The 112,917-nt window shown below is 70.6% G+C and carries 108 protein-coding genes, 3 tRNA genes and 2 pseudogenes (2 of these 113 running past the window's edge); 40 read left to right on the top strand and 73 right to left on the bottom strand.

Going from position 1 to position 112,917, the window contains the following annotated elements; translation table 11 throughout:
• Positions 1-2,273, bottom strand: partial view of a carboxypeptidase regulatory-like domain-containing protein gene (locus Q9S36_RS11805; RefSeq protein ID WP_311285304.1) — the 5' portion only. Its footprint begins 802 nt before the window's first position; only the first 2,273 of its 3,075 coding nucleotides appear in the window; the start codon lies at positions 2,271-2,273; its stop codon lies beyond the left edge, outside the window.
• Here Q9S36_RS11805 and Q9S36_RS11800 point away from each other — a divergent pair.
• On the top strand, positions 2,187-3,842 hold the full coding sequence (locus Q9S36_RS11800) for a RecQ family ATP-dependent DNA helicase (RefSeq protein ID WP_311285303.1): 1,656 nt from the start codon (positions 2,187-2,189) through the stop codon (positions 3,840-3,842). The two genes, Q9S36_RS11805 and Q9S36_RS11800, sit on opposite strands and share 87 nt — an antisense overlap.
• Before the next feature lie 68 nt (positions 3,843-3,910).
• On the opposite strand, the gene Q9S36_RS11795 is transcribed toward Q9S36_RS11800, so the two are convergent.
• Positions 3,911-4,795, bottom strand: a complete 885-nt coding sequence (locus tag Q9S36_RS11795; protein ID WP_311285302.1) for an aldo/keto reductase — start codon at positions 4,793-4,795, stop codon at positions 3,911-3,913.
• A gap of 80 nt (positions 4,796-4,875) precedes the next feature.
• Complete coding sequence (locus Q9S36_RS11790) at positions 4,876-6,585, bottom strand: long-chain-fatty-acid--CoA ligase (RefSeq protein ID WP_311285301.1); 1,710 nt, start codon at positions 6,583-6,585, stop codon at positions 4,876-4,878.
• A 133-nt stretch (positions 6,586-6,718) separates the two neighbouring features.
• On the opposite strand from Q9S36_RS11790, the gene Q9S36_RS11785 reads away from it, so the two are divergent.
• Together Q9S36_RS11785 and Q9S36_RS11780 are read left to right on the top strand one after the other, a co-directional pair.
• Positions 6,719-7,147, top strand: a complete 429-nt coding sequence (locus tag Q9S36_RS11785; RefSeq protein WP_311285300.1) for a DUF2087 domain-containing protein — start codon at positions 6,719-6,721, stop codon at positions 7,145-7,147.
• Positions 7,148-7,228: 81 nt separating this feature from the next.
• On the top strand, positions 7,229-9,289 hold the full coding sequence (locus tag Q9S36_RS11780) for a PhoX family protein (RefSeq protein WP_396653757.1): 2,061 nt from the start codon (positions 7,229-7,231) through the stop codon (positions 9,287-9,289).
• Positions 9,290-9,363: 74 nt separating this feature from the next.
• Here Q9S36_RS11780 and Q9S36_RS11775 read toward each other — a convergent pair whose 3' ends face one another.
• The 3 genes from Q9S36_RS11775 to Q9S36_RS11765 form a co-directional block, all read right to left on the bottom strand.
• Positions 9,364-9,723, bottom strand: coding sequence for a TetR family transcriptional regulator (locus tag Q9S36_RS11775; protein ID WP_311285298.1), 360 nt, complete (start codon positions 9,721-9,723; stop codon positions 9,364-9,366).
• A 120-nt stretch (positions 9,724-9,843) separates the two neighbouring features.
• Positions 9,844-9,978 (bottom strand): LPXTG cell wall anchor domain-containing protein, encoded by a 135-nt coding sequence (locus Q9S36_RS11770; RefSeq protein ID WP_311285297.1) that lies wholly within the window; start codon positions 9,976-9,978, stop codon positions 9,844-9,846.
• 118 nt (positions 9,979-10,096) lie between these two features.
• Positions 10,097-11,887, bottom strand: coding sequence for a DUF2207 family protein (locus tag Q9S36_RS11765; RefSeq protein ID WP_311285296.1), 1,791 nt, complete (start codon positions 11,885-11,887; stop codon positions 10,097-10,099).
• A 36-nt stretch (positions 11,888-11,923) separates the two neighbouring features.
• Between Q9S36_RS11765 and Q9S36_RS11760 the strand changes: the two genes are divergently transcribed.
• Positions 11,924-12,352: a MarR family winged helix-turn-helix transcriptional regulator gene (locus Q9S36_RS11760; RefSeq protein ID WP_064003846.1), complete on the top strand. Its 429-nt coding sequence runs from the start codon at positions 11,924-11,926 to the stop codon at positions 12,350-12,352.
• Positions 12,353-12,426: 74 nt separating this feature from the next.
• On the opposite strand, the gene Q9S36_RS11755 is transcribed toward Q9S36_RS11760, so the two are convergent.
• The gene (locus Q9S36_RS11755; RefSeq protein WP_253035427.1) at positions 12,427-12,876 is read right to left on the bottom strand and encodes an Hsp20/alpha crystallin family protein; all 450 of its coding nucleotides are present in this window, start codon (positions 12,874-12,876) and stop codon (positions 12,427-12,429) included.
• 139 nt (positions 12,877-13,015) lie between these two features.
• On the opposite strand from Q9S36_RS11755, the gene Q9S36_RS11750 reads away from it, so the two are divergent.
• Positions 13,016-15,067, top strand: a complete 2,052-nt coding sequence (locus Q9S36_RS11750) for a prolyl oligopeptidase family serine peptidase (RefSeq protein WP_311285295.1) — start codon at positions 13,016-13,018, stop codon at positions 15,065-15,067.
• Positions 15,068-15,112: 45 nt separating this feature from the next.
• Entirely contained in the window at positions 15,113-16,549 is a 1,437-nt protein-coding gene (locus Q9S36_RS11745) for a DUF3459 domain-containing protein (RefSeq protein ID WP_311285294.1), read from the top strand.
• A 54-nt stretch (positions 16,550-16,603) separates the two neighbouring features.
• Here the strand turns inward: Q9S36_RS11745 and Q9S36_RS11740 are convergent, their stop codons facing one another.
• Together Q9S36_RS11740 and Q9S36_RS11735 are read right to left on the bottom strand one after the other, a co-directional pair.
• Positions 16,604-17,026: an organic hydroperoxide resistance protein gene (locus Q9S36_RS11740; RefSeq protein WP_217529333.1), complete on the bottom strand. Its 423-nt coding sequence runs from the start codon at positions 17,024-17,026 to the stop codon at positions 16,604-16,606.
• A 13-nt stretch (positions 17,027-17,039) separates the two neighbouring features.
• The gene (locus Q9S36_RS11735) at positions 17,040-17,462 is read right to left on the bottom strand and encodes a MarR family winged helix-turn-helix transcriptional regulator (protein WP_396653756.1); all 423 of its coding nucleotides are present in this window, start codon (positions 17,460-17,462) and stop codon (positions 17,040-17,042) included.
• 94 nt (positions 17,463-17,556) lie between these two features.
• Here Q9S36_RS11735 and Q9S36_RS11730 point away from each other — a divergent pair, with 94 nt between their 5' ends.
• Together Q9S36_RS11730 and Q9S36_RS11725 are read left to right on the top strand one after the other, a co-directional pair.
• A complete protein-coding gene (locus Q9S36_RS11730; RefSeq protein WP_311285292.1) occupies positions 17,557-18,207 on the top strand; it encodes a DUF6584 family protein in 651 nt (216 codons plus the stop codon).
• A 329-nt stretch (positions 18,208-18,536) separates the two neighbouring features.
• Positions 18,537-18,830, top strand: coding sequence for a ThuA domain-containing protein (locus Q9S36_RS11725; protein ID WP_311285291.1), 294 nt, complete (start codon positions 18,537-18,539; stop codon positions 18,828-18,830).
• Between the two features lie 315 nt (positions 18,831-19,145).
• On the opposite strand, the gene Q9S36_RS11720 is transcribed toward Q9S36_RS11725, so the two are convergent.
• The 7 genes from Q9S36_RS11720 to Q9S36_RS11690 form a co-directional block, all read right to left on the bottom strand.
• A complete protein-coding gene (locus Q9S36_RS11720; protein WP_311285290.1) occupies positions 19,146-22,667 on the bottom strand; it encodes a hypothetical protein in 3,522 nt (1,173 codons plus the stop codon).
• A gap of 813 nt (positions 22,668-23,480) precedes the next feature.
• Complete coding sequence (locus Q9S36_RS11715; protein WP_311285289.1) at positions 23,481-25,448, bottom strand: hypothetical protein; 1,968 nt, start codon at positions 25,446-25,448, stop codon at positions 23,481-23,483.
• A 453-nt stretch (positions 25,449-25,901) separates the two neighbouring features.
• Positions 25,902-25,974: transfer RNA gene (locus Q9S36_RS11710), tRNA-Arg, on the bottom strand.
• 62 nt (positions 25,975-26,036) lie between these two features.
• Entirely contained in the window at positions 26,037-26,681 is a 645-nt protein-coding gene (locus Q9S36_RS11705) for an asparagine synthase (protein WP_311285288.1), read from the bottom strand.
• Between the two features lie 48 nt (positions 26,682-26,729).
• On the bottom strand, positions 26,730-28,205 hold the full coding sequence (locus tag Q9S36_RS11700; RefSeq protein WP_311285287.1) for a serine hydrolase domain-containing protein: 1,476 nt from the start codon (positions 28,203-28,205) through the stop codon (positions 26,730-26,732).
• A gap of 29 nt (positions 28,206-28,234) precedes the next feature.
• Positions 28,235-29,188, bottom strand: coding sequence for an aldose 1-epimerase family protein (locus Q9S36_RS11695; protein WP_311285286.1), 954 nt, complete (start codon positions 29,186-29,188; stop codon positions 28,235-28,237).
• The gene (locus Q9S36_RS11690; protein ID WP_311285285.1) at positions 29,185-30,219 is read right to left on the bottom strand and encodes a zinc-binding dehydrogenase; all 1,035 of its coding nucleotides are present in this window, start codon (positions 30,217-30,219) and stop codon (positions 29,185-29,187) included. The genes Q9S36_RS11695 and Q9S36_RS11690 overlap by 4 nt, the downstream gene beginning before the upstream one ends.
• A 52-nt stretch (positions 30,220-30,271) precedes the next feature.
• Between Q9S36_RS11690 and Q9S36_RS11685 the strand changes: the two genes are divergently transcribed.
• Positions 30,272-31,510 (top strand): FAD-dependent oxidoreductase, encoded by a 1,239-nt coding sequence (locus Q9S36_RS11685; protein WP_311285284.1) that lies wholly within the window; start codon positions 30,272-30,274, stop codon positions 31,508-31,510.
• A gap of 3 nt (positions 31,511-31,513) precedes the next feature.
• Here Q9S36_RS11685 and Q9S36_RS11680 read toward each other — a convergent pair whose 3' ends face one another.
• Entirely contained in the window at positions 31,514-32,356 is an 843-nt protein-coding gene (locus tag Q9S36_RS11680; protein WP_311285283.1) for a sulfurtransferase, read from the bottom strand.
• 234 nt (positions 32,357-32,590) lie between these two features.
• Here Q9S36_RS11680 and Q9S36_RS11675 point away from each other — a divergent pair, with 234 nt between their 5' ends.
• The 3 genes from Q9S36_RS11675 to Q9S36_RS11665 all read left to right on the top strand — a co-directional run bounded on the left by Q9S36_RS11675 (position 32,591) and on the right by Q9S36_RS11665 (position 34,592).
• Positions 32,591-33,049 (top strand): hypothetical protein, encoded by a 459-nt coding sequence (locus Q9S36_RS11675; protein WP_311285282.1) that lies wholly within the window; start codon positions 32,591-32,593, stop codon positions 33,047-33,049.
• Positions 33,050-33,253: 204 nt separating this feature from the next.
• Entirely contained in the window at positions 33,254-33,955 is a 702-nt protein-coding gene (locus Q9S36_RS11670) for a hypothetical protein (protein ID WP_311285281.1), read from the top strand.
• Between the two features lies 1 nt (position 33,956).
• Positions 33,957-34,592: a hypothetical protein gene (locus Q9S36_RS11665; protein WP_311285280.1), complete on the top strand. Its 636-nt coding sequence runs from the start codon at positions 33,957-33,959 to the stop codon at positions 34,590-34,592.
• A 161-nt stretch (positions 34,593-34,753) separates the two neighbouring features.
• Here the strand turns inward: Q9S36_RS11665 and Q9S36_RS11660 are convergent, their stop codons facing one another.
• Positions 34,754-35,377: a TetR family transcriptional regulator C-terminal domain-containing protein gene (locus tag Q9S36_RS11660; RefSeq protein ID WP_311285279.1), complete on the bottom strand. Its 624-nt coding sequence runs from the start codon at positions 35,375-35,377 to the stop codon at positions 34,754-34,756.
• 66 nt (positions 35,378-35,443) lie between these two features.
• On the opposite strand from Q9S36_RS11660, the gene Q9S36_RS11655 reads away from it, so the two are divergent.
• The 4 genes and pseudogenes from Q9S36_RS11655 to Q9S36_RS11640 all read left to right on the top strand — a co-directional run.
• Positions 35,444-36,478, top strand: a complete 1,035-nt coding sequence (locus Q9S36_RS11655; RefSeq protein ID WP_311285278.1) for an agmatine deiminase family protein — start codon at positions 35,444-35,446, stop codon at positions 36,476-36,478.
• Positions 36,475-38,187 (top strand): amidase, encoded by a 1,713-nt coding sequence (locus Q9S36_RS11650; RefSeq protein ID WP_311285277.1) that lies wholly within the window; start codon positions 36,475-36,477, stop codon positions 38,185-38,187. The genes Q9S36_RS11655 and Q9S36_RS11650 overlap by 4 nt, the downstream gene beginning before the upstream one ends.
• Positions 38,184-39,545: an aminotransferase class V-fold PLP-dependent enzyme gene (locus tag Q9S36_RS11645; RefSeq protein WP_311285276.1), complete on the top strand. Its 1,362-nt coding sequence runs from the start codon at positions 38,184-38,186 to the stop codon at positions 39,543-39,545. The genes Q9S36_RS11650 and Q9S36_RS11645 overlap by 4 nt, the downstream gene beginning before the upstream one ends.
• A 61-nt stretch (positions 39,546-39,606) precedes the next feature.
• Positions 39,607-39,924: pseudogene (locus Q9S36_RS11640) on the top strand (aspartate aminotransferase family protein); the annotation flags it as partial.
• A 15-nt stretch (positions 39,925-39,939) separates the two neighbouring features.
• On the opposite strand, the gene Q9S36_RS11635 reads toward Q9S36_RS11640, so the two are convergent.
• From Q9S36_RS11635 to Q9S36_RS11620, 4 genes are all read right to left on the bottom strand, one after another.
• Positions 39,940-41,841: an FtsX-like permease family protein gene (locus Q9S36_RS11635; RefSeq protein WP_311285570.1), complete on the bottom strand. Its 1,902-nt coding sequence runs from the start codon at positions 41,839-41,841 to the stop codon at positions 39,940-39,942.
• Between the two features lie 69 nt (positions 41,842-41,910).
• Positions 41,911-42,798: a hypothetical protein gene (locus tag Q9S36_RS11630; protein WP_311285275.1), complete on the bottom strand. Its 888-nt coding sequence runs from the start codon at positions 42,796-42,798 to the stop codon at positions 41,911-41,913.
• On the bottom strand, positions 42,795-43,514 hold the full coding sequence (locus Q9S36_RS11625) for an ABC transporter ATP-binding protein (protein ID WP_311285274.1): 720 nt from the start codon (positions 43,512-43,514) through the stop codon (positions 42,795-42,797). Before Q9S36_RS11625 ends, Q9S36_RS11630 begins: the two co-directional genes overlap by 4 nt.
• Positions 43,511-44,128: a PadR family transcriptional regulator gene (locus Q9S36_RS11620; RefSeq protein ID WP_253035664.1), complete on the bottom strand. Its 618-nt coding sequence runs from the start codon at positions 44,126-44,128 to the stop codon at positions 43,511-43,513. The genes Q9S36_RS11625 and Q9S36_RS11620 overlap by 4 nt, the downstream gene beginning before the upstream one ends.
• Positions 44,129-44,221: 93 nt before the next feature.
• Between Q9S36_RS11620 and Q9S36_RS11615 the strand changes: the two genes are divergently transcribed.
• Positions 44,222-44,803: a DUF1992 domain-containing protein gene (locus Q9S36_RS11615; protein WP_311285273.1), complete on the top strand. Its 582-nt coding sequence runs from the start codon at positions 44,222-44,224 to the stop codon at positions 44,801-44,803.
• Positions 44,804-44,806: 3 nt separating this feature from the next.
• Here Q9S36_RS11615 and Q9S36_RS11610 read toward each other — a convergent pair whose 3' ends face one another.
• The 3 genes from Q9S36_RS11610 to Q9S36_RS11600 all read right to left on the bottom strand — a co-directional run bounded on the left by Q9S36_RS11610 (position 44,807) and on the right by Q9S36_RS11600 (position 48,058).
• Positions 44,807-45,790, bottom strand: coding sequence for a Gfo/Idh/MocA family oxidoreductase (locus Q9S36_RS11610; RefSeq protein ID WP_311285272.1), 984 nt, complete (start codon positions 45,788-45,790; stop codon positions 44,807-44,809).
• 121 nt (positions 45,791-45,911) lie between these two features.
• Complete coding sequence (locus tag Q9S36_RS11605; protein ID WP_311285271.1) at positions 45,912-47,069, bottom strand: cystathionine gamma-synthase; 1,158 nt, start codon at positions 47,067-47,069, stop codon at positions 45,912-45,914.
• A complete protein-coding gene (locus Q9S36_RS11600) occupies positions 47,066-48,058 on the bottom strand; it encodes a pyridoxal-phosphate dependent enzyme (protein WP_311285270.1) in 993 nt (330 codons plus the stop codon). Before Q9S36_RS11600 ends, Q9S36_RS11605 begins: the two co-directional genes overlap by 4 nt.
• Before the next feature lie 231 nt (positions 48,059-48,289).
• Here Q9S36_RS11600 and Q9S36_RS11595 point away from each other — a divergent pair, with 231 nt between their 5' ends.
• On the top strand, positions 48,290-48,841 hold the full coding sequence (locus tag Q9S36_RS11595; protein WP_311285269.1) for a flavin reductase family protein: 552 nt from the start codon (positions 48,290-48,292) through the stop codon (positions 48,839-48,841).
• A gap of 30 nt (positions 48,842-48,871) precedes the next feature.
• Here Q9S36_RS11595 and Q9S36_RS11590 read toward each other — a convergent pair whose 3' ends face one another.
• Positions 48,872-49,378 (bottom strand): MarR family winged helix-turn-helix transcriptional regulator, encoded by a 507-nt coding sequence (locus Q9S36_RS11590; RefSeq protein WP_217529395.1) that lies wholly within the window; start codon positions 49,376-49,378, stop codon positions 48,872-48,874.
• 33 nt (positions 49,379-49,411) lie between these two features.
• Complete coding sequence (locus Q9S36_RS11585) at positions 49,412-49,636, bottom strand: hypothetical protein (protein WP_311285268.1); 225 nt, start codon at positions 49,634-49,636, stop codon at positions 49,412-49,414.
• 299 nt (positions 49,637-49,935) lie between these two features.
• Here Q9S36_RS11585 and Q9S36_RS11580 point away from each other — a divergent pair, with 299 nt between their 5' ends.
• A complete protein-coding gene (locus Q9S36_RS11580; protein ID WP_311285267.1) occupies positions 49,936-50,289 on the top strand; it encodes a hypothetical protein in 354 nt (117 codons plus the stop codon).
• Positions 50,290-50,472: 183 nt separating this feature from the next.
• Here Q9S36_RS11580 and Q9S36_RS11575 read toward each other — a convergent pair whose 3' ends face one another.
• Both Q9S36_RS11575 and Q9S36_RS11570 read right to left on the bottom strand, forming a co-directional pair.
• On the bottom strand, positions 50,473-50,961 hold the full coding sequence (locus Q9S36_RS11575) for a CinA family protein (RefSeq protein ID WP_311285266.1): 489 nt from the start codon (positions 50,959-50,961) through the stop codon (positions 50,473-50,475).
• Positions 50,939-51,262, bottom strand: coding sequence for a hypothetical protein (locus Q9S36_RS11570; RefSeq protein WP_064003812.1), 324 nt, complete (start codon positions 51,260-51,262; stop codon positions 50,939-50,941). Before Q9S36_RS11570 ends, Q9S36_RS11575 begins: the two co-directional genes overlap by 23 nt.
• Positions 51,263-51,323: 61 nt before the next feature.
• Between Q9S36_RS11570 and Q9S36_RS11565 the strand changes: the two genes are divergently transcribed.
• Complete coding sequence (locus tag Q9S36_RS11565) at positions 51,324-51,653, top strand: hypothetical protein (protein ID WP_253035672.1); 330 nt, start codon at positions 51,324-51,326, stop codon at positions 51,651-51,653.
• Positions 51,654-51,685: 32 nt separating this feature from the next.
• Here the strand turns inward: Q9S36_RS11565 and Q9S36_RS11560 are convergent, their stop codons facing one another.
• The 4 genes from Q9S36_RS11560 to Q9S36_RS11545 all read right to left on the bottom strand — a co-directional run bounded on the left by Q9S36_RS11560 (position 51,686) and on the right by Q9S36_RS11545 (position 53,353).
• Positions 51,686-52,243, bottom strand: coding sequence for a Dps family protein (locus Q9S36_RS11560; RefSeq protein WP_064003810.1), 558 nt, complete (start codon positions 52,241-52,243; stop codon positions 51,686-51,688).
• A gap of 103 nt (positions 52,244-52,346) precedes the next feature.
• Positions 52,347-52,577, bottom strand: coding sequence for a hypothetical protein (locus tag Q9S36_RS11555; RefSeq protein WP_311285265.1), 231 nt, complete (start codon positions 52,575-52,577; stop codon positions 52,347-52,349).
• Between the two features lie 70 nt (positions 52,578-52,647).
• Positions 52,648-52,965 (bottom strand): hypothetical protein, encoded by a 318-nt coding sequence (locus tag Q9S36_RS11550; protein ID WP_253035674.1) that lies wholly within the window; start codon positions 52,963-52,965, stop codon positions 52,648-52,650.
• A 97-nt stretch (positions 52,966-53,062) separates the two neighbouring features.
• Entirely contained in the window at positions 53,063-53,353 is a 291-nt protein-coding gene (locus Q9S36_RS11545) for a hypothetical protein (protein ID WP_253035675.1), read from the bottom strand.
• A 383-nt stretch (positions 53,354-53,736) separates the two neighbouring features.
• Between Q9S36_RS11545 and Q9S36_RS11540 the strand changes: the two genes are divergently transcribed.
• Positions 53,737-53,928 (top strand): hypothetical protein, encoded by a 192-nt coding sequence (locus Q9S36_RS11540; RefSeq protein ID WP_253035676.1) that lies wholly within the window; start codon positions 53,737-53,739, stop codon positions 53,926-53,928.
• A gap of 37 nt (positions 53,929-53,965) precedes the next feature.
• On the opposite strand, the gene Q9S36_RS11535 is transcribed toward Q9S36_RS11540, so the two are convergent.
• Positions 53,966-54,772 carry a lytic murein transglycosylase gene (locus tag Q9S36_RS11535; protein WP_311285264.1) on the bottom strand — a complete coding sequence of 269 codons (807 nt, stop codon included), beginning with the start codon at positions 54,770-54,772 and terminating at the stop codon, positions 53,966-53,968.
• Between the two features lie 46 nt (positions 54,773-54,818).
• Between Q9S36_RS11535 and Q9S36_RS11530 the strand changes: the two genes are divergently transcribed.
• Positions 54,819-55,334 (top strand): manganese catalase family protein, encoded by a 516-nt coding sequence (locus Q9S36_RS11530; protein ID WP_396653747.1) that lies wholly within the window; start codon positions 54,819-54,821, stop codon positions 55,332-55,334.
• Positions 55,335-55,369: 35 nt separating this feature from the next.
• Here the strand turns inward: Q9S36_RS11530 and Q9S36_RS11525 are convergent, their stop codons facing one another.
• From Q9S36_RS11525 to Q9S36_RS11490, 8 genes are all read right to left on the bottom strand, one after another.
• Positions 55,370-55,699 carry an ATP-dependent DNA ligase gene (locus Q9S36_RS11525; protein ID WP_253034841.1) on the bottom strand — a complete coding sequence of 110 codons (330 nt, stop codon included), beginning with the start codon at positions 55,697-55,699 and terminating at the stop codon, positions 55,370-55,372.
• Positions 55,700-55,884: 185 nt separating this feature from the next.
• Positions 55,885-56,460 carry a hypothetical protein gene (locus tag Q9S36_RS11520; RefSeq protein WP_311285263.1) on the bottom strand — a complete coding sequence of 192 codons (576 nt, stop codon included), beginning with the start codon at positions 56,458-56,460 and terminating at the stop codon, positions 55,885-55,887.
• Between the two features lie 13 nt (positions 56,461-56,473).
• Complete coding sequence (locus Q9S36_RS11515; RefSeq protein ID WP_311285262.1) at positions 56,474-57,619, bottom strand: zinc-dependent alcohol dehydrogenase; 1,146 nt, start codon at positions 57,617-57,619, stop codon at positions 56,474-56,476.
• Positions 57,620-57,810: 191 nt separating this feature from the next.
• Positions 57,811-58,452, bottom strand: a complete 642-nt coding sequence (locus tag Q9S36_RS11510; protein ID WP_311285261.1) for a ThuA domain-containing protein — start codon at positions 58,450-58,452, stop codon at positions 57,811-57,813.
• A gap of 38 nt (positions 58,453-58,490) precedes the next feature.
• Positions 58,491-59,090, bottom strand: a complete 600-nt coding sequence (locus Q9S36_RS11505) for a DUF1349 domain-containing protein (protein WP_311285260.1) — start codon at positions 59,088-59,090, stop codon at positions 58,491-58,493.
• 22 nt (positions 59,091-59,112) lie between these two features.
• The gene (locus Q9S36_RS11500) at positions 59,113-60,090 is read right to left on the bottom strand and encodes a Gfo/Idh/MocA family oxidoreductase (protein WP_311285569.1); all 978 of its coding nucleotides are present in this window, start codon (positions 60,088-60,090) and stop codon (positions 59,113-59,115) included.
• Positions 60,087-60,473, bottom strand: a complete 387-nt coding sequence (locus tag Q9S36_RS11495; RefSeq protein WP_311285259.1) for a DUF1304 domain-containing protein — start codon at positions 60,471-60,473, stop codon at positions 60,087-60,089. The genes Q9S36_RS11500 and Q9S36_RS11495 overlap by 4 nt, the downstream gene beginning before the upstream one ends.
• A 7-nt stretch (positions 60,474-60,480) precedes the next feature.
• Positions 60,481-60,909, bottom strand: a complete 429-nt coding sequence (locus tag Q9S36_RS11490) for a hypothetical protein (protein WP_311285258.1) — start codon at positions 60,907-60,909, stop codon at positions 60,481-60,483.
• A gap of 175 nt (positions 60,910-61,084) precedes the next feature.
• Between Q9S36_RS11490 and Q9S36_RS11485 the strand changes: the two genes are divergently transcribed.
• Positions 61,085-61,243: a hypothetical protein gene (locus Q9S36_RS11485; protein WP_311285257.1), complete on the top strand. Its 159-nt coding sequence runs from the start codon at positions 61,085-61,087 to the stop codon at positions 61,241-61,243.
• Positions 61,244-61,271: 28 nt separating this feature from the next.
• On the opposite strand, the gene Q9S36_RS11480 is transcribed toward Q9S36_RS11485, so the two are convergent.
• Both Q9S36_RS11480 and Q9S36_RS11475 read right to left on the bottom strand, forming a co-directional pair.
• Positions 61,272-61,865, bottom strand: coding sequence for a fasciclin domain-containing protein (locus Q9S36_RS11480; RefSeq protein ID WP_311285256.1), 594 nt, complete (start codon positions 61,863-61,865; stop codon positions 61,272-61,274).
• 111 nt (positions 61,866-61,976) lie between these two features.
• Positions 61,977-62,678: a TetR/AcrR family transcriptional regulator C-terminal domain-containing protein gene (locus Q9S36_RS11475; RefSeq protein ID WP_064003786.1), complete on the bottom strand. Its 702-nt coding sequence runs from the start codon at positions 62,676-62,678 to the stop codon at positions 61,977-61,979.
• A gap of 69 nt (positions 62,679-62,747) precedes the next feature.
• Between Q9S36_RS11475 and Q9S36_RS11470 the strand changes: the two genes are divergently transcribed.
• The gene (locus Q9S36_RS11470) at positions 62,748-63,065 is read left to right on the top strand and encodes a hypothetical protein (protein WP_311285255.1); all 318 of its coding nucleotides are present in this window, start codon (positions 62,748-62,750) and stop codon (positions 63,063-63,065) included.
• 10 nt (positions 63,066-63,075) lie between these two features.
• On the opposite strand, the gene Q9S36_RS11465 is transcribed toward Q9S36_RS11470, so the two are convergent.
• From Q9S36_RS11465 to serS, 13 genes are all read right to left on the bottom strand, one after another.
• Entirely contained in the window at positions 63,076-64,266 is a 1,191-nt protein-coding gene (locus tag Q9S36_RS11465) for an aminotransferase class I/II-fold pyridoxal phosphate-dependent enzyme (protein ID WP_311285254.1), read from the bottom strand.
• A gap of 291 nt (positions 64,267-64,557) precedes the next feature.
• Positions 64,558-65,142, bottom strand: a complete 585-nt coding sequence (locus Q9S36_RS11460) for a PIN domain-containing protein (protein WP_311285253.1) — start codon at positions 65,140-65,142, stop codon at positions 64,558-64,560.
• Between the two features lie 25 nt (positions 65,143-65,167).
• On the bottom strand, positions 65,168-65,692 hold the full coding sequence (locus tag Q9S36_RS11455) for a helix-turn-helix domain-containing protein (RefSeq protein WP_311285252.1): 525 nt from the start codon (positions 65,690-65,692) through the stop codon (positions 65,168-65,170).
• Between the two features lie 112 nt (positions 65,693-65,804).
• Positions 65,805-66,926, bottom strand: coding sequence for a DUF3322 domain-containing protein (locus Q9S36_RS11450; RefSeq protein WP_311285251.1), 1,122 nt, complete (start codon positions 66,924-66,926; stop codon positions 65,805-65,807).
• Positions 66,923-70,276, bottom strand: a complete 3,354-nt coding sequence (locus Q9S36_RS11445) for an SbcC/MukB-like Walker B domain-containing protein (protein WP_311285250.1) — start codon at positions 70,274-70,276, stop codon at positions 66,923-66,925. The genes Q9S36_RS11450 and Q9S36_RS11445 overlap by 4 nt, the downstream gene beginning before the upstream one ends.
• On the bottom strand, positions 70,273-70,932 hold the full coding sequence (locus tag Q9S36_RS11440) for a DUF4194 domain-containing protein (protein ID WP_005052813.1): 660 nt from the start codon (positions 70,930-70,932) through the stop codon (positions 70,273-70,275). The genes Q9S36_RS11445 and Q9S36_RS11440 overlap by 4 nt, the downstream gene beginning before the upstream one ends.
• Complete coding sequence (locus tag Q9S36_RS11435) at positions 70,929-72,380, bottom strand: DUF3375 domain-containing protein (protein WP_311285249.1); 1,452 nt, start codon at positions 72,378-72,380, stop codon at positions 70,929-70,931. The genes Q9S36_RS11440 and Q9S36_RS11435 overlap by 4 nt, the downstream gene beginning before the upstream one ends.
• A 65-nt stretch (positions 72,381-72,445) precedes the next feature.
• Positions 72,446-72,952 carry a DUF1877 family protein gene (locus Q9S36_RS11430; protein ID WP_311285248.1) on the bottom strand — a complete coding sequence of 169 codons (507 nt, stop codon included), beginning with the start codon at positions 72,950-72,952 and terminating at the stop codon, positions 72,446-72,448.
• 317 nt (positions 72,953-73,269) lie between these two features.
• A tRNA-Ser gene (locus tag Q9S36_RS11425) sits at positions 73,270-73,358 on the bottom strand.
• A gap of 74 nt (positions 73,359-73,432) precedes the next feature.
• Complete coding sequence (locus Q9S36_RS11420; protein ID WP_311285247.1) at positions 73,433-74,740, bottom strand: LCP family protein; 1,308 nt, start codon at positions 74,738-74,740, stop codon at positions 73,433-73,435.
• Between the two features lie 20 nt (positions 74,741-74,760).
• Positions 74,761-74,845 (bottom strand) — tRNA-Ser (locus Q9S36_RS11415).
• A 100-nt stretch (positions 74,846-74,945) separates the two neighbouring features.
• Positions 74,946-75,851, bottom strand: a complete 906-nt coding sequence (locus Q9S36_RS11410) for an HAD-IIB family hydrolase (RefSeq protein ID WP_311285246.1) — start codon at positions 75,849-75,851, stop codon at positions 74,946-74,948.
• The gene (serS, locus tag Q9S36_RS11405) at positions 75,848-77,113 is read right to left on the bottom strand and encodes a serine--tRNA ligase (RefSeq protein ID WP_311285245.1); all 1,266 of its coding nucleotides are present in this window, start codon (positions 77,111-77,113) and stop codon (positions 75,848-75,850) included. The genes Q9S36_RS11410 and serS overlap by 4 nt, the downstream gene beginning before the upstream one ends.
• Before the next feature lie 103 nt (positions 77,114-77,216).
• On the opposite strand from serS, the gene Q9S36_RS11400 reads away from it, so the two are divergent.
• Together Q9S36_RS11400 and Q9S36_RS11395 are read left to right on the top strand one after the other, a co-directional pair.
• Positions 77,217-78,386 (top strand): diacylglycerol kinase family protein, encoded by a 1,170-nt coding sequence (locus Q9S36_RS11400; protein ID WP_311285244.1) that lies wholly within the window; start codon positions 77,217-77,219, stop codon positions 78,384-78,386.
• Between the two features lie 61 nt (positions 78,387-78,447).
• On the top strand, positions 78,448-79,812 hold the full coding sequence (locus Q9S36_RS11395) for a deoxyribodipyrimidine photo-lyase (protein WP_311285243.1): 1,365 nt from the start codon (positions 78,448-78,450) through the stop codon (positions 79,810-79,812).
• Positions 79,813-79,867: 55 nt separating this feature from the next.
• On the opposite strand, the pseudogene Q9S36_RS11390 reads toward Q9S36_RS11395, so the two are convergent.
• Positions 79,868-80,401: pseudogene (locus Q9S36_RS11390) on the bottom strand (beta-galactosidase); the annotation flags it as partial.
• A gap of 157 nt (positions 80,402-80,558) precedes the next feature.
• Here Q9S36_RS11390 and Q9S36_RS11385 point away from each other — a divergent pair.
• Both Q9S36_RS11385 and Q9S36_RS11380 read left to right on the top strand, forming a co-directional pair.
• Positions 80,559-81,593 (top strand): LacI family DNA-binding transcriptional regulator, encoded by a 1,035-nt coding sequence (locus tag Q9S36_RS11385; RefSeq protein WP_311285242.1) that lies wholly within the window; start codon positions 80,559-80,561, stop codon positions 81,591-81,593.
• 51 nt (positions 81,594-81,644) lie between these two features.
• On the top strand, positions 81,645-82,688 hold the full coding sequence (locus Q9S36_RS11380) for an LLM class flavin-dependent oxidoreductase (protein WP_311285241.1): 1,044 nt from the start codon (positions 81,645-81,647) through the stop codon (positions 82,686-82,688).
• A 124-nt stretch (positions 82,689-82,812) separates the two neighbouring features.
• Here Q9S36_RS11380 and pheA read toward each other — a convergent pair whose 3' ends face one another.
• Positions 82,813-83,775, bottom strand: coding sequence for a prephenate dehydratase (pheA, locus tag Q9S36_RS11375; RefSeq protein WP_064003770.1), 963 nt, complete (start codon positions 83,773-83,775; stop codon positions 82,813-82,815).
• Positions 83,772-84,695, bottom strand: a complete 924-nt coding sequence (locus tag Q9S36_RS11370; RefSeq protein WP_311285240.1) for an EamA family transporter — start codon at positions 84,693-84,695, stop codon at positions 83,772-83,774. Before Q9S36_RS11370 ends, pheA begins: the two co-directional genes overlap by 4 nt.
• 72 nt (positions 84,696-84,767) lie before the next feature.
• Here Q9S36_RS11370 and Q9S36_RS11365 point away from each other — a divergent pair, with 72 nt between their 5' ends.
• The 3 genes from Q9S36_RS11365 to galE all read left to right on the top strand — a co-directional run bounded on the left by Q9S36_RS11365 (position 84,768) and on the right by galE (position 88,489).
• Entirely contained in the window at positions 84,768-85,703 is a 936-nt protein-coding gene (locus tag Q9S36_RS11365; RefSeq protein ID WP_311285239.1) for a LysR family transcriptional regulator, read from the top strand.
• A gap of 61 nt (positions 85,704-85,764) precedes the next feature.
• A complete protein-coding gene (gene pgm, locus Q9S36_RS11360) occupies positions 85,765-87,405 on the top strand; it encodes a phosphoglucomutase (alpha-D-glucose-1,6-bisphosphate-dependent) (RefSeq protein ID WP_311285238.1) in 1,641 nt (546 codons plus the stop codon).
• 106 nt (positions 87,406-87,511) lie between these two features.
• Entirely contained in the window at positions 87,512-88,489 is a 978-nt protein-coding gene (gene galE, locus Q9S36_RS11355) for a UDP-glucose 4-epimerase GalE (RefSeq protein WP_311285237.1), read from the top strand.
• 124 nt (positions 88,490-88,613) lie between these two features.
• Here galE and Q9S36_RS11350 read toward each other — a convergent pair whose 3' ends face one another.
• Entirely contained in the window at positions 88,614-89,552 is a 939-nt protein-coding gene (locus Q9S36_RS11350) for a LacI family DNA-binding transcriptional regulator (protein WP_311285568.1), read from the bottom strand.
• A gap of 119 nt (positions 89,553-89,671) precedes the next feature.
• Here Q9S36_RS11350 and galT point away from each other — a divergent pair, with 119 nt between their 5' ends.
• From galT to Q9S36_RS11335, 3 genes are all read left to right on the top strand, one after another.
• Complete coding sequence (gene galT / locus Q9S36_RS11345; protein ID WP_311285236.1) at positions 89,672-90,856, top strand: galactose-1-phosphate uridylyltransferase; 1,185 nt, start codon at positions 89,672-89,674, stop codon at positions 90,854-90,856.
• Positions 90,853-92,031 carry a galactokinase gene (gene galK / locus Q9S36_RS11340; RefSeq protein ID WP_311285235.1) on the top strand — a complete coding sequence of 393 codons (1,179 nt, stop codon included), beginning with the start codon at positions 90,853-90,855 and terminating at the stop codon, positions 92,029-92,031. The genes galT and galK overlap by 4 nt, the downstream gene beginning before the upstream one ends.
• 70 nt (positions 92,032-92,101) lie before the next feature.
• Entirely contained in the window at positions 92,102-93,763 is a 1,662-nt protein-coding gene (locus Q9S36_RS11335; protein WP_311285234.1) for an ABC transporter ATP-binding protein, read from the top strand.
• 335 nt (positions 93,764-94,098) lie between these two features.
• Here the strand turns inward: Q9S36_RS11335 and Q9S36_RS11330 are convergent, their stop codons facing one another.
• The 3 genes from Q9S36_RS11330 to Q9S36_RS11320 form a co-directional block, all read right to left on the bottom strand.
• Entirely contained in the window at positions 94,099-95,058 is a 960-nt protein-coding gene (locus Q9S36_RS11330) for an ABC transporter permease (protein WP_064003763.1), read from the bottom strand.
• Positions 95,055-96,059, bottom strand: coding sequence for an ABC transporter permease (locus tag Q9S36_RS11325; RefSeq protein ID WP_311285233.1), 1,005 nt, complete (start codon positions 96,057-96,059; stop codon positions 95,055-95,057). The genes Q9S36_RS11330 and Q9S36_RS11325 overlap by 4 nt, the downstream gene beginning before the upstream one ends.
• Before the next feature lie 85 nt (positions 96,060-96,144).
• Complete coding sequence (locus Q9S36_RS11320) at positions 96,145-97,815, bottom strand: ABC transporter substrate-binding protein (RefSeq protein ID WP_311285232.1); 1,671 nt, start codon at positions 97,813-97,815, stop codon at positions 96,145-96,147.
• A gap of 149 nt (positions 97,816-97,964) precedes the next feature.
• Here Q9S36_RS11320 and Q9S36_RS11315 point away from each other — a divergent pair, with 149 nt between their 5' ends.
• The 3 genes from Q9S36_RS11315 to Q9S36_RS11305 all read left to right on the top strand — a co-directional run bounded on the left by Q9S36_RS11315 (position 97,965) and on the right by Q9S36_RS11305 (position 99,976).
• Positions 97,965-98,828 carry a fused MFS/spermidine synthase gene (locus Q9S36_RS11315; RefSeq protein ID WP_311285231.1) on the top strand — a complete coding sequence of 288 codons (864 nt, stop codon included), beginning with the start codon at positions 97,965-97,967 and terminating at the stop codon, positions 98,826-98,828.
• Between the two features lie 88 nt (positions 98,829-98,916).
• On the top strand, positions 98,917-99,444 hold the full coding sequence (locus tag Q9S36_RS11310; protein WP_311285230.1) for a hypothetical protein: 528 nt from the start codon (positions 98,917-98,919) through the stop codon (positions 99,442-99,444).
• Positions 99,445-99,487: 43 nt separating this feature from the next.
• Positions 99,488-99,976, top strand: coding sequence for a SprT-like domain-containing protein (locus Q9S36_RS11305; protein WP_311285229.1), 489 nt, complete (start codon positions 99,488-99,490; stop codon positions 99,974-99,976).
• Here Q9S36_RS11305 and Q9S36_RS11300 read toward each other — a convergent pair.
• Together Q9S36_RS11300 and Q9S36_RS11295 are read right to left on the bottom strand one after the other, a co-directional pair.
• A complete protein-coding gene (locus tag Q9S36_RS11300) occupies positions 99,963-100,622 on the bottom strand; it encodes a 2-phosphosulfolactate phosphatase (RefSeq protein ID WP_311285228.1) in 660 nt (219 codons plus the stop codon). The genes Q9S36_RS11305 and Q9S36_RS11300 overlap by 14 nt on opposite strands.
• Positions 100,619-103,078, bottom strand: a complete 2,460-nt coding sequence (locus Q9S36_RS11295) for a glycoside hydrolase family 3 C-terminal domain-containing protein (RefSeq protein WP_311285227.1) — start codon at positions 103,076-103,078, stop codon at positions 100,619-100,621. Before Q9S36_RS11295 ends, Q9S36_RS11300 begins: the two co-directional genes overlap by 4 nt.
• Positions 103,079-103,168: 90 nt before the next feature.
• Here Q9S36_RS11295 and Q9S36_RS11290 point away from each other — a divergent pair, with 90 nt between their 5' ends.
• Positions 103,169-103,675, top strand: a complete 507-nt coding sequence (locus Q9S36_RS11290) for a hypothetical protein (protein WP_311285226.1) — start codon at positions 103,169-103,171, stop codon at positions 103,673-103,675.
• A gap of 74 nt (positions 103,676-103,749) precedes the next feature.
• Here Q9S36_RS11290 and Q9S36_RS11285 read toward each other — a convergent pair whose 3' ends face one another.
• From Q9S36_RS11285 to Q9S36_RS11260, 6 genes are all read right to left on the bottom strand, one after another.
• Positions 103,750-105,219: an FtsX-like permease family protein gene (locus Q9S36_RS11285; protein ID WP_311285225.1), complete on the bottom strand. Its 1,470-nt coding sequence runs from the start codon at positions 105,217-105,219 to the stop codon at positions 103,750-103,752.
• Entirely contained in the window at positions 105,216-105,977 is a 762-nt protein-coding gene (locus Q9S36_RS11280; RefSeq protein ID WP_311285224.1) for an ABC transporter ATP-binding protein, read from the bottom strand. Before Q9S36_RS11280 ends, Q9S36_RS11285 begins: the two co-directional genes overlap by 4 nt.
• 100 nt (positions 105,978-106,077) lie before the next feature.
• Positions 106,078-106,719, bottom strand: coding sequence for a response regulator transcription factor (locus Q9S36_RS11275; protein WP_311285223.1), 642 nt, complete (start codon positions 106,717-106,719; stop codon positions 106,078-106,080).
• A gap of 19 nt (positions 106,720-106,738) precedes the next feature.
• A complete protein-coding gene (locus Q9S36_RS11270; protein ID WP_311285222.1) occupies positions 106,739-107,902 on the bottom strand; it encodes a histidine kinase in 1,164 nt (387 codons plus the stop codon).
• Positions 107,903-107,961: 59 nt separating this feature from the next.
• Positions 107,962-108,909, bottom strand: a complete 948-nt coding sequence (locus Q9S36_RS11265) for a diacylglycerol kinase family protein (protein WP_311285221.1) — start codon at positions 108,907-108,909, stop codon at positions 107,962-107,964.
• Positions 108,910-109,089: 180 nt separating this feature from the next.
• Entirely contained in the window at positions 109,090-109,548 is a 459-nt protein-coding gene (locus tag Q9S36_RS11260; protein WP_311285220.1) for an Lrp/AsnC family transcriptional regulator, read from the bottom strand.
• A 118-nt stretch (positions 109,549-109,666) separates the two neighbouring features.
• Between Q9S36_RS11260 and Q9S36_RS11255 the strand changes: the two genes are divergently transcribed.
• On the top strand, positions 109,667-111,079 hold the full coding sequence (locus Q9S36_RS11255; protein ID WP_311285219.1) for a DUF6421 family protein: 1,413 nt from the start codon (positions 109,667-109,669) through the stop codon (positions 111,077-111,079).
• 57 nt (positions 111,080-111,136) lie between these two features.
• On the opposite strand, the gene Q9S36_RS11250 is transcribed toward Q9S36_RS11255, so the two are convergent.
• Positions 111,137-112,552, bottom strand: coding sequence for an MFS transporter (locus Q9S36_RS11250; RefSeq protein WP_311285218.1), 1,416 nt, complete (start codon positions 112,550-112,552; stop codon positions 111,137-111,139).
• Positions 112,553-112,617: 65 nt separating this feature from the next.
• Here Q9S36_RS11250 and Q9S36_RS11245 point away from each other — a divergent pair, with 65 nt between their 5' ends.
• Positions 112,618-112,917, top strand: partial view of a low specificity L-threonine aldolase gene (locus tag Q9S36_RS11245; protein WP_311285217.1) — the start only. It continues 768 nt past the right edge of the window; the window shows 300 of its 1,068 coding nt (coding positions 1-300); it begins with the start codon at positions 112,618-112,620; the stop codon falls past the right edge of the window.

Genomic DNA, 112,917 nt, shown 5'->3' with positions numbered 1-112,917 from the left:
ATCTTCTCGTCGACCCGGACGGTCTGCCCTTCGGCGAGGGTGAACACGCGCGAGGTCCTCCAGTCACCCTCCGAAGCCAGCCACACGGGGGCCACACCGTCCGTCCAGCGGGGATGATCGTCCATCTGCAGGTGGTACCGGCCGGGGAGCAGGCCGACTATCTGGAAACGACCCTTGGCATCGACGATGCCTGTGCCGGCCCGTACGACGGTGTTCCCGGACTCCGCCCATGCGATGACGCGTGCGCCGTCGAACAATTCAGGCAGCTTCGACGAGAGGGTGCCGACGATCGTCGCCGACTCCGGCGGGAGCGTGCGCGCAAGCGTCGGCCTGACAGCCGTCGTCTTGCCGGCGTCGACGTGGATGGGAGTGGCATCCGTGAGGTCGCTGCCGCCCCACCAGGTCGTCGTGTAGCGGTAACGATGTTCCGACGTGCTGTCCGCGAAGCGCAGGCGATAGTCGCCGGGCGGCAGGGCGGGGAACGTGACCGGGTCGACCTGCAGAAGATCGCGCCCGCGAACCACACCGTCCGCGTCGTACAGCCAGACTGCCGAGTCGGTCACCGATTCGCCCCGCGGTCCGACCGCGGCGACGGAGATGCTTCCGCTGTTCGCCGGAGTCGCACGGCGCAGCCGGTAGTCGACCGGCGTACTCGTTCCTGGCGCGACGGTCACGGTCCGCGCTCCCGCGCTGGTCGATACGCCGTCGTACCAGCCGCCCAGGATGTCGCTGCTTCCGTCCGCGCCCAAGAAGTACTCGCCGGCGTCGAGGTCGTCGAAAGTCACTGTCTCAGACAGTCCACGCTCACTGAGCTGCCGCTTCGCGATGAGTTTCAGGTCGCCGTCGTAGAGCGACACGGTCCGGCCGACGATCATCTCGTCAGCGCTAACGGTCACGGACAGAGCACCCCGCGGCGAGAGGGCGATGTCGAGGGGCGTCGTCTCGCCGAGCTGAACCCGCGCGGTCGTCGACAGACGTGAGTGGCCATTGCCCGACGACGTGATCCGGTACTCACCCGACCGCAGAGCGAGGATCCGATACCGGCCGTCACCGTCCGCCTGCGCCCATCCCGCTTCGACACCCGCGCTCGTGTATGCCGTGACGTAGGCTCCCGCAACCGGTGCGCTCGTTCCTGCGGATACGACCCTGCCCTCCACGACGCCACCCCGAACGAGGTCGGCCGTGATCTCGGTCGTCTGCCGAGAACGGATCGTGATGATCCCGGCATCAGCCCGCGTTTCGCCGGCGGGCCACCAGGTCTCGACGAAATCGTGCACGCCGCGCTCGGGGCTGATGCGCAGGTGATAGTCGCCTGGCGGGAGGTCCTCGGCGTTGACGACGTTGCTGCCGGTAGGTGCGTGGATCTCCCGCTCCTCGCCCACGGGGATCAGATCGGCCCGTACCGAGGAGTACCGCCCCGTGGTCACACGCAAGGTGCCCGTGGGCTCGGCGGAGACGGACCACGTCGTGAAACCGTCCGACACGGTGAGCGACGTGGTCGCGACGACGTAATCGCCGTCAGAGGGAGAGTCGACCCTGACGTCGTACTCTCCGGGCGGCAGCATCGAGAACCGGTAGCGGCCGTCACGGTTCGTGGTCTCCCATGTACGAAGAGGCCCGTCCAGCGAGACGCTCGCCCCCGCGACCGGCTGTCCCGTCAGCGCATCGGTCACGATTCCTGTGACCCCTGGGCCGACGGCTCCGAGCTGCCACGACGTATCGATCGTGCGGCCCTCCGTGAGGGAGACGATCTGAGCCTCTCCCGCGGTCCCCACGCCCGGGTACCACCGGGCGCCGTACGCCTCGCGCGCCGGATCGTGATGCGAGGACGCGGACACCCGATAATCGCCCGCGGGCAGAGTGCTGCCGAACCTCCCGTCGACGTCAGGGGACGTGTCCGACACGCGCCCGGTCTCGACGTTCTCGAACCGAACGGTCACGTTCCGGACCGCGTCGCCGTCGATGTTGGTGAGCACCCCGGTGATACGCGTCGGCGCAATCTCGGCGGCCTGTGCGGGGAGACCGGTGAACACGAGCGCCACGACGGCGATCAGCGCACCGACGAACCGAAACCTAAACCGCATGCGTCCCCCAGGATGACGTGCCGAACCCCTCGACCGGCATCTGAATACTACGGGCGTGTCAAGGGTGTCCGCGGATGCCGCATCCTCGACGACCGTGGAGGGATGCCGCGCCGCTCCACCTCTGCACCGTCCGCCCCCGATCGCGCCGAGGTCGAGCGCGTCGCCGCCGAGCGGTTCGGACTGACGCACCTGCGCCCGGACCAGCTCGACGCGATCGAGGCGGCCGCCGGCGGGCGCGACGTGCTCGTGGTCTGGGCGACGGGATCGGGCAAGTCCGCCGTCTACCAGGTGACCGCGGCCCTGCGCCCGGGCGTGACCGTCGTGGTCTCCCCGCTCATCGCCCTGCAGGAGGACCAGCTCGCGGGGCTCGAGCACGCACCCGACGCCCCGAAAGCGGTCGCCCTCCACTCGGGTCGCGGCGAGAAGGCCCGCGCCGAGGCGTGGCGCCGCCTGCGCGCGGGCGAGGCGACCTACGTCCTGCTCGCTCCCGAGCAGCTCGCCAACGACGAGGTCGTCGCCGAGCTCTCGAAACTCGAGATCGCCCTGCTGGCCGTCGACGAGGCGCACTGCATCGCCTCGTGGGGGCACGACTTCCGTCCCGACTACCTGGCCCTCGGAGAGGTCGCGGCGCGGCTGGGGCGGCCCCCGATCCTCGCGCTGACGGCGACGGCATCCACTCCCGTCCGTGAGGAGATCGCCGCCCGTCTCGGGCTCGACGACCCCTCCGTGCACCTCGGCGACGTCGACCGGCCGTCGATCCGCCTCGGTGTGCGCCGTCACGGCGACGACCGCGAGAAGCGTGCCGCCGTCGTCGACGAGGTCGCGTCGCTGCCGGTCCCCGGGCTGCTCTACACCTCGACGCGACGCTCGGCGGAGCTCTACGCCGACGAGCTCGTCGGCCGCGGCAAGCGGGCGCGCGCGTACCACGCGGGCCTGCCGGCGAAGGAGCGCGCCGAGGTGCACCGGCAGTTCCTCTGCGACGACCTCGACGTCGTCGTCGCGACGAGCGCTTTCGGCATGGGGATCGACAAGGAGAACGTGCGCTTCGTCATCCACGCCGACGTGCCCGAGTCGATCGACGCCTACTTCCAGGAGCTCGGCCGCGCCGGCCGCGACGGCGAAGAGGCCCACGGCACCCTGCACTACCGCGCCGAGGACCTCGCCCTGCGGCGCTACTTCGCGACGAAGAACCCGGATGCCGCGGAGCTGCGCACCCTCATGCGCGCCATGTCGACCCGGGCCCGCACGAAGTCCGCCCTCGCGACGGACGCGGGCCTGTCACCCCGGCGCGTCACGGGACTGCTGACGCTGCTCGTCGACACCGGGTCGGCGCGCACGTCGAAGTCAGGTGTCTCGCTGCGGCGCAACCTCGACGAGCGCGCCGCCGTGAAGGCCGCGCTGGAACGGGTCGAGGAGCGCGAGCGCATCGACCGCTCCCGCATCGAGACGATGCGGGAGTACGCCGAGACGCGGCGCTGCCGCCGGCAGGTGCTGCTCGGCTACTTCGGGCAGGACCTCGACGAGCCGTGCGGCAACTGCGACACGTGCGCGGCGGGAGCCGTCGACGCCGCGCGGGCCGCGACATCCCCCTCCGGCTCCGGCTTCGAGATCGACGAGAAGGTCTCGCACCGCGAGTGGGGTGCCGGCACCGTCGTCTCGATCGACGACGACCGGATGCGGGTGTTCTTCGACAGCGAGGGTTACAAGGTGCTGTCGCTCGAGATCGTCGAGCGGGAGCACCTGCTCGATGCCGGTTGATCCCGCTCCCCTGTCGCAAATGGCAGCCGGGCGCGGCGTGTTGCGAAAGGGGAGCGGCGTACCCCGCCTCAGATGTCGATGCCGACCGCGGCGGAGCAGCGGGCGAGCTCGTCTGCGGAGAGCTCGAGGTTCCGCGCCTGGAACGAGTCGGTGATGGATGCCGGGCGGCTCGCCCCGGGGATGGGGATGACGGTCTCGCCGAGCGACAGCTCCCACGCGAGGACGACCTGCTGAGGGCTGACGCCGTGCTCGCGGCCGATCTCGGCGAACGCGGTGAACCGCTCGCCGACCGTGCCCGCGCCACCGATGCCGCCGAGGGGGCTCCACGGCAGGAAGGCGATGCCGTGCTCGACGCAGTACTTCAGCTCGCCGTAGCTGCCCGGGTGCCGCGGCGAGAACTCGTTCTGCACGCTCGTGAGACCTCCCTCGCCGAGCACCTCCTGCGCGATCTGGATCTCCTCGACGCTCGCGTTCGAGATGCCGACCGTGCGGACGAGGCCCTCGTCCTGCAGGGTCTTCAGGTTCTGCATGATCTCGCCGTAGACCATCCACCGGTCGGGCCGGTGGTACTGGTACAGGTCGATGACGTCGACCTGCAGGTTCTGCAGCGACTTCTGCACGGCGCGGCGGAGGTAGTCGAGCGAACCGTCGCGCCCGAAGTCCTTCTCCGCGGTGCGCGTGATGCCGCCCTTCGTGGCGACGACGATCGACGACCGGTCGCCGTCCCAGCCGGCGAGCGCGTCGGCGACGATGCGCTCGTTGTGGCCCATCTCGTCCCAGCTGGGCGCGTAGATGTCGGCGGTGTCGATCAGGGTGACACCGGCGTCCAGCGCCGCCCGCACGGTCGCCACCGCGTCGTCGTGCGACGGGATGCCGTTGCCGTTCATCGAGACCGGCATGGCGCCGAGTCCGATGGCCGAGACGGTGAACGGTCCGAGGGTGCGCTGCGACATGGGTCTCCTTCGACGGGGTGGTGGGGGTGCGGCATCCACCCTGCCATCCACGGATGCCGGCGGCGAGAGCCCTTGACAGATCAGCGCGCGGTCAGCTGCTCGCGCACCTGACGGCGCAGCACCTTGCCGATCTGCGACCGCGGCAGGTCGTCGAGCTGCACGACCTTGCGCGGCACCTTGTACGACGCGAGGTGCGAGCGGGCGAAGTCCTTGAGAGCGGATGCCTCGAACGCCGCCCCCTTCCTCATCACGACCGCGGCGACCACGTCCTCGCCGCCGGTCGGCCGCGGCACGCCGACGACCGCGGCGGACTCGACGTCGGGGTGCAGGGTGAGCACCTGCTCGACCTCGCTCGGGCTGACGTTGAAGCCGCCCGTGATGATGAGCTCCTTGACGCGGTCGACGACGGTGACGAAACCGTCCTCCGAGACCGTGACGATGTCGCCGGTGCGCAGCCATCCGCCGTCGAGGAGGACCGTTGCGGTGTCCTCGGGTCGGCGCCAGTACCCCTGGAACACCTGGGGTCCGCGGATGAGGAGCTCGCCCGCTTCGCCCGCCGGACGGTCGACGGTCGGGTCGTCGGGGTCGACGACGCGGATGAAGGTGCTCGGGAAGGGCACGCCGACGGTGCCGGGGCGCCGCGTCGGGCCGATCGGGTTGCCGAGCGCGACGGGTGAGGTCTCGGTCATGCCGTAGCCCTCGACGAGCAGGCCCCCCGTCGCCTCCTCCCACCGCATCACGGTCGGGACGGGCAGGCTCATGGCACCCGAGATCGCGAAGCGGATGCTGGAGAGGTCGACGCCCTTGCGGGTGCTCGCGCGCGACAGCGCGTCGTAGATCGGCGGGACGCCGGGCAGGAAGGTGGGCGGCGACTTCTTGAGCGCGCCGACGACGAGGTCGACGTCGAACTTGGGGAACAGCACGATGCGCGCGCCGATCGACACCGCGAAGGTGAGGCAGAGCGTCAGCCCGTAGGCGTGGAACATCGGCAGGACGGCGTAGAAGGTCTCCTCGCCTTCGCGGAGCCCCGGCACCCACGCGCGCCCCTGCGCCGCGTTGGAGCGGAGGTTGCGGTGCGACAGGACGGCGGCCTTCGGCATCCCGGTCGTCCCGCTCGTCAGCTGCAGGAGCGCCGTGTCGTCGAGGACGGGGCGCGGGTGCTTATGCGAGAGGCGACGCGCCTTGGTGAACTGCGACCACCGGATGACGCCGCGGGCGGTGGGCTTCGACGTCATCGCCTCGCGCCGCTCCCGCAGCGCCGGCACCGGCACGCGCAGGGCCGTCCGCATCGCCCACGGCAGCGCGTCGGTCATGTCGACCGCGACGATGGCGGCGGGGGCGACGTCGCTCGGGAACTCCGCGACGATGTCGGCGACCTTGTCCCAGACGATCGCGACGACCGCCTCATGCACCTCGAACTGATGCCGCAGCTCGCGGGCGGTGTACGTCGGGTTGTGCTCGACGACGATCGCGCCGATCCGCAGCGCGGCGTAGAAAGCGACGATGTGCTGGGGGCAGTTGGGCAGCACGAGCGCGACGCGGTCACCGGGCCCGACCCCGAGCTTGCGCAGCGCGTTGGCGGCGCGGGAGACCTGTTCGCCGAGCTCGGCGTAGGTGGTCTCGGATCCGAAGAACTCCGTTGCGATCTTGCTGCCGTAACGCTCCACCGCATGATCGAGCAGATCCACGAGCGTCTCGTCGACGGGGTCGATGTCGCTCGGGACGCCGGGCGCGTACGCGGCCAGCCAGGGGCGGTCCTGCAGATCGGATGCCGGGGGTGTCGGGCTCATGCGGATGTCCTCCTCGGTGTCCCGCCAGCGTAGGGCGGCGCTCCATGCGTCGGCTGAGGGTTGACGCGGGGGGTAAACGGGGGCGATCGAACGCGGCGAGACCGGCCGACAGCGCCCGGATGACGTCGTCGACATGGGCGTCATCGCCGGTCGCGGGACTCTCCCCCTCGCGCCGCCGCCACGTGGTCGAGACGCTGCAGCGCGCCGGCCTCGTCACCGGCGACGGCCACGACCTGCGGGCCGACGCACCGCCTTCGCTCGGACGCTGGCCGAGACACCCGCCGCGCCGCGGCCCACGGGTGTCGAGCGGTTCCTGTCCCCCGACGGTCGGCTGTCGGGCTACCCGGCGCGGGCCGAGGAGAGGCGCCGCCTGCTCGCGCTCATCGCCGGTCGCATCCTCCGGCCCGGCGAGGTCGTCGACGAACAGACCGTCAACGAGCGCCTCGCCGCGATCAGCGACGACGTCGCCGTGCTGCGGAGATACCTCGTCGACCACGAGCTCGTGGAACGCACGCGTTCGGGCACCGAGTACGCGGTGGTGGCGGATCCGACCGCCGGGTAGCGCTCCGTGACCGTCACCCGACGTTCACCGTCGATTCACCCGGTCGCAGGAACAGCGACCGATCCTGGAGCGGTGACGATTCTGGAACCCCCCACCACCCGCACGTCCCTTCCTCTCGCGACCCACGCGGTCGGCAAGCGGTCGGCGGTGACCTGCCGGTTCAAGTGCGCCGACGCCTGCCTCGGTCCCGAGTGCAACGGGTCGGACAACCCGACGTTCCGCAGCGTCGCCGAGCTCGCCCTCTCGCGCCGGACGCTGCTCGGCGCCGCGGCGGCCGGCGCGGTCGTCGTCGCGACCGACGCCTTCGGCCTCGCGAACCCCGCTGCGGCGTCGGCCACGCCGGGCGGACTCATCGAGGCGACCCGTGGCTACGGCGGGCACGGCCACGGCCTGCCCTTCCAGCCGATCGCTCCCGTCCCGGCGTCCGTCGACGCGCTGACGGTCCCGAAGGGCTGGACCTGGTCGCCGATCATCCGCTGGGGCGACCCGCTCTTCTCCGACGCACCGACCTTCTCGCTCGACGCGCAGAGCCCGGCTGCGCAGGCCCGTCAGTTCGGGTACAACAGCGACTACCTCGACATCCTCGCCGACCGCAGCGGCAAGACGGGCGTGCTCGTCAACAACCACGAGTACGTGAACCCGAACATCATGTTCCCGCCGTCGACGGATGCCGCCGAGCTCCGCCGTCGCGGCGAGGTCTACAAGGCGGCGCAGGGCATGTCCGTCGTCGAGATCACGCGCCGTCGTCGCGGTGCCCCCTGGCGCTACGTCGTGGACGGCCGCCGCAACCGCCGGATCACCGTCGAGACGGTGTTCGAGCTGACCGGTCCCGCAGTGGGTTCCGACCTGGTCACCACCGCCGCCGACCCGGAGGGTCGCTGGGTCAAGGGGACCCTCGGCAACTGCGCCGGCGGCACGACGCCGTGGGGCACGATCCTCTCGGGCGAGGAGAACTTCAACGGCTACTTCGCCTGGGCCGCCGACACGACGGGCCAGAAGCGGTACCAGGCGAGTGCCTCGCGCACGACGTCGACCGGATGGGAGCAGTACGACCCCCGTTTCAACTCGTTCGACCCCGGCTACGTCAACGAGCCCAACCGCTTCGGATACATCGTCGAGATCGACCCCGAGGACCCCACCTCGACGCCGAAGAAGCACACCGCGATGGGGCGCTTCAAGCACGAGGGCGCGAACGTCATCGTGGCCGAGGACCGCCGCGTGGTGGCCTACATGGGCGACGACGAGCGCAACGACTACCTCTACAAGTTCGTCTCGAAGAACCGCATCAGCTCGTCGCGCAAGAAGAACATGACGCTGCTGTCGGAGGGCGACCTGTTCGTCGCCCGCTTCCGCGGCGACTCGCCGGCGGCGCAGATCGACGGCTCGGGCACGCTGCCCGCGGACGGCGCCTTCGACGGCACCGGCGAGTGGGTCGCCCTCACCCGCAACGGCAGGAGCGTCGTGACGGGCATGACGATCGAGGAGGTGCTGGTCTTCACGCGGCTGGCCGCCGACAAGGTGGGTGCGACGAAGATGGACCGCCCCGAGGACGTGCAGCCGAGCCCGCGGACCGGCAAGGTCTACGTCGCGCTGACGAACAACACCGACCGCGGCAAGACCTCGATGGTGGATGAGGCGAACCCCCGCACGGGCAACCGGTACGGCCACGTCATCGAGATCACCGAGCGCCGCGGCCAGGCCGGGACGAGCTTCGGCTGGAGCATCCTGCTGCAGTGCGGCAACCCGTCCGACCCGAGCACCTACTTCGCGGGCTACCCGAAGGACAAGGTGTCGCCGATCTCCTGCCCTGACAACCTCGCGTTCGATGAGGACGGCACCCTCTGGATCTCCACTGACGGCGCGCCCAGCACGATCGGGTTCAACGACGGACTGTTCCGCGTTCCGCTCGAGGGTCGGGAGCGCGGGCACGTGCAGCAGTTCCTCGCGGTCCCCCGCGAGGCCGAGACGTGCGGACCCGTCATCCACGCCCGCGAGAAGCTGGTGTTCGTCGCGGTGCAGCATCCCGGCGAGAACGGGACGGTCGCCGCACCGACCTCCCTGTTCCCCGACTACGGATCGACGCGACGGGGCGACGTGACGAACGCGCCGCGCCCGTCGGTCGTGCAGGTCTACCGGGCCTAGGCTGCGCCGCAGCGCACGAGGGCTCGCACCCGCTCCGGGTGCGAGCCTTCGACGGCGTCCGGGTCGCGCTGGCCTCAGTGCACGCCGGGCCACCACTCCGGCATCAACCGGAAGATGCGGGCCTCGGCGGCTGCGGCATCGGTGTCGGTGGCGATGTCCACACCGATCGCGGCGATCGCGTCGATCTCGTCGGTCAGCATCGTGACGGCGAACTCGTCGACGCCCGCGGCGTGCTTGTAGAACGTGGTGCGGTGCACGCCCGCTTCACGGCAGAGCTCCGCGACCGACACCGCCGCGAGGGGCCGGTCCGCCAGCAGGCGGACGAGCGCTGCGCGCAAGAGCCGGGGGTCGAGGGAGCTCCAGCGCACCCCTTGCCCGTCCATCACAAATTGATAACAAGAAACCCTTGCCACCGTTATCTCGTCGTTATACATTCGTTGCACGGTAGATGTTTTGCTGTGGCAGCTACCGACATGTGATTGCAGGACACTCTTGGTGCAAAGGGACAAGGGCCGGCTGGATGCCTCTCCAGCCGGCCCTTACTGCGTGACGCGTCAGACGGTCGCGCTCCGACGGCGGCGCATCACCAGCAGGGCGCCGAGGGCGAGCAGCGCCGCACCTGCACCGCCTGCGATCCACACCGGACCCGACTGACCGCCGGCCGACGCGAGCTCGTCGCCGACGGCCACCCGGTGACGGCCTCGTCGAGGGCTGCCGGCAGCGAGGAGCTCGCCGAGCCGGCGGCATCCGCCGTCACCCAGCCGAGGGCGGTGGGCGTCGAGTAGAGGAAGCCGTAGGAGCGCTCGGTCAGACGCCGCCGCCACCGCCGCCGCCACCACCGCCGCCGGCACTCCCGCCGCCGCTGGACCCGCCCGTCGACGCGGACGAGGTCGATGCCGCCGACAGCGACCCGATGCTCGACGAGAACGAGGCCGCATCGAAACCGCCGGTGCCCGCGTACCAGACCGGCGCCGCGACGCCCGCGGAGGCGTAGAGCACCGCGAGGTGCCCCGCCCACTGCTTCTCCTGCCCGAACACGACCGCATAGGGCAGCAGGCTCTCGTAGAGGTCGAGCATCACCCGCGGATCCCCCGTGTCGATGGGACGGCGCTCCGCGCCCCGGGGCGATTGCAGCATCCGGATGCGGTCCGCCTCCGCCCATTCGATGAACTGACGCAGCCCCGCGAGATGGTCCCTCACCTCGGCGCCGCTCTCCGTGAGCGGCTTGCGGGCGATCATCCCGATCACCACAACGGCCACCGCGATCCCGCCGAACAGCCCGATGAGCGGCCACAGCGGATCGACCGCCCGATCGGACAGCGCGATCGTCGCGATGACGAGGACGGCCACGAGCACCGCCGCGACGACAGCCGGGACCGCTCGCACCCACGCGGGGACCTCGCGTCGGAAACCGCGATCGCGGAGCGCCGACTCGGCATCCTTCAAGATCCGCTGCGCCGTCGAGGAGAGGCGCGTGTCCGAGGTGCCGAACTCGAAACGGTCACCCGTCCGGCCCTCGGGGAACAGTCCCGTCAGGAGCGCCCGACCGTCGGCGTCGGCGCGCGCCGGGTCCACCAGTTCGGCGACGAGCTTCGCGGACCCCCACCGGGGCTTCTCCCCCTCGGTGATGCGGATGGAGCCGACGATGGCCTGCTCGAGCACCTCGGCGGGGATGGCCTTGCCGGTCTTCTGCAGCAACACCGCGGCGTGCAGCGCGTCGACCCCCGCGGGCGGTTCGGATTCCGCGATCACCGTCGGCCTGCCGGCTTCGTCGGAGAGATGGCGGCGCCGCAGCCACAGCGTCCACCCCGCGACCCCGACGAGGCCCGCACCGGCAGCGGCGTGCCCCCAGCCCAGCGGTGTGCCGAGGTACGAGGTGTCGAGCGGCTCGAAGGTGCCGTCGGCGAACCCGACCGCGAAGGTCAGAGACTCGCGGGGGCCGAGCTCGGCCTGCCGCGCGATGATCGTCGCGCCCGAGGAGGACGTGTCGAGGTCGATGCCGTCGCACGGCGTCTCGGCCCCGAACGGTCCGGCATAGCAGGCGAGGGAGCCGGCGGCATCCGCGATCTCGCCGTCCAGGTGCAGCCTGGCCGTCACCTCACCGAACGACTGCGCCCAATCGAACCCGTTCACGTCCCAGTAGAGCTCGAGCCCCGTGTCGGGGAACTCGCGCGTCACGTTGTCGAGGGTGTAGGTGAGGACGAAGGTCTGGCGACCGTGGACGTAGTCCTCGGATCTCGCCATCACGACCAGTCCGTCCTCGCCGTCGTCGGTCTCGACGACCTCCCACGGGTCGCCCTCCGCGTCCACCGCCGATTCGAGGCTCGGCCGCAGCGGCTGACCGTCGTACTCGTCGGGGATCACCCGTCGGATGCCGCGGTTCTGGTCGGTCTCGGGGAACCGCGCCACGAACTCCTCGACCACCCGCATCCGACTCGTGCCGTCCTCGGCGCGGGTCAGCGTGTAATCGACGGTCAGACTGTCGAAGGAGAAGTCCTCGACGTCGGCGTTCGCCGCCGAGGGAGCGCCCACGAGAATGCCGAGCGCGACGGCGACGACGGCTCCGGCACGGGCGAGACGACGGGACCAGGGCTGCACGCGGTCAACCCTATGAGCGACGCTACAGTTGACGCCATGACCGACCGCCGCCTCGCCATCGCTGCCTGGGAGAGCCTCTTCCGCGCGCAGCACGAGGTCCTGGCGGAGATCTCACGGGACTTCGAGGACGACGACCTCTCGAGCGCCGAATACGACGTGCTCCTCACCGTCACGCGCTGCGAGGGTCACACCGCGCGGCTGCGCGACGTGACGGCGAACATGCTCATCAGCCAGCCGAGCGTGTCGCGCCTGGTCGACCGGATGGTGGCGCGCGGGCTCGTCGCGAAGTGCCCCGACCCCAACGACGGCCGCGGCGCCGTGCTGCGCGCCACGGAGCAGGGCGCGGCGATGTTCCGCCGGCTCGCGACGACGCACGGCCGCACCATCGCCGAGCGGATGTCGGTGCTCACCGACGACGAACTCGCCGAACTCGAGCGGCTCACCGCTCGCCTGCGCGGCGTCTGACGACACGAAAATCGCCCCGCACCCGAGACGGGGTGCGGGGCGATCGTCGTCTCACCGCCGGAGCGGTGCGCCGGTCACTGGTCGATCGGCTGCGGCTCGCTCTCGCGGGTGGTGATGGTCGGGGACGAACCGTCGGCGACGACCTCGACCTTGCGCGGCTTGGCCTTCTCGCTCACCGGGATGGTGACGGTCAGCACACCGTTGTTGTAGGTCGCGGTGATCGCGTCGGTGTCGATGCCCTGGCCGAGGTTCAGCTGGCGGAGGAAGCTCGCGGTCTCACGCTCGCGCGTGATCCACTTGACCCCCTCGCCCGACGACAGCGTGCGCTCGGCGCGGATGGTCAGCAGCTGGCCGTCGACGTCGATGTCGACCGAGCCCGGGTCGATGCCGGGGAGGTCGGCGTTCAGCACGTAGTGGTCGCCGTCGCGGTACAGGTCCATCGGCATCCGTCGCGGGCCGCGGCGCGTGTCGAAGAGCGTCGACGCCAGGCGGTCGATTTCACGGAACGGGTCGTAGGTCGCCATGATTCTCTCCTTTGTCCAAGTGGTCTGAAAGTTGAGCCCCTGCGGCTCAAGTACCTCCAGATTAGCACTCGCGCATGGAGAGTGCCAATGGTTCTCGCACGGCGAACGACGCGGCGGAGGTGCCCCGTAGGCTGACCGCATGAGCGCCCACGAGATCGCCCCCGAGCCCGCCGACCCGTTCCTCTGGCTGGAGGAGATCGACGGATCCGCCGCTCGCGCGTGGGCCGCGGAGCGCACCGCGGAGACCGAAGGCGCCTTTGCGGGCGCTGCCCGCGACGCGCTCGAGACCCGGCTCACCGGCATCCTGCAGGACCCCGACCGCCTCGTCGTCCCGAGTCGTCACGGCGACCTCATGTACGACCTGTGGCGGGATGCCGACAACCCGCGCGGCCTCTGGCGCCGGACGTCCCTCGCCGCCTTCACGGCGGGCACTCCGGACTGGGAGGTCCTGCTCGACGTCGACGCACTGGGCCGCGAGGAGGGGAGGACCTGGGCCTTCGCCGGCGCGACGCACGGGCCGGCCGGCAGCGGCCGCGCGCTCGTGCGCCTGAGCCCCGACGGCGGAGACGCCGCCGTGGTGCGCGAGTTCGATCTGGAGACCCGCCGCTTCGTCGAGGACTCCCCCTTCGCCCTCGACGCGGAGAAGTCCATGATCGCGTGGGTCGACCGCGACACGCTGCTCGTCGCCACGGCCCTGCACGGCGGCGGCGTCACGGACTCGGGCTATCCGATCACCGCCCGTGCCTGGCGCCGCGGCGAATCGCTCGAGGACGCGCCGCCGATCCTCACGGGTGTCCCGTCGGACGTCGGCGTCTTCGCGCACGTCGACCACACCGGCGGCGCGGCGACGCCGATCGTCGTCATCGCGCACGACTTCTTCCACTCCGAGGCGTGGGTGTGGGACGGCGCCGAACCGCACCTGATCGCCGTGCCGCAGGACGCGCACGCCGACGTGCACGGCGACCTGGTCGCCGTCCGGACGACGACGCCGTGGCGCATCGGCGACACGACGCATCCGTCGGGCACCCTCCTGCTCGGCCCCCTCGAGACCGTGACGAGCGGGGACGGGTCGGACCTGCGCGTCGCGTTCGCGCCGACCGACACCGCGGTGCTCGAGTCCTGGACGTGGACGAAGACCCGCCTCGTGCTGACGATCCTCGACCGCGTGCAGAGCCGGCTGGTGTCGCTCGACCCGGCGACGCTGACCGGTGTCGACCTCGACCTCGGGCTCGGCGACGACGACCTCTTCAGCGCGAACGTCGCGACGGCGGACGACGACGAGGACGACCAGCTCTGGGTCGTCGCGCGAGGCTTCCTCACACCGCCCACCCTGCTCGTCCTCGACCCGGGCGCGGAGCGGCGGGTCGTCGACCGCAGCCGCGCGACTTTCGACGCGACGGGTCTCGTCGCCGAGCAGCACTGGGCGACCTCGGCCGACGGCACCCGGGTGCCGTACTTCGAGGTCGGCCCCCGCGAGCGTCACGGGGCGCTGCCCGTGCTGATGAACGGATACGGCGGCTTCGAGCACGCGCTGACGCCGGAGTACCCGACGATCGTGGGCCCGGCCTGGCTCGAGCAGGGTCGGGTGTACGTCGTCGCGAACATCCGGGGCGGCGGTGAGTTCGGCCCGGAATGGCACCTCGCGGCGCTCCGTGAGAACCGCCACCGCGCGTACGAGGACTTCGCCGCCGTCGCCCGCGACCTCGTCGCCCGCGGCGTCTCGACCCCCGACCGCATCGCCTGCCACGGGCGCAGCAACGGCGGGCTGCTCGTCGGCAACATGCTGACTCGGTACCCCGACGACTTCGGCGCGATCGTGTGCGGCGTCCCGCTCCTCGACATGCGCCGGTACACGCGCCTGTCGGCCGGCGCGAGCTGGATCGCGGAGTACGGCGACCCCGACGACCCCGCCGATTGGGAGTTCGTGAAGACCTTCTCGCCGTACCACCTGATCGAGCCCGGGCGGCGGTACCCGGCATCCCTCATCTACGCGGCGGCCAGCGACGACCGGGTCGGACCGGTGCAGGCGCGCAAGATGGCGGCGCGGTTGGCGGACGAGACGGATGCCGAGGTGCACTACCTCGAGCCCGTCGAAGGCGGTCACGCGGGCACCATCGACGCGGCGGCCACCGCGGCGCTGCATGCGACGATCCACGCGTTCCTCGACAGCACGGTGGGTCGCGCCGACTGAGGCGGGAACGCCCGCCCTCTACGCTGGGAGCGGGAGGTCCACCGCATGAGCACCATGGGGGCCGTCGAGGAGGAACTCGCGGCCACGCTTTCGACCGTCGCGGAGCGCACCCGCGTCGACGAGTCCGCGGCGGACCGCATCCGTCGGCACCTTCCCGCGCTGCACGCCGCCCTCGCCGAGCGGGCGGACTCCTCGTCGTCGCTGCTGGCCGACCTCGTGACGGCAGCGGTGGTGGCGGCGAACGGTCGCTCGCTCGAACTCAAGGTGCACGGCGAGCAGCGCGCGGCGCACACGCCGATGTCCCGCTCGCGCTACGCACTCGGCGCGGCGTGCTTCGCGGATCGCTACGCCGGCAACCTCGCCGGGCTCCGCGACGAGATCCCGGCGCTGCGCGAACTCGGCGTGAGCGTGCTGCACGTGCAGTCGCCGTTCGCCCGGCGCGAGGACGGCACCGTCGACCTGCGCCGCGGCGACCCCGGACTCGGCTCGATCGACCGGCTCTCCGACCTGGCCGCGGAACTGCGGCTGTCGGGGATCGCCCTGGCCGTCGACGTCCCGACCGCCTCGGACCTGCGCGTGTTCGTCGACGATCTGCTGTTGTTGGCCGGCCGCGGCGTCGAGGTCTTCCTCGTCCCCGACCGCGAGACGGCGGCGGTCACCGCCCCGGTGCTCGCGATCGGTGCGCCCGGGGTCGAAGTGCTGCCGGCATCCCCCGGGTCCGCGCCGCTGTGGCAGGCGTTCGCCACGGGGGACGCCGCTCCCCTGCAGCACGCGCTCGAGCGGCGTGACGGACGCAGCGACGTCGTCGCCGTCCGCGACGCCGACGCGGTCGTGTGGCAGACGGATGCCGCCGAGCTCACCGCGCGCTACACCGACGGCTCTGGCTTCGGCCGGGGGATCGCGACCGACGGCGGCGTCGCGGGCACCACGGCCTCGCTCGCCGGCGTCGAGGCCGGCGACCCGCTCGGCGAGGCGCGGGTGGTGCTGGCCCACGCGCTCCTGCTGAGCGTGCCGGGCCTGCCGATGCTGTGGCTCGGCGACGAGGTGGGCCAGCTCAACGACCCGACGTTCCGCGACGATCCGGAGCGACGCGACGACGCGCGGTGGACGCACCGGGGCCAGAAGCCGCGGGACCGCTACGCCCAGATGACGGATGCCGCCACCTCGGCCGGCCGGCTCCGGCGCGACATCACGAAGCTCATCGCGGTGCGTCACACGACCCCGGAATTCGACGGGGCGCGCCTCATCGGTTTCGACGTGCCGGCGCCGTCGGTCGTGGGCTATCAGCGACCCGGTGACGGGACCGTCGTGCTGATGCTGGCGAACGTCGCCGCCGAACCGGTGCACGTGCCGGCCGTGACGCTGTCGGGCTTCGCGCCGACCGCCCACGATCTCGTCGACGGTGTCGACGTCGAGATCGACGAAGGGCTCACGCTGCCCGCCTGCGGATTCCGCTGGCTGCGCGTGAGCCCTGTCGCCTGAGTCCGGTCCTCTGAGTCAGGCCCTCTGAGGCCGACCCTCTGAGACCGGCGGAGGTCAGTCCTCGACGACCGTGACGGTGACCTCGATGTTGCCCCGGGTGGCGTTGGAGTAGGGGCAGACCTGGTGCGCGGCATCCGCGAGCGCCTGCGCCTGGTCGTGCGGGAGGTTGGGGATGACGACCTCAAGCTCGACGGCGAGGCCGAATCCGCCCTGGCCGTTCGAGCCGATGCTGACGCGCGAACCGACGCTGGTGTCCTCGAGCGTCACCTTCTGCTGGCGCGCGACGGACTGCAGGGCGCTGTGGAAGCACGCCGCGTAGCCGGCGGCGAAGAAGAGCTCGGGGTTCGGGGCGCCACCGGCACCGCCCATCTCCTTGGGCACGCGCACGTCGGTGTCGACGAGGCCGTCGACGGTGCGGACGTGACCGTTGCGGCCGCCTCCGGTCGCGAGGGCTTCTGCGGTGTAGAGGGCTTCCATGGGGGTCCTTTCGTCAGGAGGCGATCGCCTCGTCGGTGGTGCGCATGACGCGGTTCAGGTCGTGGACCACGTCGAGCAGCATCCGTGCCTTCTCTTCGTTCAGCCCGGTGCAGCGCGCGATCTCCGCGCCGACGACGGACAGCTCCGAGCGGAGAGCGCGGCCGTCGTCGGTCAGTGCGACCTCGACGACACGCTCGTCGTGGGGGCTGCGCGAACGGGAGACGACACCGCGCGCTTCGAGGCGGCGGATGAGCGGCGACAGGGTGCCCGAGTCGAGGAAGAGCTCTTCGCCCAGCTCCTTGACCGACCGGGGCTCCTGCTCGCCGAGAGCGACGATGACGAGGTACTGCGGGTACGTCAGCTTCCACGGCGCGAGCACACGCCGATAGGCCTGCGTGAACGCGTGGCTGGCCGAGTACACCCCGAAGCACACCATCTGCTCGATCGCTCTCATCCGACAATGCTTGCACGCAACTGAATTGTGCACAACTCGCATGTCGGCCGGAAGCGGTCGCGGCCATACTGATCGCATGGGGACGACGAATGCCGCAATGGGCGACGCATACGAACAGGCGGCGATCATCGGCGTCCGTCGCGCCGCCAGACCACTGCGGTCCGCCCTCGAGCGGAACCCGCGCGACGAAGATCTGAGAACCGCGCTGGTGTTGCTCTACCGCGCGAGCGGAGTGCGCGAGCAAGCGGGTCGGTACTCCGTCGCCACCTCCGATGCCGACCCCGACGAGGTGTCCGCCTACCTGCGCTGGGCCATCGCGCAGGGAGCCGATGAGGCGCGCGTCCGCCGCCTCAGCCTCCTCGATGACGGCCAGCCGCTGCCGGAGGACTTCGTGGCGGATCTCGCGGCCGGCAGGGCGCGTCGCACGCCCGCTGAGGCGTGGGAGGCGTGGGGCGGTACCGCGATGTTCGTATTCGGAGCGCTGATCGTCATCACTCTGGTCGCGACCTTCGCGATCGTGATCTTCTGGGCACCGGCGGCGCCGTTCATCGCCCACCTGGGGTCGCGCCTGTTCGCGCTAGCGTGGGCCGTCGCCTTTGCCTGCTTCACTGTCGCCGATGTCCTTCGACGCCGCAGGAAGGATGCCGCGTGGAAGGGCGTCGTGTCCGTGGTGCTGTTCGTTTTCGGCGCGGCGGGTCTTGTGAGCCTGTTCACCGGCGGGATCTGAATGAGCAGCGTGATGCTCTTCTCAGGCGGTGCCGTTTTACACCGACGCGTGGCATCCGTTCGCCGAAACCAGTGCGATCGTGACCAAGGTGCTCCGCGAGGAGGGCGGTGACGTCACGGTCGTCGACACGCTCGACGTCCTCGCGGCGCGGATCTATGCCGCGGACCTGCTCTTGATCAACGCCGGCGGCGGCACCGCGCCGCATCCGCTCGACGCGCCGAGATCATCGCGGGTAGCGAGGACCGCTGCTCGCTCTGTACGTCGCGGCAGCGCTACTGCCGGAGCACGCGACATGGAAGGCGCGCCTCGGCGGACGCTGGGTACGCGACGTGACCTTTCACCCCGAACGCGCACCGCTGCGCGTGCGGCCCGTCTCGGCATCCGTGGCGGACCTCACACTCGACACGGTCGACGAGGCGTACACAGCGCTGCGGGTCTCCCCCGAGGCCGACGCCCTGCTCGTGCACGATGACCCCGAGGGTGTCGCGCACCCGCTCGCCTGGACCCACGAGAACAACGGATGCCGCGCCGCCTACAGCGCGCTCGGCCACGATGCGGAGGCCTACGCGTCGCCGCTCGCCCCTGAGCTCATCCGGCGGCTCAGTCGCTGGCTGCTCGCCTGACGCTCCCAGAACAAGAACAGCCCCGCCGAAGCGGAGCTTTTCTCTGACTGTCACAAACAGTCTGTGCCGAAGGAACTCGAACCCCTAACGTTCTGATCCATGCGCACAGCCGCCCGACAAGAAGCGCGCGGTCCTGCATCTTGGATGCCGACCGCAAATGCATGGCGCATACTCCAGCATCGGCCTGAAGCGCATCGCCGACTCCGCGCACGATGAGGATTCCTTTGCGGGCACTGCCCGGGTGAGGTGGGATAGCGGGCACCTCGACCGCGCCTGCGAGCGGACGAGGCGTCGTCTGGTTCGGAAGCTGTATCCTTAGCGGCCCAGGCCCTCAAGAAATCGTCGTGCCTCCTCGTCGTTACGGCGCCCCTCTTCGCGGTACGAGTCCGCCACCGAGCGAAGCGCGCCAGCCGTGCGGGGGTGCGTAGCTTCAATGCGGGCGGCCTGGCCGTCGTACACCGCGGCGAGATCGAACTCTTGCGCTCCTCCGTCAGTCATTCCGCGTGAGGTGACTCCCCGCTTGTTGTGAAGACCCATCACGAAACCTCGCTCAAGATGATCGGTTGCGGCCACTTCGAGTACGTCTCGCACCGCGCGAGTCGGGAAGGCGCCGTCCGGATCGGTGGGAGCGTGAGCGAAGACCTCTCCGATCTGAAGCTCGCCAATCTCCAAGCGATCGATCTCCGATAGCCCGGCGCGCGCAACCTCAAGCCACGCGCCCAGGAGATCTGCATCAACGCGACCATCCGGAGTACTGCCGGGTACGAGCCGCCACTCGCGAAGTAGACGGTATACATTGCTCGCGTACTGTGCGTCGACTGGGCTCTCGTCATCACTTTCGGTCGAGGCCCGCTTGAACGCGATCTTGATCAACTCAACAAAAGAGTTCGGATCGCGCGCGAGAAGCCGTTGAAGTGATGGAGCGCCCTCACCGTGGTGAAGCACTGGCAGAAACTTCCACTCGAGCTGCCCGACCAGCGCCTCTTCGACGTCATGCGTCCGGACATAAGCCAGTAGTGTCGACAGATCATGCTCCGAGACGCGGCCCGCGTCGGTTTCATCGCCAGTGAAGGCGAGGAGTGCCTCGACAACTATGTCCACCGCGATCTCATCGCGACGGTTTGCGTAGATGCTTAAGGTGTCAACGGCTGTTGCGGCGCGCCCGTGCGCGAGGAGATGGCGGGCAACCTCATTCACGTAACGGAAGTCTCCGCCGCGTCCATATGGGACGAACTCCGCCCAGTAGGCGTCCTCAACCTCTTGACCCTGCTCAGCAATCACGCCCCAGGCCTCGACGACGTCGGCCGCGGATTGCAGCAGTCGCGCTTTCGCCAGCGGTTTCCCCTCCAGGTGGTTAAGCCATGGCTGAATCTGAGCTAAGTCCCCTCGGAAGCGAGCGCGCGCGTATCCGTGCGCAAACTCAGCCCGCTTCAGATCTTCGCTGTCCAGATTTGCGAGCGCCTCCGCTTCAATCCCCACTCCGGCGGCGGCCGTCGCAGCCCCAACAGCAGCCGGTAGCGCGACCTCACTTGCGAGTTGTGGAAGCGCTTGGAAGCCCTCTGCCTCAAGGATCACCCGGGCTGCCTCGACGCGAGCCGCCGCAAGCGCTTCTTCATATACGGCGTAGTCATCGGCGATAGATACACCGATATCCGGCGACCAATCGTCGAACAGCCACCGGAACGTTTCCTTCGGCGACGAGGGCGCGAATTCCGCAGCTACAGCTGCGAGCGGCTCCAGCCACTCCTCCGAGAGAGACCATTCGGAGTCGGGGAACTGCCGATGCTTTCGCACGAAGTCCTCGATCGTCTCCCAGAGGTGAAGCACAGCCGCGGCGTCTAGCGCCTCGCCCGGAAGCTGACCGAGCCTCTCGATGACCAGACTCTTCCCTTGGTTCGACAAGCGGTCGAACGCCTCCACGACCTGCGCCCACCGTCGTGGGTCGTCTCGCGCAAACTCAATGACGCGCTCCGATATGGCGCCCACGAACTCGTAGATCTCGGCGTAGGTGGTTGGTCGTTTCGACTTGCTGGCCCAGTCACGAAACCGCGGCTTGCAAGTCTGCATCGCCACCTCTGAAGGCCCCGGAAGGAGTCCAAGCATCAGCTTCCACGTGACTGATTCGTGTCGTGACAGGAGAGCATCAATGACAAGCAGTCGATTCCCCAAAGGCGCCGAAGTCTGGGGCAACCAAGGACGGAAGATCTCCTGCAAGCTACTCGCGGGGCGATTGCTTAGCTTGCCGCCGGGGTCGATCTCGGCCAACATCGAGAGCACCTCGGCCGCGAAACCAAGGTGACTGCTAGACCACGCAACGCATTCAAGCGCCCACAGTACGCCGGTATGCGGACTGCTCACATGCCATCCGCTGGTCTCGTCCTGGAAGAAGTGGCGTGCGAGGGGCGCGCTTCCGCTCGCCGCGTCCGCCGCCGATCTGAGGAAGACATCGGGGGCCGCCTCCGCGAGCAGCGGAAGAATGTCAGTCATCGACTCCCATAGTTGCGCGGAACTGTCCGCATTAGCTCGGCTCACCAACCGCCACACAACGCGTTCAGCCCACTGACGCCCCGATCGACCGCCGCTCAGGCGAAGTTCGTCACCCCGTGCCCCGAGGAGCGCTACCGCTCGCGCCAAGCCGCCTCGCAGATCGGTCGAGTGGACTCGGGTCTTCCCGTAGACGCCGGCACTCCATCGTTCCTCCGGCGGCAGTTCGAGGCGTGGGTCCACTGCCCCAAGCACCGTCTGAACCGCGTGTTCGAGTGCCTCCAAATCTGTCTCCCGGATTGTGAGGCGCGCGGTCCGCCAGGAGTCCTCATCGGCCGCGACCGCCCACGTTCCTCCAACGCGGGTGAATAGCGGGTCCGGCTGACCCAGGATCGACTCGAGTTTGTCAGCGAGGGCCAACTGTGTCGCTCCGGTAAGAGACTCCATCACCTCAAGGTCGCCGCTCCTTAGCTGACTCCACGCGCCCGCAAGCCACGCTCGACGTACGGCGACGTCTGAGAGGTCGCGTGACCACTGCTCGGGCTCGACCTGACCGAAACGCGTGGCCACCCTCCGCAGAGCGAGCAGGCTCTTGGTCCCGGCGCGTACGAATCGGTCGAGGTCCCCTTCCGCGACACCAACCTCCTCCAACGCAGCGCGGAGGGTGAGATGGTCGAGCGGCGGTAGCTCGATGTCCGCGTCGCCCTCGGTGACAACAAAAACCACGTGGTGATTCTCGGCGAGGATCGCCTCACGTTGAAGTTGCTCCTCGTACGGAAGCAGGATCAACAAGCTGGCTGTGTTGTCGAGGCGTCGGAGAGTGATGCCATCGTGAACGAGCAGCGACCGGGACAACATCGGCTCCGACTCATCCGGCGGCTGAGCCATCATGGCGCAGGAGGCGAACGCCAACCCGTCGTCTACGCTCGCCGCCTTGATGAACGTCCGCCCGACGTCGACCGCTAGCCGGCGGAGCAGAAGGCCTGCACGATCTTCACGCCCGGCCAGCACGACCTTGGACGTGAGGTTCGGTTCGAACCCGCTAGAGAATCGTCGCCACCAATCTTCGATCGTCGCCGCGCCGAGTGCAGGCATGTCCAACAGTTCGGACACCCATATCCTCACTGCGGGGGCCTCCTCAAGCGCCTGCTCGAGGTCGTCGGCGTCGAGAACGCGGACGTCGCGCCAGTCGCCCTTCAGGCGCCGCTTGCGCTCCCATGTCTTCTTTCCTCGCCAGCGCCTAGGCGTGACGAACACGAAGGTCGCTTTCGATTTGTCGACCCCAAGCGAGTCTGCGGTACGGGTCTTGTAGTCCTCCGTGGCTTTGCTCGCTGGGTCGTCGCTGGTGCCCATCTCCCAGACGCTCAGGCCCTCGGGGACGAAAGGAGTCCCTCGTGAAGCTTCGACCGTGCCGTCGTACCCGGGCAGACCGACGCCTTCCCCACCTCGCATCTCAAGACTCTGAACCTGATCGTTCTCGTGGCGAATCAGCCTCCGCACCAGTCGAGGGAGGTCCGATTGCGCAGTGCGCTGGTCTGCCCACCGCTCTAGGTCAGTTGCATCCACCAAGTGAGGCGGACCCGCACGATCTGCCATACCAAGACCTCCTGCGCGCAAGCCTAAATCCCTCCGAGCCATCTCCCGAGCCCGCAAGATTCCGCGTGGCGCAGGAGATTTCCCGCAGGCCTCCGGGGAGCTATACCCCTGGGGCGCGGGCGGTCCAGCCGCTCACCGTGCGCACGAGGGTCGACCCGCGCCGCGCCGCTCGTTGAATCGTTGCCAGCACCAGGCCGCCGCTCGCACCGTCCGGTGCCTGGTGGAAGTTCGCTCCCGACCTCCGCCTGGCGGTGCGCCGCCACGGATGCGACGGACTTCACCTGTGTGACGGGCATAAGAAGGGGGCGGCCAAGTCGGCGCCATCGGGTCGAGCTGGTCTTTCGGACCAGGACCGGGAATCGTACCCGCACGCAACCCGGTCCTCTTCAGGGCGGTCGTGACTGCTCGCGTCCCAGCCGTCGGTGGATCCGCTCGGGATCGCGCCTAACCGCTTTCACCACCGTCCACCAGTGAGCCGATCAATCGGCGAGATAGGACCCACGATCGTCCGGCATCATTGCCGATCGTCCTAGCGTGACGGAAGGGTCGCGAAGCGCCAGAGTGACACTCTCACGCGTGGAAAGGGTTCGCCTGCTGGTGGGAGGACGCGATGCAGAAGTCATCGTTGATCTTGACGACCAACGCAATGGTCAGTCGCAGCGCGTTGATGTAAGTCGCGAAGTGTTCGTCTTCGCTGTCACGGTTGGCTTGCGACCCGTGGAGGTATCGGTTTCGTAGGCGAGGCCCGTTGCTGAAGTCCACTGAGTTGAGCATGTAGTTGAAGTAGTCGGCTTCGGCGTCCGTGAGAAGAGAAGAGCGGCGCGTGATCCAACCCTTGGCGACCATGGCGCCAGCTTGTGCGCGCCCCGCCTCCGAGAGATGGAAAAAGTTTGCCGCTTCTGTCGAGAACAGTGCCGCGAGAATCTGGAACCGCTCCGGGTTGATGATGCAAACCCGGGATCCCGTGTTGCGCACAACGTCCTGTTCGATCAGGAAGTCGATGCTCGGCCGCTGGTAGTCCTCGAAGTCGTCGTAGGCCACCTCATTCTCGACGAGGAGTCCCGCGGCAGTGTCCGACTTCAGGTCCTCGTTGATGTAGGTCAGCGAGGACTGATCTGAGAACAGCAGGTGGATGATGGTGTTGAGGTCGTCGCTGCCGGTCGGGTAGAGGTACTTCCCGGTCACCAGACTCGGGATTTCCCGGTATCGAACTTGCTCGGATGCGACTTCGAGCAGTTCGCGATCGAGTTCACCCTCCTGGACGTACTGGGTGTACTGGTTCGCCGCGCTCTCCATCTCCACGAACAGATGTCTGACCCGCTGAAGGTGCGAAGCGTCCCTGTCTGACGCGGTGAATGAGAAGCCCCTTGCTCCGAACTGCTCGGCAAGGTACTTCTCAAAGAACCACGCCATCACCCACTCCAGCTCAATGCCTTTCGAATGGAGGAAGAAATGATACAGCCGTGTCTGCAGCATCGTTCGTATGTCTGTTGACTGGAACTCTGCACCAACTTTGTACTCGTGCTTTCCGGTCGTGCCAATGATGCGCTCCATGACCCCGAGCTGCGCGGGGTAGGACGGCAACACCAGGAGTGCTTGCTGATCGACGAAGCCGAATAGGTGTTGAAAGTTGTTGAGGATGCTTGGGTAGTCACACGATTCTTCCAGCCATCGCCTGCTGTATCGATAGCGAGCTATCCATCCGTCAGAGGTGTCGACCTCGGACGTGACAGGCGCGTTCTGGGTTTCAGAGATGCCGACGTCGCATCCTGTCTTGAGGCCCGAGTTCTCAGCGAAGAAGGCCTCGGTCATCTGTGTCGACCGTCGCCTTGCTCGAAGCCTTAGTTTGGCGTCCACTCCAGCCTGAGGAGTGTTCTTGGCAGTCGCGACTAGCCCGACGTAGTTGGGGTTCGCGTCGACGCCGTCTATGTACCGCTCGATAACCGCGCGCGCGGCGGCTGGTGTCAGACTCGACGGGAGATGCACTTCCTCCCGCACGTCGGCTTGCAGGTAACGTCGGATCAAGTGTTCCGCGCCTCGCGGAGCATTGCGCAGTTCGTCGAGGATCTCGGCGTCGTAAGCGTCTACGAGCTTCTTGCTCGCGAGCATGTCGCCGAGGTGCGCACCGGCGGCATAAAGCGCTGGAAGCATCGTCGTGCTGGGGACCCGTCGAAACACCCCGTTCCGGCCGAGCAGGTCAATGAGGTCAGCGCTGTACTCGCGGCCGACGCCACGGACGGCAACCGCAAACCCGACTTCATCCATTGCGGAGATGTGGCGCGCGACTGCGCTTCGGATTGCGGGGATCCGCTCAAGCGCTCGATCCCGCTCTTCATCGGTGTAACCCAATGGGAAGAATCCGTGTTCGAGATATTGCTGCACGTTGTGAAGTTCGAGGATGTCCGCCGTACTCTGAGGCGGTTCGTCGGGATCAAATGCCTCAACTAACTCGGCAACCCGCTGAACAAACAACCCCGTTGCCATGTCGTTCGGCCCATAGAACCGCACCCGGCGCACTTCCTCAACCTCGTCACTCACGCGTACCTCTTCCCTTGGCAACCACAGTATGAGGGATGCATCCGACAGCGCCGCATCCACGATCGGCCGTAACGCTCGTGCGGCATCGACAGTGAATAGCGCGCCTCGGGCGGCTGTGGGTAGGTGAGCGCGCGTAGGCCGGTCCTCTCTCGACCGCAGCAGAGTCGATGTTCGCGACGCCGTCGCAGGGGCCTCGCCTTCGTCCCGGATAGCCCGCCCGGGCGATCGCGCGATGACGGTACGACCAGCGCACACCAGCCGGAGCCGCTCCGGTGTGCACCAGCGTGCTCACATCGCAAAGCTCGGGCCCGCGCTGACCAGCCTGTGTCAGACGAGCACTGGCGACGAGAGCCGCGTCACTAACCAAGCGCCGATCAGACCGCGTGGAGCAGCCCGGGAAACAAGAAAAGCCCCGCCGAAGCGGGTCCTTACTTGGACTGTCTCAACACAGTGTGCGCCCGAAGGGACTCGAACCCCTAACCTTCTGATCCGTAGTCAGATGCTCTATCCATTGAGCTACGGGCGCATGGCCTGTTTCCGGGCCGAGGAACAGCATACGTCACCGCGGGCCGCATCCGAAATCGAGGCCTATTCGAGCTCGCCCGGATCGATCCCGCCGGGGCCGGCCTCGAGGATCGGCTCGGGTTCGACGCCCTCTTCGCGCAGCGCCTGCTGCTTGGCGACGCTCCGTCGGTGCGCGCGGAGCTTGGGCAGGTCGACCAGGCGCAGCGCCTGCATGCGGGCCACCCGCATCCGCTCGTAGTCGGCGTCGAGGTCGGGACGCGCCGCCGTGATCCGAAGGGACCGGTCGATGTTCTTCGACACCTCGGCCCAGGCGGCGTCCCGCGCGTCGACGACGAGCTTGCGCAGCTCCTCCTGGTCCTCGGCCCGGGCGCGCAGCTCCTTCGCGACGTGCAGCGACTGCTTGCGGCGGCGACGGAGGTTGCGGACGTCGCGACTGCGATAGTCGTGCGTCCCGCTCGAGTCGGAGTAGCGCGTGCGCGCCGCCTTGCGCTCGCGGTCGGTGCGGGCGGCATCCGCTTCGGCCTCTTCGGCGAGCGAGATCAGGATGTCGCGGGCATCGCCGAGGAAGCGCTCCGGATCGAAGTCGTCACCGTCGACGAGGATGTCGACGAGGATGCGGTTCTTCAACGCCAAACGCGTCGCCGCGGACGCGATGTAGAGCCCCTCGGCGACGACGTCCCGGGTCCTGACCCGCTCATTGTCCGTCACGCTCACCCCTCACCGACGATTCTACGAGGCAGGCGCAGCGGATGCCGGTCAGCCGAGCGACGGCAGCGCGTGACCGGCCGGGCCGTCGCCGCGCAGCGGCGGGAACCGCCAGGCGATCGAGGCCGCGCCGCCGGGGGCGATGTCGACGAGGAGCGAGTGCGGTGTCTGGATCATGCGCAACCGCGCGTGCCACGCACCGTCCGCGTCCACGCCCGCGACGGCGCGGAAGGGCACCGCGTCGAGCCCGTCGGCGGGCGCCGGCCACTCCCCCTCCGCCCACGTGCCGCGACCGACGGGAAGGGTCACATCGAGACCGTCGCCGAGGAACCGGAGAGTCCACCCGTCGCCCGTCTCGGCGACCTCGACGCGCTCGGCGCCCGGCACGGCCTCTCCGAACGAGAACGGGCCCACGACCGGCGACGACACGTCGGCGTCGAAGGTTCCCGCAAAGCCCGCGCCGGTGTCGTCCGGCAGCGGGAGCGCCAGCGACGAGAGCCGCGCCGCGAGTGCCGCATCAGCCTCGGCGGTGCCCGCACCCGTCATCGCGGGGCGCAGGTGCGTCGCGATGAGGCTCAGCAGCTCCTGCATGTCGATCGTCTCGCCGGTCGTGACGATCACGGCATCCTCTTCGGGCCACACGATGATGAACTGCCCGTATGCACCGTCGCCGCGGAAGCCGTGCCGGTTCATCCAGTACTGGAAGCCGTACCCCTGCTGCCAGTCGATCGGCTCGGGTGCGCCGGAGCCGCGGTACGCGGTGTCGTTGTCCATCTGCTTCGACGTGGCGGTGGCGACCCACTCGGGGTCGAGGATCTGCTCGCCCTGCCAGCGGCCGCCGTCGAGGACGAGCTGCCCCGTCTTGGCGAGCGACTCGGTGAAGACGTGGATGCCGCTGAAGCCCATCTCGACGTCGCCGAGCATCATCCACTGCGCCTCGTGAATGCCGAGCGGCTCGAGCAGGCGCGAACGCAGGTAGTCGAGGATCGTCCCGCCCGTCGTCTTGGCGACGAGCCGCCCGACGCCGTAGATGGTCGGCTGACTGTAGGCGAAGACGCTGCCCGGCTCGCGCTCGGGCGGAACGCGGAAGAATCCGGCGAGCACGTCGCCGCCCGCACCCTCCGCCGCGGCTGCGGCACGGTCGAGCGCCTCGCTCTCGTGCCCGCTCGACATCGTCAGCGCGTGACGCACGAGGTATCGGCGGTACTTGTCGTCGACGTCGTCCGGCACCAGCTCGGGGAAGTGGTCGATCATGACGTCGTCGAGTCCGAAACGCCCCTCCGCGACGGCGAGACCGGCAGCGGCGGACGTGAAGGTCTTCGACAGCGAGTACACGAGGTGCTTCAGATCGGGCGCGAACGGCGCCCACCATCCCTCGGCGATGACGGTGCCGTGGCGCAGCACCATGAGGCTGTGCATCTCGGCCTCGGTCTGCCCGACGGCGTCGAGCAGGCGTTCGACACCGGCGGCATCCACCCCCTGCGCGGACGGGGTGGACCGGGGCAGGGAGGAGGACGTCGACGTCATGCCGCCATCCTAGGGATGACGACGCAGGGTCAGATCGCGGCGATGCGCCACGACGCCGAGAACTCGGCGCCCGGCTCGAGCACCAGCAGGCCCGCGTCGTAGTCGTACGAGGCGGCGTTGAAGGCGTCGGGCGCGCACGTCATCGGCTCGACGGCGACACCGTTGCGGTGCGCCGGGTTCGCGGGCCCGTCGGGCTTGTCGCCCGTGTACACCTGCACCCACGGGCACTCGGCACCCCAGGTGACCTCGACGCCGACACCCGACGGGTCGGTCAGGCGCAGGACGGCCGTACCGGCGGCATCCGTCTCGAGATCGGTGAACGCGTGGTCGAGCTGCACGTCGCCGAGCGGACGGGGCGCGCGCCGATCGAACCGCTCGGGGTCGTGGTCGGTCACGGGGTGGAGCGCGACGGGGCTGAGCCGGTCGGACGTGACTTCGAGGACGGATGCCGCAGGCAGTGCGAGCGTCCATTCGTCGAGCGGCGCGGGGCCGGCCTTCAGGTACGGGTGCGGGCCGGTGCCGAACGGTGCGGGCCGGTCGCTGAGGTTGCGTGCACGCACCGTCTGCGTGAGCCCGTCCGCGCCGAGGGCGTACGTCGTTTCGACGCGCACACGCCACGGGTAGCCTGACTGCGGGACGACGGTCGCGCCGAGGGTCACCGCGCTCTCGGTGCCCGAGACGCGCTCGAAGTCGGCCCACGAGAGCAGGCCGTGGAGGGCGTGCGAGCGTTCGGGTTCGGTCAGCGCCGCCACGAGCTCCTGGCCGTCGAAGGTGTACGTGCCGTCGACGATGCGGTTCGGCCAGGGGGCGAGCGTCGTGCCGCGGTAGTCGGGGCGCACCTCGTCGGCGTCGAACGGGACGATGAGGTCGCGGCCGTCGTGGCGGAGGACGCGCAGCGAGGCGCCGGTCGAGGCGATGACCGCCTCGTACGGGCCGAAGCGAAGGGTGTGCTGGGTGCCGGAGAGCGGCAGGGCGGAGGTCACGGGCGGAGCATCACTTTCAGGGCGGCGCGGTCATCCATCAGGCGGTAGCCGTCGGCGGCTTCGCCGAGGCACAGTTCGCGATCGAAGACGGCCCCGGGGTCGACTGTACCGTCGAGGACGCCCGGCAGGAGGTCGTCGATGTACGCCCGGACGGGCGCGACGCCGCCGGTGACCGTGATGTTCCGCTCGAACTGCAGACGCTGGAGCGGGGCGTCGGCGTACTGGGGCACGCCGACACGGGTCACGGTTCCTCCCGCGCGCACGGCGCCGAGCGCCTGCTCGTACGCCGGCAGGTGGCCGACGGCGTCGATGACGACGTGCGCGCCGAGGCCGCCGGTCAGCTCGCGAACGGCGGCGACGCCCTCGTCACCGCGGGCGGCGACGACGTCGGTCGCGCCGCAGCGGCGGCCCAGGTCGGTGCGCGCCTCGTGACGCCCCATGAGGATGATGCGCTCCGCCCCGAGCCTCTGCGCAGACAGCACGGCGAGCAGCCCGACGGCGCCGTCGCCGATCACGACGACGTCCTTTCCGGGTGCGACACCGCCGGTCACAGCGGCGTGCCAGCCCGTGCCGTAGACGTCGCTGAGGGTCAAGAGGCCCGGCATCCGCGGGTCGTCCTCGGCGACGTCGACCCGATACAGGGTGCCGTCGGCGAACGGGGCGCGCCGACGCTCGGCCTGCGCACCGCCGGCGCCCGTGGGCACCGAGAGGCCCGCGAAGCGGCACGAGGTCTGCAGCCCGGCGCGGCAAAACTCGCACGCGCCGCACGAGAACACGAACGGCACGATGACGACGTCACCGGGCGCGACCGTGCGGACCTCGGAGCCGACCTCCTCGACGACGCCGATCATCTCGTGCCCCATCGAGCGACCCCGTTCTGACGGGGTCATCGAGTGGTACGGATGCAGGTCGCTGCCGCAGACGCACGCGACGACGGTGCGGAGGACCGCGTCGGTGGGCTGTTCGATCCGGGGCTCGGGGGCGTCGATCACGCGGACGTCACCGGGACCGTACATATACGCAGCTCGCATCCTTGAATTCAACTACGGATGCCGGGGCTACGCGCTGTGCGAGGCTGTCGCCATGGCCGCACTCCACGATGTCGTCGTCATCGGCGCGGGCCTCGCCGGGCTCCGCTGCGCGACGCTGCTCGCCCGCGCCGGACGCGACGTCGTCGTCCTCGACGCGGCCGACGACGTCGGCGGTCGGCAGCGCACCGACCGCGTCGACGGGTTCCTGCTCGACCGCGGTTTCCAGGTCGTCAACCCGCGGTACGACGCGCTCGCCCGCGCCCTCGATCCCGCAAGCCTCGACCTGCGCCCGTTCCCCGTCGGGGTGCGTGTCGTGCGCGGCGGACGGTCGGGCGTCCTCGCGCATCCGCTGCGGCATCCCGAGCTCCTGCCGGCCACCGTCGCGGGTGCGTTCTCGGGTCTCGCCTCGGCGCGGGATCTGGTGGCCGCGGCGCGGTGGCTCCTGCCGGCGCTGGTGCGCCCGGCATCCGTCGCCGAGGGACACGACGCGACCCTTCGAGAGATGTGGGACCGCGTCGGTCTGACCGGGCCCCTGCGGTGCTCGGTGCTCGAACCGTTTCTCACCGGCGTGCTCGCCGATGACGGCGCCGCGACGTCCGGCGCGTACGCGACGCTGCTCGCCCGGCTGTTCGCGCTCGGCCGCCCGGGCGTGCCCGCGCAGGGTGTCGCGACCCTGCCGCGACGGCTCGCCGACCTCGCCCGTGCGTCGGGGGCCGACATCCGCCTCTCCCATGCCGTGCGCGGCATGGACGTCCGCGCGGACCGTGTCGAGCTCGACGGGGCCGCCCCGATCGCCGCGCGCGAGGTGGTCGTCGCCGTGGGCGGCGAGGCGCTGGCGGGGCTCACCGACCTGCCGGCACCGGCGATGCGGGGGCTGCAGACGTGGTGGTTCGGCACGGGGCCGGAGGCGCCGGCATCCGCTCTGCTCGCGGTGGACGGCGAGCGCTCTGGCCCGATCGTCAACAGCGTCGTGATGTCACGGACGGCCCCCGCTTACGCGCCATCGGGTCGGCACCTCGTGGCGGCGAGCTGCCTGCTGGGCAGCGGTGCGGACGAGCATGCCGTGCGCGCCCACATGGAGCGGATGTGGGGCGGCGAGGCGCAGAGCTGGGAGCTGCTGCGTCGCGACGACATCCCCCACGCGCTGCCGGCTCTGCCTCCGCCGCTGCGGCGCGCGTCGCCAGTGCGGCTGTCGGAGCGGGTGATCGTCACGGGCGATCACCGCGAGACGCCGTCGATCGCGGGCGCGCTCGTCTCGGGTGAACGCGCGGCCCGGGCCGTCCTCGGCTGAGCGTTACGGGCGGTCGCCGGTCGCGACCGGGCGGTCGGGGTGGTTCGCCCACTGGCTCCACGACCCGCCGTAGAGCGCCGCGTCGACGCCGGCGAGGCTCAGCGCGAACGCGGCCTGCGCGGCCGACACCCCCGAGCCGCAGCTGACGCCGACGGTCGTGTCGCCGGTGACGCCGAGCGCCGCGTAGCGCTCGCGCAGTTGCTCGGGCGAGAGGAAGCGCCCGCGCTCGTCGACGTTGCCGCCCGTGGGCGCGTTGACCGCGCCGGGGATGTGCCCGGCCCGCGGGTCCATCGGCTCGACGTCGCCGCGGTAGCGCTCGGGCGCGCGCACGTCGAAAAGGATCCCGGATGCCGGCAGCGCCGCCGCCTCGTCGATGTCCAGGCGCGGCAAGTGCCCCGGCGTCAGCGCGACGTCGCCACGAGCCGCGTGCACGGGGCCCGACTCGAGCCGGAGCCCGGCGTCTCGCCACGCCCCGAGGCCGCCGTCGAGCACGCGGACGTCGGGCACACCGGCATCCGTCAACACCCACCAGGCCCGAGCGGCGCCGAACGTCTGCCAGTCGTCGTAGACCACGACGGTGTCGCCCGTGTCGACGCCCCAGCGGCGGGCGGCGGTCTGCAGGTCGGCGATGCCGGGCAGCGGATGCCGGCCGTCCTCCGGCGCGCCGTGGGCGGCGAGCTCGTCGTCGAGGCTCACGTACACCGCACCGGGGATGTGACCCGCCTCGTAGTCGGCCCGGCCGTCAGGGCGGTCGAGCCGCCACCGGACGTCGAGGACCGTCAGCGGCGCGGCATCCCGCATCAGCCGCTCGAGCTCGTAGGGGTCGATCAATCGCGCGCGAGTCATGGCTCGACCCTACGACCGCCCGCGCCGCCGCCCCAGCGCCGAGCCGACGCGAACGGCATGCATCCGGCGCGGGTGACCGCCGCTTCCGTCGGGTCGCGACGCGAATGGGGAGTTCTCCCCCTTCCCCCTCCCGCACCTCGCGCGCAGGTCTACGGTCGGTCCGGACACCCCCGCGATCGCGAAGTTGCATGGCTCCGAGATTAGGATCGTGCGAGTGCTCCTGCAGGAGGTTCCGTGACGACGCCGACGCACATCGTGCAGCTCAACGGGTTCGCGCGCTCTCCCCTGGTGGACGTGGCCCGTCCGTACGAGGACCAGATTCGGTTCTCCGTCCGGCGGATGGACGGCGCGAAGCTGTGGGCGTACAGCCTCTGGCGTGCACCGGACGGGGCCGACCTGTTGGCGGAGATTCCGTTCTCCGAGGAGTACATCCAGTGCGCCGGGGATGCCGAGGGGGTGACCGTCGAGGTCCGCGTGGTCGACGAGGCAGGCACCGCCCACCAGTACACCGTCGGCAAGCCGACCGGCGGCGACGACGCGGAGCCGACCGAGACGATCCGCTGGGACGAGGGGCGACACAGCACGAAAGTGCACCCGCACGAGGTCTTCACCCTCGACGAGGCCGCCGACCTCTTCGTCGCCTACTATCGCGACGACCACGTGCCCTCCGACCACACCCTGCGCGAGATCTGACCGTCGCCGAGCCGACGCCACCGGCATCCATCCCCTGCCGATGACCGCCGTTCCTGTCGGGTCGAGACGTCGCAGATGGTCGCGTGGCGGGCGGAGGGGCGACCATCTGCGACGCCTCGCGAGCGCGGCGGAATGGGGCCTTCTCCCCATCGCCGTCGCGGAGGCCACTCGCTACTGTCGACGGCGGAGGTGGTACCCGTGGGGATGATGTTGCCGAATGAGCTGATCTGGATCATGGACAAGATGGGGCTGGAATGGCCCGACATCGACGAGGACGAGGTCCACAAGGCGGCTGACCTCGTGCGCGGCTACCGCGACGACATGGAGTCGATCATCCAGGCCGTCGACAGCCGCGTGAACGGCGACCTGGCCACGGCGCTGCAGGGCAACGCGGGCACGGCGCAGGTCGAGGGGTGGAACCGCAACCGTTCCGACAACATGCAGAAGCTGCTCGACGTACTCGGTCCCGCGGCGACGGGCATCGACATCGCGGGCGGCATCGTCCTCGCGATGAAGATCAAGGTCATCGCCGAGGTGACCCTGACGCTCATGCAACTCGTCCCCCTGCTCGCTGCGGGTCCCTTCGGCGCCGGCGGCGCGGCGGTGCTGCTGCTCGCGCGAAAGAAGCTGCTCGCCATGGCGATGGAGGCGACGATCGAGCAGGTCATCAACGAGGTGCTGCCCCTCGCCGTCGAGCCGCTCGTCGAGCAGGTCCCGGTGATCGTCATGGCCCTCATGGACGCGCCCGTCGTGGAGGGCGCCGTCGGAGACGTGGACGAGTTCGAGGCCGACATCGAGGCGCTCGAGGCGGCCGCCGACGAGATGGATGCGCAGGCCGTCGACATCGAGGACCGCACCGATCGGCTGCTCGCGGACCTTGCCAACCTGCAGATCTCGGGAGACTGACATGACGATGAAGAGCCTCATGCGCGAGATCGTCGACGCCGTCGACGGCGCCGGCCGCGAGTTCAAGAAGGGGTTCGGCAGCGCGTTCCGCAAGCGCGGCGGCAAGCACCGCGCCGACGCCGCCCGCATCCGCGGCACGGACCGGCGAAACGCCGCCGACGCGGGAAAGCACCGGCGCGATTCCCCCGTTACCAGCCATGCCAAGAAGTACGACATGCTCACGGACGTCACCCGCGGTGTGGAACAGCTCGGCCGCACCGGACGCCACGCCGCGCCCGACTACAACGTCGCGAACGACCTCGGGACCTCGATCGGCAAGGCGGTGCGCGAGACCCCCGGCGAGGTGGGCAAGGAGGTGCTCGGCACGCCGAAGAAGATCCCCGGGCAGATCGTCGAGGAGCTGTACGAGGACGCCATCGGGCAGGACAACCCGGATGCCTACGGCCAGACCAGCAGTGGGGACATGGAGTTCCTCGCCCCCGCCGGCGAGGCGGCCGAGCTGCGCCGCCTGAGCCGGGGCGCCCTCGAGCAGCGCTTCGACCTCCCGCCCGGCACGCTCGACGGCGCGACGTTCGAGGTCCGCCCCGTCCCCGGCACGAACTTCGTCACCCTCGACATCTCGCGCCCAGACAGCTGACGCCGACCTCGAGCCGACGCCACCGGCATCCGTCCACGGCGGATGACCGCCGTTCCCGTCGGCTCGAGGCGTCGCAGATGGTCGCGGCGGGTGTGGCGGGGCGACCATCTGCGACGTCTCGACGTCTCGACGTCTCGACGGCTCGACGTCTCGGCGGCGGGTCAGCGGTGCAGCGCGCCGGGCGCGACGCCGAGCAGCGCGGCGAGCGCGCGGCGGGTGAGGTCGGCGCGCGAGGGATCGTCGCGCCAGCGGACGAGGCCGTGAGCTCCGAGGCCGTCGATCATCGCGAGCAGGTGCCAGGCGACGGCATCCGCATCGACCTCCGCGAACTCGCCCCGCCCGGTTCCGCGCACGATCTCGGCCGCGAGCGCCCGCTGCCACGCGTCCATCTCGGCGCGCACGCGTGCAGCGAGCGCCTCGTTGCGCGCGCCGAGCGCCCAGCCCTGGACCCAGACGAGCGTGACGGCGCTCGGCTCGTCGCCGAGGACGGTGTCGAGCAGGATGCCGAGCCGCGCCGTCGCGGCATCCGTCACCGTCATCGCGGCCACGACGGCGCGCAGCTCGTCCGCGACGACGGCGCCGAACGCCTCGGCGACGAGCGCGTCCATGCCGTCGGCGTGGTGCGCGACGAGTCCTGGGGCCACGCCGACGCGCGCGGCGACGGCACGCAGCGTGACGGCGTCGAGACCGTCGGCGAGCGCGATCCCGCGCGCCGCGGCCGCGATCTCATCGCGGCGTTCGGCGGGGGTCTTGCGCCGCCGGCGGACGGTTGACGCCTGTGTCATCGCCTCGATAGCCTTCCGTTGTTGATCAAACGATCAATAAGCTACCCGACACCCGAGGGAGACGCCATGGCCTGGCGGATGCCGAGCGAGACCGCCCCGCACGAGCGCACCTGGATGGCGTTCCCCCGCGAGGGCGTCACCCTCGGCGAGACCGCCGCCGAGCGCGACGAGGGCTACGCGACCTGGGCCGCCGTCGCGGCCGCCGTCGCGCGGTTCGAGCCGCTCACGATGGTCGTCGATCCGACCGAGACGGCGCGCGCACGCCGCATGCTCCCCGGCGAGGTGACGCTGCTCGAGGCCCCCGTCGACGAGTACTGGATGCGGGACCACGGCCCCACCTTCGTCGTCGACGACGAGCGCCCCGGCGTCCTCGGCGCGGTCGACTGGATCTTCAACGGCTGGGGCGCGCCCGACTGGGCGCAGTGGCAGGATTCCGCGGCGCACGCGCGCCTGATCGCCGCCGAGGTAGGGGCCGAGCTCGTCTCGTCCGTCCTCGTGAACGAGGGCGGCGGCATCCACGTCGACGGCGAAGGAACCGTGCTGCTCACCGAGACCGTGCAGCTCGACCCGCGGCGCAACCCGTTCGCCGACCGCGCCCGCGTCGAGGCCGAGATGGCCCGCACGCTCGGTGCCGCGAAGGCGGTCTGGCTGAGCCGCGGCCTGACCCGCGACTACGACGAGTTCGGCACGAACGGGCACGTCGACATCGTGGCGACGATCCCCTCGCCCGGCCGCATCCTACTGCACGATCAGCGCGACCCGGCGCACCCCGACCACGCCGTCACCGCGCAGCTGCGCACCGAGCTCGAGGGCCAGACGGATGCCGCCGGTCGCCGCTTCGAGATCGTGTCGCTCCCCGCCCCCGAGACCCTGACCGACGCCCACGGGCCGGTCGACTGGAGCTACGTCAACCACCTCGTCGTCAACGGCGGCGTGATCGCGTGCGGCTTCGGCGAGGAGAAGGCCGACGCGCAGGCCCGCGCGATCCTGGCCGAGGCGTACCCGGGCCGCGAGGTCGTCACGGTCGACGCCCGCGGCCTGTTCGCCCGCGGCGGCGGCATCCACTGCATCACCCAGCAGCAGCCGGCGGTGACCGCATGATCGACGTCGTCGAGGCGTCCCTCGCTGACCTGCGCGCCGCCCTCGAGTCCGGAGAAGCCACGGCGGCCGAGCTCGTCGACGCCTACCTCGCGCGCATCGACGCGTACGACGGGCCCGACACCGAGACGGCGTTGAACGCCGTCGTGGTCCGCAATCCAGACGCGCGAGCCGAGGCCGCGGCATCCGATGCGCGTCGCGCCCGCGGCGAGACCCTCGGACCCCTCGACGGCATCCCCTACACGGCGAAGGACAGCTACCTCGTGCGCGGACTGACCGCCGCGGCCGGGTCGCCCGCCTTCGCCGACCTCGTCGCGCAGCGCGACGCGTTCACGATTGAGCGCCTGCGCGCGGGCGGCGCGATCTGCCTCGGCCTCACGAACATGCCCCCGATGGCGAACGGCGGCATGCAGCGCGGCGTGTACGGCCGCGCCGAGAGTCCGTACAACGCCGACTGGCTGACCGCGCCCTTCGCGAGCGGCTCGTCCAACGGGTCGGGTACGGCGACCGCCGCGAGCTTCGCCGCGTTCGGCCTCGGCGAGGAGACGTGGTCGTCGGGTCGCGGCCCTGCGTCGAACAACGCGCTCTGCGCCTACACGCCCTCGCGCGGTGTCATCTCGGTGCGCGGCAACTGGCCGCTCGTCCCGACGATGGACGTCGTCGTCCCGCACACCCGCACGATGGCCGACCTGCTCGAGGTGCTCGACGTCATCGTCGCCGACGACACCGAGACCCGCGGCGATTTCTGGCGCGCGCAGCCGTGGGTGACCCTCCCCGCGGCGTCGGCGGTGCGGCCCGCGTCGTATCCCGCGCTGGCAGAGCGCGCCTCGCTCGCCGGGGTGCGTCTCGGCATCCCGCGGATGTACATCGGTGAGGACCCGGATGCCGGCACCGGCACCGGCATCGGCGGTCCGACGGGTCAGCGGATCGAGACCCGCCCGTCGATCCTGGCGCTGTGGCGCGCGGCCCGCGCCGACCTCGAGGCCGCGGGCGCGACCGTCGTCGAGGTCGACTTCCCCGTCGTGAGCGAGTACGAGGGCGACCGCGCGGGAGCCTCGACCATCCGCGACCGCGTCCCCGAGGGGTATCTGCACCGCGAGATCGTCGACCTCTCCGCGTGGGCGTGGGAGGACTTCCTCGCCGCCAACGGCGACCGCGCCCTCTCCAGCCTGGCGGACGTCGACGGCGCGACGATCTTCCCCCATCCGCCGGGCGCCCTCACCGACCGCTACACCGGGTTCGACGACGACATCGCCGAGTACCCCAACTGGGTGCGCGCCCACCCGGGCGCGGGCCTCGACGACATGCCCGAACTGGCCGACGGCCTCCGTGCCCTCGAACGCGTCCGCCGCACCGATCTGGAGGAGTGGATGGATGCCGCCGGCCTCGACGCCGTCGTCTTCCCCGCCGTCGCCGACGTGGGTCCCGCCGACATGGACGTGAACCCGGCCTCGGCCGACCTCGGCTGGCGCAACGGCGTCTGGATCGCCAACGGCAACCTCGCGATCCAGCATCTCGGCATCCCGACCGTGACCGTGCCGCTCGGCACGATGACCGACATCGGGATGCCGGTGGGCCTCACGATCGCGGGCCGCGCCTACGAAGACACCGCGCTGCTGCGCCTGGGCGTAGCCTTCGAACGTCTGGGCACCCGCCGGACCCGACCGCCGCGCACCCCCGCGCTCCCCCGCACGACCTCGGAGAACCGATGACCCAGCCCGCCCGTATGCACGACGTGACCGACGAGACCCGTCAGATCGTCGACCTCGTCCTCGACTACTCGCGGCAGCGGCTGCTGACGGACGACAACCCGCTCGACAAGCCGTTGCCGCCCGCCGAGCTCGCCCGCCTGGCCGGCGTGACGATCACCGAGCAGGGCATCGGGGCGCGCAAGGCGCTCGGCGTCTTCGAGCACGTGCTCGCTCCCGCGTGCATCACGACCGACGACCCGCGGTACCTGTCGTTCATCCCGAGCGCGCCGTCGAAGGCGGCCGCCGCGTTCGACCTCGTCGTCTCGGCGAGCGCGCTCTACGGCGGCTCCTGGCTCGAGGGCGCGGGCGCCGTCCACGCCGAGAACGAAGTGCTCCGGTGGCTCGCCGGCGAGTTCGGACTGCCCGCGACGGCCGGCGGCGTGTTCGTGCAGGGCGGCACCCTCGGCAACCTGTCGGCGCTCGTGGCCGCACGCGAGACCGCGCGGGACCGCGGCATCCGTCCCGACCGCTGGCGCGTCGTCTGCTCGGCCGAGGCGCACTCGTCGATCGCGTCCGCCGCGCGCGTCATGGACGTCGAGGTCGTGCCCGTGGCTCCGGATGCCGGGGGTGTGCTCCACGGCGACGCGGTGCGCGCGGCCCTGGAGGAGCACGGCGACAGCGTCTTCGCTGTGGTGGCCACGGCGGGCTCGACGAACTTCGGGATCGTCGACGACGTCGCCTCGGTCGCCGAGGTCACGCGCGAGTACGGGGTGTGGCTGCACGTCGACGGTGCGTACGGACTGGCGGCAGCCCTGTCGGCCTCGGCCCGCCACTACTTCGCCGGCATCGAGCACGCCGACTCGCTCATCGTCGACCCGCACAAGTGGCTGTTCGCCCCGTTCGACGCGTGTGCGCTGCTGTACCGCGACCCCGAGCTCGGCCGCCGCGCGCACACGCAGCACGCGGAGTACCTCGACACCCTCACCGAGACGAGCGACTGGAGCCCCTCGGACTTCGCCGCGCACCTCACGCGACGGGCCCGCGGACTGCCGCTGTGGTTCTCGCTCGCCACCTACGGCGCCGAGGTCTACCGCGAGGCGATTACCTGCTCCATCTCGCTCGCCGAGCGCATCGCCGCCGAGATCGAGTCCCGCGACGAGCTCGAACTCGTGCGCCGTCCGCAGCTGAGCGTCGTCGTCTTCGAGCGGCGCGGCTGGAGCAAGGACGACTACACGGCCTGGTCGAACCGCCTGCTCGACCGCCAGCACGCCTTCGTCACGCCCTCCAGCCACGCCGGTCGCACCAACGCCCGCTTCGCGATCCTCAACCCCCGCACGACGTTCGAGGACCTCGTCGGGATCCTGGACACCATGCGCTGACACCATGCGCTGACACGATGCGCTGACACCCGGCATCCGCCCACCGCCCACATCGACGCACCCCGCGTTCCGCGCGTCGCTCGAGCGGCTGCTCGATCTGCCGATCCTCGGCGACGTGCGCGGCGACGGCTCCTTCTTCGGGATCGAACTCGTGAAGGACAAGGCGACGAAGACGACGTTCGACGCCGACGAGTCCGAGCGGCTGCTGCGCGGCTTCCTCTCGAAAGCGCTGTTCGACGCAGGGCTCTACTGCCGTGCCGACGACCGCGGCGACCCCGTCATCCAGCTCGCTCCGCCCCTCACGATCGGACCGGCGGAGTTCGACGCGATCGAGGGCATCCTCCGGGGCGTGCTGACCGAGGCATCCGCGCGACTGTGACGTCGTCGCCGGAACTCACGCGATGACGTTGCGCCGTGTGAGCTCGGGTTCGCGTGGCGGCACGAGCCAGTTCACGGCGGCGATGCCGAGCGGCAACGCGACGGCGAGCGCCCCCAACAACCACCACGGGATGTCGGCGAGGTCCATCGGCTCCGAGGACGTCTGCGACTGCAGCCAGAACCCGATCGGTGGAAGGATGCCGGCGGCGGCCCCCGCGAACGTGCCGAACCCGGCGATCACGAGCCCCTGCCACAGGCCGATGCGACGACGGAGTCCCGGCGTGCCGCCCACGGCGGCGAGGGTCGCGTCGTCGGGCCGACGCTCGAACCGCGCGAGCCCGAGCGCGACGGCGCTTGCGCCGAGCACGAGGACGGCGACGGCTGCGAGCAGCGGGACGAGCCAGGCGGCGGGGCTCGGCGGGCCGGTCTCCACGGAGATGTAGACCGAGTGGTCGTCGGTCGTCAGGCTGTCCCCCAGCGCGTACGCCCGATCCCAGTTCCGATACGGGGAGTCCTCGGGCATCGCCGCGAACAGGGCCGTCGGCTCCAGGTTCAGGCCGAGCTCCCCAGCGGCAGACGGATGCAGCACAACGCTCAGCGGCTGATCCGGCGCGTCGAGCGCGATCGCGGGGAGGGTCGTCCGCCACTGCGGCTCGGCGAACGCGGCATCGTTCGCCGGAGCGAAGATGTTGTCCGGCGCCTTGCCCGTCGCCCATTCCCGCTCGGTCCACGCGGCGACGTCGATGCGTCCATCGGTGATCAGGTCGCGGTCAGTGATCAGCGCAGCGCCCTGCTCGAACGCCCTCTTGTCGGCGGCGCTCAGTTCGACCCCCATCACGGTCGGAACGTCCGACGCGTCCATCACGGCGATGTTGTTGGTCGGATCGCCGAAGACTCCCGACCATCCCTGATCGGTGTCGTCCCCGCTGAGCAGGTTCCGCTGGGGAACCATGACGGTCGCCCGCACAGCGTCGCCGGGGATGTCCTCCTCGCCGCTCCAGTACAGCTGGAATTGGCGCTGCACGAGCGCGGTCGCCGTCGCCCCCGCCTGCTCGAAGGCGTCGCGGACGTCCTCGAACACGGCGAGCCGTACGGTCGGATCGAGCTGGTCCCCGTCCATGCTCGACACGTCAGCGGTCACGGTCCCGATCGGCGCGGAGTAGTCCCACGTCCGCACCTGCGTCCCGGCCGACATCATCCCGACCCCGACCGCGAACACGCCGACGAACACCGTGGCGCCGATGGCCGCGAACGCCGGCACCGTCCGAGCGCCGTTCGCGACCGCATCTCGCGACGCCATCCGCGCCGCTATGCCGAACCGAGACAGCAGCCGTGAAGCCAGCCAGAGCAGCCACCGACCGGAGATGAGGATGCCCACCTGCGCCAGGACGGGCCCCGCGATGATGCCCACAACGGGGAGCCACCGGAAGGGCGAGTCCCAGGGGAGCATCGTGTCCGCAGCGACGGCCGCTGCCGCCACGCCGCAGAGGATCGTGACGACGACGCCGACGAGGATCAGCAGCGATCCCCACAGCGGCCGCGCAGCGTTCACCCGCTGGGGACGACGTGCTCCGCGAAGCGCGCTGATCGTGTCCGATCGTCCGACGGACCGGGCGGGCACGAATGCGGACGCCGTCCCGACGAGGGTCGAGAAGAGCAGGATGCCGATGAGCATGACCCAGGGCACATGGAAGCCCCAGAACTGCATCGCCGAGCCGTTGTCCGTCAGCCGCATCACGACGGCCGCCAATCCGACGCCGGCGGCGAGCCCCACGCCGCCGGCGACGAGACCGAGCACCGTCCCCTGGAGGAGGACGATTCTGCGCACGTCCCGCGTGTCGGCACCCACGCTGGCCGCGATAGCGAGAGCACGCTGCTGTCGCCGCGCACTCACCGCGAAGGCCGCTCCGGCGAGCATCACCACCATGTAGGCGGCCGCGAGACCACCCGCGCCCAAGCCCGCTGCCAGGGCGAGCAGTCCTTGCTCTTACGCTGTCGCCGCGGTGTACACCTGAGAACCGTCCGGCCAAGAGAACGCCGGTGGGTCGAGGACCACCTCGCGCGAGTAGACCCCGATGCCCTGCTCGTTCAACGTCCGGATCTCCGTCCACGACAGGGAGGTCTCGGGCAGGTACCAGGTCGCCTCCTCGAAGCGGTCCGCGTCCGGGAAGGCGACAGCGCTCTCGGTATCGGCGAGCTCCGCGGCATCGAAGGTGCCGACGATCCGAAGGACGTCATCCGAGTCGACCAGGCGCAGCTCTCCGCCCACCCGCGTCCCCACACGATCGAGTGTCGCGGTGGTCACCATGACCTCGCCGTCGCCGTTCGGCGCGTTCCCCGAGACCATGTCGAAACGACCCGTGAACCGCGGATCCCCGATGTCGCCCGCCCAGGCCCGGATCGCCGCGATCCCCGCGCTCGTCTGGACGCGCTCGCGTCCCTGCGACACCTCGATCGTCTCCGTCCCCGCGGGCAGTGCGGAGGTGGGGTCCGATAACGGTTCCCCCTCTGCCTCGGAGGTCCACTCCGGCCCCGTCCCGTACCCGTACGAGTACGGCTCGTCCGGCGCCTGCCAGAACCCCGCATCGGGGACGCCGATCGGCTCCACCCAGCCCTGCATCTCTCCGAGTTGCACCGCCACGCGCTCCGCCGGTGTCGCGATCATGCTCGCGACGTATACCGCGACCCCCGCCATCCCCGCGATCGGCAGCGCGATGAGCGTCATGATGAGCAGCGACGACACCCACGCGCGGCGCACCTGGCGACGGGCGATGCGCACCGCGACGCGCAGCCGCGCCGTGCGCGAGGGCTTCGGGCGCTCGACGCGACGGCGGGTACCGGCATCCGCTCGGGGCCGGTCCTGCACGGCGGTCATCGCGCGTCCGACAGGAGCGCGTCGGCGCCGCGACGCTGCGACTCGTCGACGATGCGGCCGTCGCGCAGGAACACGATGCGGTCCGCCCACGCCGCGTGCCGCGGCTCATGGGTGACGAGGATGCCGGCGGCCCCCTGGTCGACGCGGTGGCGGATCATCTTCATGACCGCCTCGCCCGTGACCGAGTCGAGCGCGCCGGTCGGCTCGTCGGCGAGGATTAGCCGGCGGCCGCCGACGACCGCGCGGGCGATCGCGACGCGCTGCTGCTGACCGCCCGACAGGTCGTCGGGGTAGGCGTCCACCTTGTCCTCGAGACCGACCGAGGCGAGCGCATCCCGACCCGCACGGCGCGCCACTCGGGCCCGGAAGCCGTCGAGCTCGAGCGGCAGCGTCACGTTCTCGACGGCGGTGAGGGTCGGGATGAGATTGAAGTCCTGGAAGACGAATCCCAGGGAGCGCCGCCGGAGCTGCGCGAGATCGCGACGTGTCGCCGTCGAGAGGTACGTCCCCTCGACGACGACTTCGCCGCTGGTGGGCTTTTGCAACCCGCCCGCGATCGACAGGAGCGTGGATTTGCCCGAACCGGACGCTCCCATGATCGCGACGAGCTCCCCCTTGTCGACCGTCAGATCGACGCCCGACAGTGCCGAGACGCTCGTCTCGCCCTCGCCGTACTGCTGCGTGACCCCCACCAGCTGCAGGACGGCGGCGCTCACCGCACGACCGCCTCGGCGTTGCCCGCCTCGGATCTGGCAGGCCTCCCCCGCTTGGGTGTCTCGGTGGACAGCTCCAACCCCATCGTGTGATGAGGATGCCGCGCGAGCCGCTGCTCGGTGTGGTCGAGCCATCGCACCTCGGCCTCGGCGGAGAAGATCATCGAATCGACCACGAGCGACCACGCGAGTTCCTCGGGACCGTCGGGGTTCGCGCCCGCATACTTGGCGCGGTTCAGTTCCTGCAGCTGCCGCAGCGACGCGGAGCGCTGCCGCTGGATCACGGCGGCCAGGTCGACCCCCGGCAGGGTGGCGGCGACGGCGAGCTTGATCGCCAGCTCGTCGCGGGTGCCCTGCGAGCGCTCCACGGGAGCGTCGAGCCACGCGCGGACCTCGGCAGATCCGGCATCCGTGATCTGCCAGTACACGTGACCCTGCTCGTCGACGTCACCCTTCTCGACCAGGCCGTCGCGCTCGAGGCGGTCGAGGGTGTTGTAGATCTGACCCACGTTGAGGGGCCAGGTCGACCCGGTGCGGCGGTCGAACTCCGCCCGCAGCTGGTAGCCGTAGCAGGGACCCTGGTCCAGGATCGCCAACAGGCTCGAACGTACCGACATCGGGACTCCTCGCTACATACCGGGTATGTGTTTTCTGAGTATATGCATACCCGGCAACGCCGGAGCAAGACCGGCGCGCCATACTCTGGATGAATGGCCGATGACCGCGGCATGGACGAGGACCCCCGCCTGCGTGCGGCGCGATACCGGGTCGAGCAGGCGGCGCGCGAGAACGGCGAGCACCCGTCACCGGAACCCGAGCGCCACGCGGGCACACCGACCGGCACCGAACGGGCGATGTACGTCGAGACCGCCATCCAGCAGGCGATCCGCCGCGGCGACTTCGACAATCTGCCCGGCGCCGGCAAGCCGCTCGAGGGGCTCGGCGGGTCTCACGACCCCGACTGGTGGATCAAGCGCAAGATCCAGACCGAACAGCTGTCCGGCCTCGGCCCGCCCGCCCTCCGTCTGCGCATCGAGCACGCCGAGTTCGAGCAGCGCGTCGACGTCTTCCACCGGGAGGAGGACGTCCGCGAGTACACCGCGGACTTCTCCCGCCGCGTGATCGAGGCGCGCCGTCAACTGCTCGGCGGACCGCCCGTCGTCACCCCGACACGCGATCCCGACGAGGAGGTCGCCGCGTGGCGCGCCCGGCGGGCGGCGCGAGCCGCGGCATCCGCTCCCCCGGCCGGATCCGAGCGACCCTCGCGCCGGTGGTGGCGGCGGGCCCGCTGACGCTCAGGCGATGCCGCCGCGCCACTCTGCGAGCAGCCGCGCGATCGTGCGGGTCTCGGCCCACGGGATCTCGGGCGCCTCGGTCCGCCCCTCGCGGAGGGCGCGGATCGTGGCGTCCGCCTCGGCTGCCATCGGCTGCACGGTCGGCACCTCGATCTCCTCACGGGTGCCGTCCGTGCGGATCAGCGTCGCCGCCGCGGTGCTGTCGGTCCGGCTCCCCCACACGTTCGGGATCCTCAGGCTCGCCTCGCGCCCGACGACGCGGGTGAGGCGCGGCAGGTCGTGGACGATCGCGGTGCGGATGTTCGCCGACGCACCACCGAGATCGACGGATGCCGCTGCGCTCTCGTCGACGCCGGTCTCACCGATCGTGCCGGCCACCGCCTGCACCTCGAGTCCGTCGAGGTCGTGCCCCGCCCACGCCGCGACGCCGACGACGAGCGACAACGGGTAGCACCCGACGTCGAGGATCGCTCCGCCCGCCGTCGCCGGGTCGAACAGGCGTCCGGTGCGGCTGCCGGCGGCGAAGCCGAGCGAGGACTCGATCTCGACCAGGTCGCCGAGGGCTCCCCCGCCCACCAGCTCGCGGAGGCGGTCGGCGAACGGCCCGAAGCGGTACTTGAAGGCCTCGACGAGGGGCAGTCCGGCAGCGCGAGCGGCCGCGATCGCGGCATCCGTCTCGGCAGGATCGACGCCGAGCGGCTTCTCGCACAGCACGGCCTTGCCCGCGGCCAGCGCCTGCTGCACGAGGTCCGTATGCGTCGTGTGCACCGTGCCGACGTAGACGGCGTCGATGTCGTCGCGGTCGAGGATCTCGCCGTACGTCCCCACCACGGGGGCGCCGTGCGCGGCGGCGAACTCCTCCGCCCGCGAGACGTCCCGCGCGCCGACCGCGTACAGCCGGCCGAGGTCGGAGTCGGGCAGCGCGTGCGCGAAGTCGCCGCTGATCGCGCCCGCACCGAGGATGGCCCATCGTGCGTGTGTCATCCGGCCACGCTATCGCCCGCGGGCGGACCGGATGCAGGTTCAGCGAGGCGAAGGTTGCCCCCTAGAGTCCCGATCGCATCCTTCTTCCTGCACCGGGGCATGCGCCCGCACCGCGCCGGCGTCAGGCCTGCAGCGCCTGCTCGATGTCGGCGAGCAGGTCGGCGGCGTCCTCGATGCCGACCGACAGGCGCACGACCTCGACGGGGACGGCCGCCTCGGTGCCGCGGACCGAGGCGTGGGTCATCGCGTCGGGGTAGTTGACGAGCGACTCGACGCCGCCGAGCGACTCGGCGAGCGTGAACAGCCGCAGCGACTCGGCGAACCGGCGCGCCGCCTCGCCCGACTCGAGCGCCAGCGAGACGATGCCGCCGAAGCCCGCCATCTGCCGCGACGCGAGCTCGTGCCCGGGGTGCGACGCGAGGCCCGGGTAGTAGACCTGCGCGACCCGGTCGTGTCCGTCGAGGGAGGATGCCACGGCCAGCCCGTTCTCGCTGTGCTGACGCATCCGCACGGCGAGCGTCTTGATGCCGCGCGTCGTCAGCCACGCGTCGAGGGGTCCCGACACGGCGCCGACGGCGAACTGCAGGAAGCCGATCTTCTCGGCGAGCTCGTCGTCGTTCAGCACGAGCGCACCGCCCACGACGTCGGAGTGACCGCCGAGGTACTTCGTCGTCGAGTGGACCACGACGTCGGCGCCGAACGACAGCGGGCGCTGCAGCGCGGGGGTCGCGAAGGTGTTGTCGACGACGACGAGCGCGCCGACGCCGTGGCCGATCTCGGCGAGGCCGGCGATGTCGGTGATGCGCAGCAGCGGGTTCGAGGGCGTCTCGACCCAGAGGATGCGGGGCGCCCGTTCGGCGACGGCGGCCCGGACCTTCTCGGGGTCGCTCATGTCGACGACGCGCAGCTTCACGCCCCAGTCGCCGAGGACGCGGGAGATGAGCCGGAACGTGCCGCCGTAGACGTCGTTGCCGAGCAGCACCTCGTCGCCGGGGCGCAGCACGGCGCGCAGCAGCGCGTCCTCGGCGGCGAGCCCCGAGGCGAACGAGAGCGCGTGCGCGCCGCCCTCGATCGCGGCGAGCTGGGTCTGCAGGGCGGTGCGGGTCGGGTTGCCGCTGCGGCCGTACTCGTAGCCGCCGCGGAGGCCGCCGATGCCGTCCTGCGCGTACGTCGTCGAGAAGTGGACGGGCGGGATGACGGCACCCGTCGCCTCGTCGGGCTCCTGACCTGCGTGGACGGCGAGGCTCGCGAAGCCGCGAGCGGAGGACTGTGCACTCATGCGAGACTCCCGGTGGTGGTCTCGGTTTCGGTGTCGACGGTGAAGCCGTGGTCGGTCATCCAGCCGTCGTCGTAGATCTTGCTGAGGTAGCCGCGCCCGTGGTCGGGCAGCAGCACGACGAGCACGGCGTCGGCCGGGAGGTCCCGTGCGACGCGGAGCGCCCCGACGACCGCCATCCCCGACGAGCCGCCGACGAGCAGACCCTCCTCGCGCGCGAGGCGACGGGTCATCGCGAACGACTCGGCGTCGTCCACCCTCTCGTAACGGTCGACGACGGTCGGGTCGAAGGTCGCGGGCATGAAGTCCTCGCCGACCCCTTCGACGAGGTAGCCGTGGATGTCGCCGCCGGAATAGATCGAGCCCTCAGGGTCGGCGCCGACAACGGTGACCGCTCCCGAGCTCGCCTCCTTGAGGAACCGCCCCGTCCCGCTGATGGTGCCGCCGGTGCCCACGCCCGCCACGAAGTGCGTGACCCGACCGTCGGTGTCGCGCCAGATCTCGGGGCCGGTGGTCTCGTAGTGGCCGCGAGGACCGTTGAGGTTCGCGAACTGGTTGGGCTTGAAGGCGCCGGGGATCTCAGCGGCGAGCCGGTCCGACACGCTGTAGTAGGAATCCGGATGCTCGGGCGGGACGCTCGTGGGCGTCATGACGATCTCGGCCCCGTACGCCTTCAGCACCGCGACCTTCTCGCCGGCGAACTTGTCGGGCACGACGAAGACCATGCGGTACCCGCGCTGCAGCGCGACGAGTGCGAGCCCCACGCCGGTGTTGCCGCTCGTGGGCTCGACGATCGTGCCCCCGGGCTTCAGGTGCCCGTCGCGCTCCGCGGCGTCGATGATGTTCCGCGCGATGCGGTCCTTCGCCGAGCTGCCCGGGTTGAAGTACTCCACCTTGGCGAGGACCGTGGCGGCGATGCCCTCGGTGACGGAGTTCAGACGGACGAGAGGGGTGTTGCCGACGAGGTCGGCGATGGAGCTGGCGTAACGCACGGGTTCTTCCTGACGGGATGCCGCGCTCACAGAGGCGCGGAAGCTGATGGGGTCGCGGGAGTCGCCGGGTAACCGGCGGTCAGCGACGACAACAGCGAAGGGTCAGCACCTGGCCATGGTACCGGACACCCGGCATCCGTGTCCGTCCGCTCTCGTCGTCATCCGGCGCAACAGGACGAAAGGTTCGGACACATGGCCCTCCCCCCGTCCGCGTGATCGTAGGTTCGAGGTATGACTTCTCCCGCACACGCCGCTTCGGACGATCACGGGCCCGCTGCGTCCGGGCTCGGCGAGTCGCTCTCGCCCGAGGAGTTCAAGGCCGTCTTCCGGGGGCACCCGGGCGGTGTCGCCGTGATCACCGCGGATGCCGGGAACGGCCCCGTCGCGCTCACGGCGACGTCCGTGTCGTCGGTGAGCGCCGATCCCCCGCTCCTGATCTTCTCGGTGTCGTCGCAGTCGTCGGCGGCGCCCGTGCTCGCCGCGGCCGAGACGCTCGTCGTCCACCTGCTGGACGCCGACGACCTGCGCCTCGCCGAGATCGGCGCGACGAGCGGAATCGACCGCTTCGCGGAGCTGCCGTGGTCGCGCCTGGTCACCGGTGAAGCGGTCTATCACGGGGTGCGGGCCTGGGTGCGGTGCGCCGTGATCGACCGGATGGATGCCGGCGGTTCGACGGTCATCGCCGCGCACGCCCTGCAGGCGAACATCGCGCGCGACTCGACGTCGCCGCTCGTCTACCACAACCGCACGTGGCACCGGTTGGGGCCGGACACCGTCATCTGAGAAGAGCCGCGACCCCCTCGAGGGTCGCGGTCAGCCGCGACGGGCGAGATCGTCGAGCGCTGCGGCGATGCGGCGGATGGTGTCGGCCGTCACGGTCGCGGCCTGCTCGTCGAGACTGTCGATGACAGACACGACAGCGCCGTGGTGGGCGCCGTAGACCTCGTCGACGAGATCGGCTGCGGTCTCCGTCGGCACGAGATAGTGGGCACGCCGGTCCGAAGGGTGCTGCTCCCGGATGACGTAGCCCTTGCTCACGAGTCGCTCGATCACGTTGGTGACGGTGGCACTGGAAGTCCCGAGCATCACGATGAGGTCCTTCGGGCTGACCTCCCGCTCCTCACGCCGCGCCTGCACGAGATAGCGGAGGGCGGCGAGGTCGATGCCGCCGAGGCCGGAGATGCGCTGGGAACGGTCCGCCTGGACCTGCTCGGCATGACGGAGCTCGAGGATGGCGCTGCTCAGCTCGCGCCCCGCGTCGGTCTTGGGCTGCGCGGCGTAGAGGTGCGTGTGCTCGTGTCGCACGATGGACTGAGGCATGTCAACTCCTCGGCTCGTGACGGGTGTCCAACATCATCCGATCGCCGCCCGAGCCTCAGCCGCGTCCGGATACTTCCCCACGAACCCGCCGGTGTGATCTCGGGCGATCCATCCCGCGGGGTTCTGTTCGACGGTTCCGAGGAACGCGCCGTGGGTGTTGCCGACCCAGAAGCCCGCCTCGACCTCGTGCCACGTCGCGACGCTGTCGCTGACGTCCACGGAGCCGCACGAGTCGAGCACCTCCATCGACTTCACCACCTTACATGTCCGAATCTGTGACAGTTCTTGTCCTTCTCGGAATCAATGATAGACAAGAGATGTGAAATCTACTAGATGTATTGTTTAGCTAGTAATTCAGGAGCGGAACGATGACACCCACACCCTCACACCCCATCCCGGCGCCCTTCACGGCACTCGGGGTCGCTCTCATCCCCGAGCAGCGGCCGGGCTGGAGGGCGCTCATCCTCGATTCACTCTCACGACAGCGGCCCCGCCGGTCCACGGCCCGGCCGGCCCACCACTGACCCCCTCACCACGACCCACACCAGGAGAACGTCATGGGAAGCCTCTATTACGGGAACGTCGATTCCCCCATCGTCATGCCGGACCGCATCCTCGCTCACCTCGCCGCCGTGGCGACGACCAAGCTGCGGCGCAGCGAGAGCTTCGTCGTCTCGTGGAAGGGCACCGGAGAGGAGGGCGAGGGCCGTACGACCCTCTGGTTCCAGCCCGCCATCCCGCTGCGCTTCGTCTACGACCAGGCCGCGGCGGTCCCCCTGAACCCCGCGACGCTGCGCGAGATGGCCGACCAGGCCACCTCCAACGGAGGACTCATCCTCGATGCCGATCTCGACATCCCCGAGATCACCGCCGCCCGTCCTGAGACTCGTCGCCCGGTGGCCGCCGCATGAGTCACCCCGACTTGATCGACGAGGCGGACGCCTACGAGGACGCCCTCGCTGCCGACTTCACCGAACGCTTCGGGAGTCCGCCCCTGCTGGTGTGACCCCCCCAGGCCCCCCCTGCCGCCCCGCTCGCCGACCCCCCACGGCGCGGGGCGGCTTCTTGTTCGGACGACACGGATGCCGCGCCCGTCACCCGTCCGCGCGCGTCGCCTCGACAGCCTGCAGCAGCAGGGCCAGCGCAGCCCCGACCGCCTGGTCGATCACCTCCACGGGATCCCCGTCGAACCGCACGAGCTCGTGGCCGGCGGCATCCGCCGTCGCCCAGCCGAGGTAGACGGTGCCCGGAGCGTGCCCGTCCTGGGCGTCCGGTCCGCCGACGCCCGTCGTCGACACGGCGACATCCGCGCCCAGCAGGGCACGGACCCCGCGTGCGAGCTGCTCTGCGCACTCGGGCGAGCAGGGATCGGTTCCGGGTCCGAGGCCCAGGACCTCCTCCTTGACGCGCACCTGATACGCGACGACCCCGCCCGCGAACCAGTCCTGGGCGGACGAGCCGCGCCCGACCTCGGCCGCCAGACGCCCGCTCGTGAGGGATTCGGCGACCGCGCAGACCACCCCGACGCGGCCTGCCGCGTCGGCGATGCGTTCGACGAGATCAGGCAGAGCTCTCCGCCTCACCGGGATCGGCGGGCTCGGGGACCAGGTGAAGACCGGCCGGCGAGTTGGCGGCGTACATCAGGGCCTCGGACCACGCGCGATTGATGCGCGACTGACGGCTGCCGTAGTACTTGAAGACGAGCGACGCGTGGGGGTGGAGCCAGACGGACGTGCGGCCCTCGCCGATGCTCCTGTCGTCGCGCCACGTGAAGTGGAAGGACTCGCCGCGGCGCAGCTTGTTGCCGATGACCTGCTGCAGGTGAGCCAGGGTGCGGTCTTCGAAGTCCACCTTGATGGAATCCTCATAGATGAACTTGCCCACTGCGGCCCCCTCGTCGTGTCATCGCGGAGTCGCGACGGACATCTCCCATTATGGTGGCCCCATGGGTGTGATCTACTACGGCAGCTCGGCGATCCCCATCCGGATCGCGGATCGCGCGCTCGCTCACCTGAAGATCGTGATCGCGACCAAGCTCCGGCGTTCCGAGAGCTTCACCGTCTCGTGGCAGCACCCCGAGGATTCGCCGCAGGGACGCACCACCATCTGGCTGCACCCCGCCATCCCCCTGCGTTTCGTGTTCGACGAGCCCGAGCCGCCCGCGCTCAGCCGCGAGTGGATCGAGGAACTGGCGGCATCCGCCAACTCCTCCGGCGGCATCCAACTCATGCCGGAGATGTTCCACGACGACCGCGACGGCCACGTCACGGAGTGACGCGGCCGTCGGCGGGAGCTCTCGTCGAAGGATCACCGAGGAGTGCGGTTCTCCGCACTGATCATCCAGGCGAACTGCTCGAGGCTCTCGAGGATGCCGTGCAGGATGTCGGCGCTCGTCGGGTCCTCCTCGTCGACCTCGTCGTGCACGTCGCGGCACGTCGAAATGGTCGCCTCGAGGCGCTCGGTCACGAGGTCGATGACGTCCGAGGTCAACACCTCGCCGTGGGGGAACTCGGGCAGCGTCGTGGTCTCGGCGACGGTGTCGCTGCGGCCGTCGGGGACGGCGTGCAGGGCGCGCATGCGCTCGGCCACGGTGTCGCTGAACTCCCGGGCGGCGTCGATGATCTCGTCGAGCTGCAGGTGCGTGTCGCGGAAGTTCTTGCCGACCACGTTCCAGTGCGCCTGCTTACCCTGGATCGACAGCTCCAGGAGGTCGACGAGGACCGCCTGCAGGTTGTCACTGAGCTTCTGCGACGCGGTGAAGCCGCGCTCCGCGTTCTGCTCCTCCGTCAGCTGCGCACCCGACTTGGCGGGGCGACGCTTGTTGCGGGTCGCCGAGGTCGCGGACTTCGTCTGGGTTGTCGTCATGACACATCCTTCTTTCTCGGAACGGGGTCGTGTGTCACGCTACGTCGGCGTCGTCGCAGACGACATCGGGTTGCGCCGCCGGCGGCCCCGGTGATAGCCGGGCTCACGCGCCCAGGCGCGCCAGAGCGGCGGTCATCTCCTCGTCGGAGAGCGTCAAACCGGCATCCTGCAGTCGGCGCTCCAGCAGCAGGCGCACGTCCGCGCCCTCCTGGCCGGCGAGGTCGGCCTGGCACTGGACGATGATGCCGTCGATCCTCTGCGCGGCATCCGCGGGGTTCTGTGACATCGAGGGGCCGGACTGGACCCCTTCACGGGGATCGATGGCGTCGCTCATGCAGGACAGTCTGCGCGCCGGGCGGCGCAGGTGTCATCCCCTTGACCGCCACGGGTACCGGGGATAGAACTCAGACGGACCGCTGCCGATCCGGATGGATGCGGGGGCCGCGCCAGAACGGCGGCAAACCGTCGGGGTCGGGGTCGTCGAACGCCGGCGCCTGGCCGTCGGTGGGCGGATCCTGCGGCTCCGGTACGGGAATGACGGCGATCGGGACACCCGGGGTGATGAAGAGGTAGGCGGGCCGGGGGCTGCCCTCCCCGTCGTTGACGGCGAGCCAATGCTGCCCTGCGGCCACCCCCTCCTGGATCTCCTGATGGACCTCGTCGAGGGTGCGATTGCCGATGCTGTACCACTGGCCGCCGTACGAGATGTCGATGCGGTTCATCGTTCTCCTCGGCCTCGGACGGACATCGGAGACCCAGCATGCGCCGGATCGCCCACGGAGTCACGATCTTGACAGTCGGCGATGAGGCGATTAGCCCCTACAGGGCCGCCAGCGGCGGACGGTGCGCGATCGGCTTCGGCTTGGCGCGGCGGGGCGCGGCTGCCGCGAGGTAACGGATCGCCCCGCGCAGCAGCTCGTCCACGGTGGGGTACCACCCCGTCCCACGACCGCAGAAGACCCAGGTGACGTCGTACCCGCCATCGTCGGCGGCCTCGACGTACGCGATCAGATGGGCGGCGTCGGACGCCGCCGCCGTCGCGTCGCAGAGCCGCCATGCCGACGCGGACAGCGGCTCGAGGATCAATCGCCCGCAGGAATCCTCACTCACGGTCGCACCTCCGGATGTAGCGTGTTCGCAGGTCTTCGTCGATCTGCCGCGAGTTGACCGCCTCGCGGGTCTCACCATCGCTCCGCGCAGGGCGCGCACCGAGGGGCTTGACACCGCCGGGACCGAGGGTTAGCCGGGGTGAGTAGCAGACGCCGGGATGCGGCGTCAATGCCCCCGGCACGTCACGTGCGCTCGCCTAGCGTTGACGGTGCAAGGTACGTAGGCGGACGGTCGAGACGAGAGGTGTTCGGGTCACCAATTTTTTCTCCCGCGCTTACAACGGCCCCGGCGATCGGGCTTATCGCCGGGGCCTCACCTGTGCAAGCCCCTGCCCTGCGGCCCGGCGTCTCCGTAAGGTCGGCACCTCGACGAGAGGAGCAGTCATGGACCACGACGCGCAGCACACCGAGTCGGACAAGCCGATTCCCGGAGGTGCACTCCCGGACGAGGACCCGATGGGTGCGGTCAAGCAGGCGGTCGAGGACGATGCGGCGGTGCCCATCGAGAAGGTCGAGCCGGGCGTCGATCCCGACTCGGCGGATTCCAGCAGGTCGCTGAAGCGCACCGACCACTGATCGCGAAGGCCGCACCCCGTGTGCGGCCTTCGTCGTGTCAGCCCGCCGGCGCCATCTGCGCGTACTCGTTCGCACGGGTCGCGACGTCGTCGATGTAACGGGTGAGCGGGTTGTAGGTGAACACGGCGTCGCGCCAAGCGGTCTCGGTCGCCATCGGGCCGGACCGGCACAAGTAACGCGCAGCCGCCAGGGCGGCGTCATCGATGTGGTTCGGGTCGCGGGTGCCGTCGGCGTCTCCGTCCGCGCCCCATCGCCGCCAGGTCTCTGGGATGAACTGCAGCGGCCCGACCGCGCGGTCCCACCGGTCGTCACCGTCGAGGTCCCCGCCGTCCGTGTCGGCGATGGCCGCCACACCGTCCCCGTCCAGCCGCGGCCCCAGGATGCGGGGTGTCACCAGGCCGCTCTCGTCGAGGCGCGACCCGCCGTACGACCCGTGCCGGGACTCGACCCACCCGATCCCGGCGAGGGTGTTCCAGCCGATCGCGCAGGACGGCTGCTCGTGGGCGACGGTAAGGTCCGCCGCCGCGTACGCGATGACGGCGCGACGGGGGATGCCGGTGGCCGCCGCCACCCGCGACGCCCACTCGGCGTCGACGAGATCGGCCGCCGGCGCGCGGGCGGGGTCGGCTCCCGCGACGGCGAGGGCGGGTGGCGGGGTGTCGGCCCAGCGCGACGAAACCGGCGGCAGGGGCGCGCCCTCGGGCTCGGCGGGACGCAGCGCCGCCGGCAGGCACGCGGCGAGGAGGATCACGACGGCGGCGGGGGCGACACCGATCCCGACGGCGAGCGCCGCGAGCCGGCCGCGCCGCGCGCGCGCCGGGGATCGCCTGCGGCGTGCCGCCATCTGCGCCTCCCCGGTCCGACTGCCCGCCCCACGCTAACCCGTCGGCGTGAGGGCCCGCTGGGGGCTGCCCGTGTCGCACGTCGCGGTCAGCTCGTCACGGCCCCTCACCGACCGGAAGAGCGCTGCCTACGGTCCCCGGACGCGGCGTGTGCAGGTGGCCCGCATCTACAACATGACCGACGACCACGGCGTCCGCGAGATGCTGTCGTTCCTACTGGCCCGCGACACGATGCACCAGAACCAGTGGATCCGCGCCGCTCAGGAGCTGCGCGAGGAGGGCGTCGAGGACATCCCTGTGCCCCTCAACTTCCCGCTGTCGAACGAGGCGCGGGACCACTCGTACAAGTACATCAACTTCTCCGACGGTCAGGCCGCGGCGGAAGGCTCGTGGGCGAGCGGCCCGACCCCCGACGGCGAGGGCGAGTTCACCTACCTCGATGGCCCCGACACCTCGGTGCCCATGCCCCCGCCGACGCAGCCGGACCCGCGCTTCTACGGCACCGACGCCAAGCCGAATCTGATCGACAAGGCCGAGGGCGTCATCAAGGACAAGTTGTCCTGAGAGTCGGATGCCGGGCGGCGACGCCCGGCATCCGCTCAGATCGACTCGATGGTCCCCGTTTGGGGCTCATCGGGCGGCTCGGACATGACGAACAGTCCGCCCGACGAGTTCGCGGCGTAGGCGAGCTTCTCGAGCCACGTCCGGTTCATCGCCGGCGCGCGCGACCCGTAGTACTTGAAGTCGAGGTCGGCGGACGGATGGATCCAGACGGATCGTCGGCCGTCGCCGACGGTCGCGTCGTCGCGCCACGTGAAGAAGAACGACTCGCCGCGGCGCAGCTTGTTGCCGATGACGACCTGCAGGTGTGCGAGCGCCCGGTCCTCGACCTCGGTCTTGACCTGACTGCTGTAGTTGAATCGACCCATGGGGCGGTCCTCCGGCCGAGACCGCACCGTCACCCGCGGACACGCCGTGCGTGACGGCGCTGCGGATCCGCAGGGCGGTGCATCTCCGTAGCCGTGCCACGATCCTCTCCCCGCGCCCGCCGCGCAACCCCCGGCGCGCGGTGCGCCGGGGGTCGATGTCATCCCGGGCGTGTCGGAAGACCGTGTCAGCGGCGGGATGCCGGGGCCACCGCCGCGCGGACGATCCGAAAGACGACCACCGCGGCCACCACCCACGGCCCCAGGACGAGGACGGGGTCCATCCAGGTGTGGCGCACGTCCACGCGTCCCCGCCCGACACGCGAGGAGATCGGGCCGCGTCCGCGTTCGCCGAGGATGCCCGACTGCGTCACCGGGTCGTCGGGACGGCGGGAGAACAGGGACCTCGCGTGAGCGCCCGCCGACTCGACCCGGTCGCCCAGGATCAGCAGCATCCAGTGCGGTGTCTGCCCCTCGCTGAACCTCGCGTAGGCCAGTCGCCGGATCGCCCCCGAGACGCCGTGGAGCGGCTGCGCGGTCCCGAACACCGGGGTGAGGCGCTCGTGCTCGATCGAGCGCTCGCGACCGGACCCGTGCGGCTGCTGCTCGGGCAGGTTCCAGTGGGCGCCGGTCTCGATCCCGGGCTGCTCGCGCGGGAAGGCGGGGCGGTCGGCGGGGTCGAGGTCGGCGCCCCAGCCGGGGATGCGGCGGCGGAGGTCTTCGGGGTCGGGGGTCTGGCCGGGCTTGTCTGCACGGTACGGCATGGTTCCTCCTCGCTCAGGCGCCGAACGTCACGACGGGCTTGATGATGCCGTCGAGCTTCGACGAGAACACGTGGTATCCCTCGGCGATGTCGTCGAGGTCGAAGCGGTGGGTGATGAGCTCCCGCGGGGCGATGTGTCCGGCGCGGATGTGCTCGAGCAGGCGCGGCCACTGCCGCTTGACCGGCGCTTGGTTGGCGCGGATCGTCAGTCCCTTGTTCATGGCGTCGCCGAACTTGATCGCGCTGAACAGCGGCCCGTAGGCGCCCATGACTGAGACGGTCCCGCCCTTGCGGACCGCGTCGATCGCCCAGTTGAGAGCGACGGGCGAGCCGCCCTGGAGCTTGAGCTTCGCGGCCGTGACGTGCTGCAGGACGTGGCCGTCCGCCTCGGCCCCGACGGCGTCGATCACGGCATCCGCGCCGAGACCGTCGGTCATCTTCTTGAGCGTCAGCACGATGTCGTCGACCTGACCGAAGTGCACGGTCTCGGCGAAGGCGAACTCGCGCGCCTTCTGCAGCCGGTAGTCGAGGTGGTCGACGACGATCACGCGGCCAGCCCCCATGAGCCAGCACGAGCGCGCCGCGGCCAGCCCGACGGGACCGGCTCCCAGCACGACCACAGTGTCGCCCTCGACGATGTCGGCGAGCTGCGAGCCGAAGTACCCGGTCGAGAACGCGTCGGTCAGCAGAAGCGCATCCTCGGACGCGATGTCGTCGGGGATCACCTGAGGGCCGACGTCGGCGAACGGCACGCGCACCAGCTCGGCCTGACCGCCGTCGAACCCGCCGGTCGAGTGCGAGTATCCGTAGATGCCGCCGATCGCCGTCGCATTGGCGTTGACGTTGTGGCAGTTGGAGAAGAGGCCGCGGGCGCAGAAGAAGCATGATCCGCAGTAGATGTTGAAGGGGACCATGACCCTGTCGCCGGGCTTCAGGTTCTGCACCGACGAGCCGACCTCCTCGACCCAGCCGATGAACTCGTGCCCGAACGTGTGGCCGACCCGGGTGTCGGGCATCATGCCGTGGTACAGGTGCAGATCGGAGCCGCAGATCGACGCCAGCTCGACGCGCACGATGGCGTCGTTCGGGTGAGCGATCACCGGGTCGCTCTTGCGGTCGACGCGGATCTTGTACGGTCCGCGATAGGTCATCGCCTTCATCGATCCTCCTCAGGTTCCGGGCGAGCCTGGTCGGAGGAGAGCACGCGAGCGAGGGGGTTGCGCCCGTCGCGGGGACGTGTCAGTCCGAGGCGCCGAGCTCGAAGCGAGACCCCGTGCCCGCCTCGGTGAGGATGTGGCGCGGCTGAGCCGGCGCCCCGCGCGTCGGTGTTCAGCGCGCGGCGGCCAGGTCTTCAGCGCGTGGCGGCGGCCCAGGTGGCCAGGTCCGCGACGAGCGCGGCGTGCCCGGGCGCGTCGTACGAGCGCACGTCGTGACCGAGCACGTCCACCGCGACGCGGGAGGGGCCGACCGCGCGCCGCCACGCCGTCGGCTCGCGGTGACCGGCGTCGCCCCCGTGCCACGCGATGACGTCCCGGTCGCCGGTGGCCTGCAGCGCGCAGTAGCGCTCGTCCTCGACGGTGAACGGCACCCCGTCCCGGGTGTCGACCACGACCCGGCCGAACGGCGGATGGAACGACAGGGTCGGCAGCCAGACCGCCCCGATCGCACCCGCCCAGCGCGGGTAGTCGCGCAGCGAGGCGACCGCGCAGTGCATCGCGAGGACGCCGACCCCGCGGTCGAGTGCCGCATCGAACGCGGCGACGGCCGCGGCATCCACTCCCCGCTCCCCGCCGCGCCACGGATCGCCCGCGTTGACGACGAGGAGGTCGGCGTCCGCGAGCGACGCCATGGCGGCGTCCACGTCTTCGCGGACGGTCACGTCGTGACCGATTCCCTGCAGGATCGCCGCGAGTCGGGCGGAGGTCTCGGCGAAGGGATGCCACGGGTCGGCGTACCGGCCGGCACCCGACAGGATCACGGTGCGCACGGTCATGCCGGGAGGCTACCGCGTCGGCGCCCTGCCTCGGGCCGTCAGTGCAGCTCCGCGTCGGCGGAGCCCCGCCGCCACGACGCGAAGGCGACGGTCAGCCCGGCACGGGTCGGGGCGCAGACGAACGGGCCCGCCGCGGCATCCAGGTCGGCCGCGAAGGGGATCACGCGGACCAGCCGCAGCGGCTCGTCGTCGGCGCCCGCCCGCACGGTGAGCGCGTTCCCGTCCCGGCTCACGCGCACCGTGATGCGGCGGCCGAGCCACTCCGGCACGGGAGCGAGCGACCAGTCCGACATCCCGTCGGTCACGACGGCACCCACCTGCAGTGCGCCGTCCGAGAACTCGACACCGGCCTTCACCCACCGCGCCTCGTCCACCCGGACGAACAGCCCGGCCTGGTCGAACTGGGCCTCGAAGGTCGCGTCGAAGGCGACCTCCATCGCGCTGCCGTCGGGGATCGGCGCGAGCAGCGCGTGCTCGGTGTCGTGGACGAACCCGTAGGAGGTGATCCGCCACGCGTCGCTGCCCTCGACGGCGGTGACGCGCAGCATCCCGTCCTGCTCCACCACCGCGTGCGGCCGGGTCGTCCAGGTCCCCTCCGACCAAGCGACGGGCTCTTCTGCTCGGGTGACGGCGCTCATCCCGCCAGGCTATCGGGGCGCCTCAGCCGAGGCGGAGGCCGGCCGACGCGACGGCGCGGAGGGCGACGTCGAGCACCGCCGCGCTGTGGTCGAGCCGCCGGTCGCGCTCGGCGAGATCGCGCTCGGCGATCATCCGCACGAAGGCCCGGAACTCCGCGGTCATCCGATGCGGGTCGTCGTCGAGGGCGATGCGCTCGCTCGTCCCGTCCCGCAGCTGCAGCTCGACGGCGGCGATCTCGTTGGGCGGTCCGTCGACGATCATGACGCCCTGCGTCCCCTGGATCTTCGTGCGCGAGGGGCCGGGCGAATCCTTCGCGGCGACGCAGACGGCCGTCAGGTCGGAATAGCCGAGGACGGCGACACCCGACGTGTCGACACCGCGTTCCATCCGGGGCGTGTAGACGACCGAGTCGGGGGCGCCCACGAGGCCGACGACCAGGTGCAGCGCGTAGATCCCGAGGTCCATGAGGGCGCCGCCGCCCGCCGACGGGTCGAAGGCGGGCGCGACGGCACCCTCCCGGAACGCGTCGTAGCGCGAGGAGTACTGCGAGTACTCGCACTGCACGAGCCGCAGATCGCCGAGGCGGCCGAGGTTCCGCCGCATCCACTCGACGTTCGCGAGGTACTGCGTGCTGATGGCCTCCACCAGGATCAGCCCGCGCTCCTCGGCGAGCGCGCGGAGCTCGGCGAGGTCCTCGGCGCGCAGCACGAAGGGCTTCTCGCAGACGACGTGTTTTCCGGAGAGCAGCGCCCGCCGCGCGACGTCGGCGTGCAGCACGTTCGGCACCGCGACCCACACGGTGTCGACGGCGGGGTCGGCGAGACAGGCGTCGAGGTCGGTGAAGACGGACGGGATGCCGTGGGTCGCCGCGGTCTGCTCGAGCTTCGCCCTGCTGCGCTCGGTGCCGACGATCGCGGCGAGGGTGACGCCCGGGATCTGCCGGGCGTGGGGCAGGAACTCAGCGACGATCTTGCCGGCGCCGACGACCGCGAGTCTCAGAGCGCCAGTCCGATCGCGAGCAGGACGACACCGAGGAGCGGCGCCGTCAGCTGGATCATCGCGGCGCGCGCCTTGGAGCGATCCGACAGCAGCAGCACGAGACCGGCAGCCACCATCGACCCGGCGCCGACGAAGACGAGGGTCGCGCCGATCGCGGTCGACCCGGTCGCAACGAAGACGATGCCGAGGAAGACGGCGATCGCGAGCAACAGGTTGTAGAAGCCCTGGTTGTAGGCGAACGGCTTCGTGACGTGCACGGTCTCGTCCGTCGTGCCGAAGGTGCGCCGCGCCGCTGCCCCCGACCATGCGATCGACTCCAGATAGAAGATGTAGACGTGGATGGCGGCGCCGAGCGCCGCGAACACCAAGCCGGCGATGATCATGCCGCCATCATCCCAGACGCACCGCGTCGCGCCAGAGCGACGCGACCTCGATCGGGTCGCTGATGCCGAGCGGGGCGCCCCCGGCATCCCGCGTGAAGGCGAGGAGCACCGGCGAACCGTCACGACCGCGGACCACCCGACCCGCATAGGCGGGGGCGGCGGCGATCAGCCGGGCGTCGTCGGGGCGCGCGTCGACCGGGACCTGTCCCGTCGGCATCGCCCAGACGCCCTCGACGCCGTCGGAGCGCGTGGCGCAGAACAGCGTGAGTTGCTCCTCCCCCACCTGAACCGTCTGCAGGACCTCGAGGTGGGGGAAGCGCGTCGACACCGCCCCGAGGTGCGGCTGAGCGGTCCAGGTGTCGAGGTCGGGCGACCAGGCGTGGCCGACGCCCCCCGAGCGGTCGTCCGCGCCCTTCGCGCGCAGAACCTGCGCCACAGCCCGTCGTCGCCGCGCACCACGGATCCCGTCCACGTCGCCGTACCGTCGGGGCTGCCCGCCCCTCCCGGACCGAGGACGACCCCGTGGTCGGTCCAGTTGCGCAGGTCCCGGGAGCTCGCGCGCGATGCGGGCGTGCCGGTGGCGCCGCTCGGGGTCGCCGAGGCTGCGCGGTGTGCGCAGATGGAACAGGTGGGCGGCCGGCGGCGATGCCGAACTGCACGTCTGGCCCGGCGGCGCGCACGCCTTCGACGCCCTGGCGCCCGATGCCCCCCTCAGCCGCGACGCCCGCCGCGCGAGGCTGCGCTGGTTGCAGCGTCTGCTCTCGCGCTGACGGGCGCCGCGGCGGCGACCCTCAGCGGTCAGGATGCCGGGACGAGCACCCGGTCGATCGTGTGGATGACACCGTTGGAGGCCTTGATGTCGATCGCGCGCAGCACGAGCTTGGGGTTCTTCAGCTCGGGCGTCTCATCGCGCAGGACGATGCCGCGCGGCTCGATCGTGCCGCCGTTCGCCATCTCGATCGAGCGCGAGAAGAGCACCTTGACCGGGGACAGCTTCTTGCCCGCGACCACGTGGTACAGCAGGATGTCGCTGATCTGATCCGCCGTGAAGGTCGACGTGATCGCCTCGAGGGCGGCCGCCTCGGATGCCGGCGCCGTGCCGGTCAGGTCGGTGACGAGGCGCAGGAAGGCCCGATCGTTCGGCGCGAACACCGTGTAGGTCGCGCCCGTGTCGGCGAGGGTGTCGGCGAGCCCGGTCGCGACGACGGCCTGGACCAGGATGTCGTAGTCGGACGCGTTGCCGTCGGGGGTGCCGCCGCCGGAGGCGTTCACGGCGACGTCGACGATGTTGCCGGCGGGCTTCGTCGCCTGGTGCGCCGACGCGGGCGAGGCGGTGAGCGCCAGCGCGCCCGTGACGACAGCGGCGAGGGCGATCCCGAACTTCTTGTTCATCATGCTGCTCCTTCGATGAGAAGAGTCGCACCCGGCGGACATGTCGGGCACCACTGTGTATTCCCGTCGAAGGGCCGCCGCGGATGCACCCGGCGAAAAAACATCTGCGCGCTACGGCGACAGCTCGGCTTCGAGCCTGTCGAGGAGGACCTCGAGGGCGGTCTCGAACTCCTCCTTGCTGTGGTCCTCGCTCAGGAGGGGGCGTAGTCGGCGCACCTGGGGCGCGTCGTCCAGGTCGTCCTCGCCCTGGCCCGAGAAGGAAGGCTCCCCCGTCCCGGACGCGGCCCCCGCCCCACCGACGTCGGCACCGCGGACGGCTGCCTCGAGAAGCAGCTGACCGAGGAGGAAGCTGCTGAAGCCGCGATAGGCACGGACGGCCTGCTCGTCGGAGAACCCGTGCGCCAGCAGGACGCGCAGAAGGATGTCGACGGCCTCGATGCTGCGCAGCGGCGGGCGCAACCACGGCGCGGCGGGGTGGCGGGTCGCGATGAGGGGGAAGGCGAGCGGATGCGTGATCGCGATCTCGCGCACGGCGTGGGCCACGTTCTGCAGGAACGTCTGCCAATGCTCCTCGGCCTCGCGCTCCATCACCTCGGTGAGCTCCGACGTCAGCAGGTCGACGACGCCTTCGAGGAGGTCCTCTTTGCCGTGGACGTGGCGGTACAGCGACATCGCTTCAACACCCAGGTGATTGCCCAGGGCGCGCATCGACAGTCCCGCGGGACCCGAGCGATCGACGAGCTCGAGCGCCGCGTCGACGATCCCTGCGCGACTCAGTCGCGGCGTCATCGCACGATCGGTCTGTCTGCTCATGAGGAGCCTCCACGCCGATCCTCCCCCTTTCTCGGCGGATCCGCATGCTTACAGCGTAAGCTTGCGCTGATGGGACGTTTGGCATTCGGCTCCGAGACGGTCACGCTCGATGACCGCCTCCTCGCTCACCTCGAAGTCGTGATGGTGACGAAACTGCGGCGCCGCGAGCCGTTCATCATCACGTGGACGGTCGACCCCAGCCTTGGAAGCGGCCGCGTCTCGCGCTGGGTGGGCGTCTCCACCAGTTGGGACGTGCGCTACCAGAGCCGTTCCAGCGGTCCGCTGAACCCCGCGTGGATCGAGAGCCTCATGGCCACCGCGAACTCCCCCGGCGGACTCCGCATCGTGCCGGAGCCCGACGAAGAGGGGCAGGTCGCCGGTCTCTGAGAGCCGGTGATCAGGCGCCCGCGACGCGGCGGGCGGCATCCCCCATCGCGTGGACGGCGTCGCGCAGGACCGGGCGCGGCGTCGCGAACACGATGCGGACGAAGTCCTCGTAGCCACGGCCGAGCAATGCGCCGTCGGTGAGGACGACTCCCGCCTTCTCGCGGAAGAAGGTCGCCGGCGATGTCGGCAGGTCGAGGCCGGACGCGTCGATCCACCCGATGTAGGTCGCCTGCGGCGGGGTGTACCGCGCGCCGGGGAGGTGCTCGGCGAGCAGTCGCCCGAGCTCGTGCCGCTCGGCATCCAGGTACGCGATCACCTCGTCGAGCCACGGCCGCCCGTCGCGGTAGGCGGCGATGGCCGCGACGACGCCGACGGTCGCCGCGCCGTGCTGCACCGCGAATCCGAAGCGGCGGTACGCGGCCTGGTCGGCGTCGTTCGAGGTGATGAGCTGCGCGGTCTTCACCCCGGCGAGGTTCCACGCCTTCGACGCGCTCGTGCCGGTGATCGTGTGGGCCGCCGTCGCCTCGGACAGAGACGCGTACGGCACGTGGGGCGCGCCGTCGTAGCGCAGCGGCGCGTGGATCTCGTCGGCGAACACCCGGCCGCCGTGCCGTTCGACGACCTCGGCGAGCGCGGTCAGCTCTGCGCGGGTCAGAACGGTGCCGGTCGGGTTGTGCGGGTTGCACAGCACGAGCGTCCGCGCCCCGGCGGCGAAGGCCGCGTCGATGCCGTCGAGGTCGTGCTGCCAGCGGCCGTCCACCACGACACCGGGTACCTCCACGACGGGGTGTCCGATGGTCGGCAGGTAGGTGAGGAAGGGCATGTACGCGGGGGTGGGCACGATGACCGCCGACCCCGCCGGCGCGTACTCGGTGATCGCGACGCCGAGGGCGGCCATGACGTCCGACACCGGGTGCACCCGCTCGGGGTCGACCTGCCACCCGTATTCCGTCCGCATCCATTCCGCCGTCGCGTGCCCGAGATCGGCGGCGAGCGGCGGGGACAGATAGCCGAGGATGCCGTCGGTCACCGCTCGCTGCAACGCCTCCGAGACCGGCGGAGCGATGCCGAAGTCCATCTCGGCCACCCACGCGCCGACGGACCCCGGGTGCAGGCTCCACTTGCGGCTCTCGGGACGATCGAACCGCGACCGATCGATCCGGTCGAACGGGTGGGATCCGATCGGGGGGATGACGCTCATCCCCCGACGATGCGGGGTGCGCGACGGCCATGCAAATCGGGTCGTAACACTCGGCATCCGAAACGCCGGAAGCCCCGGCGGGCCGGGGCTTCTCGTGGCGGAGACGGAGGGATTTGAAATCGCGCCGATGGCACCTGGACCCAGCTGAAACCGCATGATTCCGCGTGTTCTGAGGTCACAGACGTTCTCCTCGATCAGGTCAGCGCGGTTCGATTCGCGGCAGAAACGTGGCGGGTGTTCGGCGCGAAATCAGGTGGCTGCACCCCGCTCTTCAGTCATGCGAACTGTAGGCTACGCGGACGCAGCTACGACCATCATCTCGACGGCTTCGATCATGCCGTATCGGTCGCGCAACGTGTCCAGGATCTCCTCGACGGTGAGCGCTGCACCGTAGCGGCCGGAACGACTCGCGATCTCCCGCACCGCGGCGAGCGCATGTCTGGGGTTGAGCGCGACAGTGTTCTTCGCGAACTCCCTGGCGCTGAGCACCTGGATGCCCGGCGGAATCTTGGCTGCAGGGAAGTCCTTCAGGTTCTCGGTGACGATCGCTCCGGCTCCCGCGATGACGGCCGTAGCGACCACGTGCTCGTCATTCGGATCGGGAAGCCCGAAGGTACCTTCGAGCGGTTCCCAGCCTTCGACCTCCGCGTCGGCGAACTCTCGCCGCATCGCGGCGATGAGGGTTGCTGCGCGGCTGGCAGCCTCCGCTACGGGTATCCCCCGCTTCACGAGCTTGACTTCCTCGTGGAACTCGAGTTCGTCGAGGATCGCCGAGCTCCAGGTCGGTCGATACGCGCCCTCGACCGCGAGCGAAAGGAGGAAGTCGCGTTGCAGGCTCGGCCACAGCACGCTGGTGTCGAGGGTCGCCGTGAACACGACCCCATCCTGTCAGTCTGCGAGGTCAGAGTCGGGCTGCCCGCCTTGCGGCGACCGCCTTCCTCGCCGCTCTGAGGTCCTCGAGCGTCTGCTCGATGTTGTCTTCGTCGACGGCGTCGCGCGTGGCGGCGAGCATGTCGTACTGACGCTCCCGCCGGCGCTCTCGGTGCTCGAGCAGATCCGCGAGGAGAATGCGTCGGTGCGTTCCCGCCTTCTCGAATGGGATCTCACCCTCGTCGAGGAGCTTCACAATGGTCGGGCGGCTCACGTTCAGGAGATCCGCTGCCTGCTGGGTGGTGAGCCGTGTTGCCTGGGGTACAACTGACACAGCAAGCCCGCTCTGCATCGCGTCCACGATCTTGCGGAGAGCGAGGTAGACCTCTTCCGGAAGCTCGACCTGGTCGCCTGGACGCGCGCCCGCAAGGAAGTACCTTGGCTCGGGAAGAGCCCGGCCGGCGGCCTCATGGGCGGTGAGGAAGTCCAGCACAGGGGCAAGCTCGACTTCCCTGCTGGGAAGGTACGTCTCTTCAACGACGGCAGCGCGAGACACGGAAATCACCTCAATACACGTAAACGCAGGAGGTTGCGTTTGTTGCGATTACGGTAGCACGCGTCGCTGACAGGCCAATAGGAGCGCGCTGGGGCAACGATCAGATGCCTCGTCAGGACACCCCGAGCCGTTCGAGCGCGTAACTCCACGGGAGGCGCTCCTGCTCGAGGCGTATGTTGCCCTCCGCGCTCAGCGACTGAAGAGTCGCGCGCTCATCAGGCTTGAGCAGCTCGAACACGCCGACGTTCGGATCCGGATCGGTCCCCCACAGATCACGGTGAGCGAACAGAGTATCCATATCCATCAACGCCGACGTTGCGTCCACACCCCTGGCTCGAAGTCGGTTGAGTATGGCGAATCCGTGCGAGTCGAGATCGCCCCAGTAGGTGACCGTCTGCGCCCACGGGAGGCGGGCGACGAGATCGACGCGGTGACCACCACCGTGCACTGCTACAGCTCGGGGCACATCCGGCATCGCGAGCAGGGTAGCGAGGTTCTCGAACACGAACACGCGCTCGGGTCGGATCGTGCTTGCCGCAAGGTCGTCGACGGGCGCCGACACATCGGTGAGCCCCTGGAACGAGAGCGACGGATCGAGAGCACGGATCCGTATGAGCGGTGACGGCTCGCGAAGGCCCAGTCCGGGTGCTCCGGTTCCCGCCCGATGCAACGCCTCGACGAGTCCGCGGCGAGATTCGATCCATTTGGTGTGGATGCCGCGGATCGGCAGTTCCCGCACCAGGTGGCCCGATTCCGGGTTCTCGCGCAACCAGGCCAGCACATGGACGAGCCTGTCGAAATCGGCGCCATCGAGATCGCTGATCGCGCGGCCATGGGCGCGGAGCACACCGCTGGCGTCGGAACCGGCCAGGCCCCTCAACTCGTCAAGTCGCGCCATCAGACGTCGCCAACCCTCCGCCTCGCCCGCCGCTCGAGCGATCGAATCCGAACCGCGCAGCACCGCGCGAACGGGGACTTCCTGCGACCCGATGCGTGACCAATGGCGGACAACCCACTCGAGCTCGATACCCGAATCCTCGCTCACACCGCGCCAGGCGTCGACCCACCGTCGAACCAGATTGAGATCGTCCAGCGCCTCCCGCTCCGTTGGCGGGCGTAGCGGAACGTCGAGCACGACATCGGTCTGCTGCTCGGCGGCCCAGGTGCGTGCATCGCGGTCGAAGAGCTTCTTCGCCCGCGCGCGCAGGTCAGACGGTGTGACAAGCGTGGTCACACGCGCGACTCCGCGTGCGGCGGGGTGGCGACCTCAGGTTCACCGACCGAGAACACCACGTTCGCCAGCCGTGAGGCGTCGCGGTCGGGGTTCGATACCGACGTGATCGCACCCACGTACGGCTCGAGCGTCTGCAGCAGCTTCTGCGGTGTCGCGAGGATCATGTGGAATCCGAACTCGCGGAACACCTCCATCGCGTTGCGCGTGTATCGGCTGTCAGCCTTGTCGAACGCCTCATCGAGCACGATCGACCCGAACCTCGGAACCTCGTCCTCTTCTTCAGTCAGCTGGTACCGCAGCGCTGCCGCGAGGCAGAAGATGACGAGCTTCTGTCGCTGACCACCCGACAAGCCCTCTGCGGAGTCATACACCCGCACAACGCGGCCGGCGACGTCCTTCTCCCGCGCGAGGAAGCTCACGTGAAGCCTCGTGTCGAGCACCCGGTTGCGCCAATCGATGTCGACGCGGTCCTTGGATCCGAGTCGACCGATTACGCGCTGCAGCACGGCGAATCGTTGCTCGGCACCGGCGGCCGACTCGTCGGCCCAGTTGCCTTCAACGATGCGACGGAGGTCCGTGAGGAACTCGTCGACCTCCGGGGTCCGCGTCGTCTTCACATCGATCTCGAGGAAGCGGTCCGCTCCCTCGAACGGGGACCGCCCCAGGGATGCGTTGACGGGGAGGATTCGCTCACGGATGAGACCCGGGGCGTCGCGGAGGTCGCTGAGCAAGTGTGCGACGACGTCCTGCGATCGTTCCCGCAACAGCTTGCGGAACTCGGACTCCTTCTCGGGCAGGCCGCGGGCGATGATGCCTTCGCGCAGTTCCCGGTAGCCGTAGCGGTCGCGGATGTCAGCAGTCAGCTCTGCGGATGCAGCGGGCCACCCGAGCCGAAACTCGGCGGCGCGCCCGGCGAAGCTGGCCTCAGCATCCGCTGCGCGGCTGGCCGAGGCGTCCTTCTCCTTCGAGAGTGCCGACTGCACCTTTCGCGCGACTTCGTCCACCGTCTCCAGGCTCACGGAGCGTCGCTCGGCTCGGAACCGGCCTTCGAGGGCGTCGGCGATCCGCTCCTCGACCGGTGCATATGGGGTGGCCTCGAGTTCGGCGACGTGTGCCGCGATGCTTTCGACGTGACTGCGGGCGACAGCGTGGGCTCCGAGCGCCCGTGCGTGCTTCGCGTTTGTTTCGTCCAGTCGCCGGGTCGCTCGCTCCGCGGCCTCCTGTGCTTCGCGGAGAGTCCCCGACTCGCTGGTGAGCACCCGGAGATCGTCGCGCTGGGCCGCGGTGACCGCCATCGCAGTTGCGAGGTCCACTTGGTCCCAGCTGAACGTCGATACGCGTGTGAAGACGTCGCGCCGACTGACCGCGTCCTGACGAAACGAGTCGGCCTCGGCGTCGCGGGCGGATGCTTCCTCCATCGCCGCCATCGCGTCCCGCCGACGCTCAAGCAATGCCTCGAGCCGCGCATGGGTGTCGCCGCCCAGCACCCATCGAGTGGCATCACCGACCTCGTGACGGTCGTCCTTCTCATACCTGCGTGAGTTGCGCTTGACCAGGCCGCCGATCGTGACGCCACGCTCGACGTCATCAAGCTCGTCGGGGTGCGAAACGCAGGCGTAGTCGAACTCGGAGGCCATGCGCTTGCGGACGTAGGACGCGAAGGGCCCATCGCTCACCGCGAGGCGATGAACGAGCGAGCGGGCATCCTTGGGGCGACGCGGCTCGTCGACGGCGTGCGGGACCGCTTCGATGACGAGCCGGACACCGAGTGTCCGCGAGTCGGCTGCCCGACGTGCGGCGACAAGATGTTCGTCCCGCACGAGGAGCGTCGACGCAAATGGAGCGAGCACTCGCTCTGCCGCGCCGCGCCAGGCGGAGTGCTGCTCGGCGACCGAGATCAGCTCGCTCGCAAAGGGGAATGTCGATGCCGGCACACCGACAGCGTCCGCGAGGAATCGTCGTGCGCTCAGAAGCTTCTCGTCGAGGTTGCTCCGGTGATCTCTCAGCGCCTGTATCTGCCTGGTGACTTCGTCCAGCGCCTTACGCGCCTGACTCGCGGCGTCACGGACCTCATACGACACAGCGGGGATGTCGCGTGCAACCTCGGTGACGGCCGCGGCAAGGAGCTCCGCAAACTGCCCGGGGTCTTCGGGCATTGGTGCGCCGATGCGCATCAGCTCTGCGGTCAACTGAGCTCGATATTGCCTAGTGACGTCCTCGGCACGCTGCGCACTGTCGATCCGCTCCTGCAGAAGCTCGACGCGCGCGCCGCCCTCGTCCCGGACCCGCGCCTTCGCGGTTTCCAGCGCCTCTGCCGCCAACCGCTGCTCTCGCGCGGCGTCGCTCAGGTCGCTCTCGGCGCGCGCCAGCGCGGCGCGTGCGGGGCCCGCGGCTTCCTTCGCGAGCCGCAACTTGAGTCCCGCTGTGAAGGGCTCGACCCCCTCGTGCAGATCGGAGATCGCCGCCATCTCAGCGCCGGCCAAGTCGAACGCGGTGATCGCCTCGTCGACCTTGCGGAGCGCATCAGCCTGCTTCCTCAGGTCGACCACGTGCTTGTGCGCGGCATCGAGCTCCGTGAACTGCTCAACGGCGGTCTCGGCCCGCGCAAAGGTCCCTGGCTGGTCGAGCATGAACCCGCGGAACAACGCGTCGAGGGTGCCGAGGTTCTTCGCTGATTGTGTCTTGTGGAGAAGCTGAAGCGTCGCATCTCCGCGGAAGCCGAGCTGACGGATGATCCGCTCGTGAAAGCGTCCGTGTCTCCCGCCGGTGGTGATCAGCGCGTCGGGGAAGGCCTTCGACATGCGACGCGCGTCAATTCCGCCTTCGACGTGCGGCTTCACGTCGAGAAGCTTCACGTGACCGCGGGTGAAGATCCGTGCGTCCTTCAACGCGGTCGGTTCGGTGCGCGTGCCCGGTGCGTGGAACACTCGCAGCAGGACGACCGGTTCATCGCGGAGATTCTCGTAGCGCAGCAGGATGCCGCTCCAGGTTGCCTTCGAGCGCAGGTAGGTCGTGGTGGCCCGATCGGCAGTCTCGTCAGCTTCCTTGCTCCAGGCGCCACGCACATAGCTCATCAGCGTCCGATCGCTCTGCCGGGAAGGACCATCCTGAGCCGCCGCGTTGAGGCGCAGCCACCTGTCGGGGGTGAGGACGGCGGCAATCGCGTCGAGTAGCGACGACTTGCCCGATCCGGATGCGCCGGTGAACAGGTGGCCAGCGCGCGCGACATCCACGGAGACGTGGCCGGCGAACGTGCCCCAGTTGACGAGTTCGATTTGGGCGAGTCGCCACTGGCCGGGCCTGGTCGGATCGACCTCCGGCTCGTCGGTGGGGAAGCTCAGCATCGTCATTCTGTGTCATCCTCGGCATCCGTCGACGGGGCAGCAGATTCTCCTCCGCCCTCTCGGGCGATCCGGTGGTACTCCGATGTGATCGCGCGGATCTGGTCGGCATCGACGAGCAGTCGGAGCACGGGCGAAATCTCGGCACGGTCATCGCCAACGGCGTGCAACACGCGGAGCTTGTTCTGCATCTTGTTCCACGACGAGTTGACGCGGCTCGCGAAGTCCTTCTCATCACGGTCCGGGGTGCGGAACACGGCGAGCTGCTCGAACACCTCCGCCTGCCCGACGATCACCCGACCGCGACCCTCCTCGCTCAGCAGCGTCTGGCGCAAGACAAGCAGCATTGCGGTGTCGAGGAACGTCAACGCCTCAGACCGCACTGCCTTCGGGGCGTCCTCGGACGGAGCGTTGCGGACGAAGGCGAACTCGTTGTCCCGATCGATGACCAATTCGAGGAACAAATCGGCGAGCCGGGAGCGGAGGACAGCCTCGTCGGTGAGCAGCACCGCCCACAGCTGCGCCTCGCGCGCTCCGGAAAGATACGGGCCACGCACCAGACGCAGCAAGACGCGCCTCGTGCGATCAGGGAGTTCGCCGGCGTCGCCACGCCAGAGGCCTCCGTCCTCGTCGGGGGCGACATCCGCCGTGGTCGACTCGGTCATGCCACCGCTCCTGTGAATCGGTGCGCGGCCACAATCGCCGCACGTGGAACTCCGTCGGCGCCCTGCCAAGCGAGTACCTCGGGCTCATCGTCAACGGTGCCCTGCTCGGCGGCGATCGAGAGAAGTCCGATCACGCTGCCGACCCCCTGCGTCGCGGGGTATCGAGCAAGGACATCTGCGACGGTGCACGAGGGCACCTCGGCGAGCAGGTCGTTGACGTTCCGGGTGAGTTCGTCGAAGTCGATCTCGGTTTCGCGAGCGATCGCCCGCAGCTCCTCGAGGCTCGCGAGGGATGTCGTCTGCGTGACGATCTCTTCGGTGGCGGCGAATTCGGCGGGGTCGTGAATGTCGATCGCCCCGACGCTCGACAGCGCAACGGCCGAGAGATCCAGCGTGAGAAACGTCGGATGCCACGGACGCGTGTGTGCGGCGGCTTGCACCCCCGCGTGCTGAGCCTCCCGCAGAAGAGTCCGCAGGACCCGGTCGCGCTGGTAGTCCTGCGACTGCACGTAGCGGCGGAGCGCCCGGGCGAACAATGTGATGACATCGTGGATCTCCGCGCTTCGTCCCTTGAGCGTTGCGAGGAAGGCGCGCAGTGCCCGGCGCTCATCCGAGGTGAGATCACGAGCGAATCTGCGGTCGAGGATGCGACGGATGTCGGCCTCGAATGCGGCACCGAGTGCAGGGTCGAGCACGAGCTGGGAGAAGGCAGCGAAACTGCGGCCTGCATCCGAGTCGGAGATGTGGTCGATTCCGCGGAAGACTTCGTCGACGACTGACGCCTGAGAAACATCGGACTCGACGATCTTCGCCCTCAGCGACGCATTCAGCGTCTCGAACTCGGCACGCACCCGAGCAAAGTCGTCCGGCACGTCCGCCGCCTGCGCCAGCACGTCGCGAACGCGCTCGAGCGCCCGGTCTTCATCGATCGCGGACTCGTCACCGGAACGCAGGCTCTCGATCCGCCGCTCAATCGACTCGATCTCTTCCTCGAGTAGCGCGATGCGCGCTGACACGTCAGGATCGGTGTCGATCGCGAGGCGACGGACCTGCGCCGCAAGACTCGCAAGCCGAGACTCGGTCACACTCGAACGCGGGGCGGCACGCCCCTGCAAGAAGCGGATCCCGGCGATCGCATCCGGGGAAAGCTCGAGCGTCTCACCCCGCGCTTCCGATGACGGCCGACGCACCAGGAAGCCGGCCGATCGCCACTCCCCGCAGTACCCCTTCGCAGTCAGCGGCAAGATCAGCCCCTGCGCACGGAGCCGCTCGAGGTCGGCATCGATCCGCTCGTACAGCTCCTCAGCGTCGACTCGGCGCTCGTCTCCGCCCAGGTGGGTGCCGAGAAGACCGGCGACCACGGGTGCGCTGTCGGCTCGAAGCAGCTTCCACGCCGCATCGCGCTCCGCAAGCTGGGCGAGCTCGAGAACCTGGGCGACGGCGGGCACGCGTCCATTCTGAAGGAACACACCGACATCCGTTGACGCGGCGGCGGCGGATAGCTCGGGCTGAGTCACCCGATGAGGTAGACCATCCCGCGACCGTCCGTCGCGAGCGCCTCGACGAATTCCTGTGCCCGCGTGAGGTAGTCGAGAACGTAGCGGAGCTCGTCGTGCCGGCTTCGCCAAGTGCGCGCCCACGTTCGCGCCTGGTCCTCGTCGATCGCACAGAGGTCGTCCCGAATCGCTGGCACCTCCTCCGGGAGGATCGTCCTCACCCACGGGTCCCAGCCCATGACGTGCATCGTCACGTTCCCTTCGAACATCCGGTAGCACGAGCCGGCGGCGGGACTTCCGGGCCCCGAGCGCGTGAGGGACTGCAATGCGGACCATGCCTTGTCGAGATAGAGCATGTCGCGCTTCGGTGAGACCTGCTCGAACGTCGCGACGCTCACGCTCGCGTGCGGCTCCAGGCCCCACGCGTCAGCGAGCGGGTCGCTGGAGAGGATGCTGTGCGGGTCATCGACCGCCTGCTGAGCAAGGTCGGCATCAAAGGCGTAGGCGTAGTAGCGGATTCCCATGCGGCCAGCATCCCGATGGAGGCGCAGCCACGATCACCGCATCCGACGCCGTGGGGAGAACGCGCCCAAATCCGCCGCTGTGGAGGAACGGAGGCCTTCGCATGGCCCCGCCCCTGGAGACCGAGGGATATGCGCTCGCGGTCTCGCGGGCAGCGGCACTGAACCTTCGCCCGGTCCAGCCGCAACCGAGCAGGTTGATGAGCGGGAACTCATGATCGAGCTCAGATCGCCCAGAACGGAACGCTTCGCCGACGTGGCAGAATGGCGGATTTCGTGGCAGATGCGAAATAAACAGCCGTTGATCTGGGATTTTTCGGCGGAGACGGAGGGATTTGAACCCTCGGTCCCCTAAAGGGGACTCCACCTTAGCAGGGTGGTGCACTAGGCCTGACTATGCGACGTCTCCAGGCATCCGGCCGCCGACGGCGCGGATGCACCACGCAAGCATAACCGCTCTGCGGCGCCTCACCGAACCGGGGCTCAGCGCTGCGCGACGGTGCAGGTGACCTCGTTGGCCGACTGGCCCGTGATCTCGCCCGGCAGGTCGACTGTGCCCTCCTCGCCCGCCGGCGGGGTCGCCGTGGCCCCGGGGCTCCCGCTCGGGTCGGGCGTCGCGGATCCGGTCGGATCGGGTGTCGCGTTCGGGTCGTCGGCCTCGCCGACGACCTCGACGCCGTTGCCGCCGCTCGCGGCACCGGTCACGCGGATCGGCTTGTTCTCGGCCAGAGCCGTGAAGAGTACGTCGGCAGCCGACGTGACCGGCAGCACGCGGGCACCACCGGGGGCGTAGTACGTCGGATACTGCACGAAGACGATGTCCTTGTACGGGACGTCGGCGACGGCCATCGCGATCTGCACCATCCGCTGCGGGTTGGTGAGCGACTCGCTGAGGACCAGCTGCTTCTCGTTCACCTGACGCAGCGCGGTGTTGGCGAGGTTCAGCAGCGCGGGGTAGTTCGAGAGCACCTCGCCCGACTGCAGCTTGCGCACGAGCGAGCTCATGAACTGCTGCTGGTTCGAGATGCGGCCGAGGTCGGACCCGTCGCCGATGCCGTGACGGATGCGGAGGAACTGCAGCGCCTCGGCGCCCACGAGCGTCTGGTTGCCCTTCTTGAGGTCGAGACCCGTGTGCCGATCCTTGATGTCGTCGCTGAGGCAGACGTCGACACCGCCGATCGCGTCGGACATGTTGATGACGCCCGTCCAGCGGATCGCCGCGGCGAACTGGATGTCGATCCCCGTCAGCTCCTCGACGGTTGCGACCGAGCAGCCGAGGCCCCCGTAGCTGTACGACGTGTTGATCATCTGCGCGCTCATCGCAGGGGACGTCGTGCCGTCGGGCGAGGTGCACGACGGGATCGGCACGATCATGTCGCGCGGGAACGACACGACGGTCACGCGGCGGGGCGCGTCGCTGATGTGCACGAGCATCGTCACGTCGTTGCGCTCGCCGCCGTCGTCGTCCGCGCAGCGCGGGAAGAGCGTGAGGTCCTGACCCTCGCACGAGTCGGTGCCGACGACGAGCATGTTGACGCCGCCCTCGATCTCGCCGATGTGCGGCGGCAGGGCGGCGTCGTCGCCGATCGCCACACCGTTCTCGTCGAGGCTGCGCGCGGCATCCCACACGTAGAACCCGCCGATGGCGACCGTGCTGACCAGCGCGACGGCGAGGACGGCCGCGAGGATCGTGAAGACCTGGCGCAGCGGATGCGGCGACGTCAGCGCTCCGTGACGGGCGACGGGTTGACGGCGGAACTTCGTCGCCTTCGCGTCGTGCCTTGCGCTCACGGATCACCTTTCGGACAGTGCGGAGGGTGTGGGATTCGAACCCACGGGACATTGCTGCCCACCGGTTTTCAAGACCGGATCCTTCGGCCGCTCGGACAACCCTCCCGACCGCGCAGACAGCCCCGGTCGAACAGGCCGAGTCTAGCCGACCCCAGAACCCGTCCATTCTCGCGGCAGCGCCTGTGGGCGGCCTGAACGAGGCCGGTCAGAGGGCCTTCAGCACCGCCGTGACCCCGCCCTCGGTGACGGATGCCGTGAGCTCCGACGCCTCGGAGGTCACCTCATCGGGCCCCTGGCCCATGGCGATCGCCCGTCCGCCGTTCGCGCGCGCCCATCGGAACATCCCGATGTCGTTGCGTCCGTCGCCGATGACGACGACGTGGGCGGGGTCGATGCCCAGCCAGTCGCGCACCTTCTCGAGACCGGTCGCCTTGTCGACGCCCTGCGGCGCGATGTCGAGCCACGCCGACCAGCCCACCGCGTACGAGACCTCGTTCAGGCCGATCCGCGACACGAGGTCGACGAAGTCCTGATCGGTGCCCTCTTCCGACACCACGACGACGCGCGACACCGGCTGCGCGGAGAGGTCCTCGAATGGGACGCGGTCGGCGCGCGACACGTTCCACTCGTCCATGTCGTCGGTGTAGAGGCGACGCCCGTCGGGCAGTTCGACCATGTACCGCGCCGAGGGGAGGTGGTCGCGCAGGAGGGTCAGCACCTCGGACGCGTCGAACTGCTCGGTGTGGAACCGCTCGTACTCGCGGGTGCCGGCTGGGCCGGTGCGCCGCAGGATCACCGCGCCGTTCGAGCACACGACGTATTCGGGGGTGAGCGCCAGCCCTTCGAGGATGTGGCGCGTCCCCTCCCACGAGCGACCCGTCGCGAGCATGACCTCGTGCCCGGCCCGCTGCGCGTCGGCGATCGCGTCCACGACACCGGGACTGTAGCTCTCGTCCTCGAGCAGGATCGTGCCGTCGACGTCGAGCGCGATGAGCAGTCGCTCGCGCGGGAGCTCGGCGGCATCCGTCGCGATCTCGTCGACCACCTCGGCGGCATCGTCGGGCGAGACGGCACGGACCTCGCCGGTCGCGGGGGCTCCCTCGGGACTCACGCGATCGGCTCCGCCACCTCGAGGCCGCCCAGGTACGGGCGCAGGACCTCGGGGATGACGACCGAGCCGTCTTCGTGCTGGTGCGTCTCGAGCAGGGCGACGATCCAGCGGGTCGTCGCGAGTGTGCCGTTCAGCGTCGCGACGGGAGCCGTGCGGCCGCCCTCGGGGCGGTACCGGATGTCGAGGCGGCGGGCCTGGTAGGTGGTGCAGTTCGACGTCGACGTGAGCTCGCGGTACGCGCCCTGCGTCGGGACCCAGGCCTCGACATCGTACTTGCGCGCGGCGGACGACCCCAGGTCGCCGGCGGCCACGTCGATCACGCGGTACGCGAGACCGAGGTCCTGCAGCATGCGCTCCTGCATCTCGACGAGGCGCAGGTGCTCGGCCTCGGCGTCGTCAGGCGTCGTGTAGACGAACATCTCCAGCTTGTTGAACTGGTGCAGGCGGATGATGCCGCGGGTGTCCTTGCCGTACGAGCCGGCCTCGCGGCGGTAGCACGTCGACCAGCCGGCGTAGCGCTTCGCGCCCGCCTCGAGGTCGAGGATCTCGTCCATGTGGTAGCCGGCGAGCGGGACCTCGCTCGTACCGACGAGGTACAGGTCATCGTCGTCGAGGTGGTAGACCTCGTCCGCGTGCTGGCCGAGGAAGCCGGTGCCGCGCATGACCTCGGCGCGGACGAGGGTCGGCGGGATCATGGGGATGAAGCCGGCCTCGAGCGCCCGCTGCATCCCGAGGTTCGTGAGGGCGAGCTCGAGTCGGGCACCGATCCCGGTGAGGAAGGTGAACCGCGCGCCCGAGACCTTCGCCCCGCGCTCGGTGTCGATCGCCCCGAGCATCTCGCCCAGGGCGAGGTGGTCGCGGGGTTCGAAGTCGAACGTCGCGGGCTCGCCGTGCGTGCGCAGCGTGATGAAGTCGTCCTCGCCACCGGCGGGCACGCCGTCGATGACGATGTTCTCGATGCGCGCGAGGGCCGCCGAGGCGGCCTCCTCGGCCACGGTGACCGCCTGCTGGGCGGCCTTGACGCGCTCGCTGAGGTCCTTCGCCTCGGCGACGAGCGCCGCCTTCTCGTCCTTCGGCGCCTTCGCGACGCGTTTGCCGTGCGCGTTCTGCTCGGCGCGGAGCTCCTCGAAGGCCGTGATCGCCGCGCGCCGCCCGCGGTCCGCGGCCAGGGCGGCGTCGACGGTGTCGGGCGACTCGCCGCGGGCTTCCTGCGAGCGCTTCACGAGGGCCGGGTCGTCACGGAGGAGGGCGAGATCGATCACCCGTCGAGTCTAGTCGCGGGCCTCCCGGCCCCCTCCCCTGGTGCGGATCGCGCAGCCGCGCAAGGGGCCCCGGGAGACGGATGCCGGGCCCTATCCTGTACGCATGGCGACCGACCCCGGCACGACGCACGGCTCCGACGACGCGCACGACCCGGCTGCTGTCGCCGAACCCGACGGCGTCATCCGCGAGCCCGACGACATCGCGCCCGACACGAAGGACGGCGAGACGGGCGAGGCCCGCCGGGTCGACCGCAGCGGATCGACCGAACCTATGCCCGACGAGGACGGCCGGCCGAGCCCGAAGGCCGCCCTCGTCTACAACCCCATCAAGGTCGACGGCGACGCGCTGCGCGAGCAGGTCGCGACCGCCGCGAAGGCGGCCGGCTGGTCCGAGCCCCTCTTCTACGAGACCACCATCGACGACCTCGGCGACGACGTCGCCCGCCAGGCCCTGAACGAAGGGGTGGGTGCCGTCCTCGTCGCCGGCGGCGACGGCACCGTCCGCGCCGTGAGCGAGGCGATGACGGGCTCGCCCGTCCCCCTCACGATCGTGCCGAGTGGCACCGGCAACCTGCTGGCCCGCAACCTCCGGCTCCCGCTCGACGACCCGGCGGCGATGATCGCCGCCACCTTCGACGGCGACACCCTCGCGATCGACGTGGGCCTCGCGCAGCTGCGTCGTCCCGACGGCGAGACCGCCGAGCACGCGTTCGTCGTCATGGGCGGGATGGGGCTCGACGCCGCGATGATCGCCAACACGAACAGCGACCTGAAGAAGAAGGTCGGCTGGGTCGCCTACGTCGACGGCGCCGCCCGGTCGATCGCCCAGGCCAAGCCGTTCCCGGTCGTCTACCAGGTGCCGGGTCACCGCATCCACCGGGCCGACGTGCAGAGTGTGCTCTTCGCCAACTGCGGGTCGCTCCAGGCGGGGCTCGAGCTGATCCCCGAGGCATCCATCACCGACGGCGAACTCGACGTCGCGATCCTGCAGCCGCGCTCCGCGTTCGGCTGGCTGCTCGTCTGGCGGCGCCTCGCGTGGGACAACAGCGTGCTGCGCAAGTTCCGCACCGGACGCAAGATCCTCTCGCTCCGCACCGCCGACAACTCCGTGCGCTACTCGCGCGGCAAGGGCATCGACCTCGCCGCCGAGGAGGCACACCCCGTACAGCTCGACGGCGACGAGTTCGGCGAGGCGACCCGCATCGCCGTCCGCGTCATCGCCGGCGGACTCACCCTCGCGATCCCGCGCGGGCACTCCGTCGAGGCCGTCTGAGGGATTCCGCGCCGGATTGCAAGGGGCGGCGCCGGCCTCGTCGGGTGACGAGGATGAGGGGATGCCGTCCCCTTCGATCGTCTGGTTCCGCGACGACCTGCGCCTCGCCGACCACCCCGCCCTGCGCGCGGCCGTGGACCGCGGCGAGCCCGTCATCGGTCTCTACGTCCTCGACGAGGAGTCCGAGGGCATCCGCCCGCTCGGCGGGGCGGCCCGGTGGTGGCTGCACCACTCGCTCGCCTCGCTCGCCGAACGGCTCGCGGAGCGCGGTTCGCGGCTGATCCTGCGCCGCGGACCCGCCGCCCGGGTCGTCCGCGACGTGGCCGACGACACCGGCGCGGGCGCCGTGTTCTGGAACCGGCGCTACGGCGGGCCGGAGCGTGAGATCGACGCGCAGCTGAAGGCGGGCCTGCGGGAGGGCGGCGTCGAGGTCGCGTCGTTCGCGGCATCCGTCCTCTTCGAGCCGTGGACCATCCAGACGGGATCGGGGAAGCACTTCTCGGTCTACAGCCCGTTCTGGCGGGCGTGCCTCGCGCAGCCCGCTCCGCGCGCGCCGCTGCCCGAACCGCGGGAGGTGAGCGGACCCTCGCGCTACCCCGCGTCGGACGACCTCGACGACTGGCAGCTGCTGCCGACCGCACCGGACTGGGCGCAGGGCCTGCGCGACACGTGGGAGCCGGGCGAGCCGGCGGCCCGCCGCCGCCTGCGCGAGTTCCTCGACGAGGACCTCGGCCACTACGGCGACGCCCGCGACCGGCCCGCCGCCGGGGCGACCTCGATGCTCTCGCCGCGCCTGCGGTGGGGCGAGCTGAGTCCGCACACCGTCTGGCACGCCGCGGTCGAGGCCACCGGCGCCTCGCAGTTCCTGTCGGAGATCGGCTGGCGCGAGTTCGCCTGGCACACCCTGTACCACTTCCCCGAACTCGCGACGAAAAACCTCCGGCGGGAGTTCGACGCGTTCCCCTGGCCGCGCGTGAAGCCGTCCGCACTCGAGGCCTGGCAGAAGGGGCGCACCGGCTACGCGATGGTGGATGCCGGGATGCGCGAGCTCTGGGAGACCGGCTACATGCACAACCGCGTGCGGATGATCACGGCATCCTTCGTCATCAAGAACCTGATGATCGACTGGCGCCGCGGCGAGGAGTGGTTCTGGGACTGCCTCGTCGACGCCGACGGGGCGAGCAACCCGTTCAACTGGCAGTGGGTCGCCGGGTCGGGCGCCGACGCCGCACCGTACTTCCGCGTCTTCAACCCGGAGCTGCAGGCCGACAAGTTCGACAAGAACCGCGAGTACGTCGGGCGGTGGGCTCCGGAGTACCGGGATGCCGACGGACAGCCGCCCCTGCCGATCGTCGACCTGAAGGCGACCCGGCAGAACGCGCTCGACGCCTACGAGAAGGTCAAGCAGGCCTCGCGCGAGTCCTGACCGAACGCGACCGCGCCGCGGATCGGAGCCCGGAGGCCCGACCCGCGGCGCGGATGCGTGGTGTCAGCGAGGTGCGGAAGGCGGCGGCGCTCTCGTCGCAGTGGCACAGCGCGTTGTGGCATCCGAACTCGTTCGAGACGTGCCACAGCGCGATCGCCGGGTGCGAGCCGTACCGAGCGGCGACGGCGTCGACGAGGGCGAGGGCGGCCTCGCGGTAGACGGGTGAGCTCGGACACCATGCCTGACGACCGCCGGGGTAGCGGCGGGTGCCGTCGTCGACGACGGGGAGGATCTCGGGGTGCGCCGTCGTCAGCCACGCGGGCGTCGACGCGGTGCCGGTGCCGAGGTTCACCCGGATGCCGGCGGCGTGCAGACGCTCGACGATGTCGTCCAGGCGAGCGAAGTCGTACTGCCCCGCGCGCGGCTCGAGGTGGGCCCAGCCGAAGATGTTGATCGCGACGAGGTCGACGCCGGCGTCGCGCATGAGCGCGATGTCCTCGTCCCAGACGTCCGGCGTCCACTGTTCGGGGTTGTAGTCGCAACCGAACGCGATGCCGTCGTGCTCGAAGGGGCGGGCGGGGACCGACATGTTCTCCTCTGGATCCTGTGAACGTGCACAGGTCCGAGCGGTGTTCCTCCGCGTTGAGGATCTGTGAACGTGTACAGAGTAGGTCGGACGTCGCTGGCTGTCAAACACTGATCCAGAACCTCTGTGCGCGGTGTGTGCGTGCACATACGATGAACGCGTGAGCAGCGATCGCACGGATGTCATGGGCCGCCGCCGTCGCGCGACCGTCAAGGACGTGGCCACGGAAGCCGGCGTCTCGCGGGGCACCGTCAGCCGGGTGCTCAACGGGCAGCCTTACGTCTCGGACGAGGCACGCGAGGCCATCGAGGCAGCCATCGCCAAGGTCGGCTTCGTCCCGAACCGCGCTGCCCGGAGCCTCGTCATGCAGAGCTCGCAGGCGATCGGCCTCATCGTCCACGAGCCGCACTCGCTCTTCGTCGAGGACCCCAACATCGGCTCGATCCTCCTCGGCGCCAATGCCGCCCTGTCGGAGGCGGACTACCAACTGACGTTCATGATCGCCGACACGACCCGCGACATCGAGCGCCTCGCCCGCTATCTGAGCGGAGGCCTCATCGACGGTGTCATCATCGTCTCGGCCCGCGTCGGCGACCCCATCACCCGCGCCGTCGCCGACCTCGGCCTGCCCGCCGCGTTCGTCGGACACCCGCGCGACATCGGCGACGCCGCCTTCGTCGCCATCGACAACCGCGGCGCGGCGCGCGAGATCACGAACCGGCTCGCCGCGACGGGGCGCCGCCGGATCGGCATGATCGCCTCCGCTCTCGACCGCGACTCGGGATCGGACCGCCTCGCGGGATTCGTCGACGCCCTCGGGTCTCGGTTCGAACCGAGCCTCGTCGAATCCGTGCCGCTGTACTCGTACTCCGACGGGCAGGCCGGGATGCGGGCGCTCCTCGAGCGCGCGCCCGACATCGACGGCGTCTTCGCCTCGAGCGACGCCGTCGCCGCCGGGGCGATGGACGTCCTCCAGGCCGCGGGTCGGCGCATCCCCGAGGACATCGGCATCGTCGGCTTCGACGACAGCTCGTGGGCGCTGCGCTGCGATCCGCCCCTGTCGACCGTGCACCAGCCCGCCGATGAGCTCGGCCGCGCCGCCGCCGAGTCGGTCCTCCGTCAACTCCGCGGCGAGGATCCCGATGCCGGCGGCACGGTCCTCCCCTGCCCCGTCGTCTGGCGCGACTCGGCCTGATCGGCCTCGGCACGGAATGCCGGGAGACCCGCGCCGGTTGCAGCCCAGGATATGAGCATTGCGACCCCGGCCCTCTCCGTTCTCGACCTCGTCCCCGTCCGCACGGGGCAGACCAGCAGCCAGGCGATCGCCGCCTCGCTCTCCCTCGCGCAGCGCGCCGACGAGCTCGGCTACCGGCGCTACTGGTTCGCGGAGCACCACAACATGCCGGCCGTCGCCTCGACCACTCCCCCGGTGCTGATCGCCGCCGCGGCGGCGCGGACCCGCCGCATCCGTGTCGGCTCCGGCGGCGTCATGCTGCCCAACCACTCCCCGCTCGTCGTGGCCGAGCAGTTCGCCGCCCTCGAAGCCCTCGCCCCCGGTCGCATCGACCTCGGCATCGGCCGCGCCCCCGGCTCGGACCCCGTCATCACGCAGCTGCTGCGCCAGTCGGGGACCACAAGCGACGTCGAGCGGTTCCCGAACCACGTCACCGACATCCGTTCCCTCGTCTCGGCCGAGGGAGCGACGCTGCGGTTCACCTCGGGCGGCACGTACGACGTGCGGGCGACGCCCGCGTCGACCAGCACCCCCGAGGTGTGGCTGCTCGGCTCGAGCGACTACTCGGCCCAGCTCGCCGCGGGGATGGGCCTGCCGTACGTGTTCGCGAACCACTTCTCGGGCGACGGTCTCGAGCGGGCGCTCGACCTCTACCGCGGGCAGTTCCAGCCGTCCGAGACGCTCGCCGAGCCCCGCACCTTCGTCACGGCCAACGCCGTCGTCGCCGACACCGACGCGCAGGCCCGCGCCGCCGCGCTGCCGCAGGCGCGCATGATGGCGCGTCTGCGCGGCGGCAAGCCCCTCACGGCGCTCGAGACCGTCGAGCAGGCCGCGGCGGCGGAGGCCTCGGACGGGCTCGCCGCCCCCGTGTTCGACGCGATGATGTCGCGCTGGTTCGTCGGGACCGGACCCGAGGTCCGCAGCCGGCTCGCGGAGTTCGCCGCCCGCCACGGCGTCGACGAGGTCATGGTGTCGCCCGTGTCCGCCGCGACCGAGGACGAGCCGATGGATGCCGCGCCCTCGCGCCTCCGCACGCTCGAGCTGCTCGCGGCCTGAGGCGCGTGCCGCCGCGCGCGGGCGGCGACAACCGAGGAGATCCGTCACCGAGACGCGGTGGTAACCGGTTCCACCCGCCGCGCAGCGGCACATCTCCGCGGTTGGTGCCGCGCAGGCGGGCGGGTCAGGCCTCGGGCTCGCCCGAGACGAGGCCGCGCAGCCAGTCGCGCGCCTCGACGAAAACCTCATCGGAGTACCGCTCGGGGTAGCGCACGATCGCGCGGTCGGCACGCGGATAGGAGCCGAGGTAGAGCACGCGCGGCGAGAAGCGACGCAGGCCCAGCAACGCGTCGGCCATGCGCTCGTCCTCGATGTGCCCGTCGGCGTCGATGACGAAGCGGTACCGGCCGAGCTCGTCGCCGATCGGGCGCGAGGCGAGCAGCGACAGGTTGATGCCCCGGGTTGCAAACTGCTCGAGCAGCTCGAGGAGGGCACCCGGGTGGTCCTCGGGCAGCTCGACGATGAGCGACGTCTTGTCGGCCCCCGTCGGCGCGGGCGGCGGAGCCGTGCGGCTCACCAGCACGAACCGCGTCACGGCGTGCGGATTGTCGCCGATCTTCTCGGCCAGCAGGTCGAGGTCGTAGAGCTTGAGGATGCCCGGCGGGGCGATCGCGGCATCCGCGGAGATCCCGCCGTCGACGAGTCCCACGGCGGCGGCGACGTTGCTCGTGGCGGGGATGTGCGAGTGCTCGGGCAGCGCGGCCGTCAGCCACGTGAGGCACTGCGCGTAGGCGACGGGGTGGGCTGCGACGACCGAGACGTCCTCGAGTCGCACGCCGGGCCGGGCGACCAGCACGAACTCGACCGGCACGAGGTACTCCCCGACGATGCGGAGTCCCGGCACGGTCGCCAGCGCGTCCTGCGTCGTCGAGACGCCGCCGTCGACGGAGTTCTCGATCGCGATCATCGCGGCATCCGACCGGCCCTCGATGACGTCGGCGAGCGCCTCGCCGACGTTGCGGACGGGGCGCCAGGTCTGGTCGCGTGCTTCGGGGACCTGCGCGAGGGCGGCTTCGGTGAAGGTGCCGGCGGGGCCGAGGAAGCTGTACGTGCGACGGGTGGGGGAAGCCGGGGGCTCGGATGTCACGCGGACAGCCTAGTGGGCACCCCCATGAGCCCCACCGTCCGCGGTATCGGCTGTCGACGACGGATGCCGCTGACCAGTACACCCGCGACGAGAACCGCCCCGCCGACCACCTCTCCGACGCTCGGAGCCTCACCGCGCAGCAGTGCGGCCGAGGCCATCGCGACGACGGGCGCGAGCAGGATCCACGGCACGACGGCCGCGGACGGGTTGCGGCCGAGCAGTCCGTTGAAGACGGCGTACGCGAACAGGGTGCACAGGCCCGCGGTGTAGAGGGTCGAGACGACGGCCTGGGGTCCGATGGCGGCGAGCCCCGCGACGATCGCCGCGGGACCGTCGATGACGAACGACAGGGCCAGGGCGGGGATCGGCACGACCAGCGACGACCAGACCGTCAGCGACAGCGTGCCGCCGCGGCCGATCCCGGTGACGACGCCCGCGCGGCGCGAGATCACGTTGCCGACGGCCCACGACAGCGCGGCCGCGAGCGCGAGGCAGACCGCGAGCACGGGAGCGTCGCCGCCGCGGAAGAGCGCCACGATCGCGAGACCGACGACGCCGAGGCCGACACCGATGACCTGCGTCGCTGAGGGGCGCTCGCGCAGGGCGATCGCGGCGATCACGATCGTGAAGACCGCCTGCGCCTGCATGAGGAGCGCGGCGAGGCCCGGGCTCAGCCCCAGCGCGAGCGACGTGTAGAGGAGCGCGAACTGGCCGAGGCTCATGAACAGGCCGACTCCGACGATCACGCGCCACCCGGTCTGCGGCCGCGGCACCACGAGGACGGCGAGTGCGACGACGGCGAACCGGATCGCCGCGAACAGCAGGGGCGGGATGCCGCTCATTCCCCAGTCGATGACGACGAAGTTCAGGCCCCACAGCGAGGCGACGAGGGCGGCGAGGAGCATGTCACGGCGGGTCACGGGACCAGTCCACCCGCGGCATCCATGAAGGACAAGCAATCATTCGGCGAGGCAAATCGGTAGCATCGCTTCATGATCGATCTCGAGGCCGTCGTGTCCCTGCGCGCCGTGGCCACGGAGGGGAGCGTCGCCGCCGCCGCCACGGCCCTGGGATTCACGCCGTCGGCGGTCTCGCAGCAGATCAAGCGACTCGAGCGCGATACCGGCGTGGCCCTGCTCGAGCGAGTCGGGCGAGGAGTGGTGCTGACCGAGTCCGCGACGCGCCTCGTCGTGTCGGCCACGCCGATCCTCGCCGACCTCGAGCGGGTCCGCGCGGATCTCCACGGAGGCGGCGAGCCCGACCGGGTCGCCGGCGAGATCCGCATCGGGGCGTTCTCGACGGTCGTGCGCGGCGTCATGGTGCCCCTGCTCGCGGACCTCGGCCGGCGGCATCCGGATCTGCGACTGCCGCTGCGCGAGAGCGAACCGTGGGAGACGGTCGCCCTCGTCGCGTCGGGTCAACGGGACCTGGGACTCGTGCACCGCTGGGGCAACGTCGCCCTCGCGATCCCCGACCACCTCGTCGAGACCCCGCTGTTCACCGACGTCGCCGACATCATCCTGCGACGCGACCACCCGCTCGCCGGCCGCACCGAACTGCGCCCCGAGGACCTCGGCGGCGAGCCGTGGGTCGCGACGTTCGAGTCGACGATCTGCCGGCAATGGCTGCGGCGGCTGTTCGACGGTGTCGGCGGAGCGCCGCGGATCGTGCACGAGTCGATGGAGTTCGAGAACCACCTCGAGATCGCCCGCGCGGGCATCGCCGTCGCGCTGGTTCCGCGACTGGGCCGCCCGCCCCTCGGCCCCGACCTCGTCGCGATCCCGACGGCGTCGCCCGAGTTTATCCGCGAGGTGTCGGCCATCCACCGCCGGACCATGTCGGACTCCCCCGCTTTGCGGACCGTGCTCGATGCCCTGTCGGAACGGGCGGCGGCGATGGTCACCGAGGCGGGCCGCCTTCCGGCGTGAGCTCGCTGCGGATCCGCGACACGCAGGCGCTCCCGTCCGACTTCCCTGGCAGACTGGGCGAATGAGCCGCGCAGGACAGCCAGCCGAAGCCTCTGACCTCGTCGACGTGGACGCCCTCATCGGCGCCTACTACGACCTGAAGCCCGACCCGTCGGTCGCCGCGCAGCGGGTCGCGTTCGGGACGAGCGGCCACCGGGGCTCGTCGCTGTCGCGCAGCTTCAACGAGGACCACATCCTCGCCACGACGCAGGCGATCGTCGACTACCGCGCGGCGCAGGGCATCACCGGCCCGCTGTTCCTCGGCCGCGACACGCACGGACTCTCGCTGCCCGCCGAGCACACCGCCATCGAGGTCCTCGTCGCGAACGGCGTCGACGTCCGCGTCGACAGCCGCGACTCGTGGGTGCCGACACCCGCTCTCAGCCACGCGATCCTCACCTACAACAAGGGCCGGGACGAGTCGGATGCCGGTCGCGCCGACGGCATCGTCGTCACCCCCTCGCACAACCCGCCGCGCGACGGCGGATTCAAGTACAACCCGCCCCACGGCGGACCCGCCGACACCGACGCGACCGGCTGGATCGCCGACCGCGCGAACGCGCTCATCGAAGCCGGCCTCGAGGGCGTCCGACGCATCCGCCACGCGGACATCGACGACGCGACCCTCGGCCAGTACGACTTCCGCGAGGAGTACGTCGCCGACCTGGCATCCATCATCGACGTCGAGGCCATCGCCCGGTCGGGCGTGCGGATCGGCGCCGACCCGCTCGGCGGTGCGTCGGTCGAGTACTGGGCTCTCATCGGCGAGCGCTACGGCCTCGACCTCACGGTCGTGAACCCCGAGGTCGACCCGACGTGGCGGTTCATGACGCTCGACTGGGACGAGAAGATCCGCATGGATCCCTCCTCCCCCTCGGCGATGGCCGCCCTCGTCGCCCGGCGCGACGAGTTCGACATCCTCACCGGCAACGACGCCGACGCCGACCGTCACGGCATCGTGACGCCCGACGCCGGGCTCATGAACCCGAACCACTTCCTCGCCGTCGCGATCGACTACCTCTACCGCCACCGCGAAGGCTGGCCGCAGGATGCCGCCATCGGCAAGACCCTCGTGTCGTCGATGATCATCGACCGCGTCGCCGCCTCGCTCGGCCGCACCCTCCTCGAGGTCCCCGTCGGGTTCAAGTGGTTCGTCCCGGGCCTGCTCGACGGCTCCGTCGCCTTCGGCGGCGAGGAATCCGCCGGTGCGTCGTTCCTGCGCAAGGACGGCACGGTCTGGACGACGGACAAGGACGGCATCCTCCTCTGTCTGCTCGCCGCCGAGATCCTCGCCGTCACCGGCAAGACCCCCTCGCAGCGGTACGCCGAGCTCGAGGCCGAGTTCGGGGCATCCGCGTATCAGCGCGTCGACGCGCCCGCCTCGCCCGAGCAGAAGGCGGCCCTGTCGAAGCTCTCGGGCGACGCCGTGTCGGCGAGCGAGCTGGCCGGCGACCCCGTCACGGCGAAGCTCTCGCACGCGCCCGGCAACGGTGCGGCGATCGGCGGGCTCAAGGTGCAGACCGAGTACGCCTGGTTCGCGGCGCGCCCGTCGGGCACCGAGGACGTCTACAAGCTGTACGCCGAGAGCCTCAAGGGTCCCGAGCACCTCGCGCAGGTGCAGGAGGAGGCTCGCAAGGTCGTCGCCGCCGCGCTGGGTTCCTGAGGCCGCGGGCGCCGGGTTCCTGGGGTCCGGCGGCCCGGTCCCTGAGGTCCGGCGGCCCGGTCCACGAGGTCCGGCGGCCCGGTTCCGCGCCAGTAGGCTCGGGACCATGAGTTGGCTCGTCACCGGAGGCGCCGGGTACATCGGCGCGCACATCGTCCGCGCTCTCGCCGAGGCGGGTCTCGACCCGATCGTCCTCGACGACCTCTCCAGCGGACACGCCGCGTTCGTGCCCGAGGGAGTCTCCTTCGTGCAGGGCACGATCCTCGACCAGCAGCTCGTCGCCGACACCCTGCGCACGCACGGCGTCGAGGGCGTCATCCACGTCGCCGGGTTCAAGTACGCCGGTGTCTCGGTGCAGCGCCCCCTCCACACCTACGAGCAGAACGTCGAGGGCACCCGCGTGGTGCTCGCGGCGATGGCGGATGCCGGGGTCACGAACATCGTGTTCTCCTCCAGCGCCGCCGTGTACGGCACCCCCGACGTGCCCCTCGTGACCGAGGACCTGCCCAAGCGTCCCGCCTCGCCGTACGGCGAATCGAAGCTCATCGGCGAGTGGCTGATCGCGGCGCAGGGCGTCGCGACGGCGGCATCCGATGCACCCCTGCGTCACACCTCGCTGCGGTACTTCAACGTCGTCGGCTCGGGCGACCCGTCGGTCTACGACACGAGCCCCCACAACCTGTTCCCGATCGTCTTCGAGATGCTGCTGAAGGGTGAGACGCCGCGAATCAACGGCGACGACTACGACACCCCCGACGGCACGAACGTGCGCGACTACGTGCACGTCGCCGACATCGCCGCCGCGCACGTCGTCGCGGCGCAGCGTCTGCGCGCGGGCGAACCGGTCGAGCCCGCCTACAACCTCGGTTCGCAGAACGGTCTGTCGGTGCGCGAGATCATGGATGCCGTCGCCCGGGTCACCGGCATCCCGTTCACCCCCGAGATCGCCGCGCGCCGCGCCGGCGATCCCGACCGCATCGTCGCCACCGGCGAGCTCGCCGCCCGCGACCTCGACTGGAAGATGCGGTACACCGTCGACGAGATGGTCCGCACCGGCTGGGACGCCCGCCGCACCGCCGGCTGAGAGCCCCCGGTCACGCGCGAGAGCGCGCGTCCGTGCCGACAGCGCCGCTTGCTGCCGCGCTCGGACGGGCGCTCTCGGCAGCAGGGGGCGCTTTCGCGCGGACAACCGCGAGCGAGCGGGCGCGTCAGCCCGACGCGCGGGCGATGAGCGTCGTCGGGACGACCGTCCGTGTCGCGGGCTCGCCGTCGAGCGTCGCCGCGAGGGCGGCGACGGCGGCCTCGCCGAGCGCCGCGAAGTCCTGCCGGACGGTGGTCAGCGGCGGGCGGTAGTCCGCGGCATCCGCCACGTCGTCGAACCCGATGACGGCGACGTCCTCACGTCCCGCCTCGGCGAGCGCGCGCAGCACGCCGAGCGCCATCTGGTCGTTCGCGGCGAACACCGCGTCGACGTCAGGGTCGGCGGCGAGGACGACTCCCGCTGCGTGACCGGATGCCGCACCCCAATCCCCGCGCAGCGGTTCCCGGGGCGGCGGCCCGTCGTGCGCCGCCCGCCACCCGCGCTCGCGCTCGGCCGCCGCGAACGACCCGGCGGGCCCGGCGACGTGAGCGATCGCGCGACGCCCGGCATCCGTCAGTCTGCGTGTGGCCGCCTCGGCGCCGCCGGCGTGGTCGGACTGGACCGTGGCGAACGCCCCGCCGGGTGAGTCGACTGCGACCAGCGCGAGACCCGCGGGCGGCGCGACGCCCTCGGCGATGGCCGTCGCCTCGTTGAGGACGATCGCGCCGTCCACGCCGAGGTCGTGCAGGCGGTCGAAGGCGTCGGCGATGTCGGCGCGTTCGGCCAGGGAGATGAGGGTGACCGCCAGATCGCGCCGGGCGGCGGCGGACGCCACGGCCTCGAGCATCCGCGAGTTGCCGACCGTCGCAAGGGTCGCGACGATGACACCGATCGTGCCGGAGCGGCCCGTGCGCAGGGCCCGGGCGGCGCGGTGCGGGCGGTAGCCGAGGTCGGCCATCGCCGCCTCGATGCGCGCGCGGGTCTCGGGGTCGACGCGCGGGCTGCCGTTGACGACGCGCGAGACGGTCTGGCCGGACACACCCGCCGCCGCGGCCACGTCGGCCATCGAGACGCGTCGCTGCACGGCATCCTCCCCACCCCGGATCCTGCTCCGCGATTACGTGCGCAACTCCGGGGACTCGCGTGATGTTGACGATAACACAGCCGATCGGTTACCGTGTTGACGTGAACACACCGGAGAACGGCACACACGCGCCTGCCGAGACGAACGACCTCGGCGCCGGCGTCGTCAAGCGCAGCACCCGCCTCGCCGACGGCCGCGAGCTGATCTACTTCGACGACCCCGGCACGACCCTCGGCCCGGAGCGCGCCGTCGACACCCGCGACCTCGGCGCCCGCCCCGAGACCGCCACGATGCGGCAGGACGTCCTTACCGGCGACTGGGTCTCCGTCGCCGCGAACCGGCAGAACCGCGCGTTCCTGCCGCCCGCCGAGCTCGACCCGCTCGCGCCGCAGACCCCGACGAACCCGTCCGAGATCCCGTCGCTCTACGACGTCGCCGTCTTCGAGAACAAGTCGCCCTCCTTCGGACCCGCCCTCGCCGAGGCGACCGACGACGTTCCCGCCGCGGTCGACCCGCCGCGCGGACTCGACGACCTCGCCCACCTCGGGCTCGGCCGCACCCGCACGAGCGTCGGCCGCACCGAGGTCGTCTGCTTCTCGCCCGAGCGCACCGGCTCGTTCGGCACGCAGACCGTCACCCGTGCCCGCACCGTCATCGAGGCGTGGGCCGACCGCACCGCCGCCCTGTCCGCTCTCCCCGGCATCGAGCAGGTGTTCCCCTTCGAGAATCGCGGCGAAGCGATCGGCGTCACGCTGCAGCATCCGCACGGCCAGATCTACGCCTACCCGTACGTCACTCCGCGCACGACCCGTCTGCTCGACTCGATCGACCGCACCGCCCCCGACCTGTTCCAGCGCATCCTCGAGTTCGAGCAGGCCGGCCCCCGCGTCCTGCTGCGCGGCGAGCACTGGACCGCCTTCGTGCCGTTCGCCGCCCGCTGGCCCCTGGAGATCCACCTGCTCCCGCACCGTCACGTCGCCGACTTCGCGGCGCTCTCGGAGCCCGAGAAGGACGAGCTCGCCCCGCTCTACCTGCGACTGCTGCGCGGCGTCGACGCCCTCTACGAGTCCGAGACTCCCTACATCGCCGCCTGGCATCAGGCGCCGGTCCACGTCGGCCGCGACACCGTGCGCCTGAGCCTGCAGCTCACGAGTCCCCGTCGCGCCGCCGACAAGCTCAAGTTCCTCGCCGGATCCGAGGCCGCCATGGGCGCCTGGGTCGGCGACGTCCCCCCGGAGGACGCCGCCGCGCGCCTCCGCACCGCCATCGAAGGAGTCACCCTGTGACCGCTGCCGGCGAGGCCCACGGCCTCTTCTCCACCCTCACCGGCAACGAGCCGGTCGGACTCTGGTCGGCGCCCGGGCGCGTCAACCTGATCGGCGAGCACACCGACTACAACGACGGGTTCGTCTTCCCGTTCGCGACGCCCCACCGGACGCACGTCGCGCTCGGCCGGCGCTCGGACGGCCGCATCCGCGTCGTCTCCACCTTCGACGAGGCGCCGGTCGAGGTGGCGCTCGCAGACCTCGACGCGCTGTTCCCCGAGCGCCGCGACGAGGTCGTCGAGTGGGCCCGGTACCCGCTCGGTGTCGCGTGGGCGCTGCTGCAGGCGACCGGGACGGATGCCGCATCCGTCACCGGTGTCGACCTCGCGTTCGCCTCGGACGTCCCCGTCGGCGCCGGGCTCTCGTCGTCGGCGGCCATCGAGGGTGCGACCGGCTCGGCGCTCAACGACGTGTGGGGGCTCGGCCTCGACCGCGTCGCACTCGCGCAGGCGGGACGCCGCGCCGAGAACGAGGCCGTCGGCGCTCCGACCGGGATCATGGACCAGATGGCGTCGATGCTCGGCGAGACGGATGCCGGCACCTTCCTCGACTGCCGCAGCCTCGACGCGCAGGTGGTCGCCCTCGGCTTCGACGCCGCGGGGCTCGAGCTCATGGTGATCGACACGCGTGTCGCCCACGCGCACTCGACCGGCGGCTACGGCGAGCGCCGCGCCGCGTGCGAGCGCGGTGCGGAGGCGATGGGCGTCCCGGCCCTGCGCGACGTGCGCGTCGACCAGCTGCCGCAGGTCGAGCAGCTCGTCGACGAGGTGACCTACCGGCGGGTGCGTCACGTCGTCACCGAGAACCAGCGGGTGCTCGACACCGTGCGTACGCTGCGCGAACAGGGCCCCCGCGCCATCGGCGACCTGCTCTACGCCTCGCACGCCTCGATGCGCGACGACTTCGAGATCTCGGTGCCCGAGCTCGACCTCGCCGTCGAGACCGCCCGCGAGAACGGCGCGGTCGGGGCGCGGATGACGGGCGGCGGATTCGGCGGGTCGGCGATCGCGCTCATCGACCGCGCCGCCGTCCCGGCCGTGCGCGACGCGGAGCGGGCAGCCTTCGCCGCGGCGGGGCACACCGAGCCGCACGTCTTCACGGTGCGACCGTCCGAGGGCGCCCGCCGCGACGGCTGATCCCGTTACGGCTCGGTAAAGCCGGCGATCCGCCCGTGCGCCCGCGGCGGGCGGAGGGCAGGATGGACCCATGCCCTTCGCCACCACCCCCGCCGCCGGCACGCCCCTCCTGCAGGTGCGCGACCTCGCCGTCGAGTTCCAGACCATCGACGGATCGGTGCGCGCCGTGGAGGGCGTCGACCTCGACCTCGCCGCGGGTGAGACGGTCGCGATCGTGGGCGAGTCGGGCTCGGGTAAGTCGACGACCGCGATGGCCGTGATCGGCCTGCTGGCCGGCAACGGACGCATCGCCGACGGCAGCATCCGCCTCGACGGCCAGGAGCTCGTCGGGGCGTCCGAAGCGACGATGCGCGGCATCCGCGGGGCGCAGATCGGACTCGTGCCGCAGGACCCGATGTCGAACCTCAACCCGACGTCGAAGATCGGCACGCAGGTCGCCGAGACCCTGCTCGCGCACGGGCTCGCGACGAAGAAGGACGTCGACCGGAAGGTCGTCGAGACCCTCGCGGCGGCCGGCCTGCCGAACGCCGAGGAGCGCGCGAAGCAGTACCCGCACGAGTTCTCGGGCGGCATGCGCCAGCGCGCGCTCATCGCCATCGGGCTCGCCTGCAACCCGCGCCTACTCATCGCCGACGAGCCCACGAGCGCGCTCGACGTGACGGTGCAGAAGACGATCCTCGACCAGCTCGGCCGCATGACGACCGAGCTCGGCACGTCCGTCCTGCTGATCACGCACGACCTGGGTCTCGCGGCCGAGCGCGCCGCCCGGGTCGTCGTCATGCACCGGGGCCGCATCGTCGAGCAGGGCCCCGCGCGGCAGATCCTCGAGGACCCGCAGCATCCCTACACCCAGTCCCTCGTGCAGGCGGCGCCCTCGGTCGCCGTCGCACGGTTGCGTCCCGAGGCGTTCACGACTCCGACACCGGATGCCGCGCCGAAGCCGGTCGACAACATCGTCGAGGTCGAGGGGCTCACCAAGCTCTACAAGGTCCGCGGGCAGAAGGAGGACTTCGCCGCCGTCCGCGACGTCTCGTTCTCGATCCCCCGCGGCGAGACGGTCGCGATCGTGGGCGAATCCGGCTCGGGCAAGACGACGACGGCACGGATGCTGCTGAAGGTCGTCGACCCGACGGAGGGTGTCATCCGCTACGACGGTGCGGACGTGGCATCCCTCAAGGGACGGCAGCTGCGCGAGTTCCGGCAGAAGGTGCAGCCGATCTTCCAGGACCCGTATTCGTCGCTGAACCCCATGTTCACGATCGAGCGGATCGTGCAGGAACCGCTCGACTTCTACAACCGCGGCTCCGCGAAGGACCGTGCCGCGCGGGTGCGCAAGCTGCTCGACGACGTCGCCCTGCCCGAGTCGATGCTGCGGCGCTACCCGTCCGAGCTGTCCGGCGGTCAGCGTCAGCGCGTCGCGATCGCGCGGGCCCTCGCCCTGTCGCCCGAACTGATCGTCTGCGACGAGCCGGTGTCGGCGCTCGACGTGCTCGTGCAGGACCAGATCCTGTCGCTGCTGCGCGACCTGCAGAACGAATACGGCCTGAGCTACCTGTTCATCTCGCACGACCTCGCCGTCGTGCGGCTGATCAGCGACTACGTCTGCGTCATGAAGGACGGCGCGCTCGTCGAGGCCGCCTCGAGCGAGGAGATCTTCACGAACCCGCGCGACCCCTACACGCGGAACCTCCTCGCCTCGATCCCCGGCAACGAGCTCGACATCGCCGTCTGACCCTCGCCGCGCGCCGCGGCGCGGCGCGCCATCCCTCCCCTGTCAAGAAACGCCGCCCCACGCGGCACAACGCGACAGGCGAACACCGGATGCCGCACCCCCGCATCCCTCCCCTGTCACAACACGCCGCCCCACACGGCACATCGTGACAGGCGAACAGCCCCAGCACGCACGGGCAGCGAAGCGATCCCGGTGGGCCGGACAGTCGGGGAAGGGGCCCTGTTGTCCGACCCGCCGGGATCGCGCAGCGGTACCCCGGCGCGACCCCCGGCAGGTCTATGGCACGAGCGCGTTGCCCAGCCCGACGACGGCGAGCAGCACCCGCCGACTCACGGTCAGCGCCCGCGCGTCCGGGGGTCCATGGCTTCGCGCAACGCCTCGCCGAACAGGGTGAAGCCGAGGGCGGTGATCGCGATGCAGATGCCGGGGAGGAAGGCGAGCCACGGCGCGATGGCGAGCTCGGCCTGCGCGTAGGTGAGCATGCGGCCCCACTCCGCGGTCTCGGGGCGTCCGCCGCCGAGGCCGAGGAACGACAGCGCCGCCGCGTCGATGACGGCCGTCGCGAGCGACAGGGTGCCCTGCACGATGACCGGTCCGACCGCGTTCGGCAGGACGTGGGTCATCGTGATGCGCCCGCGCCCGAGGCCGAGGGTCTGGGCCGAGAGGACGTAGTCGGCCGACCGCTGCTGCAGCATCGACGCGCGCAGCAGGCGCGCGAAGATGGGCACCTGCGCGACACCGATGGCGATCATGACCGAGTTCTGGTTCTGGCCGAGGATCGCTGCGATCGAGACGGCGAGCAGGAGGCTCGGCACCGAGAGCAGGATGTCGACGAGTCGCATGATGACGTTGTCGACCCAGCCGCCGAAGGTGCCGGCGATGAGGCCCAGCAGCATCCCGCCGACGAGTCCGTAGGCGGTCGAGATGACACCGATGAGCAGCGATGACTGCGCTCCCCAGATGAGCTTGGACAGCACGTCGCCGCCGAACCGGTCGAGGCCGAGCGGGAACGCCGCGATCTCGCCGGGACCGGGGATGTAGGTCGGGGTGATCTCGCGCGCACCCGGGAGGTCGGTCTCGGGGTAGGGGGCGAGCAGCGGCGCGAGGATCGCGACGAGCACGAACAGCAGCACGATGACGAGGCCGGTCCACGCGACGGGGCTGCGCCGCAGGCGGCGGAAGACGTCGTGCCAGAAGCCGCCGCGCGGCGCTCCGCCGCTGCCGGCCTTCAGGTCGACGGCCGTGGCGTCCTCGGCGGGGCTCCCGCCGGCGGCGGGGGGAAGGACGGTGCTCATGAGACCCTCACTCTCGGGTCGATCAGGCTGTACGAGACGTCGACGAGCAGGTTGATCAGCGCGTAGACGACCGCGATGAAGATGATGAAGCCCTGCAGGACCGGGAAGTCGCGATTGAAGATGGCGCCGGCGAGGAACGATCCGATGCCGGGGAAGGCGAACACCGTCTCGGTGAGGATCGCTCCCGACAGCAGCAGACCCGCCTGCAGGCCGATCGTCGTGATGACCGGCAGCATCGCGTTGCGGAGGATGAAGCGGTTGCGCAGCAGCGCTCCGGGCACGCCCTTGGCCTTCCCGGTGCGCACGTAGTCCGCGTTCTGGACCTCGACGACGGATGCCCGGGTGATGCGCACGATGATCGCGAGGGGGATCGTGCCGAGCGCCACCGCCGGCAGGATCAGGTGGAGGACGGCATCCCATGCCGCGTCGAACTCCCCTGTGATGAGGCCGTCGAGGACGTAGAAGTTCGTGTAGTGCGTCGCGTCGATCCGGGGGCTCTGGCGGCCGTCCGAGGGCAGCCATCCCAGCTGCACCGCGAAGACGTACTTGAGGATGAAGGCCAGGAAGAACACCGGCACGACGATGCCGAGCAGGCTGAAGACGACGGCGGCGCTGTCGGCCGCCTTGCCGTGGCGGCGGGCGGCCCAGTACCCGAGGGGCACGCCGACGCCGACGGCGATGATGAGCGCGGCGAGCGAGAGCTCGATCGTCGCGGGGAAGCGGCGCAGGAACTCGTCGAGCACGGGACGGCTCGTCTGCAGCGAGCTGCCGAAGTCGCCCGAGAGGAGCCTGCCGATCCACGTGAAGTACTGCTCGAGGAGCGGGCGGTCGAAGCCGTAGAGCTCGTTGATGCGGGCGACGGCTTCGGGGGTGGACTTCTCGCCGAGCAGGGCCTGGGCGGGCCCACCGGGGAGGGTTCTCACCCACCAGAAGAGCAGGATGCTCAGGCCGAGGAGGGTGGGGATCAGCAGCAGGAGCCTTTTGCCGATGGTTCGCAGCACGGGTGTCGCTTTCGGGGAGGTCGGTGCGGGGCGGGAGGGTGTCCCGCCCCGCACCGGTCAGGCGGCCGGGGCCGCCTCGATCGGCTTACTTCGTGAGGACGATCTCGCTGAACACCTCATCGTTCACGGGGCTCGCCGGGTAGCTCTCGACGCGGGGGTCGAAGGCCAGGGTGGGAGCCGGGTGGGCGAGCGGGACACCGGGGATGAACTCGGCGACCTGCTCGTTGATGTCGGAGTACACCTGCGTCTGCTCGTCGAGGTCCGCGATGCCGCGGGCGTCGGTCAGCGCGGAGAACAGCTCGGGGTTGTCGAAGCCCCACTCCGCCGACTTCTGGCCGAAGAAGACGCCGAGGAAGTTGTCGGTGTCGTTGTAGTCGCCGGTCCAGCCGAGCAGGTGGATGCCGTGGTCCGTGCCGCCGGTGATGAGGTCGAGGTACTCGCCCCACTCGTTCGACTTCGGCGTGGTCTCGACGCCGACCTCGTTCAGCTGCTTCGACAGCACCGTGAAGATCTGCTCGGGGTCCGGCATGTACGGACGCGAGACGTTGACCGGGTAGTTGAAGGTCAGCGACAGCGGGTTCGCCTCGTCGTAGCCGGCCTCGGCGAGCAGCTGCTTCGCCTTCTCGGGGTCGTAGTCGTACGTCGTGACGTCGGCGTTCCAGCCGTTGACGGTCGGCGGCATGAACTGCGTCGCCTTCTCGGTGCCCTCGGGGAGGACCTGCGAGATGAGCGCGTCCTTGTCGACGGCGTACGAGAGAGCCTCACGGACCTTCGGGTCCTGGAGCTCCGGGACCGCCTGGTTGAAGGCGAGGTAGAGGATCGTGAAGGGAGGACGCGACACCATCTTGTAGCCGTCCTCCTCGAGGGCGGCCGTGTCGGCGGGGCCGACGAGGTCGTACCCGTCGATGGAGCCCGACTCGAGCGCCTGACGGCGGGCGGTCGGGTCGTCGATCACGCGGAAGATGATCTCGTCGATCTGGCCGGCGTCGCCCCAGTAGTCCTCGTACGAGCTCAGCGTCAGCTGCTCGCCCGGCGACCACTCGTCGAATTTGTAGGGACCGGTGCCGACGGGGTGACCCATCGCGTACTCGCTGAGCGTCGGAGCCTCGGCGGTGCCGCCGACCTCGTCGGCCTTGTACTCCTCGAGGGCGGTCGGCGACTGCATCCCGAAGGCGGGGAGCGACAGCGCCGCGACGAAACCGGCGAAGGGCTTCTTCAGCGCGATGGTGACCGAGTCGTCGCCGTCGGGCGTGCAGGAGTCGTAGACCGCGGTGTCGGGGGTCGACGCGTAGCCCTTGAAGAGCTTGTTGTAGTAGTAGCCGAGCGCCTCGCTGGCGGCCAGGCCCTCCCAGTTGTACCAGCGGTCGAAGTTGGCGCAGACGGCCTCCGCGTTGAACGGCGTCCCGTCGTGGAACGTGACGTCCTTCTTGAGGGCGAACGTGTAGCTCAGCGAGTCGTCCGAGACCTCCCACGACTCGGCGAGGAGCGGCGCCGGGTCGGCGGTGCCGGGCTTGGTGCCGACGAGACCTTCGAAGATCTGACGCGAGACGCGGAACGTCTCGCCGTCCTGGGCGAAGGCGGGGTCGAGGCTGGCCGGGTCGGCCGACGCGCCGAAGACGAACGTGCCGTCGACGTCGGCCGCGCCTTCGCCTTCGCCGCTTTCGCCGCGCTGACTGGCGCACGCGCTGAGCGCGAGCGCACCGATGACGAGGGCCGCGGCGCCCGCGACCACCCGCTTCCTGGACATGGGGAGCATTGCTGTGCACCTTCCGATGAGGCTCGTCGGCGACGCGGCTGGAGGGCGGCGTTGCCGAAGGGATGCCGCTGACGCTACCTGCCGCACTGCGGGCAAGCGGTTACATCTGCATCTCGATCGTGTTTCTTCCTGCGGGCTACCGTAGACGAATGGCCCGCTCCCGCGACCCGATCGACCCGCCTGTCGCGAGACTGTCCGACGGCCGGCAGGCGCGCATCGTGCCGGGTCGCTTCGCCGGCGGCTGGGAACTGATCGTCGACACGACCCCCCAGTCGCACGTGGACCTCGACGATCCGTCGCACCTCCACTTCGAGTACGTCGCCCGGATGGGTGCGGTGATCGACCGGATCGGGATGCCGGGCGAGCCCCTCACGGCCGTGCACCTCGGTGCGGGCGCCCTGACCCTGCCGCGGTACGTCGAGCACACCCGGCCGGGGTCGCGGCAGCAGGTTATCGAGCTGGAGCAGGCGCTCGTCGACCTGGTCCGCGCGCACCTGCCGCTTCCCCGCACGGGACAGCTCCGGGTACGTATCGGCGATGCGCGCGAGGTCGCGGCGCGCCTGCCCGCGGGGCTCGTCGGCAACGTCGACCTCGTCGTCTCCGACGTGTTCGCGGGCGCCCAGACCCCCGCCCACATCACGAGCGTGGAGTACTACCGCATCCTCGCGGGGCTGCTCGCACCCACCGGCATCCTGCTCGTCAACATCGCCGACGGCAGCGGGCTGGCCTTCGCGCGCCGTCAGGTCGCGACCGTGCGCTCGGTGCTCGAGCACGTCGTGATCCTCGCCGAGGTCGGCACGCTCAAGAGCGGTCGGTTCGGCAACATCGTCATCGCCGCCTCTCCCGCTCCGCTGCCGATGGACTGGCTGCCGCGGCTCATGGCGGCGGGGCCGCACCCCGCGAAGGTCGCCCACGGCGCCGAGCTCGAGGCGTTCGCGCGCGATGCGCGGATCATGACGGATGCCGACGCCACCCCGTCGCCGAAGCCCGCCGCATCCGTCTTCGACCGCTGAGGCCGCGACGCGCGGCGCGCCCTCAGCCGATTCCGGGTCCCGCCCGGCGACACTGGAGGCACACGTCGCTGGGTGGGAAGGATTGGCCGTGGGCTTCATCAAGGGATACGACCCGGAGACACTCCGAGAGATCGTCGACCTCGACGAATGCCAGGCACGGCTCGTCGAGCTCGGCGAGCAGCGCAGCCTCGCGGCGATGCTCGAGAAGGTGTGGCTCCTCAAGGTGACCGGTCGTCTCGACGACGCGCTCGTGGTGTCGGAGGAGTCGGTCCGTCTCGCGCGGATGGCCGGGACCCGCAAGGACCTGCTGCGCGCACGGATGCTGCACGCCACCGTCCAGCAGTTCCGCGGCGCCTACGCGGCCGCGATCCACGAACTCAACACGTGCGTCGAAGAGGCCGAGGGCCAGGGCTGGGCGGCGGTGGCCGCGTTCGGCTGCCAGCACCGAGGGAAGGTGCACTTCGACGCCGGCGACGATGCGTCGGCGCGCGCGGACTTCAAGAAGGCGCTCTTCCTGCGGCAGGAGGCCGGGGCGCCCGAGGAGCAGCTCGAGTCGACGCTGCTCGCGATCGACGCCGTCGACCGGCGCCGCAACCGTTCCTCGGTCGCCAGCTGAGCCATTCCCGGCGAGTGTCGTACATCCGTTCTATCGTGCTGGCATGAGCGATCTGATCGACGTCCGCCGCGAGGCGGAGTCCCTGCTGCGGCAGCTGCTCGACGACTCGTGGAGCTTCGCGTTCGACAACGCCAAACGGCGCGCGGGCGCGTGCGACTACCTGCGCAAGCGCATCACGCTCTCGCGCTACCTCGCCGCGCGGTACGACGCCGAGACCAACCGGCAGACGATCCTGCACGAGATCGCCCACGCGATCGCGGGGGCCGCCGCCGGTCACGGCGCGGACTGGAAGCGCGTCGCGCGCTCGCTCGGCTACACCGGCGGCGTGACGCACCGCGGTGAGACGGCGACCGAGCTCGCCCCCTGGGTCGGGGTCTGCCCCGCGGGGCACGTTGCCTACCGGCACCGCAAGGCCACCCGGGCGACCTCGTGCGCGCGCTGCGCACCGACGTTCGATCCGCGCCACCTCATCACCTGGCGGCGGCGCGAGATCACCGCCGAGACGCGGCGGGCCGCCCTCACTCCGCGCTGATCGCCTCGTACGCCCGCCACACGCCGCCGCGCAGGACCGGCACCGCATCGTCGGCGTCGTGGACCGCGGCGGCGAGCACCTCGGCGCGGCGGTCGGCCTCGAGCAGCTCCTGCCCCGAGCCGCTCGCCGTCAGCAGATGACGGACGGCGGAACGCAGCCCGCGGAAGGACTCGGATGCCGCTGCGGCCTCCGGCGACGAATGGTCGAGGCCGAGCGCCTCGAGGGCGCCGAACACCGCGCCCGCGCCCAGCTGGTCCTCGACCGAGAAGCGGAGGACCGCGGCATCCCCCTGCCCGGACAGCTCCCCCGCCGCGATCACGTTGATGCTCGTCCGCGCCGCGCGGCGGTTCTGCTCGGCGAGCACGGCGTGCGCGACCGCGGTCGCGTTGCGCAGGCACCCCAGGAAGACGACCGCACCCGCGTCCGCAGCGGCCGAGGCGACGGCGGCGCCGTTGCGCGAAACGGCGTGGGCCGCGTCGTCGTGCGGCACGGTCTCGCCGCCCGCGATCCGCGCCGACACGGTCGACGAGAACCGCAGCACGTCGACCACGACGACGACGTCCGCGGGGGCGAGGCGGCGGAGGCCGTCCTGCCCCCAGTCGAAACGCAGTTGGTAGCGGGACTGGTCGAACGGGCTCGCGGTCATCCCTCCAGCGTACGAGCGTCGACGACCGGCTTCAGCGCGAGCGCGAGGCCGAGGACGTTCCGCGCCGTGCGCTGCAGTTCACCGCGGGTGAGGCCGTCCGCGCGGGCGAGCGAGTCGAGAATCGACGTGTCGGCGTACGCCTGCGGCGCGCCGTCGCGCTTCACGCCGCCGGGCATGAGGACGTCCACCTGCGCACGGACGCGGTAGGCGTTGTCCGCGAGGGCGGGGAAGTCGGGGTCGGCGGACTCCTCGATCCACCAGTCGGTGATGACCGTGCCCTCGTACCCCCACTCACCCCGCAGGACGACCGTGGCGAGGTCGTGGTGGTAGTGCGCCCACACCCCGTTGATCTGGTTGTACGACGTCATGATCACGCGGGGCGCGGCTTCGCGCACGCAGATCTCGAAGCCGCGCAGGTAGATCTCGCGCAGCGCGCGTTCGGAGACCCGCGAGTCGTTGCGGGTGCGGTTGGTCTCCTGGTTGTTCGCGGCGAAGTGCTTCGGGCAGGCGGCGAGTCCGGTGCTCTGCACGCCGCGCACGACGGCGGCGGCGATGCGTCCCGAGACGACCGGGTCCTCGCTGAAGTACTCGAAGTTGCGCCCGCACAGGGGGTCGCGGTGGATGTTCATGCCCGGGCTGAGCAGCACGTCCGAGCCCTTGCGCAGCATCTCCTGGCCGTGCAGCGCGGCGAGCTCCTCGATGAGCGGGACGTTCCAGGTCGAGGCGAACGCCGTCCCCGAGGGCAGCAACGAGGCGTAGGCCGCGAGGCGGATGCCGCTCGGCCCGTCGGTCGTCGTGATCGGCGGCACGCCCTTGGCGCGCAGCGACTCGGACACCCCGCCCAGCACGCCCGCGTTGCCGGCGGCTCCCAGCGGGCTGTCCATCGTGACGTCGCCGCGGGCGAGGAGCGACAGTTCCTCATCGCTCAGCTGCGCGACGAAGTCGTCGAGGGATGCCGCACCCGCGGCGACGTCGGCGAGGTCGACACCTCGGTCGCCCGTGTGAGGGATCTCGGCGGGCAGGGTGGTGAGGATCCGGTCGGCCCGCGCGACGGTACGCGTCGGGACGGTCTCGTGGGCGACGACGGCCGAGCCGTCCGCCGCTCGCGCGAGCGTGAGTCGCTCGAAGGGCAGGACCGGGGCGGCGACCTCGGTGGCCGTGCGCACGACCCGCGTCTCGGGCACGTCGAACGCCGCCACGCGCGTCGCCGAGCGCACGTCGGTCCCCACGAACACGGGGTACTCCCCGGCTTCGAGGACCCAGGCGCTGCGGGTACCGGTCGCGCCGGCGTCGTCGTACGAGGCGAGGTCGTCGAGACGCACCGTGAGCCGTACCGTCTCGCTCGCCCCGGGCGCGAGCAGCCCGGTCTTGCCGAACGCCGCGAGCTGACGGGCGGGCTTGCCGAGGGCGCCGTCCGGAGCGCCGGTGTAAACCTGCACGACCTCCTTTCCGGCGACGGCCCCCGTGTTGGTGACGACGACCTCGAGGGTCAGGGCACCGGCATCCGTCGTCACCGTCGTCGACAGCTCGAACGTCGTGTACGACAGGCCGTGCCCGAACGGGAACAGCACCCGGTCGGGGGCGAACGTCTCGAAGTAGCGGTAGCCGACGAAGACGTCCTCGGCGTAGACGTTGACGTCGAGGTGACCGAAGTTCGGCGCGCTGGGGTAGTCCTCGTAGCTGAGGGCGATCGTGTCGGTCAGCTTGCCGCTGGGGGCCGATTCGCCGGCGAGCACCCCCGCGACGGCGCGGGCACCCTCCATGCCGCCCTGCCAGGCCAGCAGCACGGCGCTGATCCGGTCGCCGTACGCGACGACCCACGACAGGTCCATCACGTTGCCCGCGTCCACGACGACCACCACACGGTCGAAGTGCGCGGTCACGGCGTCGAGGAGGGCGCTCTCCTCCGGCGTCAGGTAGTAGCTGCCGGGCTCGAGGATGCTGTCGCGCGCCTCGCCCGCCGCGCGGCCGATGGCGACGACCGCGGTGTCGGCACGGGATGCCGCAGCCGCCACGTCGGCGTCGGCGATGGGCATCTCGGGGAAGTGGTGCGGCCACTGGCCCCAGTTGGCGGTGAACGCCGGCCGGTTCTCCGCGGACCACGTCGAGTACCGGGTCGCGAGGTCGTCGTCGACGCGGACGCCCGCGTCGCGGAGCCCGGCGAGCAGGTTCCAGATGTAGGGCACCTTGACGTCGCCGCCCGAGCCGTAGCCGACGGCGAACCAGTCCACCTGCACGCGCCCGAAGACCGCGACGGTGCGCTCGCCGAGCGGCAGGGTGCCGTCGTTCGTCAGCAGCACGACACCCTCGGTGGCGGTCGCCCGCGCGATCTCGGCGAGGGCGGGATCGAGGGTCGGGTCTGTGTCGAGCAGCATCGACGAGATCTGCGCAACGGACTCGACGGGAGCGAGCGCGTGCGAGCGGTCGCCGGATTCGATGGCGGGTTCGAGGGGCATGGCGGTCTTTCGCAAGGGTCGCCGGGGCGACGGGAGTATGGGAGCGCTCCCAACGTACCGACTCCCCCGCCGGAATGCGAGAGTGGAGGCATGCGGATCCTGCTGAAACTCGAACTCGACTGCACCGCGGATGCGGCGTGGCGCGCCCTGCACTCGCCGCGGGCGGTCACCGAGCTGTACGGACCGCTCCTCGACATGGCGCCGATGGCCGCCTCGCTCCCGACCTCGTTCGAGCCGGGCGCCGACGTCCCGGTCGAGATCCGCGCCCTCGGCCTCCTCCCCGTCGGTCAGCAGCTGATCCACGCGAGCGACCGCTACACCGAGGACGCGAACGGTCCGGTGCGGATCTTCCGCGACAGCGGCATCCCGCTCACCGGTCCCCTCGCGGCGCTCGACGTCTGGGACCACCAGATGGCGGTCAGCCCGCTGCCGGGTGATCCGTCCAAGACGCTGTGGCGCGATCGCCTCACGATCGGCGGGATCGCGGCGCTGCCGCTGTGGCCGATGCTGTGGGCGGCGTGGCAGTACCGCGGCATCCGCCTGCGGGCCCTCGCCCCGACCTGGTCGTACGACCCGCCGGCCGCCGAGGACGCCTGACCGACGGATGCCGCCCCTCCGCGTGACCCGGACTGGTCACACGAAGGGGCGACGATCTGCGCGCGACGGGGCGCCTACTCCGACAGAGCCTCGACGGGCACCGTGCGGGTCGCGATCCGCGTCGGGGCGACGGCGGCGCCGAGCGTGAGGGCGGCGGTGGCGACGATCACGATCGCCACCGGCAGCAGCGGGATCGCGGGTGCGACGAACGTCGGCGACTGCCACAGCGGCGGCATCGCGACCGAGCCGAGCAGCGACTGCGCGGCGACCCAGCCGTAGAGGACGCCGAGGACGAGCCCGAACAGCAGCGCCGTGACCGTGACGTGCGCCGCCTCGATGAGGACCATCCGGCGGATCTGCGCCGAGGTGAGACCCAGCGCCCGCAGGAGCCCGAGCTCACGCTTGCGCTGCACGATGCCGATCGTGAGGAGGTTCACGAGGCCGACCGCCGCGATCACCGCACTGACGGCGACGAGAGACATCATGACCGTCGAGAAGGTGTCCATCATCTGGTTGAAGGCTGCGTCGGGTTCGCCGCCGCTCGAGGCGGTGACGAGGGACTTGGCCGACTCGGCCGCGACCGCGAACATCACGACCAGCGCGACGCCCATGACGACGCCGATGGCCATGCGGCTCGACCGCTCCGGGTACCGGACGGCGTTCTCGGCGGCCAGCCGCGCCGTGACCGACTTCCCGAAGAAGCGGCCGGTGGCCTTCAGCAGCGGTGGCATGATCGAGACCGCGCTGATCGAGACGGCGGTGAAGCTGCACAGCCCGCCGAAGAAGGCGACGAGCACGCCGATCGGGCTCAGCAGCCCGAGCAACAGCCCCCCGCCCAGCAGGACGGCACCGATGACGCCGAGCACGACGGCCGCGGCCTTGCGGCCGCGGCCCTCCGCGATCTCCTCGCGGGACCGCTCGACCGCCCCGCCGAGCGCCTGGAGCGGCGTGACGGTGAGCACCCGACGCGACCCCGACCACGCGGCGATCCACGTCGTGAGGGCGACGGCGACGGCCGGCACGAGCAGGGTTGCCTGGACGGGGGACCAGTTGCTCGTCACACCCAGCGCCCGGTCGAGGAGCGGGACGGCCGGAAGCATCGCGAGGGTCGTGAGGACGAGGCCGAGGACGGCACCGATCGCGCCGACCGCGAGACCCTGCGTCGCGACCTCGGCGCGCTGCGAACGGGCGGTCGCGCCGATGAGGCGGAGGAGGGCGATACGCCGCGTGCGGCCGGCGATGATCGTCGAGAACGTGTTCGCGGTGACGATGGCGGCGACGTAGACGGCGACGGCGAGCAGGATGCCGCTGAGCAGCATCAGCACCGCGGTCATCGTGTCCGACTTCCCGTACATCGGGTTGGCCGCGAGGACCACCGAGATGTACCCCGTCGCCGACAGCAGGACGACGCCGAAGGCCGTCGAGATCGCCGAGACGAGGATCGTCGCGCCCATGCCCCGCTCACGGAGCCACGCGAGGCGCGGGGCGCGAGCGGCGTCGGACACCGTGACCGGCGGGGTCGTAGGCGCAGCGAGCGCGGTCACGCGGTCACCTCCGCGCTGAGCATGTGGGCCGAGATCTGCTCGGCGCTCTGACGGGGCTTGTCGGCGACGATGCGGCCGTCGCCGAGGAAGAGCACGCGATCGGCGTACGACGCGGCGACCGGGTCGTGCGTGACCATGGCGATGGACTGACCGTGCTCGGCGCTCGCGGCGGCGAGCAGCGAGAGCACCTCGCGCCCGCTGCGGGAGTCGAGGTTGCCGGTCGGCTCGTCGGCGAAGACGAGGTCGGGCGCCGTCGCGAGGGCGCGGGCGATCGCGACGCGCTGCTGCTGCCCGCCCGAGAGCTGGTGGGGGCGGTGCCGCAGGCGCGGGCCGAGGCCCAGCGTCTCGACGAGCCCGTCGATGCGGGCGCGCTCCTGCGTGGTCGGCCGGCGACCGTCGAGGTCGAAGGGCAGCAGGATGTTGCCGATCGCATCGAGGGTCGGGACCAGGTTGAAGGACTGGAAGACGAAGCCCACCCGGCGGCGGCGCAGGATCGTCAGCTCGACGTCGGACAGGCCCGTGATGTCGGTGTCGCCGATCCAGACGCGGCCGGAGGCCGGGGCGTCGAGTCCCGCCATGATGTGCATGAGGGTGGACTTGCCCGAGCCCGACGGGCCCATGATCGCGGTGAACTCCCCGCGGCGGATGCCGACGGTCACGTCGTCGAGTGCGCGGACGATCGACTCGCCCCCGCCGTAGGTCTTGGTCAGGTGCTGGACGCGGGCGGCGAGGCCCAGGTCGGTGGTCGTGATCTCCATGTCTTCGACGCTACGGAGGAGGCCGCCCGCGCCGCGTCGGCCTGACGGTGGCTCCGCGTACATCGTGAGGATGATCCGGCATCCCCCGTCGCGACGGTGGTCAGGCCAGGCCGTGCTCGAACGCGAAGACGACGAGCTGCACGCGGTCGCGCAGGCTCAGCTTGGCGAGGATGCGGCTGACGTGCGTCTTCACGGTGGCCTCGGAGAGGAACTCGCGCGCGGCGATCTCGGCGTTGGACAGGCCCCGTGCCGCGAGCCCGAAGATCTCGCGCTCGCGCTCGGTGAGGGCGTCGAAGGCGGGCGGGACCGGACGGGTCGGCCCGCCGAGCGAGGCGAACAGGTCCCGGGTCGCGGCCGCGGCGATGACCGACGACCCGGCGTGGACCGTGCGGATCGCGGCGAGCAGGAACTCGGGGTCGGCGTCCTTCAGCAGGAACCCGCTGGCGCCGCGCTGGATCGCCCGCGCGGCGGCCTCGTCGAGGTCGAACGTCGTGAGCATGACGACCCTGGGCGGGTCGGGGTCGGCCAGCAGCGCCTCGGTCGCGGCGAGTCCGTCCATCACCGGCATCCGGATGTCCATCATCACGACGTCGGGCCGGGTGGCGCGGACGACCTCGATGGCCTGCGCGCCGTCGGAGGCCTCGCCGACGACCTCGAGGTCGGGCTGCGAGGCGACGACCATGCGGATGCCGGCGCGGAAGAGGGCCTGGTCGTCGACGAGGACGACGCGGATCGGGGTCATGCGGGGTCTCCAGTGGGGATCATGCGGCGGGTGCGCCGATCGGCAGCGATCCCGACACGAGGAAGGACGTTCCGGCGGGGGCGGCGTCCAGGCGGCCGCCGATCAGCTGCGCCCGCTCGCGCATGCCGATGAGCCCGTGACCGGGGGCGCGCTTCTCACCCGTCGACACGTCGCCGAGGTCGTTCCGCACCGACAGGTCGACGCGGTCGGGATGCCACGCGAGCGCGACGTCGACTCCGCCGTCGCCGCCGTGGCGGATCGCGTTGGTCAGGGCCTCCTGCAGGATCCGGTACACGGCGAGCTGCACCGAGGCGGGCACCTCGGCGGTGGGAGCGGGGTCGACGTCGACGCGCAGCGGCGTGCCCGCCGCCCGCACCTGCGCGTAGAGCTGCTCGAGGTCGGCGAGCGTCGGCTGCGGCCCCTCGGCCTGCGAGTGGCGCATCTGCGTGAGCAGCAGGCGCACGTCCGACAGCGCGGCCCGGGCCGTCGACGAGATCGTGCCGAGGGCGTCGGACTGCGCCTTCGGATCGGATGCCGCGGCGTATCGGGCGCCGTCGGACTGCGCGATGATGACGGCCAGCGAGTGCGCGACGATGTCGTGCATGTCGCGGGCGATGCGGGTGCGCTCCTGCTCGGCCGCGGTCTCCTCCTCGGCCCGCGACTGCGCCGCGCGATTCGCTCGGGCGCGGAGGGCGGTGCGGACGAGAGCGCCGGCGGTCCACGAGAGACCGAGAGCGAAGAGGGCGGCGAGCAGGACGAAGATCAGGGTCGGGATGTCGGACAGCGAGCCCGTGCCGAGGAACGCCCAGCGGAAGAGGTAGGCCGTGATGGTCCCGGCGCCGAGCACGACGGAGGACAGTCCCAACCAGAAGACGCGGCGCGACCCGTAGGCCGCTGTCGCGTACAGGACGGCGAAGATCGCGATGTCGGCGAAGCCCGGCCCCCGGCCCAGACCCATCTGCACGACGGCGCCGACCCAGGCGACGGCGAGCGCGAGACCCGGCGAGAATCGTCGCAGGCCGAGGGCGCCCGCCAGGAGGAAGACGACCGGGACCGCCGACCACCCGCCGATGGGTGACGACATCGTGCCGGTGTTCAGCTCGTACGGCAGCGCCACCAGCGCGAACAGCACCGCGACGGCCGCATCGACGGCGGCCTGGTAGGGGCGGAGCTTGCGGAACACTCCCCCGACGCTACGCGGTCGGCGGCGGCGCGGCATCCGCCCCGGGATGTATCCCGCGCTCAGCCGTCGGCGGCGGGGAGGTAGACCCGCAGACCGTCCGCGACCGCGCGCACCCGCATCCGGAATCCGTCGGCGCCGACCTCTTCGAGCTCGCCGTCGTGCACCCAGATGTCGGGCGCGCTGCCGGCGGCCACCTCGAGTTCGAAGTCCTCGTCGAGGATCCGTTCCAGATCGGATGCCGGGGGCATCACCCGCATTGCGCGGAGGACCTTGACGGTGTTCTTCCCGAAGGCGAGCGAGGCGACGGCGCGCAGCCGCGACCCGCGGGCGTGGTGGACGCGGACGTCGATGACGGCGTCGTGCAGGGTGGCCCGCTGCATCATCGCGATGTGGTCGGGGTCGTTGCGCCCGACGCCCGCGAACACCGACCACACGCGGGCGCGCTTGCCGCCGCGGACGACGTCGACGGGGTGGGCGCCGTGAACCTCGCGCCAGGCGGCGACCGCGCCGCCCCACCATTTGCCGAGGCTCGTGCGGCGCTCGCGCTCGGCGAGGAACTCGGGGTACGCCCCGAGCGAGACCGCGTTGAGGACCGTGATCGGGTCGCCGCCGTCGACCGAGACCTCGGCGACCGCGACCGCACGCACGTGTCCCGTCGCGTAGGCATCGAGCCCGGCGTCGACGTCCTCGATCCCCGCCGAGCGCGCGAAGTGGTTGAACGTGCCGTTCGGCAGCACCAGGAGGGTGAGGTCGTGGCGGCGAGCGAGGTGCGCGGCGCGCGAGACCGACCCGTCGCCGCCGAGGACCGCGAGGACCCGCGGCGGACTGTCGTCGGCCACGGCCGCCGCGACGACGTCGTCGAGGGTCTCGTCCTCACCCAGGCGGTGCACGGTGGCGCCCGGCATCCGTCGCTGCACGTCGGGGACGCGATCGGGTCGTCCGAGAGAGGCGCCCGAGCGGGCGTTGGCGACGACGAGGACCTCGGAACCGATCGGGGTGTCGCTCATGCCGCCACGGTAGGCGGCCTCGGGGTCCGCCGCCTCCCGTTGACACCCGCACGCGGTTCGCCGACGCGCACCGCCCGGCGCCGAATCACCGCCCCTGTGCCGAATCACCACCGAATTGGCGACATCGCGATGGTGATTCGGCAACCGAGTGGTGACTCGGCGGTGAGGGGCGGAGGCGGGTCAGGCCGGCGAGAGCGGACGGTGCTCGAAGAAGGTCTGCAGGACGACGGTCGTGCGGGTGCCCACCGAAGCGGCCGAGCGGATGTCGCGGATCAGCCGCTCGAGGTCGCGCGGGGTGGCCACGCGCACGAACAGCATGTACGCCGCGTCGCCGGCGATCGAGTGGCACGCCTCGATCTCATCGAGGTGCGCGATGAGCTCGGGGGCGTTGTCGGGCTGCCCGGGGTCGAGCGGGGTGATCTCGACGAACGCGGCGAGCGGCTTGCCCGCGACCTCGGGGTCGATGACGGCGCGGTACCCCGAGATGAGCCCGCGCGCTTCGAGTCGGCGCACGCGCGCCTGCGTCGCCGAGACCGAGAGCCCGGCGACCGCGGACAGCTCGTTGAGCGTCGCGCGCGCGTTGACCGAGAGGGCGGCGATGATCGCGGTGTCGGCGGTGTCGGTCTCGTCTGCGGCCACGCTCCGACCGTACCGCAGGCGGGTTGCACACGAGATCCTTACGGCCTTAACCTAAAATGACCGGAAATCTTCCCGCATCAGCGGGAGGAAACCGTGAGGAACCGATAGGAGGTCCACCATGAGCACCGTCACCACTGCGCCGACGATCATCGGGATGCCCGAGGTCGTCGAGGACGCCCGCACGGCCGAGACCTCCGCGGCCTGGGCGATGCTGCGGGATGCCGCGACCGCCCTGCAGGAACTGCAGACCGCCGACGGTTCGGTGCCCGACGCCGCCGACCACGACGCCGCCCGCCGCCACGTCGAGGCGATCACCGCCGGCATCCGCTCGCTCTCCCCCGCCTTCCCGCACGACGCCGCCTACCTCGAAGCGAGCGTCGCGGACTTCGACCGCTGGGTCTCGGAGGGCTTCGGCGTCCCGGACTTCCTCGACTCGCTCGTCGCCTTCCAGCCGCAGGAGCACCGCATCGACGGACTGCGCCACCTCGTGGTCTTCCCGATGTACACGCAGAACGGCACCCGCGACCGCAAGGTCGAGGCCGTCCTCGTCGAGACGATCTGGCCCGAGTTCATCGCCGAGCTCGAGCAGACCTACACGAACCGCCTGTTCGTGTCGTTCCGCCTGCTCGACTTCACGCCCGGCTACGACACGAACTCGGCCGTGCTCTTCCCCGAGACGGTCGCGATGCGCGAGATCCCGACCTTCACGTGGGGCGCGATCTTCCAGGACCGCGAGGCGGCCCGCTACCGCCGCGTCGTGCGCGCCGCCGCGGACATCACCCGGCTCGACCTGCCCGACGCCGCCGCGCGGCTGCTCGACGACCAGCGCCTCGCCGAGAAGACGTTCGTGATGTGGGACCTCATCCACGACCGCACGCACATGCGCGGCGATCTGCCGTTCGACCCGTTCATGATCAAGCAGCGGATGCCGTTCTTCCTGTACTCGCTCGAGGAGCTGCGCTGCGACCTCACCGCCTTCCGCGAGTGCTTCGCCATCGAGAAGGACCTCTCCACCAAGGCGCAGCTGACGGATGCCGAGACCGAGATGCTCGAGCACGCCGCACTCGTCCAGTACGCCGTCATCTTCGACCGCATCTTCCGCTTCGCGATCACCGGCACGCGCGTGCGCAACTACGACGGACTCGGCGGGCAGCTGCTGTTCGCGTGGCTGCACCAGCGCGGCGTGCTGCACTGGACCGACACCTCGCTGGCGTTCGAGTGGGACCGCGTCGCCGACGCCGTCATCGCCCTGAGCGACGCGATCGACCGGCTCTACTGGGAGTCGATCGACCGCCCGAAGGTCGCGCACTGGCTCGCCGCCTACGACCTCGTCCGCCAGACGGTCACCCCCCACCCCGCCTCGCAGTGGGCCCGCGGCCTGTCGGACGAGATCCTGGCCGGTCCCCCGAAGGGCTACACCGACGCGGTCCTCGACGACGAGTTCCCGCTGTCGATGTTCTTCGAGGCCCTCGAGAAGAAGATGCGTCCCGTGATCGCCGGCGTGGCCGGCATCCGGGCCACCGACGCCTGATCCGCGGCGGCCGGCTCCGGGGGAAGCCGGCTGCCGCGGGTCAGTGCCCGGCGCGGCTCACTCGCCCGCGACGCCGCCCACCGCTTCGCGGGACGATGACGGGATGCCGGGGGCCGCGGCATCCGCTTCGGTCGTCTCGGGCGCCTCGCGGTACTCGGCCGAGAGCGTCCGGTAGGAGCGGGTGAGGAAGGCGGCGAGCGCCGCGGCCACCATGACGAGCCCGCCGATGAGGAAGATGAGCGCGATCCCGCGCATCTCGCCCTCGCCGAGCAGCCACGACCAGGTGCGCCGGCCCTCGTCGGTGCGCAGGGCGGGGATGATCCAGAACTCGGCGATCGGGGCGATCGCGAACGACGTGATCGGCCCGGTCGACACCTCGAGGGCCGTCGCGGCGCCGAACACCCGGCCCTGGCGCTCGAACGGCACGACCTTCTGGATGACGGTCTGCTCGGCGGACTCGATCACGGGGACGAGCGTCATGTACGCCCAGATGCCCAGGGCGTAGAGCCACCACCACTCCCGCAGGGTGAAGACCGCACCGAGCAGTCCCATCGCCGCGCCCGCGAGCAGGAGCGTGCGGATCGGTTTCGTGCCGAGGCCCTTCGCGGCGACGATGCCGCCGCCGATGAGGAAGCCGGTCGCGGTCACCGCCAGGACGACACCCCAGATCTTCACGTCGAAGAGCTCGAGACCGTAGGGGTCCATCAGCGCCATGTAGAGGCCGCCGATGAGGTTGTTGAAGGTGGAGAAGAGGATGAGCGCGAACAGCCCGGGGACGGCGCGGATGGCCGCCGCCGCGCCCCGGACGTCGAGGATCTTCGAGCCCGGGTCGGGCGTCGGCGCGTCTTCGGGGATGCGGACGAACAACAGGTGGACGAGGGGAACCGCGGTGAAGGCGATCGCCACGGCGAGCGTGCCACCCATGCCGACGAAGCCGACAGCGAGACCCGACAGGGCGCTCGTCACGATGAACGCGATGCCCTGCACGGTGCCGACGAGACCGTTCGCGTTGGCGTGGCGCTCCGTGGGGACCAGCAGCGTCACGGTCGTCGACAGGGCGATGTTGCGGAGGTTCTCGACCACCGCGCCGATGAGGATGATGCCCGAGAAGAGCCAGAACCAGGGGCCGCCGAGGTCGAGGATCGCGGACTCGGCCTGCGCGAGGTAGATCGCGCCGGCGGCGAGGAAGGCGGCGAGGGTGAAGACCCCGGAGAACACCATGACGGCGTGCTTGCGGAACCGGTCGACGAGGGTGCCGAAGACCATGCCGAAGATCGCGAGCAGCAGCATGTAGGCGCCGCCGATGATGCCTGTCGCGAGCACGGACTCGGTCTCGAGGTACACCCAGAAGGTCAGAGCGAACCACAGGAAGCTCGTCGTGACGTTCGCGACGGCCGTGTTCACCAGCACGTGCAGGAACGTGCGCATGCCGCCGGGCGGGACGGTGCGGGATGCCGGCGTCGCGTCGCTCATGCCGCGAGGGTATCGCCGGCCTCCGACACGGGAAAGAGCGTCCGCGCGCGACCTAGGCTGGAGCGGTGACGACGCTCCACGACCCGACGATCCGTTCCTTCGCCAGCGACAACTACTCAGGGGTGCACCCCGAGGTGCTGGCGGCCCTCGCCGCAGCGAACGACGGACACCAGATCGCCTACGGCGAGGATCTCTACACCGAGCGCCTGCAGCACGTCTTCGCCCGCCACTTCGGCGACGACGCGCAGGCGTTCCCCGTCTTCAACGGCACCGGCGCGAACGTCACCGGCCTGCAGTCGATGCTCCCCCGCTGGGGCGCCGTGGTCGCGGCATCCACCGCCCACATCAACGTCGACGAGGGCGGC

It is taken from the genome of Microbacterium sp. ARD31 (assembly GCF_031844425.1).
This window is presented reverse-complemented; position numbering and strand designations above follow the sequence as displayed.

What these genes read in the sequence shown, in the direction of transcription:
- Q9S36_RS11650 (WP_311285277.1), top strand. Translation starts at nt 36,475, where the DNA reads ATGATCGACGTCGTCGAGGCGTCCCTCGCTGACCTGCGCGCCGCCCTC.
- Q9S36_RS11610 (WP_311285272.1), bottom strand. Translation starts at nt 45,790, where the DNA reads ATGACACACGCACGATGGGCCATCCTCGGTGCGGGCGCGATCAGCGGC.
- Q9S36_RS11700 (WP_311285287.1), bottom strand. Translation starts at nt 28,205, where the DNA reads ATGACGTCGACGTCCTCCTCCCTGCCCCGGTCCACCCCGTCCGCGCAG.
- Q9S36_RS11290 (WP_311285226.1), top strand. Translation starts at nt 103,169, where the DNA reads ATGCGGATCCTGCTGAAACTCGAACTCGACTGCACCGCGGATGCGGCG.
- Q9S36_RS11680 (WP_311285283.1), bottom strand. Translation starts at nt 32,356, where the DNA reads ATGACTCGCGCGCGATTGATCGACCCCTACGAGCTCGAGCGGCTGATG.
- Q9S36_RS11520 (WP_311285263.1), bottom strand. Translation starts at nt 56,460, where the DNA reads ATGCCGTACCGTGCAGACAAGCCCGGCCAGACCCCCGACCCCGAAGAC.
- Q9S36_RS11685 (WP_311285284.1), top strand. Translation starts at nt 30,272, where the DNA reads ATGGCCGCACTCCACGATGTCGTCGTCATCGGCGCGGGCCTCGCCGGG.
- Q9S36_RS11730 (WP_311285292.1), top strand. Translation starts at nt 17,557, where the DNA reads ATGGGGACGACGAATGCCGCAATGGGCGACGCATACGAACAGGCGGCG.
- Q9S36_RS11565 (WP_253035672.1), top strand. Translation starts at nt 51,324, where the DNA reads ATGGGTGTGATCTACTACGGCAGCTCGGCGATCCCCATCCGGATCGCG.
- Q9S36_RS11395 (WP_311285243.1), top strand. Translation starts at nt 78,448, where the DNA reads ATGCCGTCCCCTTCGATCGTCTGGTTCCGCGACGACCTGCGCCTCGCC.
- Q9S36_RS11785 (WP_311285300.1), top strand. Translation starts at nt 6,719, where the DNA reads ATGGGCGTCATCGCCGGTCGCGGGACTCTCCCCCTCGCGCCGCCGCCA.
- Q9S36_RS11755 (WP_253035427.1), bottom strand. Translation starts at nt 12,876, where the DNA reads ATGGCGACCTACGACCCGTTCCGTGAAATCGACCGCCTGGCGTCGACG.
- Q9S36_RS11590 (WP_217529395.1), bottom strand. Translation starts at nt 49,378, where the DNA reads ATGCCTCAGTCCATCGTGCGACACGAGCACACGCACCTCTACGCCGCG.
- Q9S36_RS11645 (WP_311285276.1), top strand. Translation starts at nt 38,184, where the DNA reads ATGACCCAGCCCGCCCGTATGCACGACGTGACCGACGAGACCCGTCAG.
- Q9S36_RS11320 (WP_311285232.1), bottom strand. Translation starts at nt 97,815, where the DNA reads ATGCTCCCCATGTCCAGGAAGCGGGTGGTCGCGGGCGCCGCGGCCCTC.
- Q9S36_RS11620 (WP_253035664.1), bottom strand. Translation starts at nt 44,128, where the DNA reads ATGTCGGTACGTTCGAGCCTGTTGGCGATCCTGGACCAGGGTCCCTGC.
- Q9S36_RS11735 (WP_396653756.1), bottom strand. Translation starts at nt 17,462, where the DNA reads ATGGTGTGCTTCGGGGTGTACTCGGCCAGCCACGCGTTCACGCAGGCC.
- Q9S36_RS11525 (WP_253034841.1), bottom strand. Translation starts at nt 55,699, where the DNA reads ATGGGTCGATTCAACTACAGCAGTCAGGTCAAGACCGAGGTCGAGGAC.
- Q9S36_RS11255 (WP_311285219.1), top strand. Translation starts at nt 109,667, where the DNA reads ATGAGCACCGTCACCACTGCGCCGACGATCATCGGGATGCCCGAGGTC.
- Q9S36_RS11465 (WP_311285254.1), bottom strand. Translation starts at nt 64,266, where the DNA reads ATGAGCGTCATCCCCCCGATCGGATCCCACCCGTTCGACCGGATCGAT.
- Q9S36_RS11665 (WP_311285280.1), top strand. Translation starts at nt 33,957, where the DNA reads ATGACGATGAAGAGCCTCATGCGCGAGATCGTCGACGCCGTCGACGGC.
- Q9S36_RS11580 (WP_311285267.1), top strand. Translation starts at nt 49,936, where the DNA reads ATGGGAAGCCTCTATTACGGGAACGTCGATTCCCCCATCGTCATGCCG.
- Q9S36_RS11595 (WP_311285269.1), top strand. Translation starts at nt 48,290, where the DNA reads ATGACTTCTCCCGCACACGCCGCTTCGGACGATCACGGGCCCGCTGCG.
- Q9S36_RS11655 (WP_311285278.1), top strand. Translation starts at nt 35,444, where the DNA reads ATGGCCTGGCGGATGCCGAGCGAGACCGCCCCGCACGAGCGCACCTGG.
- Q9S36_RS11660 (WP_311285279.1), bottom strand. Translation starts at nt 35,377, where the DNA reads ATGACACAGGCGTCAACCGTCCGCCGGCGGCGCAAGACCCCCGCCGAA.
- Q9S36_RS11635 (WP_311285570.1), bottom strand. Translation starts at nt 41,841, where the DNA reads ATGCTCGCCGGAGCGGCCTTCGCGGTGAGTGCGCGGCGACAGCAGCGT.
- Q9S36_RS11745 (WP_311285294.1), top strand. Translation starts at nt 15,113, where the DNA reads ATGAGCACCATGGGGGCCGTCGAGGAGGAACTCGCGGCCACGCTTTCG.
- Q9S36_RS11605 (WP_311285271.1), bottom strand. Translation starts at nt 47,069, where the DNA reads ATGAGTGCACAGTCCTCCGCTCGCGGCTTCGCGAGCCTCGCCGTCCAC.
- Q9S36_RS11250 (WP_311285218.1), bottom strand. Translation starts at nt 112,552, where the DNA reads ATGAGCGACGCGACGCCGGCATCCCGCACCGTCCCGCCCGGCGGCATG.
- Q9S36_RS11295 (WP_311285227.1), bottom strand. Translation starts at nt 103,078, where the DNA reads ATGCCCCTCGAACCCGCCATCGAATCCGGCGACCGCTCGCACGCGCTC.
- Q9S36_RS11560 (WP_064003810.1), bottom strand. Translation starts at nt 52,243, where the DNA reads ATGACGACAACCCAGACGAAGTCCGCGACCTCGGCGACCCGCAACAAG.
- Q9S36_RS11790 (WP_311285301.1), bottom strand. Translation starts at nt 6,585, where the DNA reads ATGAGCCCGACACCCCCGGCATCCGATCTGCAGGACCGCCCCTGGCTG.
- Q9S36_RS11330 (WP_064003763.1), bottom strand. Translation starts at nt 95,058, where the DNA reads ATGAGCACCGTCCTTCCCCCCGCCGCCGGCGGGAGCCCCGCCGAGGAC.
- Q9S36_RS11335 (WP_311285234.1), top strand. Translation starts at nt 92,102, where the DNA reads ATGCCCTTCGCCACCACCCCCGCCGCCGGCACGCCCCTCCTGCAGGTG.
- Q9S36_RS11305 (WP_311285229.1), top strand. Translation starts at nt 99,488, where the DNA reads ATGAGCGATCTGATCGACGTCCGCCGCGAGGCGGAGTCCCTGCTGCGG.
- Q9S36_RS11760 (WP_064003846.1), top strand. Translation starts at nt 11,924, where the DNA reads ATGACCGACCGCCGCCTCGCCATCGCTGCCTGGGAGAGCCTCTTCCGC.
- Q9S36_RS11670 (WP_311285281.1), top strand. Translation starts at nt 33,254, where the DNA reads ATGATGTTGCCGAATGAGCTGATCTGGATCATGGACAAGATGGGGCTG.
- Q9S36_RS11800 (WP_311285303.1), top strand. Translation starts at nt 2,187, where the DNA reads ATGCCGCGCCGCTCCACCTCTGCACCGTCCGCCCCCGATCGCGCCGAG.
- Q9S36_RS11430 (WP_311285248.1), bottom strand. Translation starts at nt 72,952, where the DNA reads ATGGGAATCCGCTACTACGCCTACGCCTTTGATGCCGACCTTGCTCAG.
- Q9S36_RS11480 (WP_311285256.1), bottom strand. Translation starts at nt 61,865, where the DNA reads ATGAACAAGAAGTTCGGGATCGCCCTCGCCGCTGTCGTCACGGGCGCG.
- Q9S36_RS11350 (WP_311285568.1), bottom strand. Translation starts at nt 89,552, where the DNA reads ATGGCCGACGTGGCCGCGGCGGCGGGTGTGTCCGGCCAGACCGTCTCG.
- Q9S36_RS11775 (WP_311285298.1), bottom strand. Translation starts at nt 9,723, where the DNA reads ATGTATAACGACGAGATAACGGTGGCAAGGGTTTCTTGTTATCAATTT.
- Q9S36_RS11400 (WP_311285244.1), top strand. Translation starts at nt 77,217, where the DNA reads ATGGCGACCGACCCCGGCACGACGCACGGCTCCGACGACGCGCACGAC.
- Q9S36_RS11380 (WP_311285241.1), top strand. Translation starts at nt 81,645, where the DNA reads ATGAGCATTGCGACCCCGGCCCTCTCCGTTCTCGACCTCGTCCCCGTC.
- Q9S36_RS11535 (WP_311285264.1), bottom strand. Translation starts at nt 54,772, where the DNA reads ATGGCGGCACGCCGCAGGCGATCCCCGGCGCGCGCGCGGCGCGGCCGG.
- Q9S36_RS11440 (WP_005052813.1), bottom strand. Translation starts at nt 70,932, where the DNA reads ATGACCGAGTCGACCACGGCGGATGTCGCCCCCGACGAGGACGGAGGC.
- Q9S36_RS11470 (WP_311285255.1), top strand. Translation starts at nt 62,748, where the DNA reads ATGGGACGTTTGGCATTCGGCTCCGAGACGGTCACGCTCGATGACCGC.
- Q9S36_RS11540 (WP_253035676.1), top strand. Translation starts at nt 53,737, where the DNA reads ATGGACCACGACGCGCAGCACACCGAGTCGGACAAGCCGATTCCCGGA.
- Q9S36_RS11515 (WP_311285262.1), bottom strand. Translation starts at nt 57,619, where the DNA reads ATGAAGGCGATGACCTATCGCGGACCGTACAAGATCCGCGTCGACCGC.
- Q9S36_RS11750 (WP_311285295.1), top strand. Translation starts at nt 13,016, where the DNA reads ATGAGCGCCCACGAGATCGCCCCCGAGCCCGCCGACCCGTTCCTCTGG.
- Q9S36_RS11795 (WP_311285302.1), bottom strand. Translation starts at nt 4,795, where the DNA reads ATGTCGCAGCGCACCCTCGGACCGTTCACCGTCTCGGCCATCGGACTC.
- Q9S36_RS11505 (WP_311285260.1), bottom strand. Translation starts at nt 59,090, where the DNA reads ATGAGCGCCGTCACCCGAGCAGAAGAGCCCGTCGCTTGGTCGGAGGGG.
- Q9S36_RS11550 (WP_253035674.1), bottom strand. Translation starts at nt 52,965, where the DNA reads ATGAACCGCATCGACATCTCGTACGGCGGCCAGTGGTACAGCATCGGC.
- Q9S36_RS11300 (WP_311285228.1), bottom strand. Translation starts at nt 100,622, where the DNA reads ATGACCGCGAGCCCGTTCGACCAGTCCCGCTACCAACTGCGTTTCGAC.
- Q9S36_RS11280 (WP_311285224.1), bottom strand. Translation starts at nt 105,977, where the DNA reads ATGGAGATCACGACCACCGACCTGGGCCTCGCCGCCCGCGTCCAGCAC.
- pgm (WP_311285238.1), top strand. Translation starts at nt 85,765, where the DNA reads ATGAGCCGCGCAGGACAGCCAGCCGAAGCCTCTGACCTCGTCGACGTG.
- Q9S36_RS11615 (WP_311285273.1), top strand. Translation starts at nt 44,222, where the DNA reads ATGGCCGATGACCGCGGCATGGACGAGGACCCCCGCCTGCGTGCGGCG.
- Q9S36_RS11365 (WP_311285239.1), top strand. Translation starts at nt 84,768, where the DNA reads ATGATCGATCTCGAGGCCGTCGTGTCCCTGCGCGCCGTGGCCACGGAG.
- Q9S36_RS11475 (WP_064003786.1), bottom strand. Translation starts at nt 62,678, where the DNA reads ATGAGCAGACAGACCGATCGTGCGATGACGCCGCGACTGAGTCGCGCA.
- Q9S36_RS11265 (WP_311285221.1), bottom strand. Translation starts at nt 108,909, where the DNA reads ATGAGCGACACCCCGATCGGTTCCGAGGTCCTCGTCGTCGCCAACGCC.
- Q9S36_RS11630 (WP_311285275.1), bottom strand. Translation starts at nt 42,798, where the DNA reads ATGACCGCCGTGCAGGACCGGCCCCGAGCGGATGCCGGTACCCGCCGT.
- Q9S36_RS11510 (WP_311285261.1), bottom strand. Translation starts at nt 58,452, where the DNA reads ATGACCGTGCGCACCGTGATCCTGTCGGGTGCCGGCCGGTACGCCGAC.
- Q9S36_RS11555 (WP_311285265.1), bottom strand. Translation starts at nt 52,577, where the DNA reads ATGAGCGACGCCATCGATCCCCGTGAAGGGGTCCAGTCCGGCCCCTCG.
- Q9S36_RS11720 (WP_311285290.1), bottom strand. Translation starts at nt 22,667, where the DNA reads ATGGGCACCAGCGACGACCCAGCGAGCAAAGCCACGGAGGACTACAAG.
- Q9S36_RS11495 (WP_311285259.1), bottom strand. Translation starts at nt 60,473, where the DNA reads ATGATCATCGCCGGCTTGGTGTTCGCGGCGCTCGGCGCCGCCATCCAC.
- galE (WP_311285237.1), top strand. Translation starts at nt 87,512, where the DNA reads ATGAGTTGGCTCGTCACCGGAGGCGCCGGGTACATCGGCGCGCACATC.
- Q9S36_RS11690 (WP_311285285.1), bottom strand. Translation starts at nt 30,219, where the DNA reads ATGCGAGCTGCGTATATGTACGGTCCCGGTGACGTCCGCGTGATCGAC.
- Q9S36_RS11445 (WP_311285250.1), bottom strand. Translation starts at nt 70,276, where the DNA reads ATGACGATGCTGAGCTTCCCCACCGACGAGCCGGAGGTCGATCCGACC.
- Q9S36_RS11315 (WP_311285231.1), top strand. Translation starts at nt 97,965, where the DNA reads ATGGCCCGCTCCCGCGACCCGATCGACCCGCCTGTCGCGAGACTGTCC.
- Q9S36_RS11740 (WP_217529333.1), bottom strand. Translation starts at nt 17,026, where the DNA reads ATGGAAGCCCTCTACACCGCAGAAGCCCTCGCGACCGGAGGCGGCCGC.
- Q9S36_RS11275 (WP_311285223.1), bottom strand. Translation starts at nt 106,719, where the DNA reads ATGACCCCGATCCGCGTCGTCCTCGTCGACGACCAGGCCCTCTTCCGC.